Origin of the sequence: Thalassospira sp. MCCC 1A02898 (genome assembly GCF_001618185.1) — a bacterium.
Taxonomy (GTDB): domain Bacteria; phylum Pseudomonadota; class Alphaproteobacteria; order Rhodospirillales; family Thalassospiraceae; genus Thalassospira; species Thalassospira tepidiphila.
This window is the reverse complement of the sequence record NZ_LPXK01000010.1, coordinates 226,580-341,605: the sequence shown is the minus strand read 5'-3', so window position 1 is coordinate 341,605 and position 115,026 is coordinate 226,580. Positions and strand designations below refer to the sequence as shown.

At 55.2% G+C, this 115,026-nt stretch carries 110 protein-coding genes and 1 tRNA gene (1 of these 111 running past the window's edge); 48 read left to right on the top strand and 63 right to left on the bottom strand.

What is annotated here, in order from left to right; all coding sequences use genetic code 11:
- Window positions 1-149: 149 nt before the first annotated feature.
- Both glpD and AUQ41_RS10725 read left to right on the top strand, forming a co-directional pair.
- A complete protein-coding gene (glpD, locus tag AUQ41_RS10730; protein WP_063088413.1) occupies window positions 150-1,694 on the top strand; it encodes a glycerol-3-phosphate dehydrogenase in 1,545 nt (514 codons plus the stop codon).
- Between the two features lie 191 nt (window positions 1,695-1,885).
- A complete protein-coding gene (locus AUQ41_RS10725; protein WP_063088412.1) occupies window positions 1,886-3,673 on the top strand; it encodes a Na/Pi cotransporter family protein in 1,788 nt (595 codons plus the stop codon).
- A 12-nt stretch (window positions 3,674-3,685) separates the two neighbouring features.
- Here the strand turns inward: AUQ41_RS10725 and AUQ41_RS10720 are convergent, their stop codons facing one another.
- Complete coding sequence (locus AUQ41_RS10720) at window positions 3,686-4,138, bottom strand: GNAT family acetyltransferase (protein WP_063088411.1); 453 nt, start codon at window positions 4,136-4,138, stop codon at window positions 3,686-3,688.
- A gap of 212 nt (window positions 4,139-4,350) precedes the next feature.
- On the bottom strand, window positions 4,351-5,001 hold the full coding sequence (locus AUQ41_RS10710; RefSeq protein ID WP_063088409.1) for a hypothetical protein: 651 nt from the start codon (window positions 4,999-5,001) through the stop codon (window positions 4,351-4,353).
- 210 nt (window positions 5,002-5,211) lie between these two features.
- On the opposite strand from AUQ41_RS10710, the gene AUQ41_RS10705 reads away from it, so the two are divergent.
- The 3 genes from AUQ41_RS10705 to AUQ41_RS10695 all read left to right on the top strand — a co-directional run bounded on the left by AUQ41_RS10705 (window position 5,212) and on the right by AUQ41_RS10695 (window position 9,015).
- Complete coding sequence (locus AUQ41_RS10705) at window positions 5,212-5,937, top strand: response regulator (protein WP_063088408.1); 726 nt, start codon at window positions 5,212-5,214, stop codon at window positions 5,935-5,937.
- Window positions 5,934-7,484, top strand: a complete 1,551-nt coding sequence (locus AUQ41_RS10700; RefSeq protein ID WP_063088407.1) for an ATP-binding protein — start codon at window positions 5,934-5,936, stop codon at window positions 7,482-7,484. The genes AUQ41_RS10705 and AUQ41_RS10700 overlap by 4 nt, the downstream gene beginning before the upstream one ends.
- Window positions 7,485-7,710: 226 nt before the next feature.
- Complete coding sequence (locus AUQ41_RS10695; RefSeq protein ID WP_008890478.1) at window positions 7,711-9,015, top strand: adenylate/guanylate cyclase domain-containing protein; 1,305 nt, start codon at window positions 7,711-7,713, stop codon at window positions 9,013-9,015.
- A gap of 6 nt (window positions 9,016-9,021) precedes the next feature.
- On the opposite strand, the gene AUQ41_RS10690 is transcribed toward AUQ41_RS10695, so the two are convergent.
- From AUQ41_RS10690 to AUQ41_RS10625, 14 genes are all read right to left on the bottom strand, one after another.
- The gene (locus AUQ41_RS10690) at window positions 9,022-9,618 is read right to left on the bottom strand and encodes a hypothetical protein (RefSeq protein ID WP_063088491.1); all 597 of its coding nucleotides are present in this window, start codon (window positions 9,616-9,618) and stop codon (window positions 9,022-9,024) included.
- Between the two features lie 85 nt (window positions 9,619-9,703).
- Entirely contained in the window at window positions 9,704-9,964 is a 261-nt protein-coding gene (locus AUQ41_RS10685; RefSeq protein ID WP_008890480.1) for a RebB family R body protein, read from the bottom strand.
- A gap of 58 nt (window positions 9,965-10,022) precedes the next feature.
- Window positions 10,023-10,346 carry a RebB family R body protein gene (locus tag AUQ41_RS10680; RefSeq protein ID WP_008890481.1) on the bottom strand — a complete coding sequence of 108 codons (324 nt, stop codon included), beginning with the start codon at window positions 10,344-10,346 and terminating at the stop codon, window positions 10,023-10,025.
- 86 nt (window positions 10,347-10,432) lie between these two features.
- A complete protein-coding gene (locus AUQ41_RS10675; protein WP_008890482.1) occupies window positions 10,433-10,657 on the bottom strand; it encodes a RebB family R body protein in 225 nt (74 codons plus the stop codon).
- Window positions 10,654-10,839, bottom strand: a complete 186-nt coding sequence (locus tag AUQ41_RS10670; RefSeq protein ID WP_063088406.1) for a hypothetical protein — start codon at window positions 10,837-10,839, stop codon at window positions 10,654-10,656. Before AUQ41_RS10670 ends, AUQ41_RS10675 begins: the two co-directional genes overlap by 4 nt.
- 41 nt (window positions 10,840-10,880) lie before the next feature.
- Window positions 10,881-11,159 (bottom strand): RebB family R body protein, encoded by a 279-nt coding sequence (locus AUQ41_RS10665; RefSeq protein ID WP_008890484.1) that lies wholly within the window; start codon window positions 11,157-11,159, stop codon window positions 10,881-10,883.
- A gap of 14 nt (window positions 11,160-11,173) precedes the next feature.
- Window positions 11,174-11,470, bottom strand: coding sequence for a RebB family R body protein (locus tag AUQ41_RS10660; protein ID WP_063088405.1), 297 nt, complete (start codon window positions 11,468-11,470; stop codon window positions 11,174-11,176).
- 140 nt (window positions 11,471-11,610) lie between these two features.
- Entirely contained in the window at window positions 11,611-11,946 is a 336-nt protein-coding gene (locus AUQ41_RS10655; RefSeq protein ID WP_008890486.1) for a RebB family R body protein, read from the bottom strand.
- Between the two features lie 234 nt (window positions 11,947-12,180).
- Entirely contained in the window at window positions 12,181-12,504 is a 324-nt protein-coding gene (locus AUQ41_RS10650) for a RebB family R body protein (RefSeq protein ID WP_008890487.1), read from the bottom strand.
- Window positions 12,505-12,736: 232 nt separating this feature from the next.
- Window positions 12,737-13,060: a RebB family R body protein gene (locus AUQ41_RS10645; protein ID WP_008890488.1), complete on the bottom strand. Its 324-nt coding sequence runs from the start codon at window positions 13,058-13,060 to the stop codon at window positions 12,737-12,739.
- 154 nt (window positions 13,061-13,214) lie between these two features.
- Window positions 13,215-14,450: an RNA polymerase sigma factor gene (locus AUQ41_RS10640; protein ID WP_063088404.1), complete on the bottom strand. Its 1,236-nt coding sequence runs from the start codon at window positions 14,448-14,450 to the stop codon at window positions 13,215-13,217.
- A 243-nt stretch (window positions 14,451-14,693) separates the two neighbouring features.
- On the bottom strand, window positions 14,694-15,194 hold the full coding sequence (locus AUQ41_RS10635) for a hypothetical protein (RefSeq protein ID WP_063088403.1): 501 nt from the start codon (window positions 15,192-15,194) through the stop codon (window positions 14,694-14,696).
- Window positions 15,194-16,792 carry a hypothetical protein gene (locus tag AUQ41_RS10630; RefSeq protein ID WP_063088402.1) on the bottom strand — a complete coding sequence of 533 codons (1,599 nt, stop codon included), beginning with the start codon at window positions 16,790-16,792 and terminating at the stop codon, window positions 15,194-15,196. The genes AUQ41_RS10635 and AUQ41_RS10630 overlap by 1 nt, the downstream gene beginning before the upstream one ends.
- 228 nt (window positions 16,793-17,020) lie before the next feature.
- A tRNA-Thr gene (locus tag AUQ41_RS10625) sits at window positions 17,021-17,096 on the bottom strand.
- A gap of 195 nt (window positions 17,097-17,291) precedes the next feature.
- Here AUQ41_RS10625 and AUQ41_RS10620 point away from each other — a divergent pair.
- Window positions 17,292-18,065, top strand: a complete 774-nt coding sequence (locus AUQ41_RS10620) for a class II glutamine amidotransferase (RefSeq protein ID WP_063088490.1) — start codon at window positions 17,292-17,294, stop codon at window positions 18,063-18,065.
- On the opposite strand, the gene AUQ41_RS10615 is transcribed toward AUQ41_RS10620, so the two are convergent.
- On the bottom strand, window positions 18,066-18,848 hold the full coding sequence (locus AUQ41_RS10615) for a DeoR/GlpR family DNA-binding transcription regulator (RefSeq protein WP_063088401.1): 783 nt from the start codon (window positions 18,846-18,848) through the stop codon (window positions 18,066-18,068).
- 200 nt (window positions 18,849-19,048) lie between these two features.
- Here AUQ41_RS10615 and AUQ41_RS10610 point away from each other — a divergent pair, with 200 nt between their 5' ends.
- From AUQ41_RS10610 to AUQ41_RS10585, 6 genes are read left to right on the top strand one after another with little or no spacing between them, the layout of a single operon-like run.
- Window positions 19,049-20,026, top strand: coding sequence for an ABC transporter substrate-binding protein (locus AUQ41_RS10610; RefSeq protein ID WP_198155629.1), 978 nt, complete (start codon window positions 19,049-19,051; stop codon window positions 20,024-20,026).
- The gene (locus AUQ41_RS10605; protein WP_063088400.1) at window positions 20,026-21,762 is read left to right on the top strand and encodes an iron ABC transporter permease; all 1,737 of its coding nucleotides are present in this window, start codon (window positions 20,026-20,028) and stop codon (window positions 21,760-21,762) included. The genes AUQ41_RS10610 and AUQ41_RS10605 overlap by 1 nt, the downstream gene beginning before the upstream one ends.
- A complete protein-coding gene (locus AUQ41_RS10600; RefSeq protein ID WP_063088399.1) occupies window positions 21,750-22,832 on the top strand; it encodes an ABC transporter ATP-binding protein in 1,083 nt (360 codons plus the stop codon). Before AUQ41_RS10605 ends, AUQ41_RS10600 begins: the two co-directional genes overlap by 13 nt.
- On the top strand, window positions 22,832-23,920 hold the full coding sequence (locus AUQ41_RS10595) for an MBL fold metallo-hydrolase (protein WP_063088398.1): 1,089 nt from the start codon (window positions 22,832-22,834) through the stop codon (window positions 23,918-23,920). Before AUQ41_RS10600 ends, AUQ41_RS10595 begins: the two co-directional genes overlap by 1 nt.
- A gap of 34 nt (window positions 23,921-23,954) precedes the next feature.
- A complete protein-coding gene (locus tag AUQ41_RS10590) occupies window positions 23,955-24,545 on the top strand; it encodes a histidine phosphatase family protein (protein ID WP_063088397.1) in 591 nt (196 codons plus the stop codon).
- Complete coding sequence (locus AUQ41_RS10585; protein WP_083952903.1) at window positions 24,542-25,015, top strand: HAD family acid phosphatase; 474 nt, start codon at window positions 24,542-24,544, stop codon at window positions 25,013-25,015. Before AUQ41_RS10590 ends, AUQ41_RS10585 begins: the two co-directional genes overlap by 4 nt.
- A 62-nt stretch (window positions 25,016-25,077) precedes the next feature.
- On the opposite strand, the gene msrB is transcribed toward AUQ41_RS10585, so the two are convergent.
- The 5 genes from msrB to AUQ41_RS10560 form a co-directional block, all read right to left on the bottom strand.
- The gene (msrB, locus tag AUQ41_RS10580) at window positions 25,078-25,518 is read right to left on the bottom strand and encodes a peptide-methionine (R)-S-oxide reductase MsrB (protein WP_008890501.1); all 441 of its coding nucleotides are present in this window, start codon (window positions 25,516-25,518) and stop codon (window positions 25,078-25,080) included.
- A gap of 129 nt (window positions 25,519-25,647) precedes the next feature.
- A complete protein-coding gene (locus AUQ41_RS10575) occupies window positions 25,648-26,124 on the bottom strand; it encodes a thermonuclease family protein (protein ID WP_232308367.1) in 477 nt (158 codons plus the stop codon).
- 12 nt (window positions 26,125-26,136) lie between these two features.
- Window positions 26,137-26,691 (bottom strand): AAA family ATPase, encoded by a 555-nt coding sequence (locus AUQ41_RS10570; protein ID WP_063088396.1) that lies wholly within the window; start codon window positions 26,689-26,691, stop codon window positions 26,137-26,139.
- Between the two features lie 180 nt (window positions 26,692-26,871).
- Entirely contained in the window at window positions 26,872-27,936 is a 1,065-nt protein-coding gene (locus AUQ41_RS10565) for a hypothetical protein (protein ID WP_063088395.1), read from the bottom strand.
- Window positions 27,937-28,031: 95 nt separating this feature from the next.
- Window positions 28,032-29,018, bottom strand: a complete 987-nt coding sequence (locus tag AUQ41_RS10560) for a LysR family transcriptional regulator (protein WP_008890505.1) — start codon at window positions 29,016-29,018, stop codon at window positions 28,032-28,034.
- 234 nt (window positions 29,019-29,252) lie between these two features.
- Here AUQ41_RS10560 and chvE point away from each other — a divergent pair, with 234 nt between their 5' ends.
- The 4 genes from chvE to araD all read left to right on the top strand — a co-directional run bounded on the left by chvE (window position 29,253) and on the right by araD (window position 35,115).
- The gene (gene chvE, locus AUQ41_RS10555) at window positions 29,253-30,332 is read left to right on the top strand and encodes a multiple monosaccharide ABC transporter substrate-binding protein (protein ID WP_063088394.1); all 1,080 of its coding nucleotides are present in this window, start codon (window positions 29,253-29,255) and stop codon (window positions 30,330-30,332) included.
- A 147-nt stretch (window positions 30,333-30,479) separates the two neighbouring features.
- Window positions 30,480-32,003 (top strand): multiple monosaccharide ABC transporter ATP-binding protein, encoded by a 1,524-nt coding sequence (mmsA, locus tag AUQ41_RS10550; RefSeq protein ID WP_063088393.1) that lies wholly within the window; start codon window positions 30,480-30,482, stop codon window positions 32,001-32,003.
- Between the two features lie 10 nt (window positions 32,004-32,013).
- A complete protein-coding gene (gene mmsB / locus AUQ41_RS10545) occupies window positions 32,014-33,198 on the top strand; it encodes a multiple monosaccharide ABC transporter permease (RefSeq protein WP_008890508.1) in 1,185 nt (394 codons plus the stop codon).
- 168 nt (window positions 33,199-33,366) lie between these two features.
- Window positions 33,367-35,115 (top strand): L-arabinonate dehydratase, encoded by a 1,749-nt coding sequence (gene araD / locus AUQ41_RS10540; RefSeq protein ID WP_008890509.1) that lies wholly within the window; start codon window positions 33,367-33,369, stop codon window positions 35,113-35,115.
- A 102-nt stretch (window positions 35,116-35,217) separates the two neighbouring features.
- Here the strand turns inward: araD and AUQ41_RS10535 are convergent, their stop codons facing one another.
- On the bottom strand, window positions 35,218-35,895 hold the full coding sequence (locus AUQ41_RS10535) for an HAD family hydrolase (RefSeq protein ID WP_063088392.1): 678 nt from the start codon (window positions 35,893-35,895) through the stop codon (window positions 35,218-35,220).
- Between the two features lie 259 nt (window positions 35,896-36,154).
- Between AUQ41_RS10535 and glmU the strand changes: the two genes are divergently transcribed.
- From glmU to rfbA, 6 genes are all read left to right on the top strand, one after another.
- Entirely contained in the window at window positions 36,155-37,498 is a 1,344-nt protein-coding gene (glmU, locus tag AUQ41_RS10530; protein WP_063088391.1) for a bifunctional UDP-N-acetylglucosamine diphosphorylase/glucosamine-1-phosphate N-acetyltransferase GlmU, read from the top strand.
- Window positions 37,499-37,580: 82 nt separating this feature from the next.
- Window positions 37,581-39,404 (top strand): glutamine--fructose-6-phosphate transaminase (isomerizing), encoded by a 1,824-nt coding sequence (gene glmS, locus AUQ41_RS10525; protein ID WP_063088390.1) that lies wholly within the window; start codon window positions 37,581-37,583, stop codon window positions 39,402-39,404.
- A 188-nt stretch (window positions 39,405-39,592) separates the two neighbouring features.
- Window positions 39,593-39,778 (top strand): hypothetical protein, encoded by a 186-nt coding sequence (locus tag AUQ41_RS20715; protein WP_143588769.1) that lies wholly within the window; start codon window positions 39,593-39,595, stop codon window positions 39,776-39,778.
- Between the two features lie 305 nt (window positions 39,779-40,083).
- Window positions 40,084-41,154, top strand: a complete 1,071-nt coding sequence (rfbB, locus tag AUQ41_RS10515; RefSeq protein WP_063088388.1) for a dTDP-glucose 4,6-dehydratase — start codon at window positions 40,084-40,086, stop codon at window positions 41,152-41,154.
- On the top strand, window positions 41,147-42,058 hold the full coding sequence (rfbD, locus tag AUQ41_RS10510; RefSeq protein WP_083952904.1) for a dTDP-4-dehydrorhamnose reductase: 912 nt from the start codon (window positions 41,147-41,149) through the stop codon (window positions 42,056-42,058). The genes rfbB and rfbD overlap by 8 nt, the downstream gene beginning before the upstream one ends.
- Entirely contained in the window at window positions 42,051-42,932 is an 882-nt protein-coding gene (gene rfbA, locus AUQ41_RS10505) for a glucose-1-phosphate thymidylyltransferase RfbA (RefSeq protein WP_063088387.1), read from the top strand. Before rfbD ends, rfbA begins: the two co-directional genes overlap by 8 nt.
- A gap of 6 nt (window positions 42,933-42,938) precedes the next feature.
- Here the strand turns inward: rfbA and rfbC are convergent, their stop codons facing one another.
- Both rfbC and AUQ41_RS10495 read right to left on the bottom strand, forming a co-directional pair.
- Window positions 42,939-43,496 (bottom strand): dTDP-4-dehydrorhamnose 3,5-epimerase, encoded by a 558-nt coding sequence (gene rfbC / locus AUQ41_RS10500; protein WP_063088386.1) that lies wholly within the window; start codon window positions 43,494-43,496, stop codon window positions 42,939-42,941.
- A gap of 150 nt (window positions 43,497-43,646) precedes the next feature.
- Window positions 43,647-44,357: a hypothetical protein gene (locus tag AUQ41_RS10495; RefSeq protein WP_063088385.1), complete on the bottom strand. Its 711-nt coding sequence runs from the start codon at window positions 44,355-44,357 to the stop codon at window positions 43,647-43,649.
- Window positions 44,358-44,865: 508 nt separating this feature from the next.
- Between AUQ41_RS10495 and groES the strand changes: the two genes are divergently transcribed.
- Window positions 44,866-45,153, top strand: a complete 288-nt coding sequence (gene groES, locus AUQ41_RS10485; protein ID WP_008890518.1) for a co-chaperone GroES — start codon at window positions 44,866-44,868, stop codon at window positions 45,151-45,153.
- Between the two features lie 59 nt (window positions 45,154-45,212).
- Window positions 45,213-46,868: a chaperonin GroEL gene (groL, locus tag AUQ41_RS10480; RefSeq protein ID WP_063088383.1), complete on the top strand. Its 1,656-nt coding sequence runs from the start codon at window positions 45,213-45,215 to the stop codon at window positions 46,866-46,868.
- A 125-nt stretch (window positions 46,869-46,993) separates the two neighbouring features.
- Here groL and AUQ41_RS10475 read toward each other — a convergent pair whose 3' ends face one another.
- On the bottom strand, window positions 46,994-48,088 hold the full coding sequence (locus AUQ41_RS10475; RefSeq protein ID WP_063088382.1) for an NADH:flavin oxidoreductase/NADH oxidase: 1,095 nt from the start codon (window positions 48,086-48,088) through the stop codon (window positions 46,994-46,996).
- Window positions 48,089-48,397: 309 nt separating this feature from the next.
- Here AUQ41_RS10475 and AUQ41_RS10470 point away from each other — a divergent pair, with 309 nt between their 5' ends.
- Entirely contained in the window at window positions 48,398-48,901 is a 504-nt protein-coding gene (locus AUQ41_RS10470; protein ID WP_063088486.1) for an Hsp20/alpha crystallin family protein, read from the top strand.
- Between the two features lie 103 nt (window positions 48,902-49,004).
- On the opposite strand, the gene AUQ41_RS10465 is transcribed toward AUQ41_RS10470, so the two are convergent.
- The gene (locus AUQ41_RS10465) at window positions 49,005-50,117 is read right to left on the bottom strand and encodes a PLP-dependent cysteine synthase family protein (RefSeq protein WP_063088381.1); all 1,113 of its coding nucleotides are present in this window, start codon (window positions 50,115-50,117) and stop codon (window positions 49,005-49,007) included.
- 232 nt (window positions 50,118-50,349) lie between these two features.
- Here AUQ41_RS10465 and fliN point away from each other — a divergent pair, with 232 nt between their 5' ends.
- Complete coding sequence (gene fliN / locus AUQ41_RS10460) at window positions 50,350-50,652, top strand: flagellar motor switch protein FliN (RefSeq protein WP_040823589.1); 303 nt, start codon at window positions 50,350-50,352, stop codon at window positions 50,650-50,652.
- 178 nt (window positions 50,653-50,830) lie between these two features.
- Window positions 50,831-53,185, top strand: a complete 2,355-nt coding sequence (locus AUQ41_RS10455; protein WP_063088380.1) for a glucose/quinate/shikimate family membrane-bound PQQ-dependent dehydrogenase — start codon at window positions 50,831-50,833, stop codon at window positions 53,183-53,185.
- A 79-nt stretch (window positions 53,186-53,264) separates the two neighbouring features.
- Here the strand turns inward: AUQ41_RS10455 and AUQ41_RS10450 are convergent, their stop codons facing one another.
- From AUQ41_RS10450 to AUQ41_RS10440, 3 genes are all read right to left on the bottom strand, one after another.
- Window positions 53,265-54,032: a tetratricopeptide repeat protein gene (locus tag AUQ41_RS10450; RefSeq protein ID WP_232308366.1), complete on the bottom strand. Its 768-nt coding sequence runs from the start codon at window positions 54,030-54,032 to the stop codon at window positions 53,265-53,267.
- A gap of 12 nt (window positions 54,033-54,044) precedes the next feature.
- On the bottom strand, window positions 54,045-54,401 hold the full coding sequence (locus tag AUQ41_RS10445; protein ID WP_008890526.1) for a DUF2794 domain-containing protein: 357 nt from the start codon (window positions 54,399-54,401) through the stop codon (window positions 54,045-54,047).
- Between the two features lie 125 nt (window positions 54,402-54,526).
- The gene (locus tag AUQ41_RS10440; RefSeq protein WP_008890527.1) at window positions 54,527-54,952 is read right to left on the bottom strand and encodes a hypothetical protein; all 426 of its coding nucleotides are present in this window, start codon (window positions 54,950-54,952) and stop codon (window positions 54,527-54,529) included.
- A 495-nt stretch (window positions 54,953-55,447) separates the two neighbouring features.
- On the opposite strand from AUQ41_RS10440, the gene AUQ41_RS10435 reads away from it, so the two are divergent.
- From AUQ41_RS10435 to der, 3 genes are all read left to right on the top strand, one after another.
- Window positions 55,448-56,098: a tetratricopeptide repeat protein gene (locus tag AUQ41_RS10435; protein ID WP_063088378.1), complete on the top strand. Its 651-nt coding sequence runs from the start codon at window positions 55,448-55,450 to the stop codon at window positions 56,096-56,098.
- A gap of 69 nt (window positions 56,099-56,167) precedes the next feature.
- Complete coding sequence (locus tag AUQ41_RS10430) at window positions 56,168-57,502, top strand: PQQ-like beta-propeller repeat protein (protein WP_232308365.1); 1,335 nt, start codon at window positions 56,168-56,170, stop codon at window positions 57,500-57,502.
- A gap of 110 nt (window positions 57,503-57,612) precedes the next feature.
- Complete coding sequence (der, locus tag AUQ41_RS10425; protein ID WP_063088376.1) at window positions 57,613-59,148, top strand: ribosome biogenesis GTPase Der; 1,536 nt, start codon at window positions 57,613-57,615, stop codon at window positions 59,146-59,148.
- Window positions 59,149-59,229: 81 nt separating this feature from the next.
- Here the strand turns inward: der and AUQ41_RS10420 are convergent, their stop codons facing one another.
- Complete coding sequence (locus AUQ41_RS10420; RefSeq protein WP_232308364.1) at window positions 59,230-59,718, bottom strand: c-type cytochrome; 489 nt, start codon at window positions 59,716-59,718, stop codon at window positions 59,230-59,232.
- Window positions 59,719-59,862: 144 nt separating this feature from the next.
- Complete coding sequence (locus tag AUQ41_RS10415) at window positions 59,863-60,894, bottom strand: aldo/keto reductase (protein WP_063088375.1); 1,032 nt, start codon at window positions 60,892-60,894, stop codon at window positions 59,863-59,865.
- Window positions 60,895-61,001: 107 nt separating this feature from the next.
- On the opposite strand from AUQ41_RS10415, the gene AUQ41_RS10410 reads away from it, so the two are divergent.
- A complete protein-coding gene (locus AUQ41_RS10410) occupies window positions 61,002-61,907 on the top strand; it encodes a LysR family transcriptional regulator (protein ID WP_063088374.1) in 906 nt (301 codons plus the stop codon).
- Window positions 61,908-61,956: 49 nt separating this feature from the next.
- Here AUQ41_RS10410 and AUQ41_RS10405 read toward each other — a convergent pair whose 3' ends face one another.
- The 12 genes from AUQ41_RS10405 to rpsF all read right to left on the bottom strand — a co-directional run bounded on the left by AUQ41_RS10405 (window position 61,957) and on the right by rpsF (window position 73,182).
- On the bottom strand, window positions 61,957-62,670 hold the full coding sequence (locus AUQ41_RS10405; RefSeq protein ID WP_063088373.1) for an SDR family NAD(P)-dependent oxidoreductase: 714 nt from the start codon (window positions 62,668-62,670) through the stop codon (window positions 61,957-61,959).
- Window positions 62,667-64,127, bottom strand: a complete 1,461-nt coding sequence (purF, locus tag AUQ41_RS10400) for an amidophosphoribosyltransferase (protein ID WP_063088372.1) — start codon at window positions 64,125-64,127, stop codon at window positions 62,667-62,669. Before purF ends, AUQ41_RS10405 begins: the two co-directional genes overlap by 4 nt.
- 64 nt (window positions 64,128-64,191) lie before the next feature.
- Window positions 64,192-64,878 (bottom strand): CvpA family protein, encoded by a 687-nt coding sequence (locus AUQ41_RS10395; protein WP_008890535.1) that lies wholly within the window; start codon window positions 64,876-64,878, stop codon window positions 64,192-64,194.
- Between the two features lie 58 nt (window positions 64,879-64,936).
- Window positions 64,937-66,349, bottom strand: coding sequence for a DNA repair protein RadA (gene radA / locus AUQ41_RS10390; RefSeq protein WP_063088371.1), 1,413 nt, complete (start codon window positions 66,347-66,349; stop codon window positions 64,937-64,939).
- Window positions 66,350-66,406: 57 nt separating this feature from the next.
- Window positions 66,407-67,183, bottom strand: coding sequence for an ABC transporter ATP-binding protein (locus tag AUQ41_RS10385; protein ID WP_063088370.1), 777 nt, complete (start codon window positions 67,181-67,183; stop codon window positions 66,407-66,409).
- A gap of 18 nt (window positions 67,184-67,201) precedes the next feature.
- Entirely contained in the window at window positions 67,202-67,975 is a 774-nt protein-coding gene (locus AUQ41_RS10380; protein WP_008890538.1) for an ABC transporter permease, read from the bottom strand.
- A 59-nt stretch (window positions 67,976-68,034) separates the two neighbouring features.
- On the bottom strand, window positions 68,035-69,156 hold the full coding sequence (gene alr, locus AUQ41_RS10375; RefSeq protein ID WP_063088369.1) for an alanine racemase: 1,122 nt from the start codon (window positions 69,154-69,156) through the stop codon (window positions 68,035-68,037).
- Window positions 69,157-69,205: 49 nt separating this feature from the next.
- Window positions 69,206-70,744 (bottom strand): replicative DNA helicase, encoded by a 1,539-nt coding sequence (locus tag AUQ41_RS10370; protein ID WP_063088368.1) that lies wholly within the window; start codon window positions 70,742-70,744, stop codon window positions 69,206-69,208.
- A 204-nt stretch (window positions 70,745-70,948) separates the two neighbouring features.
- Window positions 70,949-71,563 carry a 50S ribosomal protein L9 gene (gene rplI / locus AUQ41_RS10365; protein WP_063088367.1) on the bottom strand — a complete coding sequence of 205 codons (615 nt, stop codon included), beginning with the start codon at window positions 71,561-71,563 and terminating at the stop codon, window positions 70,949-70,951.
- Window positions 71,563-72,501 (bottom strand): DUF2232 domain-containing protein, encoded by a 939-nt coding sequence (locus tag AUQ41_RS10360; RefSeq protein ID WP_063088484.1) that lies wholly within the window; start codon window positions 72,499-72,501, stop codon window positions 71,563-71,565. The genes rplI and AUQ41_RS10360 overlap by 1 nt, the downstream gene beginning before the upstream one ends.
- Before the next feature lie 47 nt (window positions 72,502-72,548).
- The gene (rpsR, locus tag AUQ41_RS10355; protein WP_008890543.1) at window positions 72,549-72,782 is read right to left on the bottom strand and encodes a 30S ribosomal protein S18; all 234 of its coding nucleotides are present in this window, start codon (window positions 72,780-72,782) and stop codon (window positions 72,549-72,551) included.
- Between the two features lie 22 nt (window positions 72,783-72,804).
- Entirely contained in the window at window positions 72,805-73,182 is a 378-nt protein-coding gene (gene rpsF / locus AUQ41_RS10350; protein ID WP_008890544.1) for a 30S ribosomal protein S6, read from the bottom strand.
- A 644-nt stretch (window positions 73,183-73,826) separates the two neighbouring features.
- Between rpsF and fabD the strand changes: the two genes are divergently transcribed.
- The 5 genes from fabD to mltG all read left to right on the top strand — a co-directional run bounded on the left by fabD (window position 73,827) and on the right by mltG (window position 78,310).
- A complete protein-coding gene (gene fabD / locus AUQ41_RS10345) occupies window positions 73,827-74,768 on the top strand; it encodes an ACP S-malonyltransferase (protein WP_063088366.1) in 942 nt (313 codons plus the stop codon).
- Window positions 74,769-74,810: 42 nt separating this feature from the next.
- Window positions 74,811-75,551 carry a 3-oxoacyl-[acyl-carrier-protein] reductase gene (gene fabG, locus AUQ41_RS10340; RefSeq protein WP_063088365.1) on the top strand — a complete coding sequence of 247 codons (741 nt, stop codon included), beginning with the start codon at window positions 74,811-74,813 and terminating at the stop codon, window positions 75,549-75,551.
- A 170-nt stretch (window positions 75,552-75,721) separates the two neighbouring features.
- Window positions 75,722-75,958 carry an acyl carrier protein gene (locus AUQ41_RS10335; RefSeq protein ID WP_008890547.1) on the top strand — a complete coding sequence of 79 codons (237 nt, stop codon included), beginning with the start codon at window positions 75,722-75,724 and terminating at the stop codon, window positions 75,956-75,958.
- A gap of 88 nt (window positions 75,959-76,046) precedes the next feature.
- Window positions 76,047-77,306, top strand: coding sequence for a beta-ketoacyl-ACP synthase II (fabF, locus tag AUQ41_RS10330; RefSeq protein WP_008890548.1), 1,260 nt, complete (start codon window positions 76,047-76,049; stop codon window positions 77,304-77,306).
- 29 nt (window positions 77,307-77,335) lie between these two features.
- Entirely contained in the window at window positions 77,336-78,310 is a 975-nt protein-coding gene (mltG, locus tag AUQ41_RS10325; protein WP_063088364.1) for an endolytic transglycosylase MltG, read from the top strand.
- A 64-nt stretch (window positions 78,311-78,374) separates the two neighbouring features.
- On the opposite strand, the gene AUQ41_RS10320 is transcribed toward mltG, so the two are convergent.
- Window positions 78,375-79,166 carry an SDR family oxidoreductase gene (locus AUQ41_RS10320; RefSeq protein ID WP_063088363.1) on the bottom strand — a complete coding sequence of 264 codons (792 nt, stop codon included), beginning with the start codon at window positions 79,164-79,166 and terminating at the stop codon, window positions 78,375-78,377.
- Between the two features lie 192 nt (window positions 79,167-79,358).
- Between AUQ41_RS10320 and AUQ41_RS10315 the strand changes: the two genes are divergently transcribed.
- Both AUQ41_RS10315 and gmk read left to right on the top strand, forming a co-directional pair.
- Window positions 79,359-80,243, top strand: a complete 885-nt coding sequence (locus AUQ41_RS10315) for a YicC/YloC family endoribonuclease (protein ID WP_063088362.1) — start codon at window positions 79,359-79,361, stop codon at window positions 80,241-80,243.
- A gap of 20 nt (window positions 80,244-80,263) precedes the next feature.
- A complete protein-coding gene (gene gmk / locus AUQ41_RS10310) occupies window positions 80,264-80,896 on the top strand; it encodes a guanylate kinase (protein WP_063088361.1) in 633 nt (210 codons plus the stop codon).
- A 23-nt stretch (window positions 80,897-80,919) separates the two neighbouring features.
- Here the strand turns inward: gmk and rsmA are convergent, their stop codons facing one another.
- The 7 genes from rsmA to AUQ41_RS10275 form a co-directional block, all read right to left on the bottom strand.
- Complete coding sequence (gene rsmA, locus AUQ41_RS10305; RefSeq protein WP_063088360.1) at window positions 80,920-81,789, bottom strand: 16S rRNA (adenine(1518)-N(6)/adenine(1519)-N(6))-dimethyltransferase RsmA; 870 nt, start codon at window positions 81,787-81,789, stop codon at window positions 80,920-80,922.
- 5 nt (window positions 81,790-81,794) lie between these two features.
- Window positions 81,795-82,811 (bottom strand): 4-hydroxythreonine-4-phosphate dehydrogenase PdxA, encoded by a 1,017-nt coding sequence (gene pdxA / locus AUQ41_RS10300; RefSeq protein WP_063088359.1) that lies wholly within the window; start codon window positions 82,809-82,811, stop codon window positions 81,795-81,797.
- 27 nt (window positions 82,812-82,838) lie between these two features.
- On the bottom strand, window positions 82,839-84,119 hold the full coding sequence (locus AUQ41_RS10295; RefSeq protein WP_063088358.1) for a peptidylprolyl isomerase: 1,281 nt from the start codon (window positions 84,117-84,119) through the stop codon (window positions 82,839-82,841).
- Between the two features lie 6 nt (window positions 84,120-84,125).
- Entirely contained in the window at window positions 84,126-86,279 is a 2,154-nt protein-coding gene (locus AUQ41_RS10290; protein WP_232308363.1) for an LPS-assembly protein LptD, read from the bottom strand.
- Between the two features lie 36 nt (window positions 86,280-86,315).
- A complete protein-coding gene (gene lptG / locus AUQ41_RS10285) occupies window positions 86,316-87,419 on the bottom strand; it encodes an LPS export ABC transporter permease LptG (protein ID WP_063088356.1) in 1,104 nt (367 codons plus the stop codon).
- A complete protein-coding gene (gene lptF, locus AUQ41_RS10280; protein ID WP_063088355.1) occupies window positions 87,416-88,513 on the bottom strand; it encodes an LPS export ABC transporter permease LptF in 1,098 nt (365 codons plus the stop codon). The genes lptG and lptF overlap by 4 nt, the downstream gene beginning before the upstream one ends.
- A 235-nt stretch (window positions 88,514-88,748) precedes the next feature.
- Entirely contained in the window at window positions 88,749-90,515 is a 1,767-nt protein-coding gene (locus AUQ41_RS10275; protein ID WP_063088354.1) for an acyl-CoA dehydrogenase, read from the bottom strand.
- Window positions 90,516-90,897: 382 nt separating this feature from the next.
- On the opposite strand from AUQ41_RS10275, the gene AUQ41_RS10270 reads away from it, so the two are divergent.
- The gene (locus AUQ41_RS10270; protein WP_232308362.1) at window positions 90,898-92,400 is read left to right on the top strand and encodes a S41 family peptidase; all 1,503 of its coding nucleotides are present in this window, start codon (window positions 90,898-90,900) and stop codon (window positions 92,398-92,400) included.
- A gap of 88 nt (window positions 92,401-92,488) precedes the next feature.
- Here AUQ41_RS10270 and AUQ41_RS10265 read toward each other — a convergent pair whose 3' ends face one another.
- From AUQ41_RS10265 to AUQ41_RS10255, 3 genes are all read right to left on the bottom strand, one after another.
- Complete coding sequence (locus AUQ41_RS10265; protein ID WP_063088353.1) at window positions 92,489-93,358, bottom strand: NAD(P)-dependent oxidoreductase; 870 nt, start codon at window positions 93,356-93,358, stop codon at window positions 92,489-92,491.
- 123 nt (window positions 93,359-93,481) lie between these two features.
- The gene (gene ppk2 / locus AUQ41_RS10260) at window positions 93,482-94,534 is read right to left on the bottom strand and encodes a polyphosphate kinase 2 (protein WP_063088352.1); all 1,053 of its coding nucleotides are present in this window, start codon (window positions 94,532-94,534) and stop codon (window positions 93,482-93,484) included.
- A gap of 249 nt (window positions 94,535-94,783) precedes the next feature.
- Window positions 94,784-95,026 carry a DUF1127 domain-containing protein gene (locus tag AUQ41_RS10255; RefSeq protein ID WP_008890563.1) on the bottom strand — a complete coding sequence of 81 codons (243 nt, stop codon included), beginning with the start codon at window positions 95,024-95,026 and terminating at the stop codon, window positions 94,784-94,786.
- A gap of 138 nt (window positions 95,027-95,164) precedes the next feature.
- Between AUQ41_RS10255 and gcvA the strand changes: the two genes are divergently transcribed.
- Window positions 95,165-96,112 (top strand): transcriptional regulator GcvA, encoded by a 948-nt coding sequence (gene gcvA, locus AUQ41_RS10250; RefSeq protein WP_063088351.1) that lies wholly within the window; start codon window positions 95,165-95,167, stop codon window positions 96,110-96,112.
- A gap of 2 nt (window positions 96,113-96,114) precedes the next feature.
- On the opposite strand, the gene AUQ41_RS10245 is transcribed toward gcvA, so the two are convergent.
- On the bottom strand, window positions 96,115-96,531 hold the full coding sequence (locus tag AUQ41_RS10245) for a DUF1489 family protein (protein ID WP_008890565.1): 417 nt from the start codon (window positions 96,529-96,531) through the stop codon (window positions 96,115-96,117).
- A gap of 216 nt (window positions 96,532-96,747) precedes the next feature.
- Between AUQ41_RS10245 and AUQ41_RS10240 the strand changes: the two genes are divergently transcribed.
- From AUQ41_RS10240 to AUQ41_RS10215, 6 genes are all read left to right on the top strand, one after another.
- A complete protein-coding gene (locus AUQ41_RS10240; protein WP_008890566.1) occupies window positions 96,748-97,041 on the top strand; it encodes a DUF2849 domain-containing protein in 294 nt (97 codons plus the stop codon).
- Between the two features lie 10 nt (window positions 97,042-97,051).
- The gene (locus tag AUQ41_RS10235; RefSeq protein WP_063088350.1) at window positions 97,052-98,707 is read left to right on the top strand and encodes a nitrite/sulfite reductase; all 1,656 of its coding nucleotides are present in this window, start codon (window positions 97,052-97,054) and stop codon (window positions 98,705-98,707) included.
- Window positions 98,694-99,209 (top strand): DUF934 domain-containing protein, encoded by a 516-nt coding sequence (locus tag AUQ41_RS10230; protein WP_008890568.1) that lies wholly within the window; start codon window positions 98,694-98,696, stop codon window positions 99,207-99,209. The genes AUQ41_RS10235 and AUQ41_RS10230 overlap by 14 nt, the downstream gene beginning before the upstream one ends.
- A gap of 341 nt (window positions 99,210-99,550) precedes the next feature.
- Entirely contained in the window at window positions 99,551-101,218 is a 1,668-nt protein-coding gene (locus tag AUQ41_RS10225) for a methyl-accepting chemotaxis protein (protein WP_063088349.1), read from the top strand.
- 426 nt (window positions 101,219-101,644) lie between these two features.
- Window positions 101,645-102,982 (top strand): hypothetical protein, encoded by a 1,338-nt coding sequence (locus AUQ41_RS10220; RefSeq protein ID WP_063088348.1) that lies wholly within the window; start codon window positions 101,645-101,647, stop codon window positions 102,980-102,982.
- Window positions 102,983-103,019: 37 nt separating this feature from the next.
- Window positions 103,020-104,408, top strand: a complete 1,389-nt coding sequence (locus tag AUQ41_RS10215) for an MATE family efflux transporter (protein ID WP_063088347.1) — start codon at window positions 103,020-103,022, stop codon at window positions 104,406-104,408.
- A 2-nt stretch (window positions 104,409-104,410) separates the two neighbouring features.
- On the opposite strand, the gene AUQ41_RS10210 is transcribed toward AUQ41_RS10215, so the two are convergent.
- The 5 genes from AUQ41_RS10210 to AUQ41_RS10190 are packed head-to-tail and all read right to left on the bottom strand — an operon-like array spanning window position 104,411 to window position 110,288.
- Entirely contained in the window at window positions 104,411-104,920 is a 510-nt protein-coding gene (locus AUQ41_RS10210; protein WP_063088346.1) for a GNAT family N-acetyltransferase, read from the bottom strand.
- Between the two features lie 3 nt (window positions 104,921-104,923).
- Window positions 104,924-105,853, bottom strand: coding sequence for a hydroxymethylglutaryl-CoA lyase (locus AUQ41_RS10205; protein ID WP_063088345.1), 930 nt, complete (start codon window positions 105,851-105,853; stop codon window positions 104,924-104,926).
- A complete protein-coding gene (locus tag AUQ41_RS10200; protein WP_063088344.1) occupies window positions 105,853-107,856 on the bottom strand; it encodes an acetyl/propionyl/methylcrotonyl-CoA carboxylase subunit alpha in 2,004 nt (667 codons plus the stop codon). Before AUQ41_RS10200 ends, AUQ41_RS10205 begins: the two co-directional genes overlap by 1 nt.
- Window position 107,857: 1 nt before the next feature.
- On the bottom strand, window positions 107,858-108,670 hold the full coding sequence (locus AUQ41_RS10195) for an enoyl-CoA hydratase/isomerase family protein (RefSeq protein WP_063088343.1): 813 nt from the start codon (window positions 108,668-108,670) through the stop codon (window positions 107,858-107,860).
- A gap of 7 nt (window positions 108,671-108,677) precedes the next feature.
- Window positions 108,678-110,288: a carboxyl transferase domain-containing protein gene (locus tag AUQ41_RS10190; RefSeq protein ID WP_063088342.1), complete on the bottom strand. Its 1,611-nt coding sequence runs from the start codon at window positions 110,286-110,288 to the stop codon at window positions 108,678-108,680.
- Between the two features lie 255 nt (window positions 110,289-110,543).
- Here AUQ41_RS10190 and AUQ41_RS10185 point away from each other — a divergent pair, with 255 nt between their 5' ends.
- Window positions 110,544-111,410, top strand: coding sequence for a hypothetical protein (locus AUQ41_RS10185; RefSeq protein WP_143588771.1), 867 nt, complete (start codon window positions 110,544-110,546; stop codon window positions 111,408-111,410).
- Between the two features lie 62 nt (window positions 111,411-111,472).
- Here AUQ41_RS10185 and AUQ41_RS10180 read toward each other — a convergent pair whose 3' ends face one another.
- Window positions 111,473-112,105, bottom strand: a complete 633-nt coding sequence (locus AUQ41_RS10180; RefSeq protein ID WP_063088340.1) for a 2-hydroxychromene-2-carboxylate isomerase — start codon at window positions 112,103-112,105, stop codon at window positions 111,473-111,475.
- A gap of 119 nt (window positions 112,106-112,224) precedes the next feature.
- On the bottom strand, window positions 112,225-112,698 hold the full coding sequence (locus AUQ41_RS10175) for an Lrp/AsnC ligand binding domain-containing protein (RefSeq protein ID WP_008890579.1): 474 nt from the start codon (window positions 112,696-112,698) through the stop codon (window positions 112,225-112,227).
- A gap of 204 nt (window positions 112,699-112,902) precedes the next feature.
- Between AUQ41_RS10175 and putA the strand changes: the two genes are divergently transcribed.
- Window positions 112,903-115,026: the 5' portion of a bifunctional proline dehydrogenase/L-glutamate gamma-semialdehyde dehydrogenase PutA gene (putA, locus tag AUQ41_RS10165; protein WP_063088338.1), read on the top strand. Its footprint extends 1,680 nt past the window's final position; the window shows 2,124 of its 3,804 coding nt (coding positions 1-2,124); the start codon lies at window positions 112,903-112,905; its stop codon lies off the right edge, out of view.

The following is a 115,026-nucleotide window of genomic DNA, read 5'->3' as shown; positions in this document are numbered from 1 at the left end:
GATTCGGGTTTATCAGGTATAAGTGAAGCATGTGCGTGCAAGTGACGCATGGCTGTGTCGAATAAATGTCACAATTCGAAACTTGAAAATTTTCGAAAATGAACTATTTTGAAGCTTAACGAGTTTTCCTTCTGTGATGAGAGGCCCCGATGGCTGGCACTTCAAACTATGATCTGATCATTATTGGCGGCGGCATTAACGGTGCCGGGATCGCACGCGATGCTGCGGGCCGGGGCCTTAAAGTGTTGCTGTGTGAAAAGGATGATCTGGCCAGTGCTACCTCGTCGGCCAGTACCAAGCTGATCCATGGCGGATTGCGCTATCTGGAGCATTACGAATTCCGTCTGGTGCGCGAAGCGCTGACCGAACGCGAAGTATTGCTCGATAATGCGCCGCATATCATCTGGCCGCTGCGCTTTGTCCTGCCACATCGCAACGATCTGCGTCCGGCCTGGATGATCCGTCTTGGTCTGTTCCTGTATGACCATCTTGGCGGGCGTAAAAAGCTTCCGGCGTCCGAGGGCATTTCATTTGCCAAGCACGTATCCGGTGCGCCGCTGCGTGACGAAATGACAAAGGGCTTTGTCTATTCCGATTGCTGGGTCGATGATGCGCGGCTTGTTGTCCTGAACGCCATGGACGCAAAGGACATGGGGGCCGAGATTTTGACCCGCACCGAATGTGTCGGGGCCAGCCGATTAAATGATGTTTGGAACGTGACGCTGCGCGATCAGGAAACCGGCGAAAACCGTTCGGTATCAGGCCGCATGCTGATCAATGCCGCCGGGCCGTGGTGTGCCGATCTGATCAATCCGGAAAGCGGTGTGGTTAAATCCGACACCAAGGCCAACATCCGTCTGGTCAAGGGCAGCCATATTGTCGTACCCAAGATGTTCGATCATGATTTTTGCTATATCTTCCAGAACGGCGATGGCCGCATTGTCTTTGCCATTCCCTATCAGGATGACTTCACCTTGATCGGCACCACCGATGTTGATTTCAAGGGCGACCCGGCCAAGGTCAAGATTGATCAGGACGAAATCGATTACCTGTGCAAACTTGCCAGCGGCTATTTTAAAAAATCCATCACGTCTAATGATGTCGTCTGGACCTATTCCGGCGTGCGGCCGCTTTATGCCGGTGAGGGCGCGGAAGCGAACGCCTCCAAGGTGTCGCGTGATTACACCCTTAAACTGGAAGCCAACGGTGATCAGGCACCGGCACTGCATGTGTTTGGCGGTAAAATCACCACCTATCGCAAGCTTGCCGAACACGCGCTTCAGATCATCTCAAAGGAACTGGGCACAAAGGACACCCCGTGGACAGCAAATGCCGTGCTGCCGGGTGGGGATTTCCCCAATGCATCCTATGAGGCGGCCTTTGCCGATTATGCCGCGCGCTATGACTGGATGGATGCGGTGATGCTCAAACGTCTGCTGCGCGCTTATGGTACGCGGATCGACCAGATTGTTGGTGATGCCAAAAGTGTCGGTGATCTTGGCAAATGTTATGGTCATGACCTCTATGAGGCAGAGGTCCGCTATCTGATTGATAACGAATGGGTGCGTGATCTTGATGACCTGATCTGGCGTCGTTCCAAGCTTGGTCTGCGGTTGTCTGGCGATCAGGTTGCGGTCCTGCGCGAACGTTTGGCACAGGAAAAGCCAGACCATCAATCGGTTGCTGCCGAATAAGCCATTGATCGCCCGCAAACTGTTGGGCGTGATCACCGGATCGTTTGTCGGGCGCGGCAATGGGCTGGGCTCGGCTGGTGGAATGTCTGCCACCTCACAGTTTGGCAAGGGGCTGAACATCCGATTGGGTTTAGTCCCCAAACTGCGCTATGGTCGGTTTGTTTTCAACCGATTACCTCGACCGGTGCCCAATGCCACCCATCCTGAAATCCATCCTTGCAAGCGTGTTCTTGCTCCTTATGACCAACTCGGCAGCATGGGCGGCGGACGACGCGCCTTCGCTTGATACCTGGTCGATGGCCATCGGTCTGGTTGGCGGGTTGGCCCTGTTTTTATACGGGATGGATCATCTTGCCGGCGCGCTTAAAACCCTTGCCGGGGCCAGGCTGCGCCGCGTTTTGTCTGGCATGACGCGCAATCGTATTTGGGCGGCAGTTTCGGGCGCGGTCATTACCGGGTTGGTACAATCTTCAAGTGTCACCACCGTGCTGGTGGTCGGCTTTGTATCCGCCGGACTGATGCCGTTTGCGCAATCGATTGCCGTGATCATGGGCGCCAATGTCGGCAGTACGCTGACTGCGCAAATCATCGCCTTTCGGATTGATGCCATCGCCCCGCTTGTCATCGCGATTGGCTTTGCCATGACGATGCTGGCCGATCGCAAGCGGTTTACGCTGATCGGCAAGGCAGTGCTCGGCATGGGGATGCTGTTCTTTGGCATGGGCATGATGAGTGACGCCATGGAACCGCTTAGGACCTATGGCCCGTTCATCGATGTGATGGGTCAGATGCGCAATCCGTTTCTTGCGATGCTGGTGGCGGCGGCGTTCACTGCGCTGGTGCAATCAAGTGCGGCGACGATGGGGATTGTCATTGTTCTGGCCGGGCAGGGGTTGGTGCCCCTTGATAGCGGTATCGCGCTTATTTTCGGGGCCAATATCGGTACCTGTGTCACGGCCCTTCTGGTGACGATTGGCAAGAACCGCGATGCGTTGCGAACCGCCCTTGGTCATATCCTGTTTAATGTGGTCGGGGTTTTGATCTGGCTGCCGTTTATTGATCATCTGGTGACGCTTGTGGAGTTCATCACCACCGGGCGCACCGCCGAGACCGTCGATATCGCGCGTGAAATTGCCAACGCGCACACCATTTTCAACGTCGCCAACGTCATCCTGATGATCGGCTTTGTGCCCGCAATAGCACGCCTGATTGAAAAGCTGGTTCCGGCCGAAATCGATACCGAACCGCGCCTGAGCCCGGAGCCGAAATACGTCATCCACGAACTGACCATTGCCCCGGCAGCAGCGCTTAGTTTGTTGCGCAATGAAGTCATGCATATGGGCGATGTGGTGATTGATGTCGTGCGGCGCGGGCGTGAAAACCTGCGCAACCCGACACGGCCGAAGCTTAAAAAGCTTGGTGAACTGGATGACGGGGTCGACAGCCTGCAGGATGCGATTGCGCTGTTTGCCGCAAAGCTGCCGCGTGCGGAACTGCTGGCAGCGGACCTTAACCGCATGCAGAACGAGCTTGCGGTCAGCAACCATCTTGAAGCCATCGGTGACCTGATCAGCGAGGAAATGGTCAAGCTGGTCGGCGAGTGGCTTGATATTCGCCACATGCCATCAGACGAAAACCGCCAGAAAATGGCAGAGCTTTACGAGATCGCCGAAGATTGCCTGAAACAGGCGATGACCGCCTTTTCGGCCGAGGATCTGGAGGCCGCCAACCGTGTGCTTAGTCGCAAGGCGGATTTTACCACGAAGCTTGATACGACCCTTCGCAAGGTCAGCGATGAAATCGGCCCGCGCGATCTTGATATTCGCCGTTACCGGATTGAGGTCGCGATGGTCGAACGCATCAACCGCCTGTATGAGCGCGCGCGCCGTATTGCCCATGCGACCATCGCAATTAAAAATCAGCAGGAACCAGCGCCAACGGAACAAAACGCGGCATCGACCATCGCCGATGCCATGTAATGTTCTGGTGCCTTAACGGTCGGCAGGCGGGGTATTGATGTCCTTTTGCATCACCGTGACGTCGCAGGCGCGATAGCCAAGATGGCGATAGAAATCCTGTGTTGCATGGTTGTCCGCACGCACCATCAATTGCATCCGCCAGACACCCTGTTCGCGCAGCCAGTTCTCCCCGACCTCCATCAGGCGGCGACCCAGTCCTGATTTCTGCAAACTTGGTGTGACGGCCATATAATAGACCCAGCCGCGATGCCCATCATGACCCGCCATGATGGAGCCGACAATGTTATCGCTGTTATCTTCCCAGACGAAAAGGGTGGCTTCGCTGCTTTCAAGCGCGAAACGCACATCCCATTCTGGCGGATTGTACGGACGATAAAGCCCGGTTTCCTGCCAAAGGGCTGTCAGTGCGGGGATATCATCAAGGGTGGCAGTTCTGGGCTGGGACTTTGGGGCGTTGGTCGTCATGGTGCTTCTTTCATGGGGCAGTTTATAGAAGCGCGTAACAATGCTTGGATTACGCAAGGCCGTCAAACCCAATTGAGTGACAAGCCGATGAAGTTAAACGCCAAAACGCAAAGCGCCCCCAAGGGGAGCCTTGGGGGCGCAGGCGGGTCCGGGGTATCGGTTGGGATGGGGGAAGTCCCCGGACCGGGGAAGGTCAGGTTTTGATGGACCGATCAGCTGATCGGGCGACCGGTCACGCTGCTCAGTTCCATTTCGCGGACGATTTCACCGGCCTGGTTGGTGACGGTGGCGGTATAAGTGCCACGCGGGGTTTCGGTAATGTCACCCAGTTTGAGTTCACCATTGCCAAACCGGATCACCATCGCATTGGCCAGAAGCGTCATCTGATCGGCGGTGAATTTGCGATCAAAACGTGCAGCCTTGTCTTTGTTCGGTTTGCCGATCAGTTTGCGCAGGTCATGGCGGGTGCCGCGATCCATGCGACCGGTTTTTTCATCAAATTTCAGAACCTCGACCACATCACCACTGGCATTCAGCAAGACTACATCAATCTTGCCTGCCTGTTCGGATGCCTTGGCATCACCGGTCTTGAGGTTGGGTTCACCCATTTTCAAAAGCATCGCATCAACCAGCGTGCGGGCTTCATCAATGGTCAAGGGAACGGCGCGTGCGCGGCCTTCGCCATGGAACATGCCGCCTTTGCCGTGTTTGCCATGTTCGCCGTATTCACCGTGTTCACCCCGCATATATTCGCCTTTATGTTCGCGTTCGCCCGGCGATGCATAAGTCGCTGCAAACGGGGTTGCGATCATGGTGGTGGCAATCAGGGCCGCGGCAAGTTTAAGGGTGGTTTTGCGTTTCATCGGGGACCTCATCAGGTTTGTGGGGGATCAATGTGTTGAAGCCCGTTATCGCCTATGATTGTCGCGAAATGATCCCGGCGAACGGGCAAAATGGTCGCAAGCTTTGCCAAAAGGCCGTTTTGCGACAATCTGATACAAATTGCCGTTTCTGCCGGAACTGACGACGCGTTAGGTTAGGCTTCACAAACGATTTTGATTTCAGGACCGCATATGAGCGACCAGCCCCACATTCTTGTTGTCGATGACCATCGTGATATCCGTGACCTTTTGGGGCGGTATCTGCGTCAGCATGAATATCGCGTGACACTGGCATCTGACGGGCGCGAGCTGCGCAAACTGATGGCGGATAACATCGCACCCGACCTGATCGTGCTGGATCTGATGATGCCGGGCGAGGACGGGCTGAGTTTATGTCGCTGGCTGCGCGAAAACTATGATGTGCCGGTTGTGATGCTGACCGCCCTTGGCGAGGAAACCGATCGTATCATCGGTCTTGAAATGGGCGCGGATGATTATCTGGCCAAGCCGTTCAATCCGCGCGAGTTGCTGGCGCGGATCAAGGCCGTGATGCGGCGTGCGCAAAGTCTTCCGGTGGGGCGCAAGGGGCCGCTTCCGGGCGGGCAGGTGCATTTTGATCGCTGGGTGCTGGATCGCACGCGCCATGAATTGCGCGATGCCAATGATGTGGTCGTGCCGCTTAGTGCCGGGGAATATGGCCTGCTTTGTGCCTTTGTCGAACATCCCAACATGGTGCTTAACCGCGATCAGTTGCTTGACCTGACCCGTGGGCGCGAAGCCGTGCCGTTTGATCGCAGCATCGATAATCAGGTCAGCCGCCTGCGCAAAAAGATCGAACATGATGCCAAGAACCCGACCCTGATCAAGACCGTCTGGGGCGGGGGATACATGTTCACCTGCGAGGTGACCGAGAAATGACCAAGCGCCGCCTGATCAAACGCCTTTGGCCGCAAAGTCTGACCGCGCAGCTTGTCTGTTTGCTGTTGGGCGCGATCATCCTGACCCACATCGTCCTTGGCGTCATGCTGGCCGAGGAACGCCGGGATGCGGTGGCGTCTGAGCGGCGCGGCTATGCCCTGTCACGGGTGGCGGCAATTTCACGCATTCTGACAACAACCCCGCGTGATAACTGGGCCGATGTGTTGCGCGTGGCGCAATCACCACAGAACCGCCTGCGACTGGTGCCGGAAAGTGATGTGGTTTCCGGTGACGGATTTACCTCGGACACGCTGACCCAGCGTTTGAACGAGGCACTGGACCTTGAAACCGGGGTTCCGGCGCGGGTTGAAATCCTGTCCGAGGATGAATGCTGGACGGAACGTAAAACACTTCGGCGTGAAAAGGATGCGTTTCTGGAACGTGACCGCATGGAACGATCCGGCCACGACGATGACCATCATGATCGCGATGATGACCGTGATGATGATCGCCGCGCCCCTTGGTCGTTGCGCTACCTTGACCGGTTTGATTGCGATACCTCGCCGGTGATGCGCCTTGTTGTGCCGATCAGGATCCTTGGTCCGGACGGGGAGACAGCCGGCGCAGCGCCCGATGTCTGGCTGGAAGCCATGATCGGCGGGGTGGTGTCGCCACCGTGGTTTGTGTTCGACAACCTTTTACGTGTTCTGGCATCCGGCCTTGTCATTGCCGTGATTGCCTTCTTCCTGGCGCGCCGGATTTCCCGGTCGTGGGACGTTTTGACACGGGCAGCCGATCGTGTCGGGCGGGGGGATTATCCCGAACCGGTGCCTGAAACCGGTCCGATTGAAATCAGACGCGCCACAAGGGCCTTTAACCGGATGACCGCGCGCCTCAAACGCTTTGTCGAGGACCGCACAAGGATGCTGGCCGCCATTTCGCATGATCTGCGCACCCCGATCACGTCGCTTCGGCTGCGTGCCGAATTTGTCGATGATCCGGAAAACCGTGCGCGCATCATCGAAACCCTTGATGAGATGGAACAGATGGTCGAAGCGGCGATGACCTTTGCCCGCGAAGAAACCGCGAATGAGGAAACCCGCAAGATCGATCTGACCGCCCTTGTTGAATCCGCGGTCGAGGATCTGGCAGAAACCGGACGGCCAATCAGATATATTGGCGAGGTCGACACGCGCGTTTATCCGTGCCGCCCGCTTTCAATCAAACGGGCCTTTGGCAATCTGGTGTCCAACGCCCTTAACTTCGGCGATACGGTCGAGGTCGCGGTGCGCGATGCCGATGACGGCGGCCTGTGGATCGAAATTGCCGATGACGGGCCGGGGATACCGGTCGAACAGCGCGAACAGGTGTTTGAACCATTCTTCAGGATTGAAGCGTCACGCAATCGTGATACCGGCGGTATTGGTCTTGGGATGGCAATCGCGCGCACAGCCGTCCGGGCGCATGGTGGCGAAATATACCTTGAAGACTCCCAGAAAGGCGGGCTTTTGGCGCGTATTTACCTGCCGCCGGCACAGCCGCAATAGCTGTGATTTCGACCAGTCCGAAGGCTTGAGATTTTTCTCCTGACACTGTGCGACAGTTTTTTGACAGTTGGGACTTGCGTTTTAGGTGACCAATAGTCATTTGTGGGCTGGAATTTCACTGTTTCCAAATCAATAATTGCTAAATTGCATTGCTGTTCTATTTAGGGTCTGGATTTGAACCAACGGCAGTGCGACAATCAAGCAGACGAACGGACGGAGCGTGCCCATGACCAATAACCAGTCTTCATCCGGCGTGGTAACCCCGCTTCCCGGAACCAATAACGCGCAAGCCGCGCGTGGCTTTGTGCGCTCTGTTAACGACTGGCTGATGGAATGTGCGCTTGATGATACCGACATCAGCGAACTTCTATCTGGCATGGCCAGCCGTCTGGTCGCATCGGGAATCCCGATTGATCGCGTTATGGTCGCGTTCAAGACCCTGCATCCGCTGTATGAAGGTGTTTCCTATATCTGGACCAAGGAAAACGGCCAGGTTGTACGCACCACCCATATGGGCGATGACGAAAAGGACCGCGATTGGGCTGAAAGCCCGATGAAATGGATGCTTGATAGCGATGTCAGCTTCATGCGCCGTCATTTGATTGGTCCAAGTGCGGTTGTCGATTTCCCGATCCTTGAAACTTTCCGCCGCCAACGGGGCACGGACTATTACGCCCTGATGACCCCGTTCGTGACCGATAGCGACAGTACGCTCAACAGCAACCGCATCTTCATGACCTATCTGACGCGGCGTCCCAGTGGCTTCTCGGACGAGGATCTTGCGATCCTGTCAGGTATTCAGCGCCGCTTTGCCGTGTCGTGCAAAATGCGCATCAACCATGAAGAAACCCGCACCATTCTGGAAACCTATCTTGGCACCGACGCCGGGCAACGTGTCCGCAATGGTCAGATCAAACTGGGCGACAGCACCAAAACCCGTGCAGTGATCTGGTTTTCGGATATGCGCAACTCGACCTCGGTTGCGACCCATGTCGGTGATGATGCGTTCCTGGGCGAAATGAATGATTTCTTTGGCGCAACTGCCGGTGCCGTGCTTAAGCACGGTGGGCAGGTTTTGCGCTATATCGGGGATGCGACGCTTGCGATTTTCCCGATTGATGAAGACGAAACCAATCTTGAAACCGCCTGTTACGCAGCGCTTTATGCCGCGGCCGAGGCCCAGTTGAACATCGATGCGCTGAATGCGCGGCGCGAAGAAGTTGGAAAACTGCCATTCGATTATGGCCTTGGCATGCATGTCGGGGAAGTGATTTACGGCAATGTCGGTGTCTCGGAACGTGTTGATTTTACCGTGGTCGGGCAGGCGGCAAACGAAGCAGCCCGCATCGAACAGCTTACCAAGCAACTTGGTCGGCGTGTTCTGGTCAGTTCGACCGTGGCCCGGTTCATTTCCTGCCCGACAGAGGAAATGGGCGCGTATGAACTTCAGGGGACGGGTGTCAGTCTTAAACTGTTTGCCCCGGATTTCTCGGAAACCTGCCACCGTATCGAGCTGATGCGCAGCGCCTGAGCCTGATCAGGCGAGGCTGTCAAAATCCTTTACCACCGAACTGGCTGACGTGCCGACCTTGGAAAAGGTTGTCTGGGCGTCACTGACGGCATCGGTCGCAGCCTTGATGATCTTGGAATAAGGGTCGACTTCCTTGGTGGCCAGCATCTGTTGCATGGCGACACCGGTGGTGGCGGATGCCATCGACATGATATTGCGCAGATAATCCGTGGAATCCTGCACCGCATAGGCGGCGGCCTGGGCAACCTTTTGATAGGCCACACCATTGGCACCGGGGATCGCACCGTTCAGAACCGCATGGTTGGTCGTGCCGACAGCCTGCACGATCTGCGGGTTCAATGCCGTGCTGAGCGGCGGGGTGCCCGGCGGATTGTCCGGGGCTGCGGGATCAGATGGGGATGCCGGTTTGTTTGCATCATCCTTGTCATCGGCCTTTTTATCGCCGTTTGCAGCGCGACCATCTTTCGCGTCCTTGGCGTCTGCGGCGTTTTTGTCGCCGTCACCATCCTTGTCGGCGGGGGACGCGGCTTTGTCCGGCTCATTGCCCTGATCTTTGTTTCCAGCTTTCGGATCTTCGTTCTGTTTTGCGTCGTCGTCTGCCATCGAAAACCTCATATGCAACGGGTCAAAAGACCGGTTTGATTATCTCTGTCGGGACGGGCCAGGAGCCATAAAATCTGCGGGCGCGTTATTCGCCGCTTTTGCCGCCGCCCATGCCACCGCCAGTACTTTCCAGGATCATACGGCAGGCGCTTGATGTGACGGCGTTGCCGATCTGCTGCAGGCCGCCTTGGGTCTGCATGGCGTTTTGCATCGACAAACTGATGGAATGTGCCATCGTCTGATACACAAGCCCCATGGCATGTGCCGGTGCTTCGCCCAGAACCTTGACGTTGTTCTGGGTCACTGCATCGGTGATTTGTGAGTTTACAGGGGTGTTGTCTGCCATTTCACGCCCTCATGTTTTGACCGTATTTGGTCCGGGCAGGACCAGACGGATCATGTGCCTAGCGGCGGGTTGCTGCCAAAATTACGAGTAGTGTCAAAAGCGCATCGCTGTTGTCGGACCGGCCGAGTTTGGCTGTTGCCTGCGCACCCGCCATGGTGTTGACGGAATAAAGCTGCATCACGCCCTGATTGGTGGCGGCTTGCGAACACATCGATGCCTGTTGCTGTGCCTGAACAGCGTTCTGGAACAGGATCGATGTTGAATGGGCCGCACTTTGGTAAATTGCACCCATCGCATTCGCAGGCGCGGAACCAAGAACACTGACCGCACTCTGGGTCACAGAGTCTGTAATCTGACCATTCACCGGGGTTGGAATTGCCATGTTATCCTCCGAAAAAGCGATCGGTCTGACCGCACATCTCTAGACGTCGCACGGACGTGATTGTGATCAATTAGAGTCTGTTGCGCTTAGCCCGCCTGGGCGGTGATCAGGGCAACAAGCTTTGACGTTGCTGTATTGGCAACCTGTTGCATGTTGCCTTGTGTCAGGGTTGCGTTTTCCATGGCAAGGCCGGTGGCATGTGAATGCGACTGCATGGCCATGGAAACCGCCTGTGCCGGGCTTTCACCCAGAATTTTGACGTTGGTCTGGGTGACAGCATCGGTAACTTGCGGGTTTACGATATCACTCATGTTACGTCCTTTGTCTGTTCGCCCTGGGCGCTGGCGGCGTAGTCAAACTTTTCCTTGTAGTCCGATCCATCCCCCATAAACATTGGGTCGGCCTGGCCAAGCCACGAACTGGTTTCGGTGTTATCTTGACCTTCACCTTTCTGATCGCCGGATTCTTGTGAATCTGCGTCTTCGAGGGACACGGTATCCGAATCCCCTGTCGCATCCAGGCCGTCGTAAGATGCTATTTCCCCTTCGTCCCAGTCTGCTGTGTCGTAAAAAAATTTGGCTTGTTGTCCTGGACCGACAGGGTGGCCTTTGCGCATTCCATGGTGGTTGCAAGGCTTGCGACCGCCTGTTGCTGCTGTTCATTGACCATGTTGGCAAACAGGATCCCCTGTGCCTGGGCCTGCGACAGATAGGTCTGCATCGCACCCATCGCCGGGCCATTGGCAATGACCGATGTGTTGGTCTGGGTGACGCTGTCGGTAATTTGTTCGTCGACTTCGTTCGGATTGCTCATTGGGGTGATCCTTATTAACTACGACGTTTCATCATTTGCAGAATGCTCTGGGTCATGGTCGTCATGCCGATCATGGCATTTTGCTTTTGGGCCGAGACCATGTTCGCCATCAGGATGTTCTGCGATTGCGCCTGACCCATCATGGATTGCAACGCGGCGAAGCCCGGACCGGCCCCCATCGTGGCAACATTGGTCTGGGCAACGCTGTCAGTGATCTGATCTGAAACCGAGCACTGATGTTCATCTTCATGGTGACTGGCGGGGTGGTGCTGGGATTTCTTGCCGTCTTGCTCAGGTGATGCCGATGGCATGTCCGTCTCCTTGTCTGGAGGAATGGGCTGGCGGAAGTGCTACGTATCGGTTTGACGCCGAGCGCGGGCATTTGTGAAAGAAAAAGCCCGGCAAGCGCATGCATGCCGGGCGGGGTTGGCGGCGAAACCAGTGGGGATGTTTAGGACACGGCCGTACCGGTCGTGGCCTTAAGAGCCGACAACAGCGAAAGCATATTGTCGGGAACGTCGCTTGCGGCGAGTTTCGAGGTCGCAACGGCCCCCGCCATGGTGTTGACAGAGTAGACCTGGATGACGCCCTGATTGGTGGCCGCCTGAGAGGAAATGCCCACCTGATGCTGGCTGCTGACAGCGTTCTCATAGAGAATGCCATGAGAATGCGCCAGCGACTGGTAAAGCGAGCCCATGGCCATTGCCGGCGCATCACCCATGACCTCGACATTGGCTTGGGTGACGGCGTCGGTAATCATACCATTGACCGGAGTGTTATCAGCCATTGTGTATCTCCTGGTTACCTAAAGAAGTGCCGGAAGGAACGTAAGGCCCCGAACCGACCCTTTCCGCATGTCCTGCGGTCAGACAGATGACGGGGGACTTGGTGTCTTGTGACGATGGGCTGGTAAAAACTTGGATTGCTTGCAGAACTGTCGCCACAATGAAAACGGGCGGTCGCAGATCAATACGACCGCCCGGTGTGATACTGGCTGGACGGGCCGAAACCCTGATCAAAATCAGTTTCTGGTTGCCTGAAGCGTCGTCAGAAGCGTCAGCATATTGTCGGGCACATCGCTTTTGGCGATCTTGGAGGTCGCAACGGCGTCAGCCATGGTGTCGACCGAATAGATCTGCAGGATGCCTTGATTGGTCGCGGCCTGCGAGGTGATGCCGTTCTGCTGCTGGGCGCTGACGGCGTTCTGATACAGGATGCCCGTCGAATGTGCGAGGGACTGGAAGATTGAACCCATCGCCATTGCCGGGGCGTCGCCCAGAACTTTCACGTTCGCCTGGGTCACGGCATCTGTGATCTGACCATTTAGCGGAGTGTTATCAGCCACTGTTTATCTCCTGTTTGCCTAGGGAAATGCTGGAAGGAAGAGATGTTCCAAACCAGCCACTTTGCGTGTGTTGCGGTCAGACAGATGACGGGGGGCTTGGCGTCTTGTGACGCAGGGCTTTGCAAAAGAACGGATTGTTTTGCAAAGCCTTGGTCAAATGAAATCGGGCGATCGCTGATGACTGCGACCGCCCGATTTGAAACTGGCTTTGGGGCCAAAGATGTTTTGAAAATCAGCCCTTGGTTGCCTGAAGAGCGGTAAGAAGCGACAGCATGTTGTCGGGTACGTCGCTTTTGGCAATTTTGGAGGTCGCAACAGAGTCTGCCATCGTGTCGACCGAATAGATCTGGATGACGCCCTGGTTGGTTGCGGCCTGCGAGGTGATGCCGATCTGCTGCTGTGCGCTGACGGCGTTTTCATAAAGAATGCCAGTGGAATGTGCGAGGGACTGGAAGATCGAGCCCATTGCCATTGCCGGGGCGTCGCCCAGAACTTTCACGTTAGCCTGGGTGACTGCATCAGTGATCTGACCATTTACCGGGGTCGGAATCGCCATTGTAAAGTCTCCTTCGTTACGCTTTGCGGTGTGCTGCTTGCTGTTGTGTTTCTGTCGGGGTTTCGCCGTCCCGTTTTCAGTCTATCGACGCTGGTGGTGTATCGTTGTGACGCGTCTTTTTTGCGAGTTGGTCGTTTTTTTTACACACGTATTCTTATTGAATGCCCGAAGCCCTCAGGTGTTCGCGGGCCAGCTGAACACGTTTGCGCACCGCGCAGTTGCTTAAGCCCAGGGCTGCTGCAATCTCGTCATAGGTGCGGTCCTGGACACAGCGCATCAAAAGCGGCTTGCGCAGTTTTTCCTGCATCTCAAGAAGGGCCGCTTCCAGCTGATCCAGTTTTTCACCAGCGAGATATGATTCCTCGGGGCTTGGTGTGATCGGGGCTGTCATCGGGGATGCCGGTGTGTCAGCCGCCCCATGGGTTTCTTCGCGGTATTCCGCCTTGCGCCGGTTTTGCCTGTGCAAATCAATGCAGGCGTTATGGACAATGCGCGATAACCAGGCGCGATGGTTGCGGATTTCATCCATGGATTCTTCGAATTTGGTCGATGCCTTGACCATGGCCTCGGACAACGCATCTTGCGCATCATCCATATTGCCTGACATCAGTTTCAGGCATTGCTTCAAAAGCGTGTCTTGCTGATCAATCCACAGCGGCCAGAAATTCGGTGCCGCCGGGCCCAAATCGGCATCCGTTTGCGGATGGGTTTGCGGCGTGGATTGCGAGGGGGAATATTGTCCGTCATCGGGGGAATTTGGTGTCCCCGGTGCCGTAGGTGTTTGCGGGACCGGCACATGTGGCACCGGTTGGCGCAATGTCGTGCTTTCTGCCCCCGGCACCAGACCACGCAGGATATCAAGCGGGTCGGTTGGTGTGCCGCCAGGCGTGCCAAGCGCACCGGCAATGATGTCTTCGGGGCTCGGGCCGCTCCGCGATGGTTCAAGACCCGGGAAGCCTGCCAGCGGGTTGAAGTCTGCCGGGTAACCGGGCGGCGGGCTGTATCGTTGCTGGCCCTGGTCTGTTGCCGTGCCGGGATTTGCGGTTGCGGCGGGGCGGGTGTCTGCCGGTTTTGCCGGTTTTATCACTGGTGCCATCGATTGCATGATGGCGCGTGCATCAAGGGCGCTACTTGCCGGGGGCGTCAATCTGTCGTGACCGGACTTTTGATCGGCTTCTTGATCTCCGGGGTCGTCGGCCGCGGCAAGCTTTGCCAGATAATCCTCGGCAATGCGCGCCCTTTGTTCGGGTTTTAACCGGGACCAGATTGACGTCACCTTGTCATCATCACCCAACGCCAGCGACAGGCTTTGTTCAAGACTTTTGGCAAAGCTGATCTCGGCTTCTGTCAGGGTTGCCTCATCCTGCGGACTGTTCTTTTCGTTCTGCACTATGGACCCCTCCGGTTGATTGAATGCAACCATAGGCTGATTAAGTTTTGCGGTAATCATTATGACGTAGCCGCAAAAGAATTGTGAATAAAAGTTTCTATACATCCTATAGTTGTGTTTTCGTGCGCAACGGCGCAGCCGTCGCGATGCGGGCTGAGGATAGGTTGGGGACAGATCGTCGCGCTTTGATGCGCTTGTTATTGCCGTTTCTGTTCCGGGCGATGCCCGGTTGCAGACATCAAGCTAGGTCTTTTTGCCGGATGTCTTTTGCTGGGGCGCGGGACCTGAAGATTGGGGGTTTTGTTCCTTTTTCGGATCCCTTGGCGGGAAGGCTTCGGCAAGGGCGGTTTCCACCTTCTCGGACAAGGCCTGCATGCGCAAGTCAATCTCGCGTGCAATGATGTTGCGGATTTCATTTGCGATATCGAACATGACCTGCTGGCCGTTCTGCATATTTGGATCCGATGCCATATGCGGTGCCCCTTGTTGTGCCGCCTGAGGATGTGGGTTGGCTTGCCCTGTTTGCTGGCTGCCGATTGCGGGCTGCGGGGCCTGTGCGCCGGATTTCACGTTTTCGGCATGATTGGAAATGGTCTGCTTTTGATCAAGAACCTGGGCGCGGGCCCGTTCGGCGGCTTGCGCCATGGCCTGCTGGGTTGCCAGATATTCCTGATTGAACGCCTTCCGGACCGCATCCTTGCGATCACTTGCCGTGGTTACATCGTTTTGCGCCTGCCCAGACATCAGGTGCCTCCTTTGCTGCTACCAGTGCTGCCAGAGTTGTCACTGTTGTCACTGTTGTCACTATTGCCGTTCTTGCCTTTGCTTGCGCCCGATGACGATTTGGCATTGCTGCTGCTGGTTTTGCTGCTGTCGCTGCTGTCGGTTTCACCATCATCGCCCGGATCGGATGTTTTTGCCGCTGCGCCAGATTTCGCCGGCGTGGGTGTGGGCGCAGCTTTTGCGGTTGCTGCTGTCGACGCCGCTGCTGGTGTTGGTGCGCTTGTGTCTGCATCAAGCATAAAGGCCGGTGGGATGAACCCGTATTTTTCAAGATCGGCTGCATCCGGATCGGTTGGCAGGCCGGTCAGCCCGGTTTCAAGCCGTCCTCTGCTATCAGAGATCATGCTGGCAGCCCGGCAGGCCGATTGATCATGCTGCGCATTGCAGCTCAGGATCGCGGTTGGGGTGCTGGTTCTGGCCTGTGTCATCAGCTGGGCGGTAACGTCAAAGCTGGTCTCGGCTTCATAGCGCACCAGAACAACAAGACCGGCCCCCTTGTCGCCTTCGCTGGGCGGGGTGATCTGCACCCAGAACGGGATGCTGGAATTGGGGGCGACCATCACATTGCCCGCTACGATCGGGCTTGGCAGGGTGCCGACATATTCCAGATGGATCGGTACCGGCGCACGATCAGCAAAGATCAGGCGGATCAACGCCACATCCGGGGTTGCTTCACTCCCCGTCGCGCCAACCGTCTGTTCAAGATGGATGGCATGCGGTGCGCCGCCATAAATCGGCACTTCGGACATCTGGGGGGCAGCGCCATTGGCATCGATTGCATCAAACAGGAGCGCGCGTAATTGTGACGGGGCTGCGTTCGGTGCCGTGACAGAAAGTTCGGACTGCGCATCTGTCGATGCGCCGACATGCAAGGACCATTTACACAAGGATTTTGGCACATCCGGTGCCAGCATTTTCGCAGAAATGGCTGTTTGCGCACTGGTCTTGGTCGGCGACAGGGGATAGCCCTGTTCCATGCTGATTGCCCAGTCGGGCGTATCGGCGGTGGTGTCTGCCTTGCCCTGAAGGGTCGGCATGGCGGTGCGGAACATGTCATCGCGGATGACGGGGCCGGTCATGTCGGTTGTGCTGCCGTCCGCATGGATCGTGGTCACACCCCATTGCGCGTCCGCGGTGTTGCCCGGGGGATTGGTGGCAGCCGAACCACTATCAGTACTGTACCAAGGGTCCATGTTTTCAAGCGGGCCAGTGTAACCTTCCGTCGGCGCACTTGAGGTTGGCGATGACGTCCCGCCATCAAGCAGATAACGCTGAATGATCTGGAACGCGGTTTCCATTGGCTGTTGCTGTTGTGACGGCTGAGCCGGGTTGCCCGATGTGGCTTGCTCAAAGCCCGGCAGGCCAAAATCCCGGCAAAGGGCTGCCATCATGTCCACGGCGGCCTGTTCGGAACTGATCGCGTCCGGGCCTTCGGTTGGTTCGCGCAGATTGTTTTCAGCGTCTGCCGCACCGGCCTCTGATGACGGTTGCCCGGTATCGGAATTGTCGCTGGATTTGGTCGAAGCCTTGGCTGGTTTGGGCGCGTCACTATCGGTCATGCCTGCACTCCCCAATGGTGTCTTGCAACACTCAAAAGGGCCGCCATCATGCCGCCCCTGATCTGCAAGAAGTTATAATGGTTCCTTGCAAACAGACGGGGTGGGGAGTGGAATGTGAAAAGATCACGCCGAAATTGCATCGCGCGAAGTCACAAATCAGGGCCAGAAAACACAAAACCCGCCAAAGATGCAGCAGGCTGCGTCTTGGCGGGTCTTTGTTTTACAAAATGGTGCTGGTGATAGGATTTGAACCTACGACCTACGCATTACGAATGCGCCGCTCTACCAGCTGAGCTACACCAGCACGATTCATTTTGTGGCGCGGAAAATACGGACAATCACCCGCCTTGGCAAGAGGTTTGTTGTTCTTTTTGCCAACAAGTGCCGGACTTTCAGCCATGCCCTGTAATCAGGACAGAGACACACAATATCACATTGACCATGCTGTGATTATCCGGCTTAGATGTGCGCGATCAAAATTCATGTGCGGGGGCAAATCATGTGTCGTTGGCTGAGCTATATCGGGGATCCGGTTTATCTGGAAAAGCTGGTCTTTGAGCCGCGCCATTCGCTGGTCGAACAAAGCCTGCACGCTGAACAGGCCAAAACGCCGACCAATGGCGATGGCTTTGGCCTTGGCTGGTATGACGAACGCCCGACACCGGGGCTTTATCGCGAAATTCTGCCCGCCTGGAATGACCCGAACCTGCGATCACTTGCCCATCATATCCGGTCCGGCCTGTTCTTTGCCCATGTTCGCGCATCCACTGGCACCCATACCAGCCGCACCAACTGCCACCCGTTTTCCAACGGCCAGTATCTTTTCATGCATAACGGCCAGATTGGCGATTACCCGCTGGTGCGCCGATCCCTGGAAATGATGATCGAAGACGAATTTTACGAAGGCCGACAGGGCTCAACCGATAGCGAGCTGATCTTTTGCCTGATGCTGACGCTCGGCCTGCGCGATGACCCGCACCGCGCCATTCGCCGCACGATCGAGGTTGTCGAAAATGAAATGAGGGTACGCGGTGCGACCTCTCCGTTCCGTTTCACCGCCTGCCTGTCCAACGGCAAAAGCGTCTGCGCCATTCGTCATGCCAGCGACGACAAGCCGCCATCACTTTACTGGCGCAAACGCGATGATCACGTGATTGTCGTCTCCGAGCCGCTCGATACCGAAAGCGACAGCTGGAAGGCGGTTGCACCCAACCATACCCTGCATGTCGAAGGTGATCTGACCATCAGCGAAGAAGCAACGCTTGTTTGCTGATTAAGACACAACAACAATCTGACTGCGCGCCTTGACCAATGCGCGTTGCAGGGCGTCACTTGGTGCGGTGTTGAGCAACACAGTCTGAAAATCGCTGGCGTGGCCGTCGCGGCAGAGTGCCTTGCGGCCAACTTTTTTCTCATCGATCATCAGGATGGCGTGATCGCAGCACGATACCAGTGCGCGACGGGCGCGGACTTCATCCATGTTGAAGTCGAGCAAATCCCCTTCGTCACTCATCCCGCCAACACTGACAATCCCGAAATCGGCGCGCATGCTGCCGAAAAAGTCGGCACTGTCCGCGCCGATGATATCCAGATCACGGGTCCGTACGGTGCCACCGGCAAGGCGGAGCGTGACATTGGGCGCGTTTTGCAGCGCCATCACAACATGCAGATTGTTGGTTAACACCGTTAAGTTGCGATGCGATGCCAGATGCTGGGCGGCGATTTCGGCCGTGGTGCCGGTGCCAATCGCGATCGTGCAGCCTTCCGGGATCAGATCAGCCACCTTTGCGGCAATTGCCATCTTGCCGGTGCGGTTCCAGACTTCGCGTTTTTCATAGGCCGAGTTATCCGGATCGGGTGCCGGGCCCGCCAGACCATGACGGCGAAACACGCGCCCCTGTTCATGCAGGTCGCGCAAATCGGTGCGGATGGTCTGGACCGAGACGTTAAACCGGCGTGCCAGTTCCTCGACCGCCATAAAGCCGGTCGATTTGACAAGGGCGACGATGCGGTCGCGTCGGCGGTCAAGGGGCACTGCATCAGACGTTTTAGTCACGGCTTTTCTTTCGTTCGAAAGTTGTTATTTCGCTTGTGATCTGAGTATAGACAGGCCGAAACGCCGCTGCATAGCCCGGTTTTCCTATTGAAACATTTAATTCTTGGTGTTGTCACACAACTGAAATCGAAATCCCGATAGCTTCCGGATCGAAACATTTTCGAACGAAACCTTCTTTTCGATCTATAGGGATGCCGATCATGCGTAACGTTCTTCTTGCTGCGGTTGCCTCTGCCGCGATGATGCTGCCGGTTGTTGGGCAGGCTGCTGAAAAGCTGGTTCTTTATACCAGCCAGCCGAACAAGGATGCCCAGACCACTGTTGATGCCTTTATGGCTGCCAACCCGGAAATTGAAGTTGAGTGGGTCCGTGACGGCACCACCAAACTGATGGCGAAACTGCGTGCGGAGATCGCCGCTGGCGACCCGCGCCCGGATGTTCTTCTGATTGCCGATACCGTGACCCTTGAAGGTCTCAAGCAGGAAGGTCTGTTGCAGGCCTATAAATCGGGCGAGGCAAGTGCCTATGAAGATGGTCTTTATGATGGTGAAGGCTATTACTATTCGACCAAGCTGATCACCAGCGGCATCGTCTATAACACCGCCGTCAAAGCCCCGACATCGTGGAAAGATCTTGCTGATCCGGCGGTGAAAAACCAGATCGCAATGCCAAGCCCGCTTTATTCCGGTGCGGCCCTTATTCACCTCTCCACCCTGACCGAGAACAAGGATCTTGGCTGGGATTACTATCAGGCCCTGGCCGCCAACGAAGCACGCGCCAAGGGTGGTAATGGCGGTACCTTCAAGGCAGTTGCATCGGGTGAAAAGCCCTATGGCGTGGTTGTCGACTTCCTTGCCATCCGTGGCAAGGCCGATGGATCGCCGGTTGATTTCGTCTTCCCGTCTGAAGGTGTGACCTATGTGACCGAGCCGGTCGCGATCATGAAAGACGCCAAGAACGTTGATGCCGCGCACAAGTTCGTTGATTTCCTTCTGTCCGAACAGGGTCAGGAACTGGTGCTTGATATGGGCTACATCCCGGCCCGTAACGACATGGCGCTTCCGGCCGGTTTCCCGGCACGCAGCGAGATCAAGTTGATGGACTTCAATCCGGCCATCGCGCTGGAACAGGCCGAAGCCAACAAACAGAAATTCGCAGACATGTTCGGGGCTGAATAATGCAGGCTACAGGTCGCCTTCGCGGCGTTCTGCCTGGCATAATCGCCAAACCAAATGGCAACCGGTCTTCGGACCGGTTGCTGATTTGGTTGGTGGTGCCGGTATTTATTATTTCGATTTTGCCGATCCTGCGCCTTGGGTTTGAAGGTGTGATGGTCGGTGGTGTGCCTTCGTTTGATTATTTTCAGGATGTGCTGGGCAATTCATCAACCTGGCGGGCCACGGCAAACAGCCTTTATACCGCCGGTCTTGGGACGATTATCTCCCTTTTGATCGGGGGCGCCTTTGCCTTTTTGGTCGCACTGACCGATATCCGCGCCAAGGCGGCATTGGTGTTCTGTTTCATGATCCCGATGATGATCCCGCCACAGATCACGGCGCTTAGTTGGGTGCAATTGACCGGACCCAGCAGTGCGCTTTTAAACGCCATTGGCATGGCCCCACCGCTGGGATCGCCCCAACCGCTTTATTCCGCAGAAGGCATCGCCCTGTTGCTGGGAATTCAGCATGCCTCCATCGTGTTTCTGACGCTGCGCGCAAACCTGCGCATGTTGCCGCGCGAACAGATCGAAGCCGCCCGTCTGGCGGGGGCACGCGGCGGGCGTTTGTGGTGGCAGATCATTTTGCCGCTGACCAGTCCGGGCCTGATTGCCGGTACGGCCATGGCCTTTGTTACCGCGCTTGGCAACTTTGGCATTCCGGCGATGCTGGGCATTCCGGCAGGCTATCAGACGCTGCCGACATTAATTTATCAAAAGCTTGCCGGGTTTGGTCCGTCGGTTCTGGGCGAGGTTTCCGTGCTTGCCATGCTGATCGGGGCGATTGCGATTTGTGGGGTCGCGCTGCATCACCGTTTGCTGTCCAAACGTGACTATCGCCTGATGGGGATGGTCGGGCGTCCTTTGGACGTGAAACTCGGCGCGCGTCGGGGCTTGGTGGAAATGGCCCTTTGGGCCGTGTTGGTTGCCATTCTGGTTATTCCGCTTCTAGCACTCTTTACCACCGCACTGGTGCCGGCCTTTGGCGTCAAGCTGACCTTTGCCAATGCGACGTTCGAGGCGTTCCACGAAGTCATGTTCGTGCAGCCATCGACCATTCGCGCGTTTCAGAACAGCTTTGTTCTGTCCGTGGGGGCGGCCATCACGCTTGTTCTGATCTGCCTGCCGCTGGCCTATGTGATGGTGCGCAGGCCTTCGAACCTGACCAAGCTGATCAATCTTCTGGTCGAGGTGCCCTATGCCTTGCCCGGCGTGGTTTTGGCGATTGCCTGCATCCTTCTGTTTATCCGCATTCCGCTGATTGATGTCAGTTTGTATGGCACGCTTGCGATCATTTTCGTCGCGTACCTCGCACGTTTTCTGGTGATTGCGCTGCGTCCGGTGATGAACAGCTTTACCCAGCTTGACCCCGCCCTTGAAGAAGCCGCCCAGGCCTGTGGGGCAGGGCTGGCGCGCCGCTTGCGCGATATCCTGCTGCCGCTTGCCGCACCTTCGGCTGCGGCCGGGGCGCTTTTGGTTTTCCTGACCGCCTTTAACGAACTGACCGTTTCGGCCCTTCTGTGGTCGGCCGGGAACGAGACGTTGGGCGTTCTGATTTTCAATCTTGATGACAGTGGCGACACCGTTCTGGCTTCGGCCGTGGCGGTTCTGGTCGTGCTGGTGGTGATCGCGCTGATGAGCTGTTTTCAGCTTGCCGCGCGTCGTTTGCCCAAAGGAGTTGTACCGTGGCAGACATAAATCTTTCGCGCATTACCAAATGCTTTGGCGATTATCGGGCGGTCAATCAGGTCTCGCTTGATATTGCCGATGGGGAATTCGTGGCTCTGCTGGGCCCGTCCGGCTGTGGCAAGACAACACTTCTAAGGTTGCTCGCCGGGTTCGAAGAACCCGATCACGGCCAGATTTCACTCGGCGGTCAGATCATGGCAAGTCCTGAAAAAAACATCATGATCAGTCCCGAAGGCCGCAATCTTGGCATCGTGTTTCAGTCCTATGCCCTGTGGCCGCATATGACAGTCGCGCGCAATGTTGGCTATCCGCTTGAGGTGCGCGGGCTCAGCCGGACCGATCAGGATCGCAAGATTGCCGAGGCACTCGATATCGTCGCCCTTGGTCCCTATGCCAATCGCAGTCCGTCGGAACTATCAGGCGGGCAGCGTCAACGTGTGGCATTGGCGCGCTGCCTTGTCATGGAGCCGCGGGCGGTGTTGCTTGATGAACCGTTGGCCAACCTTGATGTGCATTTACGTGAAACCATGCAGCAGGCGTTTCTTGATTTCCATCGCCGTACCGGGGCGACGATGATTTACGTCACCCATGACCAGTCCGAAGCCATGGCAATGGCGGATCGGATTGCGGTGATGGACAAGGGCCATATTCGCCAGATGGCAGCGCCTGAAACGCTTTATCGTGAACCGGCCGATCTGATGGTGGCGGGCTTTGTTGGGGCGGGGGCGGTCCTGCCGGTGCAAGGTGTTACGCTCGGAAGTAACGGTAATTGCTCCGTCCAGTTGGGGCAAAACAGCATTACCGCGCGCATCTGCCCGAAACTGGCCGATGGCCTTACCACTGCCAATGCCGGTCTTTGCCTGCGGCCAGAAGACGTCTGGGTCACGGATGATGCGCCGTTGCGCGGTCAGGTCGATGATTGCGTCTATCTCGGCGGGCGGTTTCGCCTGTCGGTCCGGATTGGCGCGGATCATACCTTGCCGGTTTATGCCAACCGCCGTGCCCGGATCGGGGAGCAAGTCGGACTTCAGGTCAATGACGGCTGGGTGTTTGACCGCATGTCGGGTGAGGCCGCCTGATGTCAGCCCGTATGCGTGTTCTTTCCGGTCTTGGCGAAAAAGGCCCGGCCTGTTTGCGACTGGAATTCTTTAACCGGCGTTGGTTGCTTGATTGCGGGGTAGGTCCCGAAAGTGATCAGGGATTTGATCCGGCGTGGCTCAATAAAGTTAACGCTGTTTTCATTACCCATGACCATATCGACCATATCGGGGCGGCGGGCGAAATCGTTGATGCCGGTTTGCCGATCTATTGCACCGAGGTTACAGCGCGTTCCCTTCCCAAGGGTGCCAATGTCATCCCGCTGCCACCCTTTGGGGAAATTCAGGTGGATGGCGTGACCGTGACGACCGGACGCACCGGTCATTCATTTGGCGGGGTGTGGCTGCATTTCGAACTGGGGGGCGGGGTGCTGTATTCTGGCGATTTCTGTCAGGAATCCGATTATTTCCTCTATGACACGCCACCAGATGCCGCCACCGTGTTGCTTGATGCGTCCTATGGCATGGAACAACTGACCCAGCAGGTCCGCATTGATAGCCTTTTGACCACCATGACCAAGCTGGATGGGCAAATCCTGTTTCCCGTGCCGCCCAGTGGCCGGGCTGCAGAAATGGCTTTGTTGTTTGAACGTCATGGCCTGACCGACTGGTCGATGGATGATCGTTGTTATGGGCAGGTCAAACAGGTGCTTGATGCCCATGGATCGGATTACGTTGCAAGTGACGCCATTCGTCAGTTGCGCAGCCTTAAGGACAAGGCCAAGCATTTCAATCCGAATGCACGCTTGCTGCTGTGTCATGCGCCATGCGCAACCTTTGGCAAGGCACGCGAACTGATTGATCAATGGCAGGATGCCGGTCGCATGGGGGCAAGTGCGCATGTGATCTTTACCGGTTTCATGCCGATTGAGGCCCGCAAGATGGTCGAAAAGGGCCATGCCCATTTCCGGCGCTGGAATGTGCACCCGCTGGCAAGCCACGTCATCGACCTTGCCAATCAATGCCATGCGATGCAGGTCGTGCCCTTATTCACCAGCCGGCCAGAGGATTTTGGGCTTGTCGACGGGTTTGACGGGCGGCTACAGCTTGCAGATCGGTTCTATTTGTAATGCATGCGTTCTCCAACAAAGGTGATGTCTGGTCATGATCTATGCCGCTGAAAAGTTCGATTTTCCCAAACTGCCGTTTGTCTTCATCCGGCACGGGGAAACCGATGCCAACCGGGCAGGCATCATTGCCGGGTCAAATGAACCGCCACTGAATGAAACCGGGCGCGAACAGGCGGTGGCGATTGCGCCACTAATGGCGATGACGAAATGGCGGGCGGTCTATGTCAGCCCGCAGGACCGGGCACGCACGACGGCCAATCTTGTGCTGCCCGATTATGACGCCAAGGTGCTTGATGGCCTGCGTGAACGCCACTGGGGCGATCTGGAAGGTCGCCCGATCTCCGAACTTTGCCCGCGCTTTGACACGCCCCCCAATGGCGAGGGGTTTGATGCCATGTGCCAACGCGTGTCCTTTGCCATGCAACAGGCATTGGCCGAGGTCAGTGATGACCTGACTGTGATCGTTGCCCATTCCGGTGTGGCGCGCTGCATTCTTTACATGACCGGGTTCGAGGCCGATGGCCCGCGTGTGCCCAACGCCACCCCGATCCTGTTCCGCCCGATGGAAATCGGCTGGGAGTATGAAAATTTGACCGAAAACCTGATCAAGGAGATTTCTGCGTGACTGAACCCAAAGCCCGTGATGCGCGTGATGCAGTCGTGTTTGATATGGATGGCACGCTGGCGCATTTTGATGCCGATGCTTTGGGGCATCTGGTTCATGGTGTGGAAAAACAGTGGGATGCGTTCTTTGACGCCATGGACCACGCCAAACCGATTGAAAATATCGAGAAACTGTTGCGCATCCTGCATGCATCCGGCCATGCGATCCTGATCTGTTCAGGCCGTCCGGCTGGTTGGCAACACCGATCAGAAGCCTGGCTGCGCGCGCATGATATCCCGTTTGATGGCATGTATCTGCGCCCCATGGATGCCGATCACCGCACCGACGAGGAGGTCAAGGAAGACCTTCTGGCCAAGATCATCGAGGATGGCTTTAACCCGTGGCTGGTGGTCGATGATCGCAGACGGGTGGTCGATAAATGGCGCGATATGGGGCTGACTTGCCTGCAATGTGCGCCCGGTGATTTTTGAGTGTGATTTCTAATCATCATACAAATAAAAAGACCGGCTTCGCGCCGGTCTTTTTTGTCTGTTTATTCGAACAGATGGCGGTATTCGCCATACCCTTCGGCCTCAAGATCCTCGATCGCAACAAAGCGAAGAGATGCCGAGTTGATGCAATAACGCAATCCACCGCGATCCTTCGGGCCATCGGGGAAGACGTGACCAAGGTGGCTGTCGCCATGTTTGGATCGGACTTCAATCCGGCGCATGCCGTGCGTATTGTCTTCCTTGGCGACGATATGTTCGGACTGAACCGGCTTTACAAAGCTTGGCCAGCCACAGCCGCTATCGAATTTGTCGCGCGAGGTAAAAAGTGGCTCGCCCGAGACAATATCGACATAAAGCCCGTCTTCCTTATGGTCCCAGAAATCATTGCGAAACGGCGGTTCGGTGCCGCTTTCCTGTGTCACATAATATTGTTCGGGCGACAGGTCGCGGATAGCATCCGGGTCTTTGTGATATTTGCTCATATTTCGTCACTTAGCCTTCTGAACTTCGGTTTGGCGATTTCCTGTTTGCAAAGATGGTTGGAATATCGCTGTTGTCCAGTGACTTCACACCGAAGTGACATCAAAGGTTGATTTGGCCAGCTCTGATACTTAGCCTTGGCACCAGGGCTGACGTTTGGTTTTGCCGTCATAGGGGCGGGCAAGGCCGTTTTCGATCAGCTCAAGATCAAGCGGACTGCCATCAATCTTTACAGACGCCACCACACGCCCGCCATAGCGGCCCCATTCCGGTTCGCAGAACTGCACCGATGTCGCAGACTTCAGGCGTTGACGGGCATAGTCGCGCGCCTTTTGGGCGAGTTGCTTTTCACTGTCGCATTGGCCGCGCATTTCAGGCGTGTCGACCCCGCGTACCCGCACCGACATATTGGCGATTTCATCCGGCAGGCCGGGAATGGCGACATAGATCGTGTCGCCGTCATAGGCATAATTGCCGCGATATTCGCGCAGTGGCCAGTCATAGCAGGCGGCAATGGCCGGCAGGCTGGTGATCATCGTTACTGCGGCCGTGCATGCCATGACGGCATGTTTGGCAAATCGGGATGTGGGCTGGCTTAAAGGCATCATGGGGCGTTTATCTTAAAGTTTGAGGCGGGCAAGGATCTGGGCGGCGCGTTGTTCGACCGGGCCTTTGCGAATTTCGACCAGTTCATAGCCGCATTCATGATAGGTCCGGCACAGCACGACATATGTTCTGACGGCCTCGGAGAAGCTTTGTGTGCGCGCCGTATCGTTTTTGTAGATTTCTGACCAGGGCGGCAGGACAAACGCCACCCGGTGATAGCGATAGGTATTGATCGCGCGGATCAGATCGGGATTTTCCGGAAGGCCGCTTAGTCTTCGGTGCGCAAGGGTGTCGGGCAGGCCCCGATCACAGAAAACCGTGCGTGGATGATTTTGGATGTCTTCCTGCCAGGCCCGGATGGAGCGTCGGAACATCAGCCCGGCATAGGCATCATTATCCTCCCACGGCAGGGCGGTGCCGCCGCGTTCAAGCTGCTCTTCGATGATCGCACGCGCCACCTCGGGGCTGGTGTCAAAGCCCCGGTCATCAAGATGGTTGATCAATGTGGTTTTGCCCGTACCGGGACCGCCGGTAAGGACAACAAGGTTGGACGTTATGGGTGTTTGCATTCGTGTTCGTGTCTCCGCAAGCACGCCGTTCTGGTCGGGCTTTGCGGCAAGGGGATGGCAATATTGTTGTTGGTTTTGGGTAGTGGCGAGATCTGTATGATCTGTGCAAGACGCGCTTTTACCGGCTTGGCAGGGCAAGTCAACGGCAAAGAAAATGCGGTGCTGCTTGGTTGTCGGGGATTAGACGCAGCCTTCGATCAATGTGATTGCATCGCTGCCAGCATGAATGGCGATGACGGTGCCGTTTTCATCAATCTCAAACCGGATGCCGTGCGTTTTGGCGTCATCCTGCCACCAGGTGACATAGCGCCCGTCCGGGCCAAGATATTCGTTTTCTTCCTCGATCAAGGTTTGACCGGCAAAGGCGGCATACACGTCTTCCTTGGTCGATCCGATGGAAAGGCCATTGCGGGTGCGCACGAGGCTTGTGGCAACATCATGCTCGTCACCATAAAGCGATACCCGGGCAAGTTTGCCATCAAGAACCATGTAGCCCAGTCCGGACGGATCCAGATCGCGTTGCAGATAGGTGCAGCTTTCATCATCGCCGGCAATAAAGGTATCAAGGTTCGGGCCGATCACATCGCGCAGTTCATCATCGCTCATGCCGATTGTGGCCGGGCCATAGCCCAGTTCAGACAGGTTGGCGATGCCCGTGGCAATGGCATCGGTAATGACAAGGTCAATGATCGCTGTACTGCCGTCATGGCGGATTTTGCGCGGTGTGACGGTCTGGTGAAGATGGACTTGGGGCCAGCCGTTGCCGGCAATCCAGTCATCGGGGAAAAGCAGGTTGCTTTGCGGTTGCAGGCACAGAAGGTCGGCCTTTTTCAAAACATCCTTGTGGCGCGCCTTAAGCACAAGCGGAATATCCATGCAGATGGTTTGCGGGACATCTTCCATCCAGCTGACCGGGACGCCCGGACCATCGCAATTCTCGGGATCGGGATGGAGTTCGCAATAGGACGGAACGATATTGTCCATAACGAAATCAAGCCGCATCGGACCTTTTCCCGCCGAAAACACAAGGGTTTCAAGTGCTTCTTCGTTCGGGTCCAGCCACTGAAAATGATTGATCGCCCATGCTGTGCTGGCACGCATGTCCATGACCGCAAAGGCGGCCGGGCGGTCCATATCGGACATTTCCGCCGTGCTGTCATCGGTCGCACTGGCGTGCGCACCTGTTGCGATCAGGGGCGAGACGGCGACGAACAGGGCGCTGAGAAATCGAAGGCTTGCGGGCATGTTTTACTCTCGGTCACAACATGTCTTGTTTTGTCTCAGAAGCTTACGCCAGTTTTGGAGAGCTTCACAGTGCAAATAATTGCATGACGATCAGGCTAGCCATGCGGTTTTTCGATGCGTGCAAGGATATGATCGGAAACCAGTTGTGCCGAGGGTGAAAGCCGATGGCCGCGTGCGGTGATCAGACTATAGGGTTTGATTTCAATCGCGCCATCAAAGGGCAGTTCGGTAATCAGCCCGCCACTGGTCAGAAGGGTTGTGACTTCCTCGGCCATTGGGGCAATGGCGTTGGTGTCGGCAAGGGTCGCTAGCGTCACCAGAAGGGACGCGGAATTCAAACTCGAATGCGGCAAGGGCAGGTGGCGTGAAATAAACACATCCTCGATCGTACGACGCATCAGGTTGCCGGGCGGTGGCAAGATCCATTCGAACTGGGCAAGGCGGGCAAGGGTGATCGGCTTGTTGCTTTCAAGCAGCGGATGACCGGTCCGCACCATCAGGCGGATTTTCTCGCTCCTGATTTCGCGGATGTTAAACAGGCGCGGGTCCATATCCTCGGGCACGCGGCCAATGACAAAGTCATGATCACCCGCCAGCAAATCCTTGATCAGCAAATGCGACGGCCCAACCCCCACATGGGCCTCAAGCAACGAGTTGACGGCCTGAACGCTTCGGATGGCGGGCACGACCAGTTCAACGGCCGCTGCGGTCACAGCGCCAATGAAGACAGTGCCGCCACCATGTTTGATATCCTCGATCTCGCGTTCGGCTTCGCGTATTTCAATCAGCATACTGCGCGCGCGTCTGGCAAGGGCGCGTCCGGCATTGGTCATCTCGATCCCGCGCGCACTGCGGACACATAACCGCGCCTCAAGGATGGTTTCCATCTCAGACAATAGTCTAGAGGCCGCCGGTTGGGATGTCTTGAGCATGTCAGCCGCCAGACTGATCTGACCGGTCTCTTCCATCGCGACAATCATGCGCAGGTGACTAAGCTTAAGCCCCCTCTGAAACAGGTTCCCAGAGCGGAAAAGCAGGGATTTCGCAGAACTGAGCGGGAGCAGATTGGATGTCTTGGCCATAATGGATTCCTCCGGTATGGCGTGATTTTAGTATATCAATTTTGATATGCAAGTTTCGAAAATGTTTATTTGATTGTTATGTAGGGCGTCTGAATAATGGCGCCGTGTCCTTTGGGAAATAGGATGCAATATCAATTGAAAACAAAGACACGACGTATGCAGGTCACGAATGCCTGTGAAAGTCGGGCGTAAAGAATAATGGCATGTATGCCGTGTCTTTTAGGGAGGATAGCTATGAAACGTCTCGGTGCCGTAATGGCAGGGGTCGCCTTTGGCGCGGCCGCAATGATGAGCCCGATGATTTCCGGCGGTTACGCCCATGCCGATGAAAAAGGCTATGTCGGGATCGCAATGCCCACCAAATCTTCGGCACGTTGGATTTCCGACGGAAATTCCATGGTCGAGCAGTTTGAAGCTGCCGGCTACAAAACCGATCTTCAGTACGCAGAAGACGATATTCCCAACCAGCTGTCCCAGATCGAAAACATGATCGTTAAGGGCGTCGACGTCCTTGTGATCGCGGCGATTGACGGTACCACGCTTTCGAATGCGCTGGAAAACGCAGCAGCAGCAGGCATCAAGGTTTTCGCCTATGACCGCCTGATCGTTGAAAGCCCGAATGTGGATTATTATTCCACCTTCGATAACTTCCAGGTCGGCGTCCAGCAGGCCACCTCGCTGGTTGATGGCCTGATTGCATCGGGTGAGCCGCCCTATAATGTTGAACTGTTCGGCGGTTCGCCGGATGATAACAACGCGTATTTCTTCTATAACGGTGCGATGTCGATCCTGCAGCCGCTGATCGACGAGGGAACCATCGTGATCAAATCCGGCCAGATGGGCATGGACACGGTCGGTACCCTGCGTTGGGATGGTGCGGTTGCCCAGGCCCGTATGGATAACCTTCTTTCAGCACATTACACCGATGAAGAAGTCGATGGTGTTCTGTCGCCCTATGACGGGCTGTCGATTGGTATCCTCTCCTCGCTTAAAGGCGTTGGTTACGGTTCCGGCGATATGAAAATGCCGATCGTTACCGGTCAGGATGCTGAACTGCCGTCGGTCAAGTCGATCCTGGCTGGTGAACAGTATTCCACCATCTTCAAGGATACCCGTGAACTTGCACGTGTAACCGTCTCGATGGTGGACAGTGTCCTTGCAGGCGAAAAGCCGACCATCAACGACACCAGCACTTACGACAACGGTGTGAAGGTTGTTCCTTCCTACCTGCTTGAGCCGATCATGGTTGATAAATCCAATTGGGAAGAAATCCTTATTGGTTCAGGCTATTACACCAAAGACGAAGTGCAATAAGCGCTTAGGCATTGAAGGTCCCGGCGTTTGCGCCGGGGCCGCTTTTCTTAAGGTTTCTAGGGCAAATCGCCCGACTGGTTTCCAGGAAAACAAAGACCAAAGCAGACGAAGACGCCGTTGCAGTGTCAATGGCAGTGGGAGGACCGGATGGATACCATCCTGGAAATGAAGAACATCACCAAGACCTTTCCGGGTGTGAAGGCACTGGATGATGTCAGCCTCAAAGTTGAACGCGGGGAAATCCACGCGCTTTGTGGCGAAAACGGTGCAGGTAAATCCACCCTGATGAAGGTGCTGAGCGGTGTTTATCCGCACGGAACCTATGAAGGTGACATCCTTTACGATGGCGGGGTGCAGGAATTCAAGGATATCCGCGACAGTGAAGAACGCGGGATCATCATTATTCACCAGGAACTGGCACTTGTGCCGTTGCTGTCGATTGCCGAAAACATTTTTCTCGGCAACGAAATCAGCGAAAATGGCGTGATCAACTGGCCTGCGACCTTTGCGCGCACCGGTGAGTTGCTGTCAAAAGTCGGTTTGAAAGAAAACCCGGCGACGTTGGTCACCAATATCGGGGTTGGCAAACAGCAACTGGTCGAAATCGCCAAGGCGCTTTCGAAAAAAGTGAAGCTGCTGATCCTTGATGAGCCGACTGCGAGCTTGCAGGAAAATGACAGCCAGAAGCTGCTCGACCTGTTGCTGGAATTCAAGGCGCAGGGCATTACCTCGATCCTGATTTCGCACAAGCTTAATGAAATCAACCGGGTGGCAGACCGCATCACGGTTATTCGCGATGGCAAGGCGATCTCGACCCTTGATGCGCGCGGTGGCAACATCACCGAAGACCATATCGTCAAGGACATGGTCGGGCGCGATATGGCGCACCGCTATCCGGAACGCACGCCAAGTATCGGTTCAGGCAAGTTGATGGAAGTCCGCAACTGGTCGGCAACCCATCCGCTGCATCCCGAACGCAAGGTCGTTGATAATGTCAGCATTGATGTTGCGGCCGGTGAAGTTGTCGGTATTGCGGGCCTGATGGGCGCTGGTCGGACCGAACTTGCCATGAGCATCTTTGGTCAGTCCTATGGCACAGATATTTCCGGTGAAGTCCTGATCAATGGCACGCCGGTCGATGTATCGACCGTGGAAAAGGCAATTGCATCGGGACTGGCCTATGTCACCGAAGACCGCAAGGAAATGGGTCTGATCCTTGAAGAAAGCATCACGACCAACATTACGCTGGCGAACTTGCCGGGTGTTTCGGAAAACGGTGTTCTCAATGACGGCGCGGAACGATCCGTTGCCGAGGAATATCGGGAAAAAATCAACATTCGAACCCCCAATGTCGCACAGAAGGTGATGAACCTTTCGGGCGGCAACCAGCAGAAAGTCGTTTTGTCAAAATGGCTGTTTGCTGCACCCGAAGTGCTCATTCTTGATGAGCCGACGCGCGGCATCGATGTCGGGGCGAAATACGAGATTTATACGATTATCAACCAACTGGCAGCCGACGGTAAGGGGGTCATCATGATCTCGTCGGAAATGCCGGAGCTTCTGGGCATGTGCGATCGCATCTACGTCATGAACGAAGGTGAGATCAAAGGACAGCTTGCGGCAAAAGACGCAAGCCAGGAAGCAATCATGCGCATGATCCTGAAAGGCTGAGGAACAGACAATGACGGATACTGAAACCAAATCAATCGGCTACTATCTGCGCACCCACATTCGTGAATACGGCATGGTTGTTGCGCTGGTTGCCATTCTGGCCTTCTTCCAGGTTCTGACAGACGGCATCATGCTCAAGCCGGTCAACCTGACCAACCTGTTCCTGCAAAACAGCTACATCATCATCATGGCTGTTGGCATGTTGCTGGTGATTGTTGGCGGCAATATTGACCTTTCGGTCGGCTCTGTCGTTGGCTTCATCGGTGCGCTGGCCGCCGTGATGATCGTCAATTGGGACTTGCCAACCGTTCTGGTCGTGCCGGTCTGCCTGATTGCCGGGGCCATCATTGGTGCGGCCCAAGGGTATTGGGTGGCCTATTGGCGCATTCCGTCCTTTATTGTGACGCTGGCGGGGATGCTGGTGTTCAAGGGCTTGACGCTAGCACTTCTGGGCGGGGCGTCGGTTGGTCCGTTCCCCGACAGCTTCCAGGCGATGTCGTCGGGCTTTATCCCGGACTTCTTTGGTGGCCTGATCGAAGGACGCTTTAACGTCTTTTCGATGACGCTGGGTGTGGTTCTGGCGGCATTGCTGCCGATCCTTGGTCTGCGTTCGCGCGCCAAGCAGGAAAAGTTTGCCGCGGTCGAAGAACCGATGGCCGTATTTGTCATCAAACATGCGGTGGCGGGGATTGCGATCCTGTTTGTGACCTATCTGCTGTCGACCTATCGCGGATTGCCAAACATTCTGGTGATCATGGCGGTTCTGATTGCGATCTTTACCTTCATCACCAACAGCACCACTTTGGGCCGTCGTATCTATGCGCTCGGTGGGAATGAAAAAGCCGCCAAGCTTTCGGGCATCAATACCAAACGCCTGACCTTCTTCACATTCGCCAATATGGGCATGTTGGCCGCCCTTGCCGGGCTGGTCTTTGCCGCCCGTCTGAATACGGCAACGCCAAAGGCCGGTCTTGCGTTTGAGCTTGACGTTATTGCCGCTGTCTTTATTGGTGGCGCGTCGATGTCAGGCGGTGTTGGCAAGGTCATTGGTGCCGTCGTTGGCGCATTGATCATGGGTGTCATGAATAACGGGATGTCGATTATCGGTGTCGGTATTGACTGGCAGCAGGTGATCAAGGGCCTCGTGCTTTTGGCGGCTGTGATCCTCGACGTCTACAACAAAAACAAGGCGTAACAACACGATGACGCGGAACGATACGCATCGGGGTCACACCAACCGGTTTCACCATAATTGGTTTATGGCGCCGGTTGCTGATGCGTGTCGTTCAAAGTCCTGTGTGCGGCCATCCCAACCGCACATCACCGGATCCGTCACGATAATAAGTCAAAAAGGAAAACGGGCATGACGAAGTTCAAACCGGCACCCTGGCCGCGTACCCTCCGCTCGCAAGAGGGATGGTTCGGCGGAACCAGCAAGGACAATATCTATCACCGCAGCTGGATGAAGAACCAGGGCTTGCCATCGGATCTGTTTGACGGACGTCCGGTGATCGGCATTTGTAATACCTGGTCGGAACTGACCCCGTGTAATGCCCATTTGCGCGATCTGGCCGAACGCGTCAAACACGGCATCTACGAGGCCGGTGGGCTCCCGCTTGAATTCCCGGTTTTTTCAACCGGTGAAAGTACGCTGCGCCCGACCGCGATGATGTTCCGTAACCTAGCTTCGATGGATGTCGAGGAAATGTTGCGCGGAACCCCGCTTGATGGCGTTGTCCTGATGGTCGGCTGCGATAAAACAACCCCGTCGCTTCTGATGGGGGCGGCCAGTGTTGATATCCCGGCAATCGTCGTTACCGGTGGCCCGATGCTTAATGGCAAATGGCGCGGTGAGGATATCGGATCAGGCACATCGCTTTGGCAGCTTTCCGAGGACCGCAAGGCCGGCAAGATCAGCACCGAAGATTTCCTTGAAGCTGAAATTGCCATGTCGCGGTCGCCGGGCTCGTGCAACACCATGGGTACCGCATCGACCATGGCCAGCATGGCCGAGGCGCTTGGCATGGCGCTTTCAGGCAATGCGGCCATTCCGGCCGTCGACAGCCGCCGTCGCGTGATGGCGCACATTACCGGTCGCCGTATCGTTCAGATGGTCAAGGATGACCTGAAACCGTCTGATGTTATGACCAAGGAAGCGTTCGAGAACGCCATTCGGGTCAACGGCGCAATCGGTGGTTCGACCAACGCGGTTATTCACTTGCTTGCCATTGCCGGACGTGTTGGCATCGATCTGTCGCTTGATGACTGGGATCGGTTGGGCCGTGATATCCCGACGATTGTCAATTTGCAGCCGTCTGGTGACTACCTGATGGAGGAATTCTTCTATTCCGGTGGTCTGCCTGTGGTGATCAAGGCGCTGGCCGAGGCTGGCAAGCTTCATAACGATGCCCTGACCGTATCGGGTGAAACCATGTGGGAACAGGTCAAGGATGTCCGCAACTGGAACGAAGATGTTATTCGTCCGTTTGAAAAGGCCCTGACCGCCAGTGGTGGCATCGCCGTTGTCAAAGGCAACCTCGCACCAAATGGTGCGGTCCTGAAACCATCGGCCGCAACCCCGGAACTTCTGACCCATCGTGGGCGGGCTGTGGTGTTTGAAGACATCGATGATTACAAGGCCAAGATCTATGACGAGGACCTTGATATCGATGAAACCTGCATCATGGTTCTGAAAAACTGCGGCCCGAAAGGTTATCCGGGCATGGCAGAGGTCGGCAATATGGGCCTGCCGCCCAAGGTGCTGCGTAAAGGCATCACCGACATGGTCCGTATTTCAGATGCCCGCATGAGCGGCACGGCATACGGCACGGTGGTTCTTCATACCTCGCCCGAGGCCGCGGCAGGTGGGCCGTTGGCCGTCGTTAAGAATGGCGACATGATCGAACTTGATGTCCCCAACCGTCGCCTGCATCTCGATATCAGTGATGAAGAGCTGGCCCAGCGCCTGAAAGACTGGAAAAACAGCGTTCCGGTCCCGGAAAGCGGCTATGCCTCGCTCTATTACAAATCGGTCATTGGTGCAGATCGCGGGGCCGACTTCGACTTCCTCGTCGGTCATCGCGGCAAGGCAATTCCGAAGGACAGTCACTGATTGATCCTGCCGGGATTTGATTTCCGATCACATGTCGCTGGGGGGTGACATGTGATACACGCCAGACCGGCCAGCATTGAATTGCTGGCCGGTTTTGGTTTGTCAGGGCCGATCAATAATGCCGTTAATCGCTGATACAAGGTCGGCATAGCCGGTCACAACCGCGTCCGCGCCAAGCGATTTGGCGCGCATATCATCGACTTCCATCGCAACGGCAATTGCATGAATGTTGGCCGCGCGGGCGGCATTCACATCATTGGCGTGATCGCCGACCATGATGGCGGTGTCGGTTGAGTTATCAAAACCAATCTGACCCAGCACAAAACCAAGGAAGCGACCATCGGGCTTTTTGACCTCAGAGCTGTCCCCGCCAGCGATGATGCTAAACAGATCCGCGACACCAAGCTTGGTCAGGATTGCCTTGCACGGCGCTTCGGGTTTGTTCGATGCCAGTGCAATGGTCCAGCCATCTGATTTCAGTTGGCGCAGGACTGTTTCGGCATTTTCAAACAGGCGGGTATAGGCGTAGTCGGTTTCGACATAGCGCGCGTTGAAATCGACATTAAGCTCGTCAAGCATCTCATCCGTGGGCTCCGATCCACGTGCAGCAAAGGCGCGTTTGGTCAGCATCCAGGTGCCATCGCCTAGCATCGCCTCGATATCATGACGAACAAGCTGCGCATGACCATGGGCGGCCAGCAAATCATTCATCGCAAACAGGATGTCATCGACCCCGTCAATCAGGGTGCCATCAAGGTCGAACAGAATGAATTTGGCCATCGGGTGGGGCTCCTTGGATGTGAATTGGCGGCAGTGGTGACAAGTGCAGCATGGTTTATAGGAACTTAACGGAAACCGTGCCATTAACAATCGGTAACATCTGCTAACAGCCGGTAACAAAACGTGATTCTTTATGGGCTTTTGCTGCCCGGGAATATGTTCTAAGACTTGCTGCGAACGGGAATATTTGCATCACACTTCATCGTGATGGTGCCTGCAAAGGGGATGCTGCGGAATGGCGCAGCCAACAGGGATATAAATGTCGCTTGAACTAAGTGTTGTTGTTTTGGCCGCCGGGATGGGCACGCGCATGAAAAGCGCACTGCCCAAAGTCATGCACAAGGTCGCGGGCAAGCCGATGGTGGGGCATGTAATTGACACCGCTGCCCACCTAAAGGCCGCAAAGACCATGGTCGTTGTTGGCCCGGATATGCCTGATCTGATCAAGACCGTTGCCCCGCATCCGACCTTTGAGCAGACCGACCGTCTTGGCACTGCGCACGCCGTTCTTGCTGCCAAGGAAGGCCTGAAGGGCCTTACGGGCAATGTTCTGGTGCTTTATGCTGACAGCCCGCTTTTTACTGCCGAAACACTGGCGCGACTTGTTGCTGCGCGCGAAGAAAATGATCATGCGGTGGCGGTTCTGGGCTTCCGGCCCGAAGACCCGACCGGTTATGGCCGTTTGGTCACAGATCAGAACGGCAACCTGACAGCGATTGTCGAGGACAAGGAATGCAACGACGCGCAGCGTCAGATCAATTTCTGTAATTCCGGGGTGATGTGTTTTAAGGCCGAGGACATGATCGCAACCCTTGAGGCGATTGATAACGCCAATGCCAAGGGGGAATATTACCTGACCGATGCGGTCGAAGTTGCGCAAAAGAACGGCCAGAGCTGTGTTGCGGTCGAGGTGGACGAGGCAGAGACACTTGGTGTTAATTCCCGCACCCAGTTGGCCGTGGCCGAGGCCATCCTGCAAAATCGCCTGCGCGAAGCCGCGATGGCAGAGGGTGCGACGTTGGTTGATCCGGCGTCCGTGTTTTTCAGTGCTGATACCAAGCTTGGCCGTGATGTCATTGTCGAGCCGAATGTTGTCTTCGGACCCGGCGTGACCGTCGGCGACAATGTCGTGATCAAGGCGTTTAGCCATCTTGAAAGCTGTGTCGTTGGCAATGGTGCCGATATCGGGCCTTATGCGCGCTTACGGCCGGGGGCAGAAATCGGCGCTGGTGCAAGGGTTGGCAACTTCGTCGAGATCAAGAAGGCCGTGCTTGAGGCCGGTGCCAAGGTCAATCACCTGAGCTATATCGGGGATGCCCGTGTCGGTGCCAAGGCCAATATCGGGGCGGGGACGATCACGTGTAACTATGACGGCTTCCGCAAACAGCATACCGACATCGGGGCTGGCGCCTTTATCGGCTCCAACTCGTCGCTTGTCGCACCCGTCGAAATTGGCGATGGCGCGATTGTTGGCGCGGGCAGCACGATCACCGGCAAGGTCGAAGCAGATGCATTGATCCTGACCCGGGCCGAGCGGATCGAGAAAAAGGGCTGGGCTGCCAAGTTTCGCGAAAAAATGCGCGAACTGACCGGCAAGAAATAGCCCAAAACAAAGATTTTGAATTTACCGCCCACATTTACGGGTGGCCAGAAGACACGCGATATAAAGCAGGAAGAAAACCAATATGTGCGGCATTATCGGGATTATCGGCAAAGACAGCGTCAGTACACGTATTCTGGAAGGGCTCAAACGCCTTGAATATCGCGGCTATGACAGTGCCGGCATTGCAACGCTGGTCAATGGCGATATTGAGCGCCGCCGCGCAGAGGGCAAGCTGATCAATCTGGCCAAGCGTCTGGATGAAAGCCCGCTTGCCGGGGACGTTGGCATTGGTCACACCCGCTGGGCGACCCATGGTGTGCCGACCGAAAACAACGCCCATCCGCACACCGATGGCAAGGTCGCCGTGGTTCATAACGGAATTATCGAAAACTTCCAGGAAATCAAGGCGGAGCTTTCAGCCAAGGGCCGTGTGTTTGCCACCGATACCGACACCGAAGTGGTCGTGCATCTGGTGTCTGACTTCCTTGATCAGGGCAAATCCCCGCGTGACGCGGTTGCCGCCACATTGCATCGCATCGAAGGGGCTTTTGCGCTGGTGATCATGATTGCCGGTCAGCATGACGTGATCTTTGGTGCACGCCGTGGCACGCCGCTGGCCGTTGGTCTGGGCGAGGGTGAGATGTATCTCGGTTCCGATGCGATGGCGCTGTCGCACCTGACCAACAAGCTGATCTATCTTGAAGAAGGCGACTGGGTCGAAATGACCCGTGACAGCGTTCAGGTCCGCGATGAAAATGACGAAGATGTCACCCGCGAAACCAAGCTTTCGGCCGTTTCCGGTGCCATGATGGGCAAGGGCAACTACAATCACTTCATGCAGAAGGAAATCTTTGAACAGCCTGCGGTGATTGGCGATACGCTGCATGCGTTTATCAATCCGGCGACCCAGACGATCAAGCTGCCGGACATGCCGTTTTCCTTTGCCGATGCAACGCGTTTGACGATTGTCGCCTGCGGCACGTCGTTCTATGCCGGTCTGGTGGCAAAGCACTGGATCGAACGCTATGCCGGTCTGGGTGTGGATGTTGACGTCGCATCCGAGTTCCGCTATCGCTGCCCGCCACTGCCAAAAGGCGGCGTTGCCCTGTTCATTTCGCAGTCGGGCGAGACGCTTGATACCCTGGCAGCCCTTCGTTACGCGAAGTCCAAGGGCCAGAAAATCGTTTCCATCGTCAACGTGCCCGAAAGCACGATTGCGCGCGAAAGTGACGTCGTGCTTCTGACCTATGCCGGGCCTGAAATCGGGGTGGCCTCGACCAAGGCCTTTACGACGCAGCTCACGGTCCTCGCCTGCCTTGCGGTGACCATTGGGCGTGAAAACGGCACCCTCGCCAAGGGCGAAGAAGCCGCCATCGTCACTGCGCTGACCGAAGTGCCAAAACATGCTGCCGAAGTGCTGCATCATGACGAGGCACTTAAACAGCTTGCCCTTGAAGTCGCCGATGCGCGTGATGTGCTCTATCTCGGTCGTGGTCTGGGCTATCCGATTGCGATGGAAGGGGCGCTCAAGCTCAAGGAAATTTCCTATATCCACGCCGAAGGCTATGCCGCCGGTGAAATGAAGCATGGCCCGATTGCCCTGATTGATCAGTCTGTTCCGATCATCGTCATTGCCCCGTCCGATGAGCTGTTTGAAAAAACTGCTTCAAACATGCAGGAAGCCGCCGCACGTGGTGGTCGGGTGATCTTTATTTCCGACGCGCCGGGACTTGCCAAACTGGGTGATATGGCATCGGCGACAATCGAGCTCCCCAAGGTCGCCGACTTCGTCGCGCCGATCCTCTACACAATTCCGGTACAGATGCTGGCCTATCACGTTGCGGTTCACAAAGGCACTGATGTCGATCAGCCACGCAACCTTGCGAAGTCAGTAACCGTCGAATAATCGCAGCGATTATTCAAAACTATCAAAAAATGCCGAATGCAATCGCATCCGGCATTTTTGTTTGTGGGCGACTGGCCTAGTTCGAGCCGTTTTCATGAAACGGTTCGTGCTGTTCGAGATAGGCTAACAGCCAATTCATCAAGCGTGTAATTCTATTCCACGGAAATGATTGAGCGGGCTGACGTTGAGTGCTTCAAGTTGTTCCGGCAAGCGACCCTCCTAGAGAGTTCGTCAACAATGATGCCGCCGTTAAAGGCATCAAACCTGCGACGTCCGGTGAGTTCGAGGAACCCAACAGCAAAACCAAGATTTTGATGCACTTCTGCCATTATTTTGGCCGTTTCCACGGCCAGCCTGTCTTTGCCCACATGTAAGTGCGTTTGGGCCGATTTCCGTTTTGTTGAGAGTTTGCCGACTTTGACAATATTAACGAGAGCAGAGCTGTATCCGCATATGCCAAAAGTGAGCCAGAGCGGATCATTTTGCGAATTCTATCTGAAAAATCAATTGGTTAAATATGATCAAAGTCGACCTTCGATCAGCAAAAAAATCAACGGTGAAGTTAAGTGACGGGCAAGTGATTTAAATTCGGTGTTGTCGCGTGAAAACACACGTCTGAACGGCGGATTGCGGGCGTCAGATACTTCTCCCAACCAAGGCAGTGGTCGAAGAGTTTGTGATGAGAGTTATCGTAACGGGTGGGGCGGGTTTTATCGGTTCCGCGGTGTGTCGGGATCTGGCAGGTATCAAGGGCCATGAGGTTCTTAATATTGATAAGCTGACGTATGCCGCCGATCTAAGGTCACTGGACGCGGTTTCATCGCTGAAGAACTATAACTTTGCAAAACAGGATATTTGTAACAAGCCTGCAATTTCAAAGCTGTTTGCTGATTTCAGACCTGACGCTGTTTTGCATCTAGCTGCAGAAAGTCACGTGGACCGGTCTATCGAGGGGCCCGACGACTTTATCCGGACGAATGTCGTCGGAACGTTTTGCCTGCTTGAAGTTGCGAGGGATTATGTCGCCGGATTGCCTGTAAGCAAGAAGGACAAGTTTCGTTTTCACCATGTTTCGAGTGATGAAGTTTATGGTTCATTGGGCGATACAGGGAAATTTACCGAGCAAACTCCCTATGCACCCCGGTCGCCCTATTCAGCAAGCAAGGCCAGCTCTGATCACCTGGTGAGCGCATGGCACCATACATATGGCCTGCCAGTGATTATCAGTAATTGTTCAAATAATTACGGACCTTATCAGTTCCCTGAGAAGCTCATTCCGTTGACCATTCTGAACTTGTTGCAGGGTCGGAAGGTGCCGATTTATGGCGAAGGTCTGAACACCCGTGACTGGCTTCATGTGGAAGATCACGCCGAGGCACTTTCAGTAATTCTGGCTTCTGGCCGGGTGGGTGAAAAATACAATGTCGGAGGTTCAGCGGAACTGACCAACATTGATGTAGTTCGTCAGATTTTTGACACGCTGCGTAACTTGCGCCCAGAGGTCGTGCCAAGCAACTTCGACGACGTTGTTGACTACGTCAGTGACCGTCCAGGGCATGATTGGCGATATGCCATCGATCCCCGCAAGACACAAACCGAGCTCGGTTGGATGCCCAAACACAGCTTCACTGTCGGTATCCGGCAAACCGTGCAATGGTATCTTGATAATCGAGCATGGTGGCAGCCAATTCTTGAAAACAAGTATGCAGGTCAACGTCTTGGTCGGATGACGGGGGCGGGAAATGGTTAAGGCACTTGTTTTCGGAAAAAACGGCCAGTTGGCGCGCAGCCTGGCAGAGGTTGCGTCCGAATATCCTGACATCAGCCTGCAGTTCGTTGATCGATATGCATGTGACCTGTCGCAGCCTTTTTCTGTTGTCAATGTCATTGAGACTGCAAATCCGGATGTCATCATAAATGCCGCGGCCTACACATCAGTCGATAAAGCCGAAACAGAGAGCTCTTTGGCCCATACGATCAATGGTGAGGCCGTTGGTCATATAGCGGCAGTAGCGTCTCGATGCTCCATTCCGTTGATACACATTTCAACGGATTACGTTTTTGATGGAAATGCGACAGAACCCTACCGCGAGACAGACGTTGTTCGCCCGGCCAATGCCTATGGTGAAAGCAAGCTTGCCGGTGAAATTGCCATCCGCGAAATCGCGCCATATCATCTCATTTTACGAACATCCTGGGTTTATAGCCCCTATGGCAGGAACTTCGTCAAAGTAATGTTGTCGCTGATGGCGGAGAGAGATGAGCTTCGCGTCGTGAGTGATCAGATAGGTTGTCCGACCAGTGCGCTGGAACTGGCAAGTGCGATCCTGCGATGTGTTCCTGATTTGATGACACAACGTCCTACCGTTGCAGGCACGTATCATCTTGCTTCGCCTAATGCGATGAGTTGGTTTGGCTTCGCCAAGCAGATTCAGGCAGCCGCAAGAGATGTTTTTGGTGGGAGTTGGCGCGGTGGAGCCTGCAAGGTTGTGCCAATTCGTGCTGATGAGTTTTCGTCCGTGGCAAGGCGACCGAAATATTCTGTCCTTTCCGATACGCATTTCAAACGGACATTTGGTTTTGGCTTGCTGCCGACTGATGAAGGGCTTCTGAAGGTGCTCGCGGCCATAGGGCGGAGCCAGTGTGATGCGTAAGGGGATCATTCTTGCCGGTGGTACAGGGACACGGCTTCATCCTTCTACCCTAGTCGTGTCAAAGCAACTCCAACCAGTTTACGACAAGCCGATGATCTATTATCCGCTGACCACATTGATGCTGGCGGGGATAGCAGATATCCTGATTATCAGCACGCCCCGCGATGTTCCGCTGTTCAAAGACCTGCTCGGTGATGGATCGAAATGGGGCATCAGCCTTCAATATGCGGTTCAACCCGAACCCCGCGGCCTTGCAGATGCATTTATTGTCGGAGCGGAGTTTGTCGGGAACGATCCGTGCTGTTTGATTTTGGGTGACAATATCTATTTTGGGCACGACCTGACGAAATTGTTGGGCAACGCCATGGTCCAATCCGATGGGGCGACCGTGTTTGCCTATTACGTTCAGGATCCCGAAAGGTATGGCGTGGTCGAGTTTGATCGCGATGGTGTGGCCCTGGATATCGAGGAAAAGCCGGCCAATCCCAAATCGAACTTCGCCGTGACGGGGTTGTATTTCTACGATTCAGATGTTGTAGACATCGCCAAATCGATCAAGCCGTCCAAGCGTGGTGAGCTTGAAATTACCGATGTTAACAAGGCTTACCTTAAGCGTGGAACGCTTAAGGTCGAGAAGATGGGCAGGGGCTATGCCTGGCTGGATACGGGAACGCACGCTGCGATGCTTGAGGCCGCCAATTTTGTCCGTACCGTCGAGAGCCGCCAAAGCCTCAAGATTGCCTGTCCTGAAGAAATCGCGCTGAGAAAGGGCATGATCACGGTCGAACAGTTTGAAAAGCTTGCGAGTGAGTTTGGCGAGAGTTCTTACAAGGCATATCTTCAGACGGTTCTGCGAACCTACGATATCCTGTGAGCGGAACTAGAATACCGGGTTCTCTCGATAGCTCGCAAAACTCATGGCTTTTTCGTCTTTTGCTGACAGCGTGACCTGACTTTTGTCAAACGGCCAGTCGATGCCAAGGTCCGGATCATTCCACCTGATCGCGCGTTCGCTTTCCGGAGCATAAGGTGCGGAAACCTTGTAGTTCACTTCCGTATCGGGCTCGAGCGTGACAAAGCCGTGGGCGAACCCTGCCGGGATAAAGATTTGGTTCCAATCTTCTGCACTGATTTCAGTCGATACCCATTTCCCGAACGTCTTTGACTTGGCGCGAATGTCGACTGCGACATCCAGAATGCGGCCTCTGATGACCCGAACCAGCTTGTCTTGGGCAAAGGGCGGGCATTGAAAATGCAATCCTCGCAGCACGCCGACATTGCTCGATAAAGAGTGGTTGTCCTGCACAAACTGCGGATCGATGCCAGCTTTGGCAAAGGCTTCCAGATTATAGGTTTCAGAGAAAAAAACCCGCTCATCGCCAAATTTCTTCGGGAAGATCAGCTTGAGATCGGGAATTTCCAGCTCTTCAAATTGCATCCGTGCTGCCTTGTGCAGGGTAAATTAATTCGTCCAGACTATGGATAGCAGAAGCTTGGCCTTCGTGCATATGTGCATTTTTATAAAATTCTGGGCGTGGCAATTGAATGGGGGGCGGCTTTATCGAGGTTGCGGCACCCGTCGCTGCGATTATTGATTCTGGGCCTTGCGAAATGGGTCCGTTTGCGCCACGAGGGCAGAGAACTTTTTCATAAAGGGGGCGAATTCCGCGCCGAGATAATGATAAAGCGGCAAGACGGAAATCGTCTCCTCGATTACCGGTGCTGGTGTGTTGCCCAGAATTCCCTGTGCCAGCATGTCGTCGATATTGCTGTCTGCTGACAGAAAACGCGTGATGCGCCCTTCGGCATAGGCTTGGTGCTTTTCGGTATTATACATCATTGGCATGTGCGCAATGCCGGTTTTAACCGTATCCGCATGGACGTACTTTTCCTGCCATATCACGCCGAGCGTAAAGGCAATCGGCGTTGACGGGTCTTGATCGTTCGGATTGCGCCAAAGCCGGTTTGCGATCTCGCGCAGGGCAATGGATGATCTTACAAACGCGCGGGAATAGTTCTTTTCGGCTGGGATTGCCCGGTATAGCTCGCCATCCACGAGACCTTGGTTGAAATGCAAAAGTCCGCGACGCCCCGGCAGTTTGACGGCCTGAAGCGGGCAACCGAGATCCGCATAGAGTTTCTGCAGGATGACAATCGACTTCTGCGACATCGGGTCATTTTCGACATAGGCGATCTTTTTCGGGCATTCGACATCAGCCTCATCGGCCCAAGCATCGGTGCTGATTGTTTGCGAAGAAAACAAACCGACAAAGGCAAATAACAGAAAAGCGGGCGCCATCAGCTCTTGTCGTTTGCCTGAAGGCCCGGACGTCAGGGCCGATGAATTTTTACTGCACGACATTTTTTGCAATCCGGGTGTTTGCGCGATCATTGGACGTTATTTGCGTTCTTTGGCTGGAGCTTAGACGTGAAGTCCGCTTTTTCATAGATGTTTGAACCATGCATCTTCGTCGCCTGAGTCGGATCAGCCAAACAGCCCTTTGGCAAAAGCAAGTGTGACAGCCCGATATATATTCTTCTGCGGCGCGGTGCGGGGGCTTGTATCCCGGGCATGAAAATGTTTTGATCAGCCCGCTTTAAAACGGGGGCGGATTTTTGCTGCGCTCCGCATGCGGAAATCGCCAAAAATCGTGACATTTCTGCGTCTTTTTACATCTCCCTATTGACTTTGAACTGGTACTCCAATAAATGCTGTTAGCACTCGCCGGGGGTGAGTGCTAATACGGGCTCATCCCGGTTAGTCTTAGTTATTAACGAGCCTTAGCTTAAACACGGAGTTGTCTAAAATGAAGTTCCGTCCGCTGCATGATCGAGTACTGGTACGTCGTGTCGAATCCGACACCAAAACTGCCGGTGGCATCATTATTCCGGATACCGCCAAAGAAAAACCGCAGGAAGGCGAAGTCATCGCTGTTGGTTCTGGCGTTCGCAAAGAAGATGGCTCGGTCGTAGCCCTCGACGTCAAAGCAGGTGACAAAGTCCTGTTTGGCAAATGGTCGGGCACCGAAGTCAAGGTCGACGGCGAAGAGCTGTTGATCATGAAAGAATCCGACATCATGGGCATCATGGACTAAGTCAGCCCGTTTGGGTGATTTGTCCACGTTCATCCGTCTCATAGAGAGGAAAGAATATTATGGCTGCTAAAGAAGTAAAATTCTCCACTGACGCACGCGCCAAAATGCTGCGCGGTGTCGACATCCTTGCAGATGCTGTCAAGGTGACGCTTGGCCCGAAAGGCCGTAACGTTGTTATCGAAAAGTCCTTTGGCGCACCGCGCGTGACCAAGGACGGTGTTTCGGTCGCCAAGGAAATCGAACTGACCGACAAGTTCGAAAACATGGGCGCACAGATGGTTCGCGAAGTCGCGTCGAAAACCGCCGATCTGGCTGGTGACGGCACCACGACCGCAACCGTTCTGGCACAGGCCATCGTTCGTGAAGGCAACAAGTCTGTTGCTGCCGGCATGAACCCGATGGACCTGAAACGCGGTATCGACCTTGCGACCACCAAAGTGATCGAATCCATCCAGAGCCGTGCACGTAAAGTTGCCGGTCGCGATGAGATCGCACAGGTTGGTAACATTTCTGCTAACGGTGACCGTGAAGTCGGCGACATGATCGCTGAAGCCATGGAAAAAGTTGGCAACGAAGGCGTTATCACCGTTGAGGAAGCCAAAGGCCTGCACACCGAACTCGACGTTGTCGAAGGCATGCAGTTCGACCGTGGTTACCTGTCTCCGTACTTCGTAACCAACCCGGAGAAAATGGTCGCAGAAATGGATGCTCCGTACATCCTGCTGTTCGACAAGAAAATCTCCTCGCTTCAGCCGATCCTTCCGCTGCTTGAGTCGGTCGTTCAGTCCGGCAAGCCGCTTCTGATCATTGCTGAAGACATCGAAGGCGAAGCACTGGCAACCCTGGTTGTCAACAAGCTGCGCGGTGGTCTGAAAATCGCTGCTGTTAAAGCACCGGGCTTCGGCGATCGTCGTAAAGCCATGCTCGAAGACATCGCCATCCTTACCGGTGGTCAGGTTGTCTCCGAAGATCTCGGCATCAAGCTGGAAAGCGTCACCCTCGATATGCTTGGTACCGCGAAATCGGTTACCATCACCAAAGAAGAAACCACCATCATTGATGGTGCTGGTGAGAAAGCACAGATCGAAGCACGCGTTGGCCAGATCCGCGCCCAGATCGAAGAAACCACCTCTGACTACGATCGTGAAAAACTGCAGGAACGTCTTGCGAAACTCGCAGGCGGCGTTGCAGTGATCAAAATCGGTGGCGCTTCGGAAATCGAAGTGAAAGAACGCAAAGACCGCGTTGACGATGCCCTGCACGCGACCCGCGCTGCTGTTGAAGAAGGCATTGTTGCTGGTGGTGGTACGGCTCTGCTGTACTCCGTCAAGGCCCTCGAAGGTCTCGAAGGTGAAAACCATGACCAGACCATCGGTGTTGACATCGTTCGCCGTGCCCTGCAGGCACCGGTTCGCCAGATCGCACAGAACGCTGGCGTAGACGGCGCTGTTGTTGCGGGCAAACTGCTTGAGCAGGACGACGTAGAGTTCGGTTACGACGCTCAGAAGGGCGAATACACCAACCTCGTCAAAGCTGGCATCATTGACCCGGCCAAAGTTGTTCGTACTGCTCTGCAGGACGCAGCATCGGTCGCTGGTCTGCTGATCACCACCGAATGCATGATCGCCGAGAAAGCCGAAGACAAATCGGCTGGCGGCGCGCCTGACATGGGCGGCATGGGTGGTATGGGCGGCATGGGTGGCATGGGCTTCTAAGCCTTACCCAACCGACCTATCGCATAAGGGAAGGGGCTCGCCACTGGCGGGCCCCTTTTCTTTGTCTAAGCGGCAATAAAAAAGAGCCCGCACACTGGCGGGCTCTTTGATGAATTCAAAAGGTGTCAGCCAAACAGCTTTTTAAGCGTTCGGGGCTGACAGCGCAGATATTGCGGGGCGGCCTTGACCTCGGCGCCCAGCGTTGCGGCGGCATGCCACGGCCAGCGCGGGTCATACAGAATGCCGCGCGCAAGGGCGATGGCATCGGCCTGCCCGGTAAAGGTGATGGCTTCTGCCTGTTCGGCCTCTGTAATCAGGCCGACCGCAATTGTGGTCATGCCGGTTTCGGCCTTGATGCGGGCGGCAAACGGTACCTGATAATTGGGGCCGAGCGGGATTTGCTGATCGATATGAAGGCCACCTGACGAAACGTCGATAAAATCGCATCCGCGGTCCTTGAGGAGTTTGGCCAGCGCGACGCTTTGATCGATATCCCAGCCGCCTTCGACCCAGTCGGTTGCCGAAATACGGATGCCGAGCGGATAGTCAGCGCCAACGGCCTTGCGGATGGCGTCATAGATTTCGATCACGATGCGCGTGCGGTTTTCAAAGGAACCGCCATATTCATCGTCACGCTTGTTGGCGTGCGGTGACAGGAATTGATGGAGCAAATAACCATGCGCGCCATGAATTTCAATCGCGTCAAAGCCCAACCGGACGGACCGTTCAGCCGCCTCGACAAAGGCCTGAATGATGTCTGCAATGCGTGATTTTGTCATTGCCTCGGGGATTGGATCGCCGTCACGGAACGGCACGGCAGAGGGGGCTGAGACCTGCCAGCCATTTTCATGGTCCGGGGAAAGGGCATGGCCCCCCAGCCACGGTTTTTCACACGATGCCTTGCGCCCGGCATGGGCCAGCTGAACCGCAATCGGCATGTCGGAATGGCTACGGACAGCTTTGAGCGTTTTACCAAGTGCTGCCTCGGTTTCGTCATCCCACAGGCCGACATCGCCATAGGTAATGCGACCTTCCGGTTCGACGGCGGTGGCTTCGATAATCAGAAGACCGGCACCCGATTGCGCCAGATTGCCGAGATGCATGTCATGCCAATGGGTGACCTTGCCGTTATCGGCGGAATACTGGCACATCGGTGCAATAATTATGCGGTTATCAAGGGATAGCTTGCCCAGTGAAAGCGGGGTGAAAAGAGTGCTCATATGCGTTCCTTTAACTCGGACGGTGACGCGCGTGCGCCAATCAATGAGATGAAGCTAATCCGGGGGCGGGGCGGGCGCCAGCGTCATGTTGAATTTTTCCAGGGAATGGAATACCAGCAGAGAGTTGTCCAAGCAGGCGATCAGAAAAAATCAAAAATTCGCAAAAAAATGCATCGACCCACTTGCGGAAATTTTCACCCGATCTATCTCAATATCGGAAAGGGGCATGGTGCCCCGATACGCGTCAAGGTTGCAGCCTGGTCTGGACTGATGGCGCAAGAATACTCGTCTGTAATGGAGGGTACTACAATGACTGGTCTTCAGACTCTTAATGGATCCCGTCGTCCGTCTTCTGCACCGACTTACGGTGATCCTTTCACTCTTATTTCCCGTGACGTTGACCGCATGATCGGTTCGATCTTTGGTCACCGTGCATCCCCGTCGGCACAGGTATCTTCCGAAGAAGGCGAAGCGACCCAACCGTTGCTGAGCCCGCGGATCGACATCTATGACGGCGAAGATCACTTTGAACTTTCCGCCGAACTTCCGGGCGTTGAACAGGATGACGTCAATGTCGAAGTGCTTGACGGTGTTCTGACCATTACCGGCGAGAAGAAATTCAGCCGTGAAAGCAAGGATGGCGCCCATGTTGTCGAGCGCAGCTATGGCAGCTTCAAGCGGTCCTTCCGCCTGAATGACACCATTGATGCCGACAACATTACCGCATCCTTCAAGAACGGTGTTCTGTTGCTTACTCTTCCAAAGGTAGCAGAACAGAAGCCCGAGCCGCGCAAAATTGCGGTGACCGGCTAAGGCCTGTCTCTCCTCCCTGAGAAGCTTCCCCTGATAAGACTGACGGGCGGTTTTACCGCCCGTCTTTTTTTTTGTGTTCGCAGATTGGTGAGGCTTAGGTTGCTTAACGCCCGGCATAGCCGCTGCAATGATCAAGCGGCATGTCAAAGAGGCCGGTTTCATCAAAGCGGTCGAGTGCATCTGTCCACGGGTTCAGGTCGATATTCTGTGCCTTGAGCCAGTCGGGATTATAATAGGTATCGCAATAACGATCCCCGTCGTCACAGAGCAAGGTCACGACCGACCCGGTTTGTCCGGCCTTCTTCATTTCCGAGATCAGCGACAGGGTCGCAATCAGGTTGGTGCCCGTCGATCCGCCGCAGCGCCGGCCAAGATGCTTTTTCAGATAATAAAGGGCCGCAAAGCTTGCCGCATCGGGGATGCGATACATGCGATCGACCACGGTCGGGTTGAAGCTGGGTTCGACCCGCGGGCGACCGATGCCTTCAACGCGCGATCCCTTGCGGTTGGTGACCGAACAGTCGCCGGTTTCATATCCATCATAGAAAACCGAGTTTTCCGGGTCGGCCACGCAAAGCTCACAGCCCTGACCAAGGCTTCGGCCATAGCGGATATAGCGCCCGATGGTTGATGACGTGCCGCCCGTTCCGGCGCCAACAATGATCCAGCGCGGAATGGGGTGGGGTTCGCGTTTGAGCTGATCAAAGATGCTTTCGGCGATGTTGTTGTTGCCGCGCCAGTCGGTCGCGCGTTCGGCATAGGTGAACTGGTCCATGTAATGGCCACCCAATTCGCGCGCCAGACGTTGCGATTCCTCATAAATCTGGCCGCTGTGATCAACCAGATGGCTTTCGCCGCCATAAAAGGCGATCTGATCGATTTTTTGCTGTGATGTGGATTTCGGCATCACCGCAATAAAGCGCAGGCCAAGAAGGCGGGCGAAATAGGCCTCTGACACGGCGGTCGAGCCACTTGATGCCTCGATGATCGGGGTGTCCTTGTTGATCCAGCCATTGCACAGACCATACAGAAACAGCGACCGGGCCAGACGATGTTTGAGGCTGCCGGACGGATGGGTCGACTCATCTTTAAGGTACAGGCCAATGTCACCAAGCTTTGGCAAATCAAGGCGGATCAGATGGGTATCGGCAGACCGGTTGAAATCGGCTTCAATCGTGCTGATGGCATCGGCCACCCATTGGCGGTCATAAGGCATGAAACATCCTGACGTCTGGTTGGATCACTTTTTGGCCAAGTTTGGCCCGGAATCGTCATCTGTTTAGGGCAATATAATACAAAAAACGACAGTAAAATTGTGCTGATACATTTTCAGAACCGATCAGCAATCGTCGATTTTATCAGATTGGGCTTGCTAACACTTTTTTCAAAGCTCACCTTTAAGATACAAGCTTCACGATTCTTTCGATTTGACGGGATGGCGCGAAATCATGGCTGACGACGATAAGGACCCGTTTAGCGTACGTATGGGGGCCTCCGACATTGGGGCGGCCTATGATGTGCCTGTGCGTGTGTCAACGGTGATTGGCAAAAGCCAGATCCAGGTCGCGCAATTAATGCGCCTGACCCGTGGTGCCGTGCTTGAGCTGGACCGCCGCGTGGGGGAGCCGGTTGATATCTACGTCAACAACCGACTGGTCGCCCGCGGGGAACTGGTTGTCGTCGACGAAAATCTGGGTGTGACGATTACCGAGGTTGTCAAAAGCGGCATGGTGATCGAAACCCACCACTAATTCCGAACACACCGCAATCAACGCATCCCACCGGCTCATGACTGACGGTGGGATTTTTTGTCCTCGGTGGAACTTGCAAGGTTTTCAGGCGTTTGTGGTTAAACCCCTTTGAAGACTCAAGTTCCGGTCCACTGTCTTTGATGACAGTTGGCGACCTCATTTAGCCGAGGGTTACCCCATGATTAATCTAGTGACATCAGGCCTTCTGGCTTTGATCGGTCTTGCACTTGCTGTTGGCGGTGCATGGCTGATTGCGGTCGGCGGGAGCTTCTATTACGCGCTTGCCGGATTGGCCTTCCTGTTTGCAAGCTTTCTGGCCTTCTCACGCAAGCCTGTTCTGTTGCCGTTTTATGGCGCGTTTACACTCGCAAGCCTAGTCTGGGCTGTGTGGGAGGCCGGGTTTGACTGGTGGCAGCTGGCCCCGCGCGGCGGCCTGATCATTGTTGTCGGGCTTTGGCTGATGACGCCTGTTTTCCGCAGAACCCTGATCCAGGCGTCGCAGGATGAGGATGGTGCACGCGAGAATAAGAAACCGGTTCGATCCTTTGTGCTTGAAGGTAGTATCGTCATCGCCGTGATCGTTGCGGTCTATTCGATGATGAACAATCCCAATGCAATCGAGGGCACCCTGCCAACCAGTACGGTTGTCGAGAACCCCCAGTATGGCGGGTCTGTGCCTGATGGCGATTGGCATCATTATGGTCGAACGACCTATGGGCAGCGCTATTCACCGCTTGATCAGATCAATACCGATAATGTTGCATCGCTTGAACAGGCCTGGGTCTATCAGACCGGTGATCTGAAACGCGAAAGTGACGTGCCTGAAACCACCTATCAGGTCACACCGCTTAAGATCGGCGAGACGTTGTATCTTTGCACGCCACACAGTTGGGCGATTGCGATTGATGCCAAAACCGGACAGGAAAAGTGGAAATTTGATCCGGGCATTCCGCAAAACCCGGACCGTCAGCATCAGACATGCCGGGGTGTGACCTATTACAAGGACGCGGCCACCAACGAAACCGGCCCCTGCACCGAACGTGTGTTCCTGCCGACATCCGATGCACGCCTGATTGCCCTGGATGCGGCAACGGGTGAAATTTGCCCGTCATTCGGGGATGAGGGCACGGTGCATCTGGAAACCAACATGCCCTACAATCCGGCGGGCTATTATTATTCAACATCGCCGCCGGTTGCCGCAGATGGCAAGATCATCATTGGCGGGGCGGTGAATGACAACTATTCCACCAAATCGCAGTCAGGCGTTATTCGGGCCTATGACATCAATACCGGCGAGTTGATCTGGAATTGGGATTCAGGTAATCCGGAACAAACCGAACCGATCCCCGATGATCAGACCTATACCGCCAACTCGCCCAACAGCTGGTCGGTTTCCAGTGCGGACGAGGCGCTTGGCATGATCTATGTGCCGCTGGGCAACAAGGTCCCTGATCAGTTGGGCATGAACCGCGATGAAAATGTCGAAACCTATTCCTCGTCGATCGTGGCACTTAGCTTGGAGACCGGTCAGGTCCAGTGGGTGCGCCAGACGGTGCATCATGATCTTTGGGATATGGATGTACCGGCACAGCCAGCCCTGCTTGATATCACCAACGCCGATGGGGAAACTGTTCCGGCATTGGTTGGCCCTACCAAACAGGGCGATATCTATGTTCTGGACCGCCGCACCGGTGAGCCGATCATTCCGGTGACCGAGGTTCCTGCACCCGGTGGCGCAATTCCCGAGGATCATACCGCCCCGACCCAGCCGGTTTCAGACCTGACATTCATGCCAGAACCACTTACCGGCAAGGATATGTGGGGCATTACCCTGTTTGATCAGATGGCGTGCCGTATTGCGTTCCATCTGTTGAAATACGAAGGCCGTTACACGCCGCCGTCTCTGGAAGGGACGCTGGTGTATCCCGGCAACTTCGGGACATTTAACTGGGGCAGTGTTGCGGTTGATCCGGAACGCCAGATCATGTTTGGCATGCCGACCTATCTTGCCTTTACCTCGCGCCTGATCCCGAGGGCGGAGGTGCCACCCCGTGGCAGTAAAAAGGCCAGTGAAATGGGGATTAACCGGAACGAAGGTGCACCCTATGCGGTTGAAATGGGACCGTTCCTGTCGCCGCTTGGCATTCCGTGTCAGGCCCCGCCATGGGGGTATGTTGCCGGTGCCGACCTGCGTACGGGCGAGATTGCCTATATGCATAAAAACGGTACGGTCGAAGACATGACCCCGTTGCCGTTGCCATTCGAACTTGGTGTCCCGGGCATTGGTGGCCCGATCCTGACCAAGGGTGGTGTGGCGTTCCTTGGGGCGGCGGTTGATAACTATTTCCGCGCCTATGACGCCACGACCGGCGAGAAGATTTGGCAAACCCGTCTTCCGGCCGGTGGTCAATCAACGCCGATGACCTATGAAACCGATGACGGGACGCAATATGTGCTGATCGTCGCCGGTGGTCATGGATCAATTGGCACCAAGCCGGGTGATTATGTGATTGCCTACAAGCTTGCCGAGTAAGACCAGCAAAAACAGACCTTAAAGCGCACGGGCACCTGATTTCTTTCAGGTGCCCGTGGCGTATCTGGCGCTTGCAAACTTATCCGGTCGCATCAAGGGCGAGGCGTTTTTCAACCCGTTGAATTTCCTCGGGCCGGAGCCTTGGTTCCAGCGCGTCCAGTGCGGCCTGCGGGTTCAGTGGTTCTGCCTCGTTGGCACCTTCGGGAAAGGTGATCGGTCCGCGCGCAGCACGCCTTAGCCAGTAATAGGCGTCGGCATAATTCTGTTTCACGCCCCAGCCACGTTCAAGCAAGGCACCGAACATGAACTGTGCGGCGTGCATGTTTTCGTTTGCAGCGATTTCAAAGTAGTGGGCGGCCTCGACAAAGTTCTGTCGGACCCCGCGGCCATGGAAATACTGCGCGCCGATCATATAGGCGGCATTGGCATTGTGCGGATCAATGCGCAGCGCACGCTTGAAGTATTTCGTGGCCTGAAAATGATCGTAGGGCAGGCCAAATCCGTTGAAATGCATCAGGCCAAGATAATAGGTCGCCCCGCCGTGGTTGGTCTTTGCAGCCTTGCCAAACCACTCGGCCGCCATTTCGTATTCAGGCGCACCCAGATCACCACGAAAATACAGCAGACCCAGCGCATATTGCGCATACGGGTCGTTTTCCTGTGCCGCCAGATGCCAGAAGGACTGCGCGCGGACGTAATCCCCAGCCTGATAGGCATAGTAGCCTGTCTGGTATTCCTTGCTCATGCTTGCTGTGTGGCCCGCTGTTGGCAACAGCAGGCAGGCCAGCACGGCAAGCGCGAATAGGGGGTGTCGGCCCGAAAGGCTGGCCGATAAGGGGCTGGTCACGTCTGGGAACCGTCAGGAGTTTGTTTTAAACAGGGGGACGACCTTGCGGGCGCGTTTTTCGATGGCTTCAAGCACATTGACGATTTCAGCGCTTTGTTTGATGCGCTCACCGCTATGCAGGGCAACATATTGTCCGGCATTTTTGTGCTCGTTACCGAGCTTGATGACCGTGAAAAGAGGGGTTTCGTGGGTTGAACGGAAAATCGAAAACATCGCCATCCCGTCCAGATGATCGATGGCATAATCCTTCCAGGCGCCGCTGGCAACCTGTCGGGAATATGTGTTCATGAGTTTCATCAGTTCAGCCCGGTCAAAATGAACAAAGCTTTTGGCTTTGCGGTATTTGGCCAAATCGAACAATGTTCCCATGTGGTACTCCGGCAGCGTGTGTTCGGGGTTGTCCTTTGCCACAACGGGAAAATGACAACCTGATGACACGGTAGCGCGGATTGGCCGATGCCTCAAGTTTCAATGGATGAAAAACAGACCGGATTTTAGAGGCTGCGTGAACGGGTTGGCGGCCAATCAACGGTTTGCGATCCGGTGTTATAGGGATCGGGCGTGCGATAGCAACTGACCGCCGCAAGCGAGCGATAGCAATAAAGCGGCGGTTCCGGCACCGGTTCCTTTTTGCAATAGGACTTGCCGTCAATCTTGCGGATGGTGGAGCAATCCTGACCGGTCGATAGCGAAACCGCATGGTCAATCAGCGTCTTGTCGGAATTGATGATGCTGACCACGTCAAAGGCAATATACCATTCCCCACCGGTAAACAGACTGGTGCCGACAACATCGGACATCGTTGTTCCACAGCCCGATACAGTGGACCCCATCAAGGCTGCAAACAGCCCGGCAAGGATACGCTGTCGGATAAGGCGCCGTTTTGCGGGCTTGGTATGTGCAGTCTCGCGACGTTTCATTGTGGTCTCCGTCCGCTCACCGGGCAAATATGACCGATGACAAGTTCAAATCTGTTCCCTTGGCATTTACCAAAGCAAGCCCTGTGCCGAACTCTACCTTTGCCCCCGTTAAAACGACATTTGGCACTGATCTTGGGCGTTTTCAGCCCTGTGCATCACCGTCAAAAAGCATCCGGGTGCGGTGATGGTGGCGTTCAAACATTTCAAAGCCGTTTAAAACCGGTGATGTCGTGGGGAAAATGTGTGTCTGGCAGGCAATTCTTTCCCGTTGGGTTCCTGTGCCCGAATTGGGCCACATGGCGCTGATATCAGCCATGAAACGGTTATTGCGATCCCGCTTAATCCGAGGGCGGGGCAAAATAATCGTAGGAATAACCGGAATGGTGTCGAGCAGACTTGACCCTGTACCCGCTGGCGCGTTAAATCCTTGCCAGAAATTTTTCAGATAAGCGGGCAGGTTGCCCGCTTTATTGTGACCGGATTGGAGCCGTTTTCGTGGTTGATATTTTCCAGGAAGTCGAAGAAGACCTTAAGCGTGAACGCAGCGAAGAGCTGTGGCGCAAATACGGGAAATACGTGATCGGCGTTGCAGCGGCCATCGTGCTGGGTGTTGCCGGTCGTGAAGGCTGGAAAACCTATGAAACCAGCACCAGCATCGAAAACGGTACCCGTCTTGCCAATGCCGTCGAACTGGCACAGGACAGCGCAACCGACGAAGACGCCGCATTGGCCGCCCTTGATGCGATCATCGCCGATGGCAATGCCGATTTTGTCGCGCTTGGTCATTTCCAGAAGGCCGCAGTTTACCTTCGCGCGGATGCGACGCCGTCAGCAATCAGCGAACTCGACGCGATCGCCGGTAATTCCGACATTGATCAGGTTTATCGCGATCTTGCGGTTGTCCAGATTGCGATGAACAGTGCCAGCGAAGCAAACGCGCAGGAACTGATCACGCGTCTTGAGCCGATCGCCGTGCCCGAGAATGCGTGGTACTACTCTGCACGTGAAATGATTGCACTTTTGCATATCGCGGGTGGTGAGGTCGAAGCCGCCAAAGCGCTTCTGACCGAGATTGCTGATGATAACAGTGCGCCGGCCGGAATGCGCGCACGGGCAAGTGAAATTCTCAAGGCTGTTGGTGCCTGAGGTTCTTCGGGCATCAATGGGTCGCAACCCGCGATCCATATGACGTGAGTTTTTTCAGGGGATACGGTTTTGACCACACGCGGTATTAAGTCACTTCTTTGCGTAATGGGCCTGACGGGCCTTTTGGCAGGGTGCTCAGGCTGGCTTGGCGAGGCAGAAGATCCGCCGCTTCCCGGCGAGCGTATTTCGGTCCTTGCCCTGCAAAGCACGGTTCAGCCCGACATTGAACTGACCGACCAGCGCGTGATTTTGCCTGAACCGGAACCGATGGTCGACTGGCCGCAAAATGGCGGCTATCCGAGCCACGCACTCCATCACGTTGCGCTTGATAACGATGTCCTAGAACAGGACTGGTCGATTGATATCGGCGAAGGGTCGATGGATGACAACCTTCTGCTTAATCAGGCGATTGTCGCGCGCGGTGTGATCTTTACCATCGATGCCAGCGCCGAAGTCCGCGCCTTTGCTGCATCATCGGGCAAGCGCATCTGGTCGCTTGAACTCGCGCCTGAGGACGAAGAAGACAGCACGCTTTTGGGCGGTGGTCTGGCCTATGAAGCCGGTGTCATCTATGCGACGACGGGCTTTGCCGAAATCATTGCCATTGATGCGCCAAGTGCGACGATCCTTTGGCGTCAACAGGTCACAGCACCGATGCGTTCTGCGCCGACTGTGCGTGGTGGTCGCGTCTTTGCCATTACCATCGATAACCAGACTGTTGCGTTGAATGCGCGCACCGGTGAAACGCTTTGGAACCATCGTGGTGCGTCCGAGGGCGCGTCCTTTATCGGTGGTGCCAGCCCGGCGGTGGATCAGGGTGTTGTCATTTCGGCGTATTCGACGGGGGAACTTTATGCCCTTCGCGTTGAAAACGGTCAGGTGATCTGGTCGGATGCGCTGGCCGCAGCCGGTCGTACCGATGCGGTGTCGGCGATTGCCGATATTCGCGGCCTGCCGGTGATTGATAATGACCTGGTGATTGCGACAAGCAACTCTGGTTTGACGACCGCGATTGACCTTCGCACCGGGGTTCGTGTCTGGGAACTTGAGGCCGGTGGCATCCAGTCACCGTGGGTGGCCGGCGAATATGTATACCTGCTAACCAATACAAATGACTTGATTGCCTTGCGTCGACGCACCGGACAGGTTAAATGGGTGACCGTTCTGCCCCGTTTTACCGATCCCGAGGATCAGGAAGGCCCGATTGTCTGGACAGGGCCGGTACTGGCCGGTGACAGGTTGATCGTTGGTAACGAGCAGGGCGAAGTAATGACTGTTTCCCCTTATAGCGGTGACATTCTTGGTGAGGACGAAGTATCCGGGCCAATTACCCTGCCGCCATCTGTTGCCGGTGACAGCCTTTACTTCCTGACTGCGGATGCCGATCTAATCGCATATCGCTGATCAGGATACAGTTTTAGGCAAGGCGATTTGCCTTGCAGGATTTGCGATGCGCCGTGGGTCAATGTGCCCACGGCGCATAACGCCTTTTATTACGAGAGTCTGAAAATCAGATGTCGCTGAAAGTTGCCATTATCGGTCGCCCCAATGTCGGGAAGTCGACCCTGTTTAACCGTCTGGTCGGCAAAAAGCTGGCGCTTGTGGACGATCAGCCCGGTGTGACCCGTGACCGCCGTTACGGCAAGGCACGCCTTGGCGATATGTCTTTTGACATTATCGACACCGCCGGTCTGGAAGAAGCGTTTGATAATTCCGTCGAAGGCATGATGCGCCAGCAAAGTGAAAAGGCGTTTGAGGAATGCGATGTTGCGTTGTTCCTGATTGACGCCCGTGCCGGTCTGACGCCGCTTGATAACCATTTTGCCGATTGGCTGCGCAAACGCGAGAAGCCGGTCTATGTCATTGCCAACAAGCACGAAGGCCGTGATCAGGATCCGGGGCTTTATGAGGCCTATGGCCTTGGTCTTGGCGATGTCGCGCCGATCTCGGCCGAGCATGGCCTTGGGATCGAGTTGCTTTATGACATGCTTGAGCCGCACTGGAAAGAATGGAAAGACCGCGAACGGGTCGCCAGACAGCATGCGCGCGAAGCAGCACAGGAAGCGCTGAATGAGGCCCGTGCGGATAGCCTTGCAGATGAAGATTTCGATGACGAAGACGGTTTTGCCGATGACGAAGGTGAAGTCTTCCCGTCCTACGAGATCGAATTCAGCGAGGACGACGAAGACGAAGATGGCGAACTGATTGTCGAAGGCGCACGTGACAATTCGAAAATCCAGTTGGCAATTGTCGGCCGTCCAAATGCCGGTAAATCAACCCTTCTGAACCAGCTTTTGGGCGAAGAGCGCGTCATGACCGGACCGCAGGCCGGGCTCACGCGTGACTCGATTGCGGTCGACTGGTCCTATGAAGGCCGTCCGATCCGTTTGGTCGATACCGCCGGTATGCGGCGCAAGAAGAAGATCGATGACCGCGTTGAAAAGCTGTCGGTTGCCGATACGCTTCGTGTGATCCGCTATGCGCAGGTCGTGGTTCTGATGATCGATGCGACCAATACGCTTGATAAGCAGGACCTGACGATTGCGCGTATGGTGCTTGAAGAAGGCCGTGCGTTGATCATTGCTGTCAACAAGTGGGATGCGATCATCGACAAAAAGGGCGTCATGCAGGAACTGCGTGACAAGCTTGATACGTCCTTTGCCCAGGCCAAGGGCATTCCGGTTCTGACTTTCTCGGCCTTGACCGGGCGTGGCACGGATCGCCTGATGCCGACCGTTCTTGATATCCACGATATCTGGAGCCGCCGCATCCCGACCTCGCAGCTCAACCGCTGGCTTGAAGCAACCACTGAACGCCATTTGCCGCCGGTCATTTCCGGGCGTCGTATTCGCCTGCGCTATATGACCCAGGCGAAATCGCGTCCGCCAAGCTTCTTTATCAACTGCTCCAAGGCGGCGGAACTGCCCGAAAGCTATACGCGCTATCTGATCAATGGTCTACGCGAAGATTTCGATATGCCGGGCGTTCCGATCCGTATTTACCTGCGCAGCAGCGATAACCCTTATGCCAACAAGAAAAAGAAACGCTAGTTTCGACTTGTTGCCAAACACAAAAAAGCCGCCCGTCGGAAACGAGGGCGGCTTTTTTGTGCCAGATTGCTGAGCAAGACCTTATTCGAACGCGGCAGACGGACCGTTATCAATGATTTCCTTGATATGGTCGGGCAAGTCCTGTTCGGTGAAGCCTTCCTGGATTTCGCGGCTTTGGACAAAGGCGAAAATGTCGGCGATGTCCTGACCTGAAAAATCAATCTGATAGCCAAGATCGGCTTGCTGCAGGGCCAGCATCTGCGGTGCGCCGCGCCACATGCGGGCAAAGAATTCGAACGGTTCGCGCGCGATATTCATGTTTGATGCATCAAGGCTGGTGGCCACATCGCTGCCGACATTGTTGACCGAATGACAAATCACGCATCCGCGCTCCGCAAACAGGGCCTTACCGCGTTTTGCATCCATTTCCGGTATCGTGGTCGTCGGGGACCCGTTTCCGCCTGCCTGCGCCTCTGTGGTGGTCTGCAGGGTTATCGGTGTTGCAATGATCAGTGCAAAGCCAACAGCCCCCAACGGGGCAAAGATGCAATTACGAAGCGCCTGTTTCATGGCAATACCCAGATTGATTGTTGCGGATTGAGGCCATGCTAACGACCCGGGGCGGGTAAATGCAATCAATTGATGGTGCTTGTAAATTTTAAATATTTTCCCGGGTGACCGGTGGGGGCGAACACCCGGGAAAAAGGTCCGGTATCAGGCCGGCGGATTGAGCAGTGCAAACCCGTCCTGTATGTAATATGGATAATGAGGATAGGGTGGCATGCGTTCACTCACCTTGTTCAGACGGGCGATCTGATCGTCGCTGAGTGACCAGCCAACAGAGCCAAGATTATCGATCAGCTGTTGCTGATTGCGCGCCCCGATGATCACCGAGGAGACGGTCGGGCGTTGCAAAAGCCAGTTGATCGCGATTTGCGGCACGGTCTTGCCGGCTTCATCGGCAATCTCGGTGAGGACATCGACGATGTTATACAGCATGGCCTCTTCAACAGGTGGGCCGAACTGACTGGTTTCGTGCAAGCGGCTTTGGGCCGGGATGGGGGAGTTGCGGCTGATCTTGCCGGTCAGGCGGCCCCAGCCAAGCGGGCTCCAGACCATCGCGCCAAGGCCTTGATCCTTGCCAAGCGGCATCAAATCCCATTCGTAATCACGTCCAACCAGCGAATAGTAAACCTGATTGGCGACATAGCGCGACAGCCCATGGCGTTCGCCAATCGACAACGATTTCATGATCTGCCAACCGGCAAAGTTTGACACCCCGATATAGCGGACCTTTCCCGCCCGGATCAGTTCATCAAGGGTGACCAGAACTTCTTCGATCGGTGTGTTGGCGTCAAAGGCATGAAGCTGCAACAGATCGATGTAATCGGTGCCAAGACGTGAAAGCGCCTGTTCGGTGCCGGTAATCAGGCGACCACGTGCGGTTCCGTAATCATTGGGCCCTTCGCCCATCGGCAGGCCGAGTTTGGTCGAGATCATGACGCGGTCGCGCCGTCCCTTGATCGCCTGACCCAGAACCGTTTCAGATGCGCCATCCGAATAAACATCGGCACTGTCAAAAAGGTTCACCCCGTGGTCAAGGCAGATATCAATCAGTGATGAGGCCTCATTGGCATCTGTCGTTCCCCAGTTCGAAAAAAGCGGGCCTTGCCCGCCAAAGGTCCCGGTGCCCAGTGACAGGACAGGAACCCGAAGGCCGGAGTTACCCAGTTGTCTGTATTCCATATTCAATCTCCTGACAGGTGATCGTGTGAACTGCTTGCGAATATGGACAGAAGATCGATTTTCAACTAGTAAGACCTAAGGAATATTATTTGTGAGTTGAATTCCACATGGTGCGCCTTGACACAAACCGTTCCGGGGAAATGGAAGTCTATGTCCGCGTGGTCGAACGCGGCGGGTTTTCTGCGGCGGCGCGTGATTTCAATATGACGCCATCAGCCGTCAGCAAGCTTGTTCGACGGCTTGAAGGTCGCCTTGGCGTGCGGTTGTTGAACCGTTCGACCCGGAAATTGCAACTCACCCCCGAAGGCCAGCGGTTTTATGACCGTGCGGTCAGTGTTCTGGCCGATTTGACCGATGCAGAGGACGAGGCCGCAAGTGCCGTGCAGCCGCGTGGAAAGCTTCGCGTTACGGTGAACCTGCCGGTCGGGTTACATCGCATTTTGCCGCTTGTTCCAAGGTTTCAGGCACAGTTCCCTGATATCGATCTTGATATCACGGTCAGTGACAAGGTCGTCGATTTGTACGAGGAACGGGCAGATGTCGCCATTCGCAGCGGTCCTTTGCAGTCGTCGGGGCTGATCGCGCGCAAGCTTGGGCAATGTCCGATGGTGATTGTTGCATCACCGGACTATCTGGACGCGTTTGGTACGCCGCATCGTGTCGAGGATCTAAGTGATCATCGATTGATTGGTTATAACTTCCCACGCGCGATCAGTGAGTGGCCATTCGATGATCACGGGACAATCAAAACCGTCATGCCCGGTGGCAAGGTCTGTGTCGGGGATGCGGAAAGTGCGCGTCTGTTGACGGTTGCCGGTGGCGGTATTGCGCGTTTGGCGGCTTTTCATGTCAGGGACGATGTCGCTGCCGGACGGCTGCGTGTGTTGCTGGCGGCATTCCAGCCCGATGGCGGGGTTGATATTCATGCGGTTTATGTCGGGCAGGGCGGGTTGATGCCAGCGCGCGTGCGGGCGTTTCTGGATTTCTGTATTGAAAATGTCGATCTGAACTGAAAAAGGCCGGGGGAAAACCCGGCCTTTGAATTTGGTGTCGATCCGATACCTAGTAAGCGTCAACCACTTCACCATGTTTGGTGCAGGACGCTTCTGCCAGATCGACAAACACGTCGGTGATGCTTTCAGGTGTCGGAAGCGTTTGGGGATCTTCGCCCGGATAGGCTTCAGCGCGCATTTTGGTGCGGATGCGGCCCGGATTGACCAGATTGACTTTGACCTTGGTCTGTTCGAGTTCCTGCGCATAGGACAGAACAAGACTTTCAAGGGCTGCCTTGGTCGATGCATAGAGCCCCCAGAAGGCACGTCCCTTGCTTGATGCGTTTGAGGTCACGAAGATTGCCCGACCAGCGTCAGAAAGCTGCAAGAGCTTGTCCGTCGTGCGGATCAGGTGGAAGTTCGCCGTGACGTTGGTGGCATATGTGTTCTGGAACACCTGCGCATCAATGTGACCCACCGGGGCGATTTCGCCCAGAAGGCCGGCATTGCCCACAACGATATCAAGCTTGCCAAACCGCTCATAGATCGTCGGACCCAGCATGTCGATCTTATCAAACATGGTCAGGTCAAGCGGCAGCAGTGTGATATTGCCACCGGCATCGGTCACTTCGTCACTTAGTTCTTCGAGCGCGCCGACATTACGACCAATCGCGATCACATGCGCGCCTTCGGCCGCAAAGCGTTTGGCAACCGCACATCCGATCCCGTGCGAAGCCCCGGTGATCAGGGCAACGCGACCTTCAAGACGTTTGGTGTCGGTCATGCAGACTGCCTTTCAACCAACTGGCTGAGCTTGCGGTCCTTGTTTTCGGCATTGTGATCGGTGAGCTTGATCGGGTAATCGCCGGTGAAGCACGCATCACAGAAGGCCGGGTTATCGTTGTCACGGCCTTCTAGGCCGGTGGCACGATACAGGCCATCAATGGTGACGAAGGCCAGACTGTCGACACCGATGATCTTTGCCATGCTTTCGATGTCGTGATTAGCCGCCATCAGTTTGTCCTTGGACGGAGTATCAACGCCATAGAAGCACGGGTTCATGGTCGGCGGGCTGGTGATGCGCATATGCACCTCAGCCGCACCGGCCTGACGGACCAGATCAACAATCTTGGTCGATGTGGTACCACGCACAATCGAGTCATCAACCAGAATAACGCGCTTGCCCTTAAGCTTGCCGGGGTTGGCGTTATGTTTCAGCTTCACGCCAAGGTGGCGGATCTGATCGGTCGGCTCGATAAAGGTACGCCCGACATAGTGGTTGCGGATGATGCCCAGTTCGAACGGGATACCGCTTTCCTCGGCATAGCCAAGGGCGGACGGCACGCCGGAATCCGGGATCGGCACGACAACGTCGGCATCAACAGCGGATTCACGGGCCAGTTCGCGACCGATATGCTTGCGCACGTCATAGACGCTTGTGCCTTCGACGATGCTATCGGGGCGGGCGAAATAGACATGCTCGAAAATGCAGAAGCGCGATTTTTGCGGTTTGAACGGCTTGATGGAGCGCAGGCCATCATCGGTGATTTCAACGATTTCACCCGGTTCAACGTCGCGGATGAATTCCGCGCCAACGATATCAAGGCCGACCGTTTCCGATGACAGGATATAGGCGTCATTGAGTTTGCCCAGAACCAGCGGACGGACACCCAGCGGGTCCCGCACACCGATCAGTTTCTTCTGGGTCATGACGACCAGCGAATAGGCACCTTCAACCTGACGGACCGCATCGATCAGGCGATCGACGATCTTTTCATACAGGCTGGTCGCGATCAGGTGAATGAAGGTCTCGGTATCCGAGGTCGACTGGAAGATCGATCCGCGTTTCACAAGGCGTTCACGCACCGCAAGCGAGTTGGTCAGGTTGCCGTTATGGGCAATCGCCAGACCACCGAATTCGAAATCGGCAAAAAGCGGCTGCACGTTGCGAAGGCCCTTGCCACCCGCCGTCGAGTAGCGGACATGGCCAACCGCACGGTGGCCGGGCAGGCTTTTGATGACATCTTCGGAGCCGAAGATATCGCCAACCTGGCCGGATGCCCGGTGTGCCGGAAAATCTTCGCCGTCATAGGACACAATGCCTGCGGCTTCCTGTCCGCGATGCTGCAGCGCATGCAGGCCAAGGGCCGTTAATGCCGTCGCATCGGGGGAGCCAAAAACGCCAAAGACGCCACATTCTTCACGTAGCTTGTCGTCATCAAATGGATTGGTGGTCAGCATGAGTGGGTTCCGCTCTCTCGCCGGTGGCGCACGGAATTCGTTATTAGTACGAAACCCACACGCCTCACTCGTTAGTGGTCGCCTCAATCAGGCGATCCAAATCATCGCGCGAGGGCCTTGTATACCCGTTTAGGGGCGCGGGTCCAGTCCCTTTTGGTTCCGGACCAAGAAGTTGGCGATAGGTTTTTTCGTTCGCATCGGCCTCACGCTGAGCGCGCTCAAGCTCTTGCGCCGTGGTATCGAAAATTTCGTCAGGTGCCATGCGCATAATAAGGAAGGCACCTTCTTCCAGAACCGGGCGGGTGCGGGCATCGCGGACCCAGTCGGGCTGCGAATCTGCTGGCAGCAACCAGGACAGGGCGAGGAAACCGATACAGACGATCAGGGCCCCGCGCAAAAGGCCGAAAACAAAGCCAAGCGTGCTGTCGAGACTATCGAGGCCGGAATTCTGAACCGCCCGGCCAATGCGCCCGCTGATGAACGAGAAAATCAAAAACGAAATCAGAAACAGGCCAACCCCGGTTGCCAGGTCGGCAATCAGTTCGGACGGGATCAAATCCCGCACATAGGGACGCGCAACCGGATAGCCATAAAGCGCAACAAGCCCGGCGCCGACCCAGCCCATCATCGACAGGGTTTCGTGGATAAAACCGCGGAAAAAGGCAAAGATCCCCGATATCAGCAAAATGCCGACAACAATCAGATCAAACACATCACGTGCGCCAAGATCGGGAAGGGCGGAGAAATCCATTTATGCGTAAACCTTGTTCGTCAGTCCGGGTGGCGGGGCGGTCGTGCTTTGAAGGCGCTTAATACATGCCTTCGCGCGGACGCACCTTGTCGCGGACATCGTCGCCGAAGAGGTTTACCAAATCCTGAAGATGGCCGATTTCGGTCTGATTGAGGCCCTTGATCGACATCTTCTTCTTGCCCTGGGTGCCATTCTTGGGGGTATAGGCATTGCCAAAGCCAAGTTTGGTGGCTTCTTTCAGTCGCGATTCGAGCTGGCCTACCGGGCGAACTTCCCCTGAAAGACCGATTTCCCCGACGATCACCGTCTCGCCCGGAACCGGCGCATCGGCGACCGCTGAAATCAGCGCCGCCGCAACTGCCATGTCGGCCGCGGGTTCACCAACCCGCAAACCACCGGCGACGTTAAGGTAAACATCAAACTGGCTGAGCGGCAGGCCGCACCGGGCATCCAGGACGGCCAAAATCATGTTCATGCGCGCAGAGTCCCAACCGACAACCGCACGACGCGGGGTGGCAAGGGCCGATTGCGCCACCAGCGCCTGAATTTCCACAAGCATCGGGCGTGTGCCTTCAAGCCCGGCAAAGACCGCCGTGCCACTGACCGGGGAATCGCGATCTGCCAGAAACAGTGCGGACGGGTTGGGGACTTCGACAAGGCCCGCATCACCCATTTCAAACACACCGATTTCATCGGTCGCGCCGAAACGGTTTTTCACTGCACGCAGGATGCGGAACTGATGACCGCGTTCGCCTTCGAAATACAGAACCGTATCGACCATGTGTTCCAGCACACGCGGACCGGCGATCTGGCCTTCCTTGGTGACGTGACCGACCAAAAGCACGGCAAATCCCTTACGCTTGGCAAGGCGGATGAGTTCCAGCGCGCAGGCACGGACCTGCGACACCGTGCCCGGCGCACTATCAAGCGTGTCGGCATACATGGTCTGGATCGAGTCAATCACCACCACGTCGTGGCTGCTGGCTTCAAGGGTGGTGATGATGTCGCGCAGGCTGGTGGCGGCGGCAAAATCGACCTTGGATTTTTCAAGGCCCAGACGGGCGGCGCGCATGCGGACCTGATCAACCGCTTCCTCGCCCGAGATATAGGCGCATTTATGTTTGGCAGCCATCGCACCAACGGCCTGCAACAGAATGGTTGATTTACCAATCCCCGGATCCCCGCCGACCAACAGGGCCGAACCCGGTACAAGCCCGCCACCACACGCACGATCAAGTTCGGTGATGCCGCTTATGATGCGTTTGGGGCTGGCGCTTTCGCCTTCAAGGGCGACGAATTCGATGGTCTTGCCCTTGGCGCCCCCGGCAATGCCGCCAGTGGCCTTGGGGCCGCTTTCAACGCGTTCTTCCTCGATGCTGTTCCATTCACCGCATGCGTCGCAACGCCCGGTCCATTTGCGGTATTCGGCACCGCAGTTCTGGCAGATGAAACGGCTTTGGGTTTTGGCCACAGAATGCTCCGCAGATCAAAGAAGTGTCAGTAAGGGCGTGTGTCGGTCAGGTAACGCTCAGAGATGCTTGAGATCAAGTTCAAGCGGACCTTCGATATCACCGGCAACGAATTGTTGCAAATAGGGGTTATCGGACGTGTCGATATCGGCAACCGGCCCATCCCAGATGATCTTGCCCTGATACAGCATGGCAACCCGGTCAGCGATCTTGCGCGCGCTGGCCATATCATGGGTGATGGTCATCGCACTGGCACCCAGTTCGCGGGTGCATTTGACGATCAGGTCATTGATGACATCGCCCATGATCGGGTCAATGCCGGTGGTCGGTTCGTCAAAGAACAGGATTTCCGGCTCCGTCGCGATGGCACGTGCAAGGCCCACACGTTTTTGCATGCCGCCCGAAAGGGATGCCGGGGACATTTTGGCAATATCTGCCGCCAGACCGACATCCTCAAGCCGCGCAATGGCAAGATCGCGGGCCTTGGCAGGTTTCATGCCCTGACCTTCGATCAGGCCAAAGGCGACATTTTCCCAAACGGTCAGGGAGTCAAAAAGGGCAGCCCCCTGAAACAGCATGCCGGTTTTTGCCAGCATGGCATCGCGTTCGGCCTGTGATGCGGTGGTCATTTCGACCCCGTCCACCTTGATCGATCCCTGATCCGGGGTAAGGAGGCCCAGAACGCATTTCAGCGTAACCGACTTGCCGGTGCCCGATCCGCCAATGATGGCAACCGATTCACCCTTGGCGACATCAAGGTCGACACCCTGAAGCACCTTTTTCGGGCCAAAGCCCTTGTGAACGTTGCGAAGCGATATCTTAGCTGTGCTGCTCATGATCCTGTCAACCGGCCCTTATCGCGTGAAGAACAGTTCGGTGACGATATAGTTCGAAATCAGGATCAGGATGGAGCTTGAAACGACCGCGTTGGTCGTTGCCTGACCAACACCCTGCGCACCACCCCGGGAATGATACCCGTGATAGCACCCCATCAGCGTGATGATAAAGCCAAACACCGCGGCCTTCACAAGACCCGATACCACATCAAGCTGTTCAAGATACTGGAACGTGTTCCGGATATAGGAGCCGTCATTAAAGCCAAGCTTGTTCACACCCACCAGATAACCGCCCATTACCCCGATGATATCGCCGATCAGAACCAGAACGGGCAGGGTGATCAATCCGGCAATGACGCGCGGCACAACCAGATATTTGAACGGATTTGTCGAAAGGGTCACCAGCGCGTCAATCTGCTCAGTCACACGCATGGTGCCGATCTCAGCCGCAATGGCGGCGCCCACACGGCCAGCCACCATGAGGCCCGCCAAAACCGGGCCCAATTCGCGGGTCATGGAAATGACAACCACGGTCGCAACCGCACTTTCGGCCGAAAAGCGCGAAAACCCGGAATAGGATTGCAGCGCCAGAACCATCCCGGCAAACAGGGTCGTCATGGCGACAACCGGCAAGGAGAAATAGCCGATTTCGCGCATCTGTTTGAAAATCAGGCGGAAATAGATCGGCGGTGTGACCATGTGGCCGATGGTGCGACCCGCAAATACCGTAACGCGACCGACAAGGGCCAAAAAGGTCAGAAACATATGGCCAACCGGCGCAAAGATCGGCATCTGTACTTCGAAGTCCCCTGTTATCGACCTGCCGGAATTGTCTGGCTGGCGCTTATGATTTAGCTCTCTGTATAAACCCGCCGGTAGCGATGTCCAAGAGAAGTTAGAATTTCATAACCGATTGTACCAGCAGCAGATGCAACGTCGTCAACCGTCATCTTGTCATCAAGAAGCGACACCATATCCCCGGCCTTAAGCGTTTTGCCCGGAAGGTCGGTAATATCAACCGTAATCGCATCCATCGAAACACGCCCGACATAGGGAACTTCATGCCCCTTGATGATCAGCTTGCCGGAATTGGACAGTGAACGCAGCCAGCCATCAGCATACCCGACTGCAAGGGTGGCGATTTTCGATTTGCGTTTTGCCTGCCAGGTGCCGCCGTAACCAACCTTCTGAGGTTCATCGATTTCGCGGACCTGAAGGACTTTGACCTTAAGGTTTACGACAGAACGCATCGGGTTGGTGGTTTCCGGCGTCGGGTTGCCACCCCAAAGGGCGATGCCCGGACGGCAGAATTCCAGATGGTAGTCATCATTGCGGAAAATCGCCGACGAGTTACAGAACCCGCGCGGGGCCGGCGGCAGGCGACGATACCATTTCATGAACAGGTCGTACTGTTCCTTGGTGACCGGGTTTCCGGCCTCGTCAGCCGCAACCGGGTGGGTCATGTAACCGGCCTTTTCAAACCCATAGAGCAGGGATGAATAGCGGTCGACAAGGTTGCTGACATCAAGCGGCGTCAGGCCAAGGCGGCTCATGCCGGTATCAAGATGGATAAAGGCCGGGGCCGGGCGTTCATATTCGCGGCACAGGTTTGACCAGCGTTCGATCTGTTCAAGATCGTTCAGAACCGGGATGACGTCATTTTCAATGAAGAATTCCTCGTCACCGGGCAGGACACCGTTCAGAACCGCAATGCGACCACCACCACGCAAAACCGGGAACAGTTCGGCGGCTTCGTTGGCTTGCGCCACAAAGAACAGCCGGCATCCCTGCTTTTTCAGGACCGGGACGATGGTTTCAGCGCCAAGACCATAGGCATTCGCCTTTACCACAGCCGCACAGTTGCGCCCGGTATAGCGTTTGGTCAGGGTTTTATAGTTGTCGGCAACTGCTTTCAGATTGATTTGCAGTTCCGCGCACTCGGCAGCACGGCCGACGGCGGGAAGAACGGTCATTCGTAATACCCCGTGGAATCCGTTGGTGGATGGGTGGTTGCCCTATCCTCTATTCATATTCTTCTTCTGTGTGATCAAGATCACCAAACTTGGTGTAGTTCCCGTCAAAGAACAGGCGCACGTTGCCCACCGGGCCGTGACGCTGCTTGGCAACAATAACCTCGGCAGTGTTGTAAACGTGGTTCAGGCGTTCCTGCCACTGCGAGTAACGTTCCCCGAACTTGTCGGTGGCTTCTTCCGGGCGCTGGGCCGGTTCGGCACGTTCGAGATAGTATTGTTCGCGATAAATGAACATCACGACGTCGGCGTCCTGCTCGATCGAGCCGGATTCACGAAGGTCAGAAAGCTGCGGACGTTTGTCTTCGCGCTGTTCGACCGCACGTGAAAGCTGCGACAGGGCCAGCACCGGAACTTCGAGCTCCTTGGCAATCGCCTTGAGCATACGGGTAATTTCCGAGACTTCCTGCACGCGACCATCGCCACGGAAGTTGGTCGGCGGTGCCAGAAGCTGCAGGTAATCGACGACGATCATCGCAAGGCCGTGCTGGCGCTTAAGGCGGCGGCAACGTGTGCGAAGTGTCGACACCGGAAGGGCCGGTGTATCATCGATATAAAGCGGAACGGTATTGAGTTCCTGGGTGGCCAGCAACAGACGTTCGAAATCCTGTTCGTTCAGATCACCACGGCGCATGTTATCGCCTGAAACCTCGGCCGCCTGTGACAAAAGGCGTCCGGCAAGCTGTTCGGCCGCCATCTCAAGCGAGAATACGGCAATCGCCCCGGTTCGGGTTTCATCTCGGGTATCTTCGCCTGCTGCGCGGTTCTGATGCGATGCGATGGCGGCGTTAAACGCGATGTTCATCGCAAGGGCGGTTTTACCCATGGACGGACGACCGGCAAGGATCAGCAAGTCAGACGGGTGCAAACCGCCAAGCTTGCGGTCGATATCGCGCAAGCCCGTGGTCACACCAACAACGCGCCCGGCGTTTTTATAGGCGTGATCGATATTCTCATAGGCCTTGGCAAGGGCGGGGCCAAACGCGACAAACCCCGATTCCGCAGAACCGGCTGTTGCCAGCGAGAACAGTTTCTGTTCGGCTCTTTCGATCTGGTTGGTGGCGTCGGTATCAAGTTCGTACTGATAGGCTTCGTTGACGACTTCCTCGCCAAGTTCGATCAGTTCGCGCCGCAGATACAGGTCATAGACCAGTTTACTATAGTCGCTGGCATTGATCACCGAAACCAGATTGTTTGACAGTTCGGCCAGATATTGCGCACCACCGATTTCGGCAAGATGTTCATCCTGCTTGAAATAGGCTTTGAGCGTGACCGGGTTGGCCAATTGGCCACGTTCGATCAGCTTGCCGCAAGCCTCAAAGATGCGACCGTGACGCCCATCGGCGAAATGTTCCGGGCGCAGAATATCAGACACGCGCTCGTAGGCGGCGTTGTTATTGAGGATCGCGCCAAGAAGGGCAGCCTCCGCCTCAAAATTGTGCGGCGCCATGCGATCGAGCACCATTTCGGTGTCGGCGCCATGGTCCGGTTCAAGCGGGGCAAAAAGGGCATCTAAATTGGGATCTGTCATGGGCCGAAAAGGTAGCAGGCATCAGCAAGACCGCAAAGAGCTAATCGGTATAACTCATAGCCGGTATTCCGCCAGCGCAGAGGTCGCAAATGCCGCAGGCTCCTGAAATGCTTTAAAAAAAACGATGGGCTTTGGTGTTCGGGCAAAAGAAAACGGCACATCCCTGCGGATGTGCCGTTTTCAAATCGTTCGAAGAACCTGCGATTAAGCGTTGGTTTCTTCTTCGTCAGCTTCGATTGCTTCTGCAAGGTCAGCCGGAACTTCTTCTTCGAAGAGTTCTTCAGCCGCTTCGAGGGCTTCCTCTTCTTCCGCTTCCATTTCTTCGATGGTGCCAAGAACAGCAGCACCCTTGCGGAGCTGTTCAGCGGCATCTTCTTCGGAACGTGCAACGTTGGCAGTTACCTCAATGATAACTTCCGGATGCAGGTTGATACGGACCTGATGCAGACCAAGGGTCTTGATCGGCTGATCAAGAACGACCTGGGTACGGGCAACAGTAAAGCCTGCGTCGGTTACTGCGTTTGCGATATCGCGGGCAGTGACCGAACCATAAAGCTGGCCAACGTCGGATGCCTGACGAACGACGGTGACTGCGAGTTCACCCATCTTCTCGGAAACAGCTTCTGCTTCCTTACGGCGTTCCAGGTTGTCAGCTTCAAGCTGTGCTTTCTGTGCTTCGAACACAGAGATGTTTGCTTTGGTTGCACGAAGGGCCATGCCCTGCGGCAGCAAGCGGTTGCGGGCGTGGCCCGGCTTGACAGTGACTACGTCACCCATCTGACCGAGTTTTTCTACCCGCTGGAGCAGAATAACTTCCATCACCGATCCTCCTCATTGCTACGGGTCATCGGTTCTTTCCCCCGCAGCCTGATTAAATGCTCAACAATTCCAAGTCCGGTGATCGCGATAAACGACCAGGTGGACAGAACCGCGACGATGTAAAACACCGTCAGAATTACACGTTTTTGCGGCCATCGGGCTGCCTGCCCATGCACCAGCGCCAATCCCTGAAACAGGAACGGCACTGCCAGTACCACCGCGACGTTGCGCGCCACATAAGCCAGCGAACCATCGGCAAAGCCGACCGTAAACCCGGCCAGGGCAAACACAAACAGTGACCAGCCAGGCAAGGCAAAGGTTGCCATACTTGGTGTCGGACGCAGGTTTTTGCCTGCACGCACCAAAATTGCCTGTGCGATTGCGGCATTGGCGAACAGCATCAAAAGCCAGCTCACCGCTGCAATCGCCGGGAAGTAAGTCTGGAACATACCAATCAGACCCTGAACATCGGATGTCATAGGGACACCCATTTCCGAGTACATCTGGCTCAGGAACTTCGCGATGAAGTCCTGAATGTCCACACCTTCCGCCGTCAGTGTTCCGGTAACGAAGATCATTACCGTCGCGACCATAACGGCCATGGCACTTACGACAATTCCGGAAGGCAGAAAGGCAAGATTGCCATTTTGATCTTTCCGGACGACCAGCGCCATGCGGGTCAACAACATCGCCGGTCCGGCAAACACGACCATAAAGACCGTGAAAGGCAGTAATCCCCCCATAAGAATGAGGGCAATACATGCGGCAAATGCCGCAACCAGCAGGCGTTTGGGCCCTTGCCACAATCCCGTAAGGAAAAGCGGCAGATGCCCGAAGTATGAAAGCAAAAGAGCAAACGGATTTCCTGATAGAACCAGCAGGAACAGAACGGCACTGCCAAGTCCGGTCCCAATCGCTATGAGGGTGTCACGTTGCATCATTTACTCCCGGCCCGAGACCTCAAAAGGGTCTCTTGCCGACTGCCTCAGACCTGGTCTGCGTAGGGCAGCAGCGCCAGGAAGCGTGCACGCTTGATGGCTTTCGCCAGTTCGCGCTGCTTCTTGGCCGAAACCGCAGTGATACGGCTCGGAACGATTTTGCCGCGTTCGGAAACGAAACGCTGCAGCAGTTTGACATCTTTGTAGTCAATCTTCGGCGCATCATCACCCGAGAACGGGCAGGTTTTACGACGACGGAAAAACAGACGACGTCCAGCCATGATATTATCTCCTCGCTATCTGTTAGCCGTTCTGACGGGGACCGCCACGGCGATTACCGCCACGACCGCCGCGCTCGTCGCGGTTGCGCAGAATGGCAGACTGTTCTTCTTCGAACTCGTCAACCTTGACAGTCATCTGACGCAGAACGTCTTCGTTCAGGCGCATCTGACGCTCGTATTCCGCGATCGCGTCTTTGTCAGCTTCGATCTGGAAGAGAGTATAGTGGCCTTTGCGGTTCTTTTTGACACGGTATGCCAGGGAACGCAGACCCCAATATTCGGTTTTGGCGATTTTGCCGCCGAGACCTTCGATGGTCTGGGTCAGCTTTTCGTTCAGACTTTCGACCTGTGCGGTCGAGAAGTCCTGACGTGCAATAAACACGCTTTCGTATTTGCTCATAATACTCCTATTACTCCTTTTGGCTTATCTCTTCCTGCATGACCTCGTGCCATGCAGGCATAGCCGGACAATCCCGGCAAGGAGCCGTGAGACGGCGGAATATACACTTTTCGCCCATGAGTGCAACGCCAAATGCAGCTTTTTGCCGATTACGGGATAGCGCGATGGCTTTGACAGTATCGGCAGAAACCTGCGTGTTTCTGACATCGATCTGTCACGGCGTGAGCATTGCGGTTTCGGGATAACCGACATGCACGCGATTGTGAAGGCGGCGTTTGTCCCTGCATTCAATGTATCTTCCGACTTAAAGCGACAGCAGGCCTTGGTTTTCCATTGGGTTTAGGTGGTGGAGCTTGTGGATGCGGGGCGCCGGGGATTGTGCGCTGCGCAACAGCCAGTCCTTCGTAAATGACGCAAAATATGCCATAAACGCGCAAATCGGGTGTCAAACCCGAAAGTCACACTATTGTTATAGTGTAATCGCGACGTGCAGTTTTGGGGCGTAAAAAAAATCAAACCAACCGCGCCCATCAGGTTTCAGTTCTTGACAGTGCGCTTGCGCACGCTATCAAGGGTGGCTCAATTTCAAGGGGCCGGTTTTCGGCACAGTCTTCGTAGAAGCGGACAAGGGTTTATTTAATATAATGACACGCGCACTCGTTTTCCCCGGACAGGGGTCGCAAGCGGTAGGTATGGGCAAGGAACTGGCAGACGCATTCCCGGTTGCCCGCGAAGTTTTCCAGGAAGTTGATGATGCGCTTTCGCAAAAGCTTAGCGCGCTGATGTTCGAAGGTCCGGAAAACGAACTGACCCTGACCGAAAACGCGCAGCCGGCTTTGATGGCGGTCAGCCTTGCGGTGACCCGTGTTCTGGAAAAAGAAGGCGGCTTTACCCTGACCGATAAGTGCGATCTTGTTGCCGGTCATTCCCTTGGCGAATATTCCGCCCTTGCAGCAGCAGGCACCTTTGCCATTTCGGATGCCGCGCGCCTTTTGAAAATCCGTGGTCAGGCAATGCAGGCCGCCGTTCCGGTCGGTGTTGGCGCGATGGCAGCCCTTCTTGGTCTTGATTATGTCGACGCGGTCGCGGTTGCCGAAGAAGCAGCACAAGGTGAAGTTTGCACCGCCGCCAATGACAATGCCAGCGGGCAGGTTGTTGTTTCCGGTCACAAGGCCGCTGTTGAGCGCGCGATTGAGATCGCCAAGGAAAAGGGCGCAAAGCGCGCTGTGTTGCTGCCGGTATCGGCACCGTTCCATTGTGCCCTGATGCAGCCGGCAGCCGATCGCATGGCAGAGGCGCTTGGTGCTGTGACCATGAATGCACCGGGCAAGCCGGTCGTGGCCAACGTGACCGCAGAAAAAACTGACGATCCGGAAACCATTCGTAAACTCCTTGTAGAGCAGGTTTGCGGCACCGTGCGCTGGCGTGAGTCGGTTCTTTATATGAAAGAGCAGGGCATCACCGATCTGGTAGAGATCGGCGCAGGCAAAGTTTTGACCGGCATGGTACGCCGTATTGACCGCGATCTGAGCGGTGCGGCTGTGAATGGTCCGGCAGATATCGAAGCATTCCTCGGCGCTCTGTAAGAGTGTCCGGAACACGAACGAACCCAAAGGGAACGAAAATTTATGTTTGATCTTGCAGGGAAAACAGCACTCGTAACCGGTGCGACCGGCGGTATCGGTGGCGAAATCGCCAAGGTTCTGGCCGAAGCTGGTGCGAAGGTTGCTCTGTCGGGGACCCGTCAGGAACGCCTCGAAGCGGTTGCTGCTGAAATCGGTGGCAACGCGGTTGTTGTTCCAGCCAACCTTTCGAATAAAGAATCGGTCGACGGCCTGATCAAAAATGCCGAGGAGGCCCTTGGTGGTCAGCTTGATATTCTGGTCAACAATGCCGGAATTACCCGTGATCAGCTTGCCATGCGTCTTAAGGATGAAGACTGGCAGGCGGTTCTTGATGTGAACTTGACCTCTGCCTTCAAGCTTGCGCGCAATTCGCTGCGCGGCATGATGAAACGCCGCCACGGCCGTATTATCAACATCACCTCGATCGTTGGTGTGACCGGCAACCCGGGCCAGACCAACTATGCCGCTGCCAAGGCCGGGATGATCGGTTGGTCAAAATCACTGGCGCAAGAGGTTGCGGCGCGCGGAATTACGGTTAACTGTGTGGCACCGGGCTTTATTACCACGGCCATGACCGAAGAACTCGGAGATGCCCAGAAAGAGAAGCTTTTGGGCGGTATTCCGGCAGGTCGCATGGGCGACAGCAAAGAGATCGCAGCAGCGGTTCTGTATCTTGCAAGTGACGAAGCAGCTTATGTCACAGGACAGACCTTGCATGTGAATGGCGGAATGGCGATGATTTAACCCGTTGCGGGTTGCCTTCTTTTCTGTTTAAAAGAGGCCGCTATACCAAATATTGAAACTGGCGATTGTTCGTTGCCGGTTTCCGGTTCCCGGGAACTCCTTCAATAGGGGGACACAACGGGTACCACGTGTAAACTAACTGACAGAAAACCTATTGAAGGATTTGAGCTATGAGTGATGTCGCAGATCGCGTGAAGAAGATCGTTGTCGAGCACCTCGGTGTTGAAGAAGACAAGGTCACTGAAAACGCAAGCTTCATCGACGATCTGGGCGCAGACAGCCTGGACACCGTTGAGCTGGTTATGGCGTTTGAAGAAGAATTCGGTTGTGAAATTCCGGATGACGCGGCTGAAAAAATTCTGACCGTTAAAGACGCGATCGACTTCATCGAAAAGGCGGACAGCTAAGTTTGCTGTTAGACATGGGCGCCTAGAGGGCATCCTCAGGCGCCCTTTTCGTCTTTGCTGGATTCATAGAATAAAGGCGTAATGCGGGATGAGACGCGTAGTTGTTACCGGTATTGGTGCTGTTACTCCGCTTGCTAGCGGGGCACAGAATACTTGGCAGAAACTGCTGAACAGCCAATCCGGGATCAAAAGCATCGATACGTTTGACGTGTCGGATATCCCTGCCAAAATCGCAGGCCTCGTGCCGCGCGGTGAGGGTGACGGACTTTTCAACGCTGAAGATCATGTCTCGATCAAAGACATGAAGAAAATGGACGATTTCATCGTCTATGGGATTGCTGCAGCTGATCAGGCGATTGCGGATTCTGGCTGGAAGCCGGAAACCGACGAAGATCAGGAAGCAACCGGCGTTTTGATCGGTTCGGGGATCGGTGGGTTGCCCAAGATTTCCGAGGCAACTGATCTGGTCAATAACGGTAAGACCCGTCGTGTCAGTCCGTTCTTCATTCCGTCTTGTCTGATTAACCTGGTTTCAGGTCAGGTTTCGATCAAACACGGTCTTAAAGGTCCGAACCATGCGGTGGTTACCGCCTGTTCGACCGGTGCACACGCCGTTGGCGACGCATCGCGCATGATTATGCTTGGCGATGCCGATGTCATGGTTGCGGGTGGTGCCGAAGCTGCTGTTTGCCGTCTTGGCATGGCGGGCTTTGCTGCTGCACGTGCGCTTTCGACCAGTTACAACGACACACCGACCGAAGCATCCCGTCCGTGGGATGAAGGCCGTGACGGTTTCGTCATGGGCGAAGGTGCGGGCTGTGTTGTTCTTGAAGAATACGAACACGCCAAGGCGCGTGGGGCACGGATTTACGCCGAGGTTGCCGGTTACGGCATGTCGGGTGATGCTTATCACATCACCGCACCGGCCGAAGACGGCAATGGCGGCTTCCGTTCGATGCGCAATGCCATTCGCAATGCGGGGCTGAACCCGGAAGATGTTGATTACGTCAACGCGCACGGTACTTCGACTCCGCTGGGTGATGAAATCGAACTGGGTGCGGTAAAGCGCCTGTTCGGTGATCATGCCCAGAAAATGTCGATGTCTTCGACCAAATCGGCAACCGGTCACCTTCTGGGTGCGGCCGGTGCGATTGAAGCAGTGTTCTCGATCCTTGCGATCCACGAAGGCGTTGTTCCGCCGACGTTGAACCTGCGCAATCCGTCCGAGGCATGCAAAGGCATTGATCTGGTTCCGCTTGAAGCCAAACAGCGTAAAGTCAATGTCGCTCTGTCGAACTCGTTCGGCTTTGGCGGCACCAACGCATCGCTTGTTTTCAAGGCCGTTTAAACAGCAGAGCAACCCCCGGGAGCATTCCCTTGAAGCGTTTTCTGCTTTTTATTGGCTTTCTGATCATCACCGCTGCTCTCGCCACAGGTGGGGCAGCGGTGTATGTTTATGTGCAATACACATCGCCCAGCAATTTGGCGCAGGAGCGCGACATCATCATCCCGCAGGGGACCGGAGTGCGCGGTATTGCCGAGATTTTCCAACGTGAAAACATCATCACCGAACCGTTGATCTTCCTTGCCGGGGTTCGCGTCAGTCAGCTTGACCGGTCGCTGCGGGCGGGGGAATACCATTTCCCGGCCCGTGTCAGCCCGAAACAGGCTGCTGAAATTCTGGCCTTTGGGGATACCGTCAAACGGTTTGTCACCATCCCGGAAGGCCTTCGTTCCGGCGAAATTGTCGATCGGATCAATCTGGTTGACGGATTGAGTGGCGAGATCGCCGATATTCCGGCCGATGGCACCTTGTTGCCCGAAACCTATCAGTTCTCGTTTGGGGATACGAAGCAAAGCATCATTGATCGCATGCGCGCAGCCCATGATGAAATGGTCAAACAGCTTTGGCCGGGCCGTCAGGAAGGATTGCCGTTCGACACCATTGAAGAGGCGGTCATTCTGGCCTCCATCGTTGAACGCGAAACCGGTGTTGCTGGCGAACGGGCAAGGGTTGCCGGCGTGTTTATCAATCGCCTGCGACGCGATATGCGTCTGCAGTCTGATCCGACAGTTGCCTATGCGCTCAGCCCGGACAAGCGTCTTGAACGCCCCCTGACGCGCAAGGATTGGCGTTTTGAGAGCCCCTATAACACCTATGTTACCAGCGGCCTGCCGCCGGGACCGATTACAAATCCGGGGCGCGATGCGTTCTATGCCGTCCTGCATCCGGCTGCGACCGAAGATCTGTACTTCGTTGCAGACGGGACGGGTGGGCATGCCTTTGCCAGAACGCTTGATGAGCATAATCGCAACGTTGCCAAGTGGCGTCGCATCCGCGACGGGCAGTGATCACGCCAAAGAGTTCGAACCAAATGATAAAGGCGGCATCAATCGGATGCCGCCTCTATGCTTACTAGTGTTCGCCGTGGCTATCGGGCGATGATGTTTTCTTCGGGATCCGGGATGCCGCAAGATCCATCAACCATTGCGGTGTCATCTTAAGCATTCCGATGATCAGGTTCATTTGCCGGGGGAAGGCGATCATGCCCTTGTTGCGTTCGAGGCCCCGCACGATCTTCTTTGCGGCCTTGTCGGCCTGCATGAAGAATGGCATCGGGAAATCATTGGCATCAGTGATGCGGCTTTTAACAAAGCCCGGGCAGATGACATTGACCTTCACGCCATCGGGCGCCAATGCACCACGCAATCCTTCGCCGTAAACCCGGACAGCCGCCTTGCTGGCGCAATAGGCCGGGGCAGAGGGCAATCCACGCCAGGATGCCTGGGAGGCGACCAATGCGACCTGACCGCGTTTGCGCGCACGCATGACCTTGATCGCCGGATCAATCGTGTTCAGGACACCGGCAACGTTGGTGGCAAAGATATCGCGAACCTGTTCGGGGCTTTCGCCGAGGCCACCGGTACCGGCCGAAATGCCGGCATTGGCGATGACGAGGCTGAGCTGCTCAATTTCATCGCAATGGGTGACATAGGCGTCCATGGTTTCGCGCGACGTCACATCGAGAACATCGGCATAAACATTGGCCCCGGCGGCGCGACAATCATTTTCCACCAGTTGCAAGCGCGTTTGATTTCGACCGCTGATAAAAAGGGTCACGCCGGTACGCGCGAAATGGCGGGCAAGGGCAGCGCCAATACCCGAACTGGCACCGGTAATCAGAATGGCATCGTACTGAAAGGACATTGTTGCTCGTACTGGGTTTTGAAATAAGGAAATTGATTTTTGCGGAACATGCTGCAGCAATAGGGCAGCATTATGAAATACGGCTTATGTTTACCATATTGTCGTTATCGCGTGATGATCGGTGTTCACCCTTGGCGGGACACTGGCCAATGGTTATAAACGCCCAAACACAAAAGCAAACTGGATGAAAAGATGACCGTTTCAAGCATGACCGGATTTGCGCGCGTTGATGGCGCGGCCGATGGTTTCGGCTGGACCTGGGAACTGCGCAGCGTCAATGGCAAGGGGCTTGATGTTCGCTTGCGTCTGAATGGCGGGTTTGAGCGTCTTGAAGCCAAGGTGCGTGATGCGGTTTCCAAGCGGTTCAAGCGCGGCAATATGGGCGTGACCCTGAATGTTACGCGTTCCGGCGATAACAATGCCTATTCAGTGAACCGGGAACTGCTTTCCGAACTGATCCAGATCGCTGAGGAGTTTGATAATACCAGCAGCCTGTCGGCAGGCACCATTGCAGATCTGATGAATGTGCGCGGCGTGCTTGAAGCCTATGAGCCACAGGAAGACGAAGCAACCCGGGACGCCAATGATGCCGCCGTGCTGGCAAGCCTGAATGAGGCCATCGATCAGATGGCCGCCCACCGGGCAGAGGAAGGCGAAAAACTTGACGCCATGCTGCGCGGCCATGTCGATAATATCGAGGCGACTGTTACACGTGCTGAAAACTGCGAATCAGCGCGTGCCGACGCCATCAAGGATCGTCTGAAACGCCAGGTCGAAGAATTGATGGATGCGGGCAAGTTCGACCCCGAACGCCTGCATCAGGAAGCGGCGATTTTGGCGACCAAGGCCGACATTCGCGAAGAGATTGATCGTCTCAAAGCCCATATCAGTGCTGCACGCGATATGTTGACCAAAGGTGGCGCAATCGGGCGCAAGCTTGACTTCCTGTGCCAGGAGTTCAATCGCGAGGCCAACACGCTGTGCTCAAAGGCCAATGATATTGAACTGACCAATTGCGGCATGGAGCTTAAAGTTATCATTGATCAGCTCCGCGAGCAGGTTCAGAACGTCGAATAAGCGGCAGGGAAGGAAACATCATGATCGATCCGCATAACCGCCGTGGCGTGATGCTGGTGTTCTGCGCGCCGTCCGGTGCCGGGAAAACGACCATCACCCGTCAGTTGCTTGAAAACGATGACAAGATTTCCTTGTCTGTGTCGGCAACAACGCGTGCGGCCCGCCCCGGCGAAGAAGAAGGTACCCACTACTTTTTCAAATCGGTTGATGAATTCAAACATATGATTGCCGATGACGAACTGCTTGAATGGGCAGAAGTGTTTGGCAACTACTATGGCACGCCAATTGGACCGGTTGAAAAGGCACTTTCGGAAGGCCGCGATGTGTTGTTTGACATCGACTGGCAGGGTGCCCGCCAACTGCGCGACAAGGGCGGCGATGACGTTGTATCGGTCTTTATCCTGCCACCTTCATCGGGTGAGTTGGAGCGCCGCTTGCGTGATCGCGGCCAGGACGCCGATGATGTGATTATGAAACGCATGGCCAAGGCCGGTGCCGAGATCAGCCATTGGGAAGAATTTGACTATGTGCTGATCAATGATGATCTGGATCGTTGCATCGCCGATGTTCAGCACATTATCGGTGCCGAACGCATCAAGCGCGAACGCCAGACGGGCTTGCCGGGCTTTGTCAAAAAACTTCTGACAGACTGATACCAGATAGGAAAATGGCCGCTTTACGAAGCGGCCATTTCGTCATGAACCTGTGTCAGGCGGACAAAATCCGCAACACTAAGCTCCTCGGCCCGGACAGTTTCCGTAATCCCGGCTTTCGCAAGCAATTCACCAACATTGATGTTCAGGGTCTTCAGGCTTGCGCGCAGCATCTTGCGACGTTGACCAAACGCGGCCTGAGTAATTTTCGCAAGACTATCCAAATTGATGTCTGTGCCGCGATCCGCCTTGGGGCGCAATTGCACGACGGCTGAGGTCACCTTGGGCGGTGGGGTAAAAGCACTGCGGTGAACATCAAACAGGATATCGCAGTCACACAGATACTGACACAGCACGGATAAACGCCCATAGGCTTTGCTTTTCGGGCGCGCCACGACGCGCTCGGCGACCTCCTTTTGGAACATCAGGGTCAGGCTAGCGAACTGATCAATCTGCATCAGCCAGCCCAGCAATAGCTGAGTACCGACATTATAGGGGAGGTTGGCGACGATCTTGCGCGGGGCTGGACCCAATGTCGTGACGTCGACCTCAAGCGCATCGCCATCAATGACGTGCAGCGCACCGGGGTAATGATTGCTGATCTGTTCCAGAACCGGTTGGCAGCGCGGATCACGCTCGATCACGGTCAGGTTCTTTGCACCGTTAAACAGCAACGCTCGTGTCAGGCCGCCGGGCCCCGGACCGATTTCAATCACGGTGGCATCATCAAGCGGTGCGGCCGCACGGGCAATGCGCCCGGTCAGGTTCAAATCAAACAGGAAGTTCTGGCCAAATTTCTTTTGCGCGGAAAGATCATGAGTTGCGATCACTTCGCGCAGCGGCGGAAGGCCATCATTGGCAGGCTTGCCAGTATTGTCGTTGTCTTCTGACACGTCGGTCAGGCTCCTGTCGCAAGGCGTTTTGTCGCCATTTCTGCTGCCATCTTCAGGGCTGCAATCAGGCTATCAGGGCGCGCGATGCCTTTGCCGGCAATATCAAGCGCGGTGCCATGATCGGGCGATGTTCTGATAAATGGCAATCCGAGTGTGACATTCACACCACCATGGAAATCAAGCGTCTTGACCGGTATCAGGGCCTGATCATGGTAGGGGCAGAGCGCCACATCGTAATTGGCGCGTGCCTCTTCATGGAACATTGTGTCGGCCGGCAAGGGACCGATAACATCCACACCTTCATCACGCAGTTGTTTGATGGCCGGGGCCATGATGGTTTTTTCTTCGGTACCCATCGTGCCATCTTCGCCCGCATGCGGGTTCAGCCCGGCAATTGCAAGGCGTGGCTTGGCGATCCCGAAGGCAGTTTGCAGGGACTGATGCGTGATCCGGCAACGCTCGACAATCAGCTCAGTTGTCAACTGCGTCGGAACATCCTTGAGCGGGATATGGATGGTTAGCGGCACCACGCGCAGTTTGCTATTGGCCAGCATCATGACGGGGATTGTGCCCGGACCTGCGAGCTCTGCCAAAAACTCTGTATGACCGGGATGGCAGAAGCCCGCTTCATACAATGCGCTTTTCTGGATCGGGTTGGTGACAACGCCACTTGCTTTACCCGTGGTCGCCAGTTCGACGGCCTTTGTGATGCTTTCAATCACGACGCTTGCGGTTTTTGGTGATGCTACACCTGAAACGACTTCGGTTGCGCTATCTGGGATTTCCAGAACCGGCAGGGCATCGGTAAAGATGGATGAGGCGTCGTCGATTGTCTGGATCACGCGCACCGGAACATCAGTACCGCTTCTGGCGATTGCTTGATTGATCATGCTGAGAGGCGAGATCAGGCAAAATGGTGCTATCTTATCCTGCGTGCGACGCAGCCATGCCTTGATGGCAAGCTCGGGGCCAATGCCACCGGGCTCGCCGATCGTCAATGCGATGGGTGCGCGTTCTGTCATCTTGCTATCGGGGTCCTGTCGACCGGATCAGATCCGGATATCAATAAATGCCTGACGGCGCAGTTCACGAAGTTTGCGGCGTGCCAGAATATCAAGACGTTCCAACCGCAGGCGGTTTTCAATGTCCTGACGGCTGGGCAGGTTGTTTTCTTCGGTGACGTTACAAATCATCACCATCAACGCACCGCCATCAACCTGAATAATGTTGGACGGAGTTCCTTCATCAAGATTGGTGACAGCCTGCCGGATCGGTCCAGAAAGTTCGCCGGGCGAGATGCCTTCCATCTTGCCGCTCAGATCAGATCCAAGGTCGACAGCGACATTCGCCATGGCGTCACAGCTATTTGCCGTTTCACGGGTGTTCTGCAGGACTGCAATTTTGGCGTCAATCTGGTCTTGGGGCATGTCACCGCTAATCGGGACAAACAGTTGATAAAGGTCCAGTCTGGTGTCGGTAACAGCATCGGTGTCACCAACGCGACGGTCCAGCAGTTTGACGATGTAGTACCCGCGGACGGTCTGTACTGGCGCACTTACGTCACCGGGGTGCAGCTGGTTGACCGCCTGCTGCAAGTCAGCCGACATTTCACCGGCGTAAAGCCAACCAAGGTCGCCTCCATTGGCAGCACTGGCACTGGCTGAGAACTGCCGCGCCAGGCCTGCGAAATCGGCACCCTTGCTGAGGGCATCACGGATTTCTTGCGCAGTCTGGTAAACACGTGTGCTGTCTTGCGGGTTGTCGACAGGCAGGAAGATCTCCTGAACCCTGTTACGCGGCTTGTTCTGGTTGCTAATGATGCGCTCAAGCGTGTCATCAATCTCAGCTTCGGAAATCTGAACTTCACCACGCATGCTGCCGAGAACTTTTTGCCAGGCGACCTGCGGGCGGATCTGATTTTCAATTGTTCCGGATGCGATTTGCCGTTGCGACAGATACCTGTCGAGCATGCCGTCCGGAAGGCCGGCATTCTGCTCGATCATTGACTTGCCGCGTGCGATGTCTTCATCGGTCACCTCGATGCCGCGACGTTCGGCTTCCTGCAGTTGCAGCTTTTCATTGATCAGTTGCTGCAAAATCTGTGGCGCCATCTCGTTGCTGCGCTGAGGCGTCATCTCGATGTTGGATGAGACGGCAACAAGCTTGATGCGTTCAACCAGATCAATGACTGAAATCGGGTCATCATTGACCACAGCAGCAACGCCAACTGGCGACTGTGCACGAACTGGTGCGACCATCATCGATAGTGTGACAGCAATCATCACAGCGCAGATTTTCAAGGACGTCGAAGTCGAAATATTGGAAATCATTTTTACTTACAATCCGGCTGCAGATGCAAACTCGCCAAGGGTCTTGAAAACGAGACGGAAAAGGAATTCGTCAGATTCACCTAGATCCTGATCCCGATAGAAGGTCCGACGGACTCGCCCATCAAATATGAAGCACTCATCTTCATAAACGAAACCGATACCATATTCCAAGGGGTCCGACTGATCTACGTCATACCGACCGTAGGCACGACCGGACCAGTATCGGCTGAATTGTCTCTGCGCTTGGAAATAAAACTCCTCACGTTCATCAAACTCTTCGCTGCCTGCATCATCCGTGAAATGAACATATGAACTACTAACCCTCAACGTTTCCAAAGAGCCAGCATCCACCGTGACCTGATTGCGACGAGCAGAGAAATCGTCGTTGTCCAAGCGATAACGATATGTCAGATCGAGATATTCGTTCGGTGAAACAGTAACGCGGCCGACATAATCGGAAAGATGTTCTTCAAGGCCTGACCCCGGGGCAAATGTATCATTTTCGTTTGCGCGGTAGCTCTGTCCGAACATTGCGCTGGTATAGCCACCATCAGGTCCGTAAACACCCCATTCCAAACCATAACTAGCTCTGAAACCATCCTCCGCTCTGTCTAGGCCGCCAAAGCGGTCATGCGCAAAAAGGTTAATGTCATCGAACTCGAAGGACTGAGAATCCTCATTTGGTATTTCACCAGGATTTCCACCATTTGGAGACCAAGCTGCCATCGCAATTGGCGTGATCACTTGGTTGTAAGAACCTTGGCTACTCACGAAGGGCATTTGCCAGTCAATGGCTGCAAGCGGCAGGATTCGTCCTGCATAGCCACTGTACTCCTCCCGGCCTTCGCGACTGACATTCGATACGATATAATTGTCACTGCGTATTGAAATGCTCAATTTCGTCACGTCGCCCATAGAACCAACGTGCGGCAATTCCCATCCCGCTTTTGCTGACACACGATGAGAGTCTGCACCGTCTTCACGCGTGAGAGAAAGTGCGTCCAGATCAAGTGTTGTAATACTCCCATACTGGGCGGGGGCAGACTGCCCCTGGAACTGAAGATGGGGAAGTACCAGAGGGGTTGTATCGCGTTCATCATCGCTCTTTAGGCCCTGAAAGTAGTAAGCGTCAGCGCGCGTGTAACTTGCACCCCGGAACCCTTCTGTAAATAGATTCGACGTCAATACTGATGGGGAAGCAAAGCCGTAGCGGGAGAGATAAGTTTTTTCGGTGGCCTGTTCGGCATCAAATCCCCAACGCCAGGTTGGATCAATATCGAACCGGCCTTCTGCGTCGATGTGCCCCTGCCAGCTATCTTCACTGTCGTTGGTAGCACTGCCGACAATTTCCATTTCGCCACTGTCAAAGCGCTGCCGGTACTCAGTCGCAAGGAGTGGGCCTTCATCCGTTGTATAGGTCGGCGTGAAGGTCATGTCCTTGCTCTTGTCAATGGCCCAGTAATACGGTTGGCTGAAGTAGCTTCCAACGTGGCTGGTGCTGCCGAATGACGGCGCAAGCAAACCAGACTGCCGTTTCACGGTTGGGTCTGGGTGCTGAAAATATGGGGTGTAGAGAACAGGAATACCCGCGACTTCGAGACGAGCGTCTTCGTATTCCACCGTTTTACTGTCTGAATCATGCAGCACGCGCGCCGCGCGAATGCGCCAAAGCGGTGTCGAACTGCTGCCATTGTCTTCACAGACTTTGCAGGGGGAATATACGGCTTTGGCAATCTCGGTAAAGTTCCCGCCGCTGCGACGGGCACCAGCACCGGCAATCCGGGTGTTCTCATCCAACAGGACATAAATATCCTGAACGATTCCTTCCTTGAAATCGCCGCTCAGCTCGACGTAGCTAGCGAATGTTACTTCGCCCGACGGTTCAGTGATACTGACATTTCCCGAAGCCGTGAGAACATCCTGTGATCGGTCATAGCTTACCGTATCAGCAAGCAATATACGTCCTTCCCGGGAAATTTCGACATTCCCACGCGCGGTGACGGTTTGGAGTTCCTGATTGTAATCGACCTCGTCGGCACTGAACAAAATGGCAGGTTCCGACGGAAGAACTTCTGAGCCTGTTGTTTGTGCCGTGGCTGAATGCAAACTTGCAAGACCGCCACCAACGAAGATCCCACAGCCCAGAATGGTGCTGGTCACAAGTCTTTTTATCATTCCCCCTGCCATGACCATAGGCTAGCCATCCTCAAGATGTAGCAATGTGGTAACCCCGAGCAACAGCGAAATTCCAGCTGGAGCCCATGCCGACAAAATCGGAGGAATTCCGCCGGAAACGCCCAAAGCTGAAATCACATCCGTGCAAAAATACAGAATGAAGCCGGTTGCTACCCCCCCTCCGATAACAAGGGATGCGCGCCGACGTCGAGAAAATTTAAGGCAAAATGCAGCCGCGATCAAAACCATGGCACATAAAAGTAAAGGTCTCGACAACAGGCTGTGAAAATGGATGCGGTGACGGGTGGCATTAAAACCAGCGCGTTCAAGCAGTGTGATGAAGGGCTTCAAGTCCCAGAATGACATCGTTTCCGGTGAAGCAAAACTGTCTTGTATCTTCCGCGCAGTCAGGTTCGTTGGCAGCATCATTTCTTCTGCAAACGTGCTGGCCTGACCGGGGACGAAGCTCCATGAATCATAGAAACGCCAAGTTCCCGGTTCAAGAACTGCCCGACCGGCATCGATCCGCATCGTGAAATCATCCGCATCTTCAAAACGGAAGATTGTCACGTTTCGAAGATCAAGTTGGTCGCCCTGCTGATTGCTGACCGATCGCGCAAAAATAACCGCCTGACCATCCTGCGTGCCTTGCCGTAACCAGAGGCCGCTTGAAGATAGGTTCATGACACTTGCATTGTTCTGCAAATAGCGTGCTTCAAGCGTCTCGTATTTCTGAAGCAGGATCGAGGACAAAGGATTAAGCGCCCCCACTTGTATGCTACCCAGTATGACTGCACACAGGATTGGTGGGAGCATAAATTGCCATGCTGAAACACCTGCGGCACGGGTGACGACAAGCTCCTGATTTCCAGTCAATTTCCAGAAAGAGTACATTGACCCAAATAGAACAGCAAAGGGTAGTACCTTCTCGGTCATGAAGGGGATACGGCTGGCTGCCATTTGCAAAACAATACTGACCGTTGCATCTGGTTTTCCACCGGCACGCCGAAGCAGCTCAATCGTGTCGCCAATCAGAATCAGACCTATCAGTAGGATCAGAATAGCCAGAATTGAAATCAGAACATGTTTGCCAAAATACCATGTTAGAAGCGGTGAAATTCTCATGCTTCCGCCTCTTGACTGAGCGCGCGCCGTGCCTTGATCACTGGGCCACGAAAGGTCCAATAAAGACCAAACGCAATTGGTATAATTGCATTTGAATACATCAATGGGACAAGAGCGGGATTTTTTGCGGCAAGATTTTTCATTGTAATGCCAGTAGCCTGACAAATTACCATGACGCCAATCGCAAATAGCAGTCTCCCAGTTTGCCCTCGTCGGGAGAAGCTACTAGAGACAAGTACCGCAAGTGCAATGCTCGCGAAGGCGATTGCGTTCAGCGGCGAAATCAGCCGGTCATGTCCCTCAGCCCTGAACGAGCCAATGTCAGTTATTGATATGTCTGGTGGAGTTCCAGTCAGGAGGTTATAAACCCCACGTTCGCGAGCTTCTCGATAGCGCAATCCTTCAGGAGCAGAATTTTGCGCAATATCAACCGCATAGCGATCAAAATAAAGGATCGACATGGTGCCGTCGTCGGCATTGACTTCCTGGCGGTTGCCATCAAGCAGAACAATGCGTGGACCCTCGTCAGTCCTCAGCAAGGCGCCATGTTTGGCCATCATGGTTGTTTGGGCATCGGGATCGCGTGCGTCATGCACCAGAATTCCCAGCAATTCGTTATCCCGACCGACCTCGCGAACGTAAATGGTCAAGCCGTCAATGTCGGTGAAGCTGCCTTCCTGCAACAATACCGATGAGAAATCATTGCGGATCGAGAATTGCAGTTCCTTGAACTGTGTGTAGCTGTAGGGAAGGTAAAACAGTGTCAGGAAATAACAGACCGCCGTCGACAGAAGTGCGACAATCAGGGCTGGCTTGGCCAGTGCCCACTGGCTCAATCCCGCCGAGCGCATGACGATGAGTTCGCGATCCTGAATAAGTTTGTTGTAGGTAAACACAATAACGAAAAACAGCGCGATCGGAATAATGATCGTCAAAAAGCTGGGCAGCAGCAGGGATGTCAGCTGCAAAAAGACCGAGATCGACAAGCCCCGATTCACAATCATTTCAACAAAGCGCAAGCTTTGCGATAGCCAGATCACACACAGCAGACCCAGTGTGACAAAGACCATCATGATCAGCTGCTGCTTGAGCATATATCGGGTTAAGCGATTCATTGGGCGGATTATAGACAAGCAATCAAAAACCGAAACAGGAAATTGTCGTCAAACCCGTTCAAATCTTGCGGGGTTTCCGAATGTTGGTCGGTTGGTATCGTTAAGATCGGATGGGTTGAATAGGGGCGCCAAATAAGTCGCACCATCGTATTACATTTGTGGCGATGGTGCGACGTCGCGATGATCAAAAAGCGCGGCAAAATTATGACTGCGGTTAAAGCAATTCCGTTTCCGTGCAATTCCTGATCTGTGCCGCCATGAAAGCGGCCTCTGGCAGGAGTTGAGTGAAAAAGAACATGCAGCTTTTTTTCTTTGCCTTGCGCAGGTCTTCTGGTGTTTCGGTGTTACTCAGAGCGCCAAGAGAGCGCAGCATCAGCCATCCGGAAATGCACAGGGCGGCCTGACGCAAATACGGTGAGGCAAGCACTTGTGCCATATCAGCATCCGCGGCACAGCGTTCCAACACGCACTCCGTTGAATTTTCGAGATCGGTAATGGCGTGATCCAGTTCACGGCGTGCCTTGGCGAGGTCGCTTGTTTCATCGATGTCTTTGAGGCCGTGGATCGTTTCGTTGATGTCTGCAAGCATTGCCATCAGCGCGGCCGCCTGATCCCTAAGCACCTTGCGTCCGATAAAATCAAGCGCCTGAATGCCGTTGGTGCCCTCATAGATCGGGGCAATGCGGGCATCACGAAGGTGCTGGGCTGCCCCGGTTTCTTCGATAAAGCCCATGCCGCCGTGGATCTGCACGCCAAGGGATGCATTGTCGACCCCGAGATCAGTCGACCAACCTTTGACCAGCGGAATCAAAAGGTCAGCCCGCGCCTGTGCTGCCGCACGATCCTGTTTGTCAGGAAGGTGGTGGGCAAGGTCGAGCTGGGCGGCGGCATAAAGCGAAAGTGCACGCGCGGCATCGGTTGAGGACCTTATGCGCATCAACATGCGCTGCACATCACCGTGGACTGCGATTGGCGCCTCTTCGCCGGTTTTGGCATCCCGTCCCTGTTTGCGCGTATTGGCATACTCAAGGGCCTGCTGATAGGCGCGTTCGGAAATGGCGACACCCTGTTGGCCAACTGCAAGCCTTGCGTTGTTCATCATGGTGAACATATAGGCCAGTCCCTTGCCTTCTTCGCCGACCAAAAAGCCGGTCGCACCGCCTCTGTCGCCAAACTGCAGAACCGCCGTCGGGCTGGCATGAATGCCAAGCTTGTGTTCAAGCGACACACAGGTGACGTCGTTGCGTGCGCCGATTTCACCACTGTCCGAGACCAGATATTTGGGAACGATAAACAGTGAAATGCCTTTGACACCGGCCGGCGCATCGGGCGTTCGCGCCAGAACGAGATGCACGATGTTCTCGGTCATCTCGTGATCGCCATAGGTAATGAAGATCTTCTGGCCGGAGATTTTGTAGCTACCGTCCTCTTGCAAAACGGCTGTGCTGCGCACTTTCGAAAGGTCCGATCCGGCTTGCGGTTCGGTCAGGTTCATGGTGCCAGTCCATTCACCTGATATCATGCGCGAAAGATACAGCTTTCGCTGCTGGTCCGATCCATGGGCAATAAGGGCCTCAATCGCACCGGAAGTCAGCATCGGGCACAGCGCAAACGCCATGTTTGCCGCCTGCCACATTTCGGCAACAGCAGCGCCAAGCAAGATCGGCAAGCCCATGCCGCCTTCGCTTTCCGGCGCGGATATGCCTTGCCAGCCACCTTCGCAGAATTGCGCATAGGCCTCGTTCCAGCCTGTCGGTGTGCGAACAGTACCGTCCTCAAGAAGTTTTGCGCCTTCTTTGTCGCCGACGCGATTGAGCGGGGCAAGGACGGAGGCGGCAAATTTCCCTGCTTCTTCAAGGATTGCGTCAACCAGATCCGCACTGGTTTCACCATAGGGCGGCAGGTTGGAAACCGTACCCAAGCCAATCACGTCATGGATCAGAAAACGGATATCTGAAATGGGGGGCGTAAAGTCGCTCATAAAAAAAGACGTCTCCCTGAAATGTGAGCCGCCCGCTCGGAACAGTCAGCTTTTTGCCAACCTTGTTTTATTGCCCCGTAGCATAACGACCCGAACCGACAAGATCGAGTCTGATTCGTGCAGTCGGGCGACAGGACGCATTCAACATTGGTTTAAGTCACGCTTTATGGCTTTCACACTGGCGAAATGACAAAAGACTACCGATATGTCCCAAAGACCCTAGTTCGATGCCTTAAACAGGTAAAAGTTGCGTGATCTGGCATCTATTATTTGCCAAGGGGTCGCCAATCGAAAAAAGGCAGGCTAGACTTGTCGTTGTTCAAGGCCACTTGATGTTCAATATGCATTTGGTCAAAAAAAATCGAAGGACAGGAGCAAGCTGTTGCTGCGTAAAGGAATATTGCCAATTTTGTTTGCGGTGGTGATTTCGTTCGCCGGGACAAGACTGGTGGCCTGTGCCGGACCGGCATGGCCAAGCGATGAAGAACGCAGATTTCTGGACGCTTACCGCACCAGCGTGACAGCTGGCGCGAGCGAAGAACAGTTTGCCCATGCCGACAAGCTTTATGTCGAAGCACTTCAGGTCCTGTCGGAAACCTATGTCGAGCAAATTGATCGCGTGGCGTTTGTCGATAACAGCATTGCGATGTTGGGCGACCTTGAAACCGATGACACATCGCCGATCGGTGTGGTTGGTGCGGTGCTTGATGATAGCCTGCATGACCTTGATCCGCACAGTGCGTATATGACTGACGATATGTTCCGCCGCCTTCAGGAAAGTACAGAAGGCAGTTTTGCCGGTGTCGGGATCGTCATTGCCCTTGATGATGAAAAGCGCATCCGGATCGTCTCGCCGATTGATGATACGCCCGCCGCACGCGCCGGTTTGCGTCCGGATGACCGGATTACGCACATTGATGGCTACCAGATGGTTGGCGAACCCATTTCAGAGGCCGTGCGTCGGATGCGTGGCCGTGTCGGGGATCCGGTGACCCTGACTATCCAGCGTGTCGAAGACAGTTTTGATGTCACCGTGAAGCGCGCCCGGATTGAGGTGCCCTCGGTCACGGCAAGTATTATTGATCAGGATATCGGTTATATCCGGGTGTCGCGGTTTGATGCGACCACACTCGACCAGACTCAGGAATATTTGCAGGAACTCGAAGACCGCATTGCATCGCCGCGCGGCATTATTGTCGATTTGCGCCGTAATCCGGGTGGTCTTCTCGACAGTGCGGCAGACATCGCCGATCAGTTCCTGACAGAAGGTCTGATCGTTGCCACCGAAGGACGTGGGGAGCGCAAGCTGAGGAGCTACGAAGCCGACCGGTCCGATTTCTTTGAGAAAGTGCCAATGGCAATCCTACTTGATCGTGGTTCGGCATCCGGTGCAGAGCTGATGGCTGCGGCCCTGCGTGAAAACGGTCGCGGCATCATCATCGGGGAGCGGTCCTTTGGTAAAGGGTCGATGCAGCGCATCATGCCGCTGACCTCGGGCGGTGGGCTTAAAATCACCACCGGTTACTACACCACACCTGAGAACCACATTGTGCAGGGCCATGGTGTGATCCCGGATATCGAAATTACGCTTGCTGATGCCGAGGAATTCGAACGCGAGATTGATCTGGAACACGCACTGCCTTCGCGCCGTCGCGATCCGCGTCAGTCATTGGCAACCCTTGAGGCCACCAGCTGCGAGCAGGATATCGAGATCGAACGCCTTGGCAAATCGAGCCGCGAGAATCTTGAGGAAAATCTGGCAGACGGTGAGGGTGAGAAACCCCTTCGCGATTCCGTTCTTGAATGCGCGGTGGGCTATTTCGATAAGGGCCCGCTGGCAAATTACCGCAATCAGATGGAGCCGCTGCTGCGCGCAGGTCTTTGATCGTAGTTGCCTGATAAGGCATCAATAAAAAAGCGCGGCCCGTAAAGGTCGCGCTTTTTGTTTTATCGGTCTGGTTATAGGGGGCGGCTTAACCCCGTGCCAGCAAATCAATCAGGCTCGAGGTATCCCAACGGTTGCCGCCGCGTTCCTGCACCTGTGCATAGAACTGGTCAACCAGGGCCGTGACCGGTAAACGGGCACCATTGCGTTTTGATTCTTCAAGGCAGATGCCCAAATCCTTGCGCATCCAGTCAACCGCAAAGCCGAAATCAAACTTGTTCTCGACCATGGTGCTGCCGCGGTTTTCCATCTGCCAACTGCCAGCCGCACCCTTGGAAATCACATCAAGGACCTTTTCCATATCAAGGCCGGCCTTAACACCGAAATTGACACCTTCGGAAAGGCCCTGAACCAGACCGGCGATGCAGATCTGGTTGACCATTTTGGTCAACTGGCCAGAACCGCTTTCACCCATCAGCTTGCAAGATTTGGCAAAGGCATCAATGACCGGGGCCGCGCGATCAAACGCATCCTGATCGCCGCCACACATGACGGTCAGAACGCCATTCTCGGCACCTGCCTGACCACCGGAAACCGGGGCATCGATGAATGAAATGCCCATATCCTTGGCCGCAGCATAAAGTTCGCGCGCGACATCGGCCGATGCGGTGGTGTTGTCGATCAGGACAGATCCCTTGTCCATACCGGCGAACATCCCGCCGTCGCCCAGCATAACGCTGCGCAGATCGTCGTCATTGCCGACACAGGAAAAGACGAATTCCGCACCCTTTGCCGCCTCGGCCGGGGTGGGGGCGGATGATCCGCCAAACTCGGACACCCATTTTTCTGCTTTGGCTGCAGTACGGTTGTAAACGGTAACGTCGTGACCTGCTTTTTGCAGGTGACCGGCCATCGGATATCCCATGACACCCAGACCGATAAATGCACATTTTGCCATTGTTTGCCTCCCGAAGGTTTATATGCATCCAGTAAAGGTTGCAGCGCGGGCAATGTCAATGAACGCAAATGTTACCGCGACAATGTTTTCACCATCCGGAAGACCAGAGATTAGGCGATCTCGTCAATCCTCATCAAGTTCTTCGGCAACGCTGTGAATGATCCGGCGGTCATATACAAGGATTTCAGGCCGTTTTCCGGGGTATTCAAACTGCGACAGATAGAACCGGATGGCGTTGATGCGCGCACGTTTCTTGTCATCCGACTTCACGATCACCCACGGGCTGTCGGTGGTGGAGGTATGGAAGAACATGTCGCGTTTGGCCTCGGTATAGGAATCCCAAAGGTTCTGGGAGGCCAGATCAACCGGGCTGAGTTTCCATTGTTTAAGCGGATCGCTTTGGCGCTGTTTAAAGCGTCGTGCCTGTTCTTTCTTGCTGACCGAGAAATAGAACTTGGTCGTGTGGATGCCGGATCGGATCAACATGCGTTCAAGTTCCGGGACGGATTGCAAAAACTCGCTGACGTCAAACATGCTGCAAAAGCCCATCACACGTTCGACCATCGCGCGGTTGTACCAGGACCGGTCAAACAGGGCGATCTCGCCGCCGCTTGGCAGATGTTCGATATAGCGTTGGAAATACCATTGCGTCAGTTCGCGGTCGTTGGGTTTGCCAAGGGCGACGATCCGCGCACCACGCGGATTAAGGTGTTCAGTAAAACGTTTGATCGTGCCGCCCTTGCCAGCGGCATCGCGCCCTTCAAAAATGATCAGTGATTTGAGGTTTTCCGCCTTGATCCAGTTTTGCAGCTTCAAAAGCTCAATATGAAGCGGGGCAATCAGTTCCAGATATTGCTTGCCCTGCATCTTCTTTGCCCGTGCCTTCGGGTTAAGGTCGATGTCGGGTGGAAGCTGATCTTCCGGAATGTTGCGCAGGTTCTGACTGGTTGTTTTGTTCGGGCCCGAAGGATGATCATCAATCCGGTCCATGGTCAGGTTTTCGGAGTCCAGCAAGAAATGGTCCTTTGCCTCAGTATCAAGTTTTGAAAGGGCATTGGTACGGTTGGCCGCAGATCGGCTTTTACCCGTGCGCCGTGTTGCGTCACCAAGCACATCATTGCTGTCCTGCTTGGTTGTTTTCACGGTTTTCTTTGACGTTTTCTTTTCCGAGGTCATGCGCCCGATTCCGCCGGTTGTGTGGTCAGATGTAAGCATAACTTTGCGGGATTATTGAACTCATCGCAATGCAATGGATCAAATTACGACCTGTTGCGCGCTGTATGAACATGACGCACGAAAAAGCCCGGTCAATGTGAGGGCATTGTCCGGGCCAAGGGTGGGTTGTGCGGTGGCACGAAGGGGGGGGATCTGTCTTGCGCTGTGTTCCGTGGGGGCGGGTTACGGCAGGACAGATCCCTTGCAGGGTTATCGCAGCGGGAAAGACTGCCGGTATTCTTCTTCGGCTTGGGCACGGGTGATCCCGATGTCCGCAAGCTGCTGATCTGACATTCTGAGCAACATCCGGCGTTCTTCACGAACCGCAAGCAACCGTGCAAAGCGGTTTGAAAGATCATTGAGGCGGCTAACAAGGGTGGTGATGAACGTACGGATACTTGCTTTGGGCGGGCGCTCCACGGCAGACGGAGCAGGGCTAAGTGAATAAGCCATCATTCTCTCCATGAGTTAATATTGCTAATGCAATGTTTGCTGTTGAAGCCATATTGCGGCTATATTTCGAGCACGACAAACGAGTATTTCTGATCAAACGGATTAGGAATTCTAATTCATGATGTTGGAGTAATATCCATGCGGCTTCCGCCTTTGCAGTCCGTGCGCGCCTTTGATGCCGCTGCCCGCCATCTGAGCTTTACCAAGGCGGCCGAGGAGCTGTTTGTCACCCAGGGTGCGATCAGCCAACAGGTCCGCCAGCTTGAGGAATATCTTGGTTTCAAGCTGTTTCATCGGTTGCCGCGTCAGATCCATCTGACCGAAGAAGGCGTGCAACTGGCCCAGGCAACCACAGCAGGCTTTTCTTGCATTGCCGAGGAGATCGAACGCCTGACGACGATTGAGGAAGCCGGTGTGGTAACGGTCAGTGTGTTGCAAAGTTTTGCTGTGAAATGGCTGGTGCCGCGTCTCGGGCATTTCCGCGATGCGTATCCCGATATTGATGTCCGCATTCATGCCGATGACCGGCTTGTCAATCTACGGACCGAGGGCATTGATCTGGCGGTTCGGTTCGGCAGTGGCAATTATCCGGGGCTGGTGTGTGAAATGCTGATGCGAGACGAGTCTTTCCCGGTGTGCAGCCCGGCCTATCTTGCCGCCAATCCCGAACTGAAAGAACCGGCCGATGTCGCCGGGCACCAATTGCTTCATGATGCCACCACCTTTATGGATCACCCGCATGCGGCCGACTGGGAATTTTGGCTGAAAGGGGTGGGGGCAGAAGGCGTCGATGTCAGTCGCGGCCTTCGGTTTAACTCCGGCGACATGGTCATTCAGGCCGCCCTGATGGGGCAGGGGATTGCCATGGCGCGCACAAGTCTGGCCGCCCTTGATCTGGCGGCGGGCAATCTGGTGCGGCCGTTTTCGCAAAGCGTTGCCTCAAGCGGGGCCTATTATCTGGTGTATCCGGAGGAGCACCTGAGACGCCCGCGCGTAAAGGCATTTGTAAGCTGGCTTAAAAATGAAGTGGCTGAAACCTTGCGCGAAATTGATCCCGATGAGGCGGGCGCCCCTGTAGAGGACTGAGTTCAGATTAACCCAAGGTCACGCAATTCGTCGGCCATGTCATCTGGCAGGGCATCGGTGCCGCCACCCTGTTTTTCATCTGGCGGGCATTTGTCATCGGGGAAATAGCGCCATCCCTGAAACGCGCGGTGCGGATAGGGACGGGTGGCGATCAATTCGTCGTCCAGCACGATGCGGCAATATTTCGTGCCTTCTTCATTGACGTATTCTTCAAGATCAATGACCTGCTGGCGGCAGCGCACGGCCCCCTTGATCACCCAATAAATTGATCCGCCATCAAGAATCTCTGCCTTGCGTTTTGGCGTCATGCGTGTGGTGTGAAAAATGCGCCCGTGCATGGCCTGAAAATAGGTCTGCCATTCCTTCAGGCTTTCGGGGCTTTCTGTGCCGACGCTCAGTTTGATGATGTTCAAAGGCATATCAGGAGGGTTTCTTGTGCGGTGGTGTTCAATGACTGATGAGGTAGAACCCGTACGCCGAGCGGTCAATAGTGGATTATTAAAACACAAAAATAAGTGTAATATATGATATTTCACAAAAAAACTTGACCAATAAGGGGTAATCAGCCAAATTCTGGTGCAGAAAAGGTCCGATACAGGACCAAACCCGAGAGATTTACAGGCTGAGAGAACCGAATGTCCCTGCAAGTTGTCACGGCAAACCGTCTGGAAGACGGGTTGGTGGTGTTCCTGACCAGCGATGGTAGCTGGAGCGAAAACATCAACGATGCCCGCATCGCTGACGGCAAAGAGGCCGCAGATGCGCTTTTGGCTGAAGCCAGTGCACCCGAACTCGATATCGTGATTGTCGGGCCGTATCTGATTGATGTCGAACAGCAGGGCGCGGATATCGTGCCGACAAAATACCGCGAAGTTCTGCGCACCAAAGGTCCGAGTGTCCGCGAAGACCTCGGCTATCAGGCGGTATAAGGAGAGCCCCATGTATCGTTATGACGATTTTGACCGCCAGCTTGTCCATGAACGGACTGAACAGTTCCGCGAACAGGTGAAACGCCGCCTTGCCGGTGACATTACCGAGGAACAGTTCCGTCCGCTGCGTCTGATGAACGGTGTGTATCTTCAGCTGCATGCTTACATGCTGCGCGTTGCCGTTCCGTACGGCACGCTGCGCGCTGACCAGCTGCGCCAGCTTGGCATGATTGCGCGGGTCTATGACAAGGGCTATGGCCATTTCACCACCCGCCAGAACATCCAGTATAACTGGCCGAAACTTGATGAGATTCCTGATGCGTTGCTCGACCTCGCCAAGGTCGAAATGCATGCGATCCAGACATCAGGCAACTGCATTCGTAACACCACGACCGACCAGTATGCCGGTGCCGCGGCCGATGAAATCGAAGATCCGCGCCCCTATTGCGAACTGATCCGTCAGTGGTCGACCTTCCATCCGGAATTCACTTATCTGCCGCGCAAGTTCAAGATCGCCGTGACCGGATCGCCAAATGACCGTGCCGCGGTCAAGGTGCATGATATCGGACTTCGCATGCATCAGAACGATGCAGGTGAAACCGGCTTTGAAGTCATGGTTGGCGGTGGCCTTGGTCGTACGCCGTTTGTTGGCAAGACCATCCGCGAGTTTATCGGCAAGAACGACTTGTTCTCCTATCTCGAAGCCATTCTGCGCGTTTATAACCGCTTTGGCCGCCGTGATAACAAGTACAAGGCGCGCATCAAGATCCTCGTTCACGAGGAAGGCATTGATAAAATCCGCGAGCTTGTCGAAGAGGAATGGGCCCAGATCAAGGACGGCTCGCTGCGCGTTGATGATGCGGAAATCGCCCATTACATCGAACAGTTCGCCCCGCCCGCGTTTGAAGCCCTTTCTGACGACGATGCCGATTTCGAACGTCACAAGTCGGAAAACCGTCGTTTTGCCAACTGGGTGCGTTCGAACGTCATCGAACATAAACAGCCGGGCTATGCGATTGCCAACGTATCGCTGAAACCGATTGGCGGCATTCCGGGCGATGCGACCGATACCCAGATGGAACTGGTTGCCGATCTTTCGGAAAAATACAGCTTTGGCGATGTGCGTGTGACCCACGAACAGAACCTTGTTCTGCCGCACGTCAAAAAGGCCGACCTTTTCGCGGTTTGGAGCGAACTGGACAAGGCTAACCTTGGTACCGCCAACCTTGGCTATGTCACCGATATCATTTCCTGCCCGGGCCTTGATTATTGCGCCTTGGCAACCGCGCGTTCGATCCCGCTGTCACAGCGGATTTCCGAACGTTTCGGGGATCTGGATCGTCAACATGACATTGGCGAACTCAAGATCAAGATTTCCGGCTGCATCAATGCCTGCGGGCATCACCATGTTGGTCATATCGGTATTCTTGGCCTCGATAAGCGCGGCAAGGAATTCTATCAGATCACGCTGGGTGGCGATGCCAGCCAGGATGCCTCGATCGGCAAGATCGCCGGTGCCGGTTTCTCCGAAGCCGAAGTGGTCGATGCGATCGAAAGCCTTGTGACCAAATATATTGATATCCGCGAAAGCGGCGAACGTTTCATCGACACCTACCGTCGTGTAGGCATGGATCCGTTCAAGGAGGTGCTTTATGGCGATCGTTAAGAATGACAGCGTGATCGAACAGGAATGGATCACGGTTGACGCCGAAGGCGACCTTCCGGCAAGCGATGAAAACCTTATTGTGCCGCTCGCCCGTTTCAAGGAAGAACGTGACAGCCTTCTGGGCCGCAATGGCGGTCTGGGGGTGCAGTTGAACCCGGGCGATGCGCCCGAAGATCTGGCAGATGATCTTGACCGTCTGTCGATCATCACGGTCAATTTCCCGGCCTACACCGATGGCCGCGGATATTCCTATGGCCGGGTGTTGCGTGAACGCATGGGCTTCACCGGCGAGCTTCGCGCGGTTGGCGATGTCCTGCGTGACCAGATCCTTTATATGCACCGCTGTGGTTTTGACGCCTATGATCTTAAGGTCGAAGGCGAAGTCGCCCTGAATAAGGTGCGTGCCGCACTTAAGGAAATGTCGGTCTACTATCAGCCGACCGGTGACGGTCGCGTTACAGCACAATCTTTACGCGAACGTCGTCGCGCCGCTTTGCAGTAAACGGCGAAAAACATCCGGCCTTCGACCATTGTCGAATAAGTCTGAGCCATTTAATCAAGGGTCCCCGAACAGGGGGCCCTTTTTCTTTTTCCACATGGCTCAATACATTGGGAAAACTCTAATAATAGAGATTATATGATTGATTTCACGATAATCTTTCTCCAAATCAAACGTATATATAAGATTATTCTTAAGTTTTATGCTTATACACAAGGTGTCCTCACAATGAATAGGCCGATATCACCTAACGCATAGTGACGTAATCACGCGTATATCACGTAATGATTGTAAAAATATAATATGATGAATGAGGTGACAGAGTAATTGGGAGAACCTCGTTTATGTCGGTGTTTAATCGTCTCAAAATTTCAACAAAAGTATATGGCGGCTTTGGCGTTGTACTGGTTTTGCTCGTACTTGCCTCTCTCTGGTCGGAGTTCTCGATCAGCAGTGTCGGGGATGACTTTGTGCGGTATCGCCATATCGCATTGCAGTCCAACCAAGCAGGCAGGGTGCAGGCCAACCTGCTTGAAGCACGCGTCTCGGTTAAACACTATCTGCTGACAGGAGACAGTGCTGCGGCAGACAATGTCGATGAGCGTCTGGCGACAGCAATAAAGTTGAATGACGAACTTGTGGCCCTGCTTGATGAACCGCAAATGATTGAAACGGCGCAATCTGCCGGGGCAAACCTGATCATCTATCGCGATACCTTCGACAAGGTTGCATCCCTGCCCGCGGGGGATCCGGCGCGTGATCAGCTGGTGGCCGAAACGCTCGATGAAGTTGGCCCGGTGGTTGCCGAAAACCTCGAAGACCTGAAACTGTCGGTCAAGGCGGAACAGGATCAAATCGGCCCGCGTGCGACCAAGGCGGCGTCACAGGCGGTCATCGTTACCGCCATTGTCGGCGGTGTCGCGGTGATCCTTGGTGGTTTTGCCGCGTGGATCATTGGTACGGGTATTTCGCGTCCGATCCGTCAGATCACCGACGTCATGAAGGAACTGGCCGGTGGCAACAAGCAGATTGATATTCCAGGCCAGGACCGCCGCGATGAAATCGGCGACATGTCCAAGGCGGTGCTGGTCTTCAGGGAAAACATGATCCGCGCTGATGAACTTGCCGGACAGGAAGCCGAGGCGGCAAAACGCCGGGAACAGCGCGCTAGAAAAATCAGCGAACTGACCACTGGCTTCGATCAGGAGATTTCCGTCGTTCTCAAAGCCCTGGCCTCTGCCGCGACCGAGATGCAGTCAACCGCAACTGGCATGAGCAGCACTGCCGAGGAAACAAGTCGTCAGTCGGGCATCGTTGCGGCCGCCGCAGAACAGGCATCGACCAACGTTCAGACCGTTGCCAGTGCGACCGAACAACTCAGCGCATCGATTGCTGAAATCACCCAGCAGGTCAGCCAGTCATCGACGGTTGCCAATCGCGCAGTCGAAGATGCCGAAAAGACCAATGCGCAAGTCAGGGGGTTGGCCGAAGCAGCACAGAAAATTGGTGATGTGGTTGGCCTTATCAGTGACATTGCCGAACAGACCAACCTGCTGGCGCTGAATGCGACCATCGAGGCGGCCCGTGCCGGCGATGCGGGCAAGGGCTTTGCCGTGGTCGCGGCCGAGGTTAAAAACCTTGCCACGGCGACCTCAAAGGCGACCGACGAAATTACTGCCCAGATCACCGGCATTCAGAACGAAACCGAGGGGGCGGTTTCGGCCATTGCCTCAATTTCGGCCACCATTGCCGAAATCAGCGAGATTTCAGCCACCATCGCCAGTGCGGTTGAAGAACAGGGTGCCGCCACCCTTGAAATCACCCGCAACGTGCAGGAAGCATCTGCTGGTACTTCGGAAGTCACGAGCAATATCGTCAGCGTCAACGAGGCCGCAGGTTCGACCGGCACTGCAGCCGAACAGGTCCTGACGGCGGCGGGCCAGTTGTCGCGTGAATCAGAAAGCCTGCGCCAAAAGGTCGAAGCTTTCCTGAGTGCGGTACGCGCCGCCTGATCCTATACATTCGAACATGGCAAATATGCTCTGACTGAGGGGCACTCGTTTGGGTGCCCCTTTTTCTGTCCGCATGGCGGTTGAAAACTTTAGAAAGTTATTATTTTAGAGTTACTTGAACTGTGCGTCCCGCGAAACCGAGTATTAGCGCCATATTAATCTTTGGTAATATGGATAAGTATAGTTTTCGCCAAAAGGGTAGCGTCAGGTCGCAATATCCTGTATGCAATTAATAGCTGTTTATGTTGGTATTTGAGACAACCTTTAAGGTTTTAGGTGGCTGTTCCTTGCGTGACGATAGCAGCCCTTAAGGGGATTTCTGACCGACATCCGTAGTTTTCGATGTGTGCCATCTTTTGGGCAAAGAAGGTGGTTCTAATCACGGACAGCCGTTCTCTTGATCAAGCGAGGTGGCCGGAACCATAGATGACTACTGTATCGGGACTTGCTCATTCCGTTGACGGATGCGTGATTACGCGGGATTTCGCCCGCTATGACCGTGCCTATCACGACAAAGTACAAAGATATAACGATCATCTTGGTGCCATGGCCGGGGTTTTGCGCCGGTTCAGCGAATATAGCCGCACCATGCTTGCGTCCCAGCAGCTTTATATCTATGCCAAGTGGCTTGCACGTTACACGGCCTATTGGCCGCGGCTCGATGATCTTGTAACGCGCCTTGAAAGCAGCTTTGCCGAAGCTGATCAAAGTTATGTTGCGCGCCAATCATCGGTCGATGGATCTTGGGGCTGGCAATATACCGAGTTTCATCACAAGTTTGATGCGACCATTGTCCGTCTGCATGAACTGGCAACGGAAAAACGCGCACCGCGCCATCCGCTTCATTTTCTCGAGCCGGTATCAACCATCCCGAAAATGCGCGCCTATCTCGAAGATCTTCTGGTGTCGGATATTGCCGCAACCGGGCGCAACAAGCGTGATGAACTGGGCTCGGTCCTGTGTTGTCTGGCGCAGTTATGCTTCAAGCCGCGCCTGCGCAATTTTGCCCGAGAACATGTGCGCGGGATCGCGCTTGATGACGCCTATATCAAGGCCTTTACCGATTTCCTTGACGACATTCAGAACCCGGAAACCGGTTACTGGGGGCCATGGTATTCATCGGATGGTACAACCCATCGCTATGACGATCTGAGTTTTACGTTCCACATTGTGTCCTATCGCAAAGGGGATGTTCGACATTGGCCAAGCCTGATCCGCACGACCCTTGAGCGGCGGGGTGAAGAATATCCGGTTGGCTGGCGGAGCCGCGGCAATTTCAACAACCACAACAATTACGATGTCGCGAAGATATTTCGTCATGGCTGGTCACATATGACACCAGCCCAGCGGGATTTCGCATCAAGTCAGCTTGACGAGATGTTGGGTTGGTGTCTGACCCATTCGATGCGCAAGGATGGCAGTTTTGTCTTTGACGAACATTTCTATAATTCGCTTGAGTCCTGTCACTATTTCGGCGTTTCGTTTCTTGATGAGGTTGGGTATTTCCGGCCGCGCAAACGGTTCTGGACGGACCGGAAATTTCCCGAGGCCAGCCGTGTGCAGCATCACGTGATAGCCCGGCTCAATGAGTTTTGCCCGCAAAATCCAAGCGTTATCGCCGCGAAATGGAAGGCTGGAACGGATCTGAACCTTGCCGCGAAACAACCGGTGTCGACGGCAGAAACAGAACATCTTTCAAGGCGGCAGCGGCACAAGTTCCTTGTCAGTGCCGATACATCTGCAAGCTCTTTCAAAAACGATTGATGCCTTGCTTTTCCAACCGTGACGGATCAAACCCAAAATGGCGTTGCAGCAGCAGTATTTTATCGGTGGGTCGGTTCTGCGCCATATCCTGAGCATGGCTTCGACAAGCATGCTTGCACTTGTTGCAATGGTGGCCGTCGATGCGCTTGATCTGTTCTTCCTGAGCCTTCTGGGTGACGTCGATATTGTTGCCGCACTTGGCTTTGCCTGGCCCCTGATATTTTTCACGCTGGCGATATCGCTTGGAGTGTCGACATCGATGACGGCGCTTGTGTCACGGGCCGAGGGGCTTGGTGACCGTGACCGCGCGCGTGTGATGGCAACGCATATACTGCTTTTCGGTGTCGGTCTTTCGATTCTGATGACGGTGGCGATTTGGTGGGGGGCGCCAGGTATGCTTGGCTGGCTCGGCGCATCAGGCCGCGTTCATGAGCTTGGCACCAGTTATCTGCAGATCGTCATGCTGTGCCTGCCCATTCTGGTGCTGAGTATGGCGTCCGGGGCGCTTTTACGGGTGATCGGGGCCAAACAACGGTCGATGTGGGCCAAGATCGCAGGGGCGGTTACCAATGGCGTGCTTGATCCGATATTTATCTTTGGTTTTGGCTGGGGTGTTGAGGGGGCTGCATGGGCCACCGTGATATCACGTGTCGTGATCATGGTGATTGCGTTTTATGGTGTGCGCAGTGTGCATAACATGCTGGGCCGTTTCAATCGTGCTGTATTCGCGCAAGATGTTCGCGAAATTGCCAGGGTCACCGTGCCGGTCGGGTTGGCCAAAACCGGCCCGCCAATTGCCAGCGGTTTTATCATGGCATCAATGGCAAAGTTTGGGTCAGACGCCGTCGCGGCAATGGCGATCATCGAGCGCATCGCGCCATTTGCCTTTGTCGGTTACATGGCCTTGCCGCAGGCTATCGGGCCGATCTTTGGACAGAACTTTTCCGCTAAACGCACGGATCGGGTGCGCGCCATCTGGCATTCGGTCTGGGGGCTGATTGTTGTCTATGGTCTGGTGGTGTCAGCGCTGTTGTTTGTTTTGTCTGACCAATTGGCTGAACTGTTTCGCACCACACCGGAAACCGCAAACCTGCTGGGCCTGTTCTGTACGGCGATTGCGCCGCTTTACATGTTCCTCGGTCTGCAGTTTTCGTCCCATACCTTCTTTAACGTCACCGGGCGGCCTAATCTTGCGATGCTTGCCGATCTTGCCAAGGAGTTTCTTGGCGTGATCCCGCTCGTCTGGTTGGGCAGCATCTATTTCGGGGCCGTCGGGGTTTTGTGGGGGCAGGTCGCAGGGATTGTGTTGTTTGGTGCCTTGACCGGCATCGTCAGCTACAGGCTGGCGTGCCAGAAACCGCGCTCAGACCAATTGTTGCAATCGGGTCCACACAAGCCCGTGGTGGGCGGCGGGAACGCAGGCTGAGATCAGCTTTGTTTCTGAGCGCGGGCATCCAGCGTCATCAACAGGCACGGGCCCTTGGCGGTTTCATATTCCCGCCCGGCGACAAAGCCAATTGCCTCATAACACCTAATCGCACGTTCGTTTTCCGGATCGGGGTCGATCCCTATCATGGGCGCGCCACGTTCAAACAATTGGCGTGTCAGCATCTTTAGGAACATCTGGCCATGTCCGCAGCCCATCATGTCGGGCACGCCAATAAAGGCGTCCAGACAGCGGGTATGTTCGGGCAGGGGATCAAAATGCGCCTGCGGCCATTGATGGGCGTCGTAATGCTGGACAAAGGCAAACGGCCGATTGCGGTACGACACAATCAGGGTCGCCATTTCGGCCAGTTCGACATCTTCGGAAATCAGTTCAAGCTGTTCGGCCGGTTCGCCCCACCAGCGGATAACTTCGGGCACATGCAGCCAGCGGCCAATCATCGGCAGGTCGTTTGGGGTGGCCCGTCTGAAGCTGTATTTTGACGGGCCCATCCATTAGTCCCCGGTCGTTGATCTTTTTGCTGCCAAGGCCAGATTGACCTTTGATGCGCTTGATTTTGCTATCTGATCACAAATCCAGCTTCCTGTCTCGGCAAGCTTTTCAAGATCGATACCGGTTTTGATGCCAAGCCCGTTCAGCATATAGACAACATCCTCGGTCGCGACATTGCCACTGGCCCCCTTGGCATAGGGGCAGCCACCAAGACCGGCGACGGAACTGTCGATCACGGCCACACCCATTTGCAGCACGGCAAGCAAATTGGCCAGCGCCTGACCATAGGTGTCATGGAAGTGGGCGGCGAGCTTTTCGGTCGGCACATGTCTGGCAACAGCGGTGATCATCGCCTGTGCCTTGGCGGGTGTCCCGGTGCCGATGGTATCGCCCAGACTGATTTCATAGCAGCCCATGTCATAAAGCGCCTTTGCGACCTCGGCCACCTTTTCAGGCGCAATGTCGCCTTCATAGGGGCAGCCCAAAACGCAGGAAACATAGCCGCGCACAGAAAGGCCCGCGTCACGTGCCGCATCGGCGACCGGGCGAAATCGATCAAGGCTTTCAGCAATCGAGCAATTGATGTTCTTTTGCGAGAAACTTTCCGATGCCGCGCCAAATACCGCAACCTCGGTCGCGCCCGCGGCAATCGCGGCCTCAAGGCCCTTCATGTTCGGGGCCAGCACTGGATAAGTCACACCGGGCTTGCGGGTGATCTGGGCCATCACATCGGGCGCATCGGCCATTTGTGGCACCCATTTCGGGCTGACAAAGGCGGTGGCTTCGATCACCGATAAACCGGCATCATTCAGGCGATGGATCAGCTCGACCTTGGTTGCAGTCGGGACCATTGCCTTTTCGTTTTGAAGCCCGTCACGCGGACCGACTTCAACGATTTTGACGCGGCTTGGCAAATCGGAAATCAGGGCCATTATTCGGCCTCCTCGATCGCGATCAGTTCCGCACCATCATCGACCTGATCGCCGACACCAAAGAATACTTCCTTGATCGTGCCGGTGACGGGGGCAGAAATTGTGTGTTCCATTTTCATGGCCTCCATCACGACAAGCTTGTCACCCGCCGTGACCGATTGACCGGCCTTTGCCATCACAGCGATGATCTTGCCCGGCATCGGTGCAGTCAGTCCACCACCCGTACCTTCGTTGCCACCAGCAGCGGCCAGCGGATCAAAGATGTCGAGACGATCCGAGCGACCATCACGGAAAATCATCAGACGATTACCGTCACGAAGCACCGACGCGCGTTTGCGGATGTTATTCAGGCTGGCAACGATGTCACCATTTTCATCATGCTCGGCACTGGCAATGATAGCGCTACCATCAGGCATATCGATGACATAGCCCTGATCACGGTAATGCACCTTGACCAGCAGATCCGATCCGTCATGACGCAGGATCAGGTCATGGTGGTTATCGTCATTCAGCCGGAAACCGGCCGTGCTGTGCCAGGGCGAATAGGGATCGTTGCTTTGGGCTGCATAACGGGCGGCCTCCGCATCGCGGGTCAGCAGGATATCAAGGGCGGCGAATGCCAGTGCCTCGTTATCGGGCGTGGTAGGGGCGGGGATCAGATCATCCTGATGGTTCGGGATGAAGCCGGTTTCGACCTCGCCCCGTTCAAAGGCCGGATGGCGGGCGATATTGCCAAGGAAGCCGGTATTGGTGGTCACACCAACAATCTGAACATCATTAAGTGCTGTCGCCATGCGACGCAGGGCCGATGTGCGGTCCACATCCCAGGTGATCAGCTTGGCGATCATCGGGTCATAATGAATGGAAACTTCGCCGCCCTCATAAACGCCGGTATCAACCCGCACATGATCGGTTTCGCGCGGCATGCGCATATGCACAAGTTTGCCGGTCGCGGGCAGGAAATCGTTCTGCGGGTCTTCGGCATAGATGCGGACCTCAAAGGCATGACCGTTGATTGAAAGGTCTTCCTGCGCCTTTGGCAGTTTTTCGCCATCGGCGACACGCAACTGCCATTCCACCAGATCTTCGCCGGTGATTTTTTCCGTCACCGGGTGTTCGACCTGAAGGCGGGTGTTCATTTCCATGAAATAGAACGCACCCGACGCATCAAGCAGGAATTCAACCGTACCCGCCCCCTGATAGCCAATCGCCTTGGCGGCATCGACCGCGGCCTTGCCCATCTGGGCACGGAGGTCCTCGGTCATGCCAGGTGCAGGGGCCTCTTCGATCACTTTCTGGTGGCGGCGCTGCAATGAGCAATCGCGTTCAAACAGATAGACCGCATTGCCATGGCTGTCGGCAAAGACCTGAATTTCGACATGGCGCGGTTTGACGATCAGTTTTTCAATCAGGCAATGGTCATCGCCAAAGCTGCTGGCGGCTTCGCGTTTGCAGCTGATCAGCGCGTCCTTGAAATCGGATGCCTTTTCAACCGCACGCATGCCCTTGCCGCCGCCACCGGCGGATGCCTTGATCAATACCGGATAGCCGATCTTGTCAGCCTCAGCCGCCAGAAGGTCAGGGTCCTGGTCCTCGCCGTGATAACCGGGCACCAGCGGCACACCGGCCTTGCCCATGATTTTCTTGGCTTCGGATTTCGACCCCATGGCGCGGATGGCACTGGCTGGCGGGCCGACAAAGACACAGCCGGCCTTTTCCAGCGCATCGGCAAAGCCGGCATTTTCCGACAGGAAGCCATAGCCCGGATGAACCGCATCGGCACCGGATTGCGCGATGACTTCAAGCAGGCGTTCGGTGCGCAGATAGCTGTCCTTTGGCGCGGGGGCGCCGATGTGATAGGCCTCGTCGGCATGTTTGACATGCAGGGCATTGGCGTCGGCATCGGAATAAACGGCGACCGTGGCAATTCCCATGCGACGGGCGGTCTTGATCACGCGGCAGGCGATCTCACCGCGGTTGGCGATCAGAAGTTTGCGCGGCATGTTATTTCTTGCTCCAGTTCGCGGGACGTTTTTCCAGAAAGGCACCGACACCTTCGCGGCCCTCGTCGCTTGCGCGTTGATCGGCAATGCGTTGGGCGGTGTCATCAATCACGGAATCTGAAATCGGTTTGTTGGCGACGGCATAAATCAGGTTCTTGGCGGCATGCATTGCGTTTGGCCCATTGGCCAGCAGGATATTTGCCATTTCCTGTCCACGGGCAGTCAGTTCATCGGTTGTGGTGAGTTCATGTACCAGCCCAATCTGCTGGGCGGTCTTGGCATCAAATCGCTCGGCGGTCAGGAAATAACGCCGCGCGTGATTAACCCCGATGGCCTCAACAACATAAGGCGAAATCACCGCCGGGATCAGGCCCAGCTTGACTTCGGACAGGCAGAAACTGGCACGATCGGACGCGATCACAATGTCACAGCACGCTGCCAGACCAACCCCGCCGCCAAAGGCTGCCCCGTTGACAAGTGCAATGGTCGGCTTTGAGGCAAAATTCAAAACCTTCATCAGTTTGGCGAGCGCGCGGGAGTCAGCAAGGTTTTCCGCATGGCTATAGCCCGCCATACGCTTCATCCAGTTCAGATCCGCCCCGGCCGAAAAGCTTTTGCCAGCCCCGGTCAGGATGATCACGCGGACCGCCGGATCGGCATCAAGGGCCTCGATCTTGGCGGTCAGATCGTTGATCAGGATATCATCAAATGCATTGTGAATTTCGGGCCGGTTCAACGTGATGGTCGCAACACCATTGGCGGCGATTTCACACCGGGCGGCATCAGAAATGTTATCGGTGTTTACATTGCTCATGACGGCCTCACATTCTGAACACGCCAAACCGGGTTTCTTCGACCGGTTTGTTGAGTGCGGCAGACAGGCCAAGGCCAAGCACCATGCGGGTATCAGCCGGATCAATCACGCCATCATCCCAAAGGCGGGCGGATGCGTAATAGGGGTGGCCTTGTTCCTCGTATTGATCGCGGATCGGGGCCTTGAATGCCTCCTGCTCGGCTTCTGGCCAGTTTTCGCCGCGCTTTTCGGCGGCATCGGCGCGAATTTGCGTCAAAACGTTTGCGGCCTGTTCGCCGCCCATGACGGAAATACGGGCATTTGGCCACATCCACAGGAAGCGCGGGCTGTATGCGCGACCACACATGCCATAGTTGCCTGCACCAAAGGACCCACCGATCAGGACTGTGAATTTCGGCACATTGGCGGTGGCAACAGCGGTGACAAGTTTCGCACCATCCTTTGCAATGCCGCCGCTTTCATATTTGCGGCCAATCATGAAGCCGGTGATGTTTTGCAGAAACACCAGCGGAATGCCGCGTTGTGCGCAAAGCTCGATGAAATGCGCCCCCTTAAGCGCGCTTTCGGAAAACAGGATGCCATTATTGGCAATGATGCCGACCGGATAGCCAAAGATTCGCGCAAAGCCTGTAACAAGTGTCGTCCCGTACTGTGCCTTGAACTCATCAAAGTCGGATCCATCAACGATGCGGGCAATGATTTCACGCACGTCATAGGGCTTCTTGGTGTCGGTTGGAACCACGCCATAAATCTCGCGCGGGTCATAGGCCGGTGCGCGTGGTTCGGTCAAAGTCAGGCCGGGGTTCTTGGCCCAATTGAGGTTCTTGACGATATCGCGCGCAATCGAAAGCGCATGACTGTCATCCTGGGCATAATGATCGGTTACACCGGATGTTTTGCAGTGAACATCAGCGCCACCAAGGTCTTCGGCCGAGACGACTTCACCGGTAGCGGCCTTCACCAGCGGCGGACCGCCGAGGAAGATCGTGCCTTGTTTGCGGACAATGATGCTTTCATCCGACATCGCCGGGACATAGGCACCACCCGCCGTGCAGGACCCCATGACAACCGCGATTTGCGGGATGCCCTTGGACGACATGGTTGCCTGGTTAAAGAAGATGCGTCCGAAATGGTCGCGATCCGGGAACACATCATCCTGACGGGGCAGGTTGGCCCCGCCGCTATCGACCAGATAGATGCAGGGCAGGTTGTTTTCGAGTGCGATTTCCTGTGCGCGAAGATGCTTCTTCACCGTCATCGGGTAGTAGGAACCACCCTTGACCGTGGCATCATTGGCGACAATCACGCATTCAACGCCTGAAACACGGCCGATGCCGGTAATGATGCCGGCTGCCGGAACGTCTTCATCGCCATACATGCCATGTGCGGCAAGCTGCGAGAGTTCCAGAAACGGGGAGCCGACATCAAGAAGCTGGCGAATGCGTTCACGCGGCAGCAATTTGCCCCGACCTGTATGACGATCACGGGCGCGTTCACCGCCGCCCAGTTTGACCGCAGCGATTTGATCGCGCAAATCCGCAACCAGCTTTTCCATATGCTCGGCATTGTTGCGGAATTCTTCGGAACGGGCGTTCACCGCAGATTTCAGTACCGTCATCGTCCGTTTTCACCGTTTTTTTGTTATGGGCAAATCGGCCCGCGTGCAGGGTGTTTATGGCTGTTGTTATCGGTGAAGTTTACGTAAACGTCAATATTAAATCGGTATTTCAGTACCGAAATTAACTATATGCTATCAAATCACCCATAGCGTTTAGCGCATATGGGTTGTTTGCAGACGACCAGTGGTCGCCATAAAATCGCAGCCGATCCTTATTTTGATCGATCTTGTCTTGGGAATGCGGGCGAAAAAATAATGTCATACCGGACTTTGATCTGTTTGGTTTTGTGTTCATGTGTTGCTGTGGTTTTCGGGCAAAGGCCAGCGCACGCGCAAGACACACTGCACGAAATTCATTGGCTTAAGGCAGATGTGCCGCCGATTGGCATTGGCAGTGGGCCGTTGGCGGGCAAGGGGCTTCATGGCGGGATCCTTGATATATTGTTCGGTGCGTCGCTTGATCCCGACATGGTGAAGGGGCATGCCAATATGGCGCGATTGTTTGCCCTGATGAAAACGGGAAACTACTGCGTACCCGGACTGATCCGGACGGCTGAGCGCGAAGAAGTTGTCTATTTTTCCAATCAGCCAAGTGCGGTGCTTGAAAGCAGTCACCTGGTGTATTCGCCGGATAACCGAAAGCTTCGTGAGGCGATTGATGACAAGGTCTCGCTGGCGCAATTGCTTGACGCGGGTTTTGTCGTCGGAATCGGGGCGGGCATTTCGTATGGCGAAGAAACAGACAGGATCATCCAGCGCTATTCAAACTCAGACAGCGTTGTTCGGCATCCCACGCCCAATTTCCTGGCGCCCATGTTGTCGATGATTGAAATGAAACGTGTCGGCTTTTCGCTGGCACCACCGTGGGCGTTGACGTGGTTTCTGGTCAATCAGAAGAACGGTCTTGGTGGCGATAGTGCCCCGATGATCGTCACCCACCCATTCCGCGAGGCATCAGAAAAAATTAATTACCACGTGGTTTGCACCAAGAATGATTGGGGCAAGAAAGCGGTCGCCATGATCGACGAAGTGCTTGCACGCGATGATATCCGCCAAGCTCTTGCACGTAATGCGCAAACCTGGTTGTCGACCACGAAAGTGCAAGAAAAAGTCGTTAAGTAGAAAGGCTGATCTGCGCCTTCCAGAAGAGCTCATCTTCTGTCTACGACGACATTTGGTGGGGGCTAGTGCCCGGGGTTGTCTGTTGTGCTGCCAAGTGTCAGTTTGCGCAGTGAAATCCACTGGGCGAGTTGATCGATCCGGTCATTCCCGAAGAAAGGTTCGTCCTCGTAGAAGAAGAAGGGCGATCCAAAGGCACCCATCTTGATCGCGTCCTCGGTGACAGCGCGGACATGGTCTTTCCATTTCTGGGATTCGACGGCGGCACGCATTTCGGATGCATTGATGGAATGGCGGGTTGCGGCGGCAAAAACATTTTCCGGGTTGGACATATCAAGCCCGTCGGCAAAATAGCCGCGATAGATGTCCTTGGCGAACTTGCGCGCCAGCATCGGAGATCGCGATTCCAGCCAGTAATAGGCCCGGGTTGGAACCAGTGCCGCGTAGGGGAAGTTATTGGGGATTTGGAACGGAATGTTTTGCAGGCGTGCGCAGCGTTCCATGTCGTGACGGAAATAAGTACCGCGGATCGGCTGATCCAGAAGCGGGCTTTGTCCTGTCTGTTTGAAGGCAGCGCCAATCATGAAGGGGCGCCAGACGACCGTGACGCCATGGCGTTTTTCGAAGTCTTCCATCCGCTCGGCGGCAAGATAGCCGTAAGGTGACGAGAAATCGAAGTAGAAGCTGACTTCAGACATGTTCCTGCACCCGTTTTCCGTTTTGTTTTAACCAACAACTTTTTCAGCAGATCTGATGTCTGCTTTGATGGATGCGATTTTGATCTATTAAGTTGTTGCGAATCAACAAAAAAAGAAAATCAGGGAATGACGATGCCGGGCCGGACTTTTACTTCTTCCATCACGACATATGTATGAGTCTGACCGACACCCTGAACAGAAGACAGCCGTTCAAGGAACTCGCGATAGGCATACATGTCCTCGACCCGAAGTTTCGCAAGATAGTCAAAGCCACCCGCGACCATATGGCATTCTTCGATTTCAGGGAGCTTCTTGATCGCAGCGGCGAATACGTCAAAGACGTCAGGTGTGGTACGATCAAGAGTGATTTCAACGAAGACCACAAGTGACTGGTTAAGCTTGCGCGGATCCAGTGTCGCCATATAGCCGGTGATAAAGCCGTTTTGCTCAAGGCGGCGCACGCGTTCCAGACAGGGTGTCGGGCTCAGATTAACCCGGCGTGATAGCTCCACATTGGACATGCGGCCATCGTTCTGAAGTTCGCGGAGGATCTGTTTGTCGATCTTGTCCAGGCTCTTGTGGTTCTTCTGCATTTTAAGCGTCCAGCCAGTATTTGTGACTATGCGAAGGTAAAAATCGTGGATGATATATCGTATTTTAGCCAAAAATGGCAGCACATTTTTCGGATGAAATAATATTGTCTGTCGCCATAGAGGTGCAAAAGGCCCCGAAGCGCCTGAAATAATGTGCGTTCTTCGGGATCGGCAAAGTCCAACATCAGGGAGAGGCTTTTAAACATGTTCCGTACCGAACTGCCGCAACCGAATGAAATCCGCCAGACGATCCGTGACACATATCGCGCCGATGAAGAGGCCGTTGTTGAACGCCTGATCGAAACAGCGCGTCTTTCCCCGGAACAGACCGCGCGCGTTCAAAACCGCGCCTATCAACTGGTTGCCCGCGTGCGCAGCGCCGATAACGGCAAAAGCGGCATTGATGCCCTGCTGCATGAATACGAGCTGTCGAGCAAGGAAGGCGTCATCCTGATGTGCCTGGCCGAGGCATTGCTGCGTGTGCCCGATGCGGTGACTGCCGACAAGCTTATTCAGGACAAGCTTTTTGATGCCGACTGGCAAAGCCATCTCGGCCATTCCGATAGCTTCTTTGTCAATGCATCGACCTGGGGGCTGATGCTGACCGGGCGGGTGATCAAGTTCGGCAAAGCGGAAAAGGCCGATCCGGGTCGCCTGATCAAACGCATGATCGGCCGTTCGGGGGAGCCGGTCATTCGCAAGGCATTCAACCATGCGATGCGGATCATGGGTCGCCAGTTCGTGATGGGCCGCACCATTGACGAGGCCGCCGAGCGCGCCAAGGCGAATGAAGAAAAAGGCTATCGCTATTCCTATGACATGCTGGGCGAAGCCGCCCGGACGATGAAAGATGCCGATCGTTATTACAAGGCATATGAAACCGCCATTCATGATATCGGGCGCGTTGCCAATGGGCGTGGTCCGATTGACAGTCCGGGCATCTCGGTCAAGCTTTCAGCGATCCATCCGCGCTATGACTTTGCCAACTATGACCGCGTGATGAACGAGTTGACCCCGCGGCTTAAGGAACTGGCGCTTCTGGCGAAGAAATACGATATCGGCTTTACCGTCGATGCCGAGGAAGCCAACCGTCTTGACCTGTCGCTTGATGTCATCGGCACTGTTTTTGCCGACCCGGACCTTGATGGCTGGGAAGGCTATGGTCTGGCGGTTCAGGCCTATCAGAAACGTGCCTATCACGTTCTGGAATGGCTGGCCGATCTGTCGACCAAGGTCGGGCGCAAGATGATGGTCCGCCTTGTGAAGGGGGCCTATTGGGATACAGAAGTCAAGTTTAGTCAGGAAAACGGTTTTGACGGCTATCCGGTCTTTACCCGCAAGGCATCGACCGATGTGTCCTATCTGGCGTGTGCGAAATATATGCTGTCGCGCCGCGATGCATTTTATTGCCAGTTTGCCAGCCACAATGCCCACACGGTGGCATCGGTTCTGGAAATGGCGGGTAATGACCGCACCTTTGAATTCCAGCGTCTGCATGGCATGGGCGAAGCACTTTACGAGCAGATCGTCGACAAGAACGGCGAAAACGTTCCGTGCCGCGTCTATGCGCCGGTTGGCACCCATGAAGACCTTCTGGCCTATCTGGTGCGTCGTCTGTTGGAAAACGGTGCAAACACCAGTTTTGTGAACCGTATTCAGGATGAACAGCTGCCGATTGAGGAAATGATCGCCGATCCGATCGAAAAGATGGCGGCGCTCCCACGTAAAGGCCATCCGAAGATCCCGGCACCGATTGACCTTTATGGTGCAAGTCGCGTCAACTCGCGCGGGCTTGACCTGACCGATACGCAAAAGCTGTTGCCGCTCAGTGCCAAGCTTGCCGAGATCAAGAACAAGACCTGGAACGCTGCCCCGCTGATCGATGGCAAACTTGTTTCGGGCACCCCGATTGATGTCATCAACCCGGCCAAGCTTGATGAGAAGGTCGGTGACCTTGTGCAGGCGACCGAGGCCGATATTGACGCCGCCGTTGTGGCCGCCCTTAAGGGTTATGAAACCTGGAACAAGACAGCGGCAGGTGAACGCGCGACGGCACTGCGTCGTCTGGGTGATCTGCTTGAAGAAAACATGGACGAGTTCATCGCGCTCTGTCAGCGCGAAGCCGGCAAGCTTTATTCCGATGGCGTTGCCGAGGTGCGTGAGGCCGTCGATTTCTGCCGTTATTATGCCAACCGCGCCGAGGAAACTTTCCGCGAAGGCAGTCCGCTTGAAGGCCGGGGTGTGATTGTTTGCATCAGCCCGTGGAACTTCCCGCTTGCGATCTTCCTCGGTCAGGTGACCGCGGCACTGGCAGCAGGAAATGCTGTG

Excerpts from the sequence above, each read along its gene's own strand:
- AUQ41_RS10475 (WP_063088382.1), bottom strand. The coding sequence starts at position 48,088 with ATGAGCACTCTTTTCACCCCGCTTTCACTGGGCAAGCTATCCCTTGAT.
- AUQ41_RS10610 (WP_198155629.1), top strand. The coding sequence starts at position 19,049 with ATGCGTAACGTTCTTCTTGCTGCGGTTGCCTCTGCCGCGATGATGCTG.
- lptF (WP_063088355.1), bottom strand. The coding sequence starts at position 88,513 with ATGCTCAAGCAGCAGCTGATCATGATGGTCTTTGTCACACTGGGTCTG.
- AUQ41_RS10705 (WP_063088408.1), top strand. The coding sequence starts at position 5,212 with ATGAGCGACCAGCCCCACATTCTTGTTGTCGATGACCATCGTGATATC.
- lptG (WP_063088356.1), bottom strand. The coding sequence starts at position 87,419 with ATGAGAATTTCACCGCTTCTAACATGGTATTTTGGCAAACATGTTCTG.
- glmU (WP_063088391.1), top strand. The coding sequence starts at position 36,155 with ATGTCGCTTGAACTAAGTGTTGTTGTTTTGGCCGCCGGGATGGGCACG.
- AUQ41_RS10700 (WP_063088407.1), top strand. The coding sequence starts at position 5,934 with ATGACCAAGCGCCGCCTGATCAAACGCCTTTGGCCGCAAAGTCTGACC.
- AUQ41_RS10240 (WP_008890566.1), top strand. The coding sequence starts at position 96,748 with ATGTCCCTGCAAGTTGTCACGGCAAACCGTCTGGAAGACGGGTTGGTG.
- AUQ41_RS10630 (WP_063088402.1), bottom strand. The coding sequence starts at position 16,792 with ATGACCGATAGTGACGCGCCCAAACCAGCCAAGGCTTCGACCAAATCC.
- araD (WP_008890509.1), top strand. The coding sequence starts at position 33,367 with ATGACGAAGTTCAAACCGGCACCCTGGCCGCGTACCCTCCGCTCGCAA.
- AUQ41_RS10200 (WP_063088344.1), bottom strand. The coding sequence starts at position 107,856 with ATGCCGCGCAAACTTCTGATCGCCAACCGCGGTGAGATCGCCTGCCGC.
- fliN (WP_040823589.1), top strand. The coding sequence starts at position 50,350 with ATGGCTGACGACGATAAGGACCCGTTTAGCGTACGTATGGGGGCCTCC.
- AUQ41_RS10235 (WP_063088350.1), top strand. The coding sequence starts at position 97,052 with ATGTATCGTTATGACGATTTTGACCGCCAGCTTGTCCATGAACGGACT.
- AUQ41_RS10560 (WP_008890505.1), bottom strand. The coding sequence starts at position 29,018 with ATGGCCAAGACATCCAATCTGCTCCCGCTCAGTTCTGCGAAATCCCTG.
- AUQ41_RS10255 (WP_008890563.1), bottom strand. The coding sequence starts at position 95,026 with ATGGCTTATTCACTTAGCCCTGCTCCGTCTGCCGTGGAGCGCCCGCCC.
- AUQ41_RS10315 (WP_063088362.1), top strand. The coding sequence starts at position 79,359 with ATGACCGTTTCAAGCATGACCGGATTTGCGCGCGTTGATGGCGCGGCC.
- rpsF (WP_008890544.1), bottom strand. The coding sequence starts at position 73,182 with ATGAGCAAATACGAAAGCGTGTTTATTGCACGTCAGGACTTCTCGACC.
- AUQ41_RS10675 (WP_008890482.1), bottom strand. The coding sequence starts at position 10,657 with ATGAGTGATATCGTAAACCCGCAAGTTACCGATGCTGTCACCCAGACC.
- AUQ41_RS10620 (WP_063088490.1), top strand. The coding sequence starts at position 17,292 with ATGTGTCGTTGGCTGAGCTATATCGGGGATCCGGTTTATCTGGAAAAG.
- AUQ41_RS10605 (WP_063088400.1), top strand. The coding sequence starts at position 20,026 with ATGCAGGCTACAGGTCGCCTTCGCGGCGTTCTGCCTGGCATAATCGCC.
- rfbC (WP_063088386.1), bottom strand. The coding sequence starts at position 43,496 with ATGCAATTTGAAGAGCTGGAAATTCCCGATCTCAAGCTGATCTTCCCG.
- AUQ41_RS10205 (WP_063088345.1), bottom strand. The coding sequence starts at position 105,853 with ATGGCCCTGATTTCCGATTTGCCAAGCCGCGTCAAAATCGTTGAAGTC.
- AUQ41_RS10685 (WP_008890480.1), bottom strand. The coding sequence starts at position 9,964 with ATGGCAGACAACACCCCTGTAAACTCACAAATCACCGATGCAGTGACC.
- chvE (WP_063088394.1), top strand. The coding sequence starts at position 29,253 with ATGAAACGTCTCGGTGCCGTAATGGCAGGGGTCGCCTTTGGCGCGGCC.
- groES (WP_008890518.1), top strand. The coding sequence starts at position 44,866 with ATGAAGTTCCGTCCGCTGCATGATCGAGTACTGGTACGTCGTGTCGAA.
- AUQ41_RS10295 (WP_063088358.1), bottom strand. The coding sequence starts at position 84,119 with ATGATTTCCAATATTTCGACTTCGACGTCCTTGAAAATCTGCGCTGTG.
- der (WP_063088376.1), top strand. The coding sequence starts at position 57,613 with ATGTCGCTGAAAGTTGCCATTATCGGTCGCCCCAATGTCGGGAAGTCG.
- rfbA (WP_063088387.1), top strand. The coding sequence starts at position 42,051 with ATGCGTAAGGGGATCATTCTTGCCGGTGGTACAGGGACACGGCTTCAT.
- AUQ41_RS10230 (WP_008890568.1), top strand. The coding sequence starts at position 98,694 with ATGGCGATCGTTAAGAATGACAGCGTGATCGAACAGGAATGGATCACG.
- rpsR (WP_008890543.1), bottom strand. The coding sequence starts at position 72,782 with ATGGCTGGACGTCGTCTGTTTTTCCGTCGTCGTAAAACCTGCCCGTTC.
- AUQ41_RS10660 (WP_063088405.1), bottom strand. The coding sequence starts at position 11,470 with ATGCCATCGGCATCACCTGAGCAAGACGGCAAGAAATCCCAGCACCAC.
- AUQ41_RS10455 (WP_063088380.1), top strand. The coding sequence starts at position 50,831 with ATGATTAATCTAGTGACATCAGGCCTTCTGGCTTTGATCGGTCTTGCA.
- AUQ41_RS10405 (WP_063088373.1), bottom strand. The coding sequence starts at position 62,670 with ATGACCGACACCAAACGTCTTGAAGGTCGCGTTGCCCTGATCACCGGG.
- rfbB (WP_063088388.1), top strand. The coding sequence starts at position 40,084 with ATGAGAGTTATCGTAACGGGTGGGGCGGGTTTTATCGGTTCCGCGGTG.
- AUQ41_RS10380 (WP_008890538.1), bottom strand. The coding sequence starts at position 67,975 with ATGCCGATCTTTGCGCCGGTTGGCCATATGTTTCTGACCTTTTTGGCC.
- pdxA (WP_063088359.1), bottom strand. The coding sequence starts at position 82,811 with ATGACAGAACGCGCACCCATCGCATTGACGATCGGCGAGCCCGGTGGC.
- purF (WP_063088372.1), bottom strand. The coding sequence starts at position 64,127 with ATGCTGACCACCAATCCATTTGATGACGACAAGCTACGTGAAGAATGT.
- AUQ41_RS10710 (WP_063088409.1), bottom strand. The coding sequence starts at position 5,001 with ATGAAACGCAAAACCACCCTTAAACTTGCCGCGGCCCTGATTGCCACC.
- AUQ41_RS10265 (WP_063088353.1), bottom strand. The coding sequence starts at position 93,358 with ATGGCAAAATGTGCATTTATCGGTCTGGGTGTCATGGGATATCCGATG.
- AUQ41_RS10495 (WP_063088385.1), bottom strand. The coding sequence starts at position 44,357 with ATGGCGCCCGCTTTTCTGTTATTTGCCTTTGTCGGTTTGTTTTCTTCG.
- AUQ41_RS10180 (WP_063088340.1), bottom strand. The coding sequence starts at position 112,105 with ATGTCTGAAGTCAGCTTCTACTTCGATTTCTCGTCACCTTACGGCTAT.
- AUQ41_RS10665 (WP_008890484.1), bottom strand. The coding sequence starts at position 11,159 with ATGAGCAATCCGAACGAAGTCGACGAACAAATTACCGACAGCGTCACC.
- AUQ41_RS10220 (WP_063088348.1), top strand. The coding sequence starts at position 101,645 with ATGACTACTGTATCGGGACTTGCTCATTCCGTTGACGGATGCGTGATT.
- AUQ41_RS10370 (WP_063088368.1), bottom strand. The coding sequence starts at position 70,744 with ATGACAGATCCCAATTTAGATGCCCTTTTTGCCCCGCTTGAACCGGAC.
- rplI (WP_063088367.1), bottom strand. The coding sequence starts at position 71,563 with ATGGAAGTTATTCTGCTCCAGCGGGTAGAAAAACTCGGTCAGATGGGT.
- gcvA (WP_063088351.1), top strand. The coding sequence starts at position 95,165 with ATGCGGCTTCCGCCTTTGCAGTCCGTGCGCGCCTTTGATGCCGCTGCC.
- AUQ41_RS10210 (WP_063088346.1), bottom strand. The coding sequence starts at position 104,920 with ATGGGCCCGTCAAAATACAGCTTCAGACGGGCCACCCCAAACGACCTG.
- AUQ41_RS10185 (WP_143588771.1), top strand. The coding sequence starts at position 110,544 with ATGTCATACCGGACTTTGATCTGTTTGGTTTTGTGTTCATGTGTTGCT.
- AUQ41_RS10695 (WP_008890478.1), top strand. The coding sequence starts at position 7,711 with ATGACCAATAACCAGTCTTCATCCGGCGTGGTAACCCCGCTTCCCGGA.
- AUQ41_RS10720 (WP_063088411.1), bottom strand. The coding sequence starts at position 4,138 with ATGACGACCAACGCCCCAAAGTCCCAGCCCAGAACTGCCACCCTTGAT.
- glpD (WP_063088413.1), top strand. The coding sequence starts at position 150 with ATGGCTGGCACTTCAAACTATGATCTGATCATTATTGGCGGCGGCATT.
- fabD (WP_063088366.1), top strand. The coding sequence starts at position 73,827 with ATGACACGCGCACTCGTTTTCCCCGGACAGGGGTCGCAAGCGGTAGGT.
- AUQ41_RS10570 (WP_063088396.1), bottom strand. The coding sequence starts at position 26,691 with ATGCAAACACCCATAACGTCCAACCTTGTTGTCCTTACCGGCGGTCCC.
- AUQ41_RS10190 (WP_063088342.1), bottom strand. The coding sequence starts at position 110,288 with ATGACGGTACTGAAATCTGCGGTGAACGCCCGTTCCGAAGAATTCCGC.
- AUQ41_RS10360 (WP_063088484.1), bottom strand. The coding sequence starts at position 72,501 with ATGCAACGTGACACCCTCATAGCGATTGGGACCGGACTTGGCAGTGCC.
- AUQ41_RS10655 (WP_008890486.1), bottom strand. The coding sequence starts at position 11,946 with ATGGCTGATAACACTCCGGTCAATGGTATGATTACCGACGCCGTCACC.
- glmS (WP_063088390.1), top strand. The coding sequence starts at position 37,581 with ATGTGCGGCATTATCGGGATTATCGGCAAAGACAGCGTCAGTACACGT.
- AUQ41_RS10725 (WP_063088412.1), top strand. The coding sequence starts at position 1,886 with ATGCCACCCATCCTGAAATCCATCCTTGCAAGCGTGTTCTTGCTCCTT.
- AUQ41_RS10690 (WP_063088491.1), bottom strand. The coding sequence starts at position 9,618 with ATGGCAGACGACGACGCAAAACAGAACGAAGATCCGAAAGCTGGAAAC.
- AUQ41_RS10590 (WP_063088397.1), top strand. The coding sequence starts at position 23,955 with ATGATCTATGCCGCTGAAAAGTTCGATTTTCCCAAACTGCCGTTTGTC.
- AUQ41_RS10440 (WP_008890527.1), bottom strand. The coding sequence starts at position 54,952 with ATGAAACGTCGCGAGACTGCACATACCAAGCCCGCAAAACGGCGCCTT.
- groL (WP_063088383.1), top strand. The coding sequence starts at position 45,213 with ATGGCTGCTAAAGAAGTAAAATTCTCCACTGACGCACGCGCCAAAATG.
- AUQ41_RS10680 (WP_008890481.1), bottom strand. The coding sequence starts at position 10,346 with ATGGCAATTCCAACCCCGGTGAATGGTCAGATTACAGACTCTGTGACC.
- gmk (WP_063088361.1), top strand. The coding sequence starts at position 80,264 with ATGATCGATCCGCATAACCGCCGTGGCGTGATGCTGGTGTTCTGCGCG.
- AUQ41_RS10410 (WP_063088374.1), top strand. The coding sequence starts at position 61,002 with ATGGTGCGCCTTGACACAAACCGTTCCGGGGAAATGGAAGTCTATGTC.
- AUQ41_RS10635 (WP_063088403.1), bottom strand. The coding sequence starts at position 15,194 with ATGTCTGGGCAGGCGCAAAACGATGTAACCACGGCAAGTGATCGCAAG.
- AUQ41_RS10215 (WP_063088347.1), top strand. The coding sequence starts at position 103,020 with ATGGCGTTGCAGCAGCAGTATTTTATCGGTGGGTCGGTTCTGCGCCAT.
- AUQ41_RS10335 (WP_008890547.1), top strand. The coding sequence starts at position 75,722 with ATGAGTGATGTCGCAGATCGCGTGAAGAAGATCGTTGTCGAGCACCTC.
- AUQ41_RS10175 (WP_008890579.1), bottom strand. The coding sequence starts at position 112,698 with ATGCAGAAGAACCACAAGAGCCTGGACAAGATCGACAAACAGATCCTC.
- msrB (WP_008890501.1), bottom strand. The coding sequence starts at position 25,518 with ATGAGCAAATATCACAAAGACCCGGATGCTATCCGCGACCTGTCGCCC.
- AUQ41_RS10645 (WP_008890488.1), bottom strand. The coding sequence starts at position 13,060 with ATGGCGATTCCGACCCCGGTAAATGGTCAGATCACTGATGCAGTCACC.
- AUQ41_RS10320 (WP_063088363.1), bottom strand. The coding sequence starts at position 79,166 with ATGTCCTTTCAGTACGATGCCATTCTGATTACCGGTGCCAGTTCGGGT.
- AUQ41_RS10415 (WP_063088375.1), bottom strand. The coding sequence starts at position 60,894 with ATGGAATACAGACAACTGGGTAACTCCGGCCTTCGGGTTCCTGTCCTG.
- ppk2 (WP_063088352.1), bottom strand. The coding sequence starts at position 94,534 with ATGACCTCGGAAAAGAAAACGTCAAAGAAAACCGTGAAAACAACCAAG.
- mmsA (WP_063088393.1), top strand. The coding sequence starts at position 30,480 with ATGGATACCATCCTGGAAATGAAGAACATCACCAAGACCTTTCCGGGT.
- AUQ41_RS10385 (WP_063088370.1), bottom strand. The coding sequence starts at position 67,183 with ATGAGCAGCACAGCTAAGATATCGCTTCGCAACGTTCACAAGGGCTTT.
- AUQ41_RS10245 (WP_008890565.1), bottom strand. The coding sequence starts at position 96,531 with ATGCCTTTGAACATCATCAAACTGAGCGTCGGCACAGAAAGCCCCGAA.
- AUQ41_RS10535 (WP_063088392.1), bottom strand. The coding sequence starts at position 35,895 with ATGGCCAAATTCATTCTGTTCGACCTTGATGGCACCCTGATTGACGGG.
- AUQ41_RS10575 (WP_232308367.1), bottom strand. The coding sequence starts at position 26,124 with ATGATGCCTTTAAGCCAGCCCACATCCCGATTTGCCAAACATGCCGTC.
- AUQ41_RS10445 (WP_008890526.1), bottom strand. The coding sequence starts at position 54,401 with ATGGGAACATTGTTCGATTTGGCCAAATACCGCAAAGCCAAAAGCTTT.
- AUQ41_RS10195 (WP_063088343.1), bottom strand. The coding sequence starts at position 108,670 with ATGAGCAATGTAAACACCGATAACATTTCTGATGCCGCCCGGTGTGAA.
- AUQ41_RS10465 (WP_063088381.1), bottom strand. The coding sequence starts at position 50,117 with ATGCCTTATGACCGCCAATGGGTGGCCGATGCCATCAGCACGATTGAA.
- rfbD (WP_083952904.1), top strand. The coding sequence starts at position 41,147 with ATGGTTAAGGCACTTGTTTTCGGAAAAAACGGCCAGTTGGCGCGCAGC.
- AUQ41_RS10565 (WP_063088395.1), bottom strand. The coding sequence starts at position 27,936 with ATGCCCGCAAGCCTTCGATTTCTCAGCGCCCTGTTCGTCGCCGTCTCG.
- AUQ41_RS10595 (WP_063088398.1), top strand. The coding sequence starts at position 22,832 with ATGTCAGCCCGTATGCGTGTTCTTTCCGGTCTTGGCGAAAAAGGCCCG.
- alr (WP_063088369.1), bottom strand. The coding sequence starts at position 69,156 with ATGACCGTTCTTCCCGCCGTCGGCCGTGCTGCCGAGTGCGCGGAACTG.
- AUQ41_RS10225 (WP_063088349.1), top strand. The coding sequence starts at position 99,551 with ATGTCGGTGTTTAATCGTCTCAAAATTTCAACAAAAGTATATGGCGGC.
- fabG (WP_063088365.1), top strand. The coding sequence starts at position 74,811 with ATGTTTGATCTTGCAGGGAAAACAGCACTCGTAACCGGTGCGACCGGC.
- mmsB (WP_008890508.1), top strand. The coding sequence starts at position 32,014 with ATGACGGATACTGAAACCAAATCAATCGGCTACTATCTGCGCACCCAC.
- AUQ41_RS10275 (WP_063088354.1), bottom strand. The coding sequence starts at position 90,515 with ATGAGCGACTTTACGCCCCCCATTTCAGATATCCGTTTTCTGATCCAT.
- AUQ41_RS10420 (WP_232308364.1), bottom strand. The coding sequence starts at position 59,718 with ATGAAACAGGCGCTTCGTAATTGCATCTTTGCCCCGTTGGGGGCTGTT.
- fabF (WP_008890548.1), top strand. The coding sequence starts at position 76,047 with ATGAGACGCGTAGTTGTTACCGGTATTGGTGCTGTTACTCCGCTTGCT.
- AUQ41_RS10470 (WP_063088486.1), top strand. The coding sequence starts at position 48,398 with ATGACTGGTCTTCAGACTCTTAATGGATCCCGTCGTCCGTCTTCTGCA.
- AUQ41_RS10395 (WP_008890535.1), bottom strand. The coding sequence starts at position 64,878 with ATGGATTTCTCCGCCCTTCCCGATCTTGGCGCACGTGATGTGTTTGAT.